Source organism: Streptomyces sp. NPDC043176 (assembly GCF_056436715.1).
The window spans coordinates 1-115,343 of record NZ_JBWKCA010000009.1; the positions used below are offsets into that span (position 1 = coordinate 1).

A 115,343-nucleotide genomic window follows, 5' to 3' on the forward strand; every position below is an offset into this window, starting at 1 on the left:
CTCAAGCCCCGGCCCGGGGAGCACCTGCTCAAACCGATCCGGCAGCTCATCGAGTCGGTCAACGACACCCTCAAGGGCCAGCTCGACCTCGAACGCCACGGAGCCAGGACCCCCGCCGGAGTCCTGGCCCGCGTCGGACAACGCATCCTCGCCCTGACCGCAGTCATCTGGCACAACCGGACCAACGGAACACCGCTGACCAGGTCACTTACCGCCTACGACCACTGACCAACTTCGGACTTACTCGTCTAGTCCCGCCGCATCCTTGCCGCACGCGCGACCGCGACCACGGCCTTCTCGAGGGCGTACTCGGGATCGTCGCCGCCGCCCTTCACGCCGGCGTCGGCCTCGGCGACGGCGCGGAGGGCGAGGGAGACGCCGTCGGGGGTCCAGCCGCGCATCTGCTGGCGGACGCGGTCGATCTTCCAGGGCGGCATGCCCAGCTCGCGGGCGAGGTCGGCGGGGCGGCCGCCGCGGGCCGAGGAGAGCTTGCCGATCGCACGGACGCCCTGGGCGAGCGCGCTGGTGATGAGGACGGGCGCGACGCCGGTGGACAGGGACCAGCGCAGGGCTTCGAGGGCCTCCGCCGCCCGCCCCTCGACGGCGCGGTCGGCGACGTTGAAGGAGGAGGCCTCGGCGCGGCCGGTGTAGTACCGCCCGACGACGGCCTCGTCGATGGTGCCGTCGACGTCGGCGGTCAGCTGCGCGACCGCCGACGCGAGCTCGCGCAGGTCGCTGCCGATGGAGTCGACCAGGGCCTGGCAGGCCTCGGGAGTGGCCGAACGCCCGAGCGCCCGGAACTCCTGCCGCACGAACGTCAGCCGCTCCGCCGGCTTCGTCGTCTTGGGGCAGGCCACCTCCCGCGCACCGGCCTTCCGCGCGGCCTCGAGCAGGGCCTTGCCCTTGACGCCGCCCGCGTGGAGCAGGACGAGGGAGATGTCCTCGACGGGGTCGCCGAGGTAGGCCTTGACGTCCTTGACGGTGTCGGCGGAGAGGTCCTGCGCGTTCCGCACGATCAGCACCTTGCGCTCGGCGAAGAGCGACGGGCTGGTGAGCTCGACGAGCGCACCTGGCTGGAGCTGGTCGGACGTGAGGTCACGGACGTCCGTGTCGGCGTCGACGGCGCGGGCGGCCGCCACCACCTCCTGGACGACACGGTCGAGGAGCAGGTCCTCCTGGCCCACCGCGAGCGTCACGGGGCCGAGGAGGTCGTCGGGGGAAGTCTTTCTGGTGGCCATCGCGATCCAGCATCCCACGGGCCACTGACACCCCGTTCCGGGCGGCACGCGAGAATGGCGGGGTGAGTGGACGACACGTACTCGTACTTCCCGACCGCGACGCCGCAGAGGAGGTCGCCGGGGAGCTTCCCGACCGTTTCGGCGTCGCCGAGGAACCCCAGCTCGTACGGGACTCCCTCGCCGGGGAGGACGACGCCGAGGACGCCCAGTGGCTCGTCGTCGTGGAGGACCCGGACGGCCGGCTCGACCCGTCGGCCCTGGACGCGCTGGCGGCCGAGTACGAGGGCTGGCTCGAAGCCCCGTGACCCCCTGACCCGGTGGGGTCGGCGGTGCCCGCGGCCCCTCCAGCGGACGCGCCCCTGGGCCCGGGAACGCGCCCGGCCCGGTCGCGCGCACCCCTCGGCTCTCCCCCGGGACTCTTCGGCTCCCCCTTGGAACAGCTCAGCCCGGTCCGGCTCTTCCCCGGGACGGGCCGGCTCCCCCTCTGCACTCTTCGGCTCCCCTCGGGGCGGGTCCGGCCCTCCCTCGGGACGGTTCGGCCCTCCCTCGGGACGGTTCAGTTCCTCTTCGGGACGATCTGGATGTCGAGGTCGATGCTGATGCTGGACCCGACGGCCGCGATCCCTCGCGCGAGCAGCGTCTGCCAGGTGAGGGTGAAGTCCTCCCGGTGGAGTTCGGTGCTGGCGCGGCAGGCGCCCCGCGTCTCGCCCTCCAGGCCGTTGCCGAGGCCCAGGTACTGGGTGTCGAGGGTGACCGTGCGGCTCACTCCGTGCAGGGTGAGGGCCCCGGTGACCGCCCACCGGCTGCCGCCCCGGTGCGCGAAGCGCTCGCTGAAGAACTCCAGCGTCGGGTAGGCGCCGACGTCGAGGAAGTCGCCCGACCGCAGGTGGTCGTCACGCATCTGGACCCCGGTGTCGATGGAGGCCGCGTCGATGACGACGTGCATCGCCGAGTTCTCCATGCGGTCGGCGATCCGCACCGCGCCCGCGAAGCCGTTGAACCGGCCGTGGATCCGGGCAAGGCCGATGTGCCGTGCCGTGAAGCCGATCTGCGAGTGCACCGGGTCGATCTCCCAGTCGCCCGGCGCGGGGAGCCGGGGCTGCGGGGCGACCTGGAGCAGGACGTCGCCGAGGCCGGTGTGGCCGCCCTCGGCGACGACGGCGGAGCCGTGGTGCGGCGTGTAGCCCTCGGCGGTGACGGCCAGCCGGTACTCGCCCGCCGGCACGGTCGCCAGCGCCGTGCCGTACGGGTCGGTCTCCCCGGCCAGCACCTTGCGGCCCGCGGTGTCGCTGACGACGAACTCGGCCTGGCGGACGGGCTCGTGCACGGGGTCGAGCACCCGGCAGCTCAGTACCCCCGCCGAGGCGGGGACCGCGATGCCGGCCAGCGGGCCGCCCCTCGCGGCGCCCGCCGCACGCTTCCCGAAGAGACGGTCGAACATCCTTCACGCACCCCCGTGCGACTCGTTCACTGTGCAACGAATTCGCATTCGATCACCGTTGGGGAGTTCGAGGCAAACGAGGCAAGTGTTACCGAGGGTCCGAATTGGGGGTTCCGCTTTCGGGTCCGGTCCCTACCCCGTTCTCGGGCCCGGTGGCCGCCCCGCCCTCGGTTCCGGGTGCCGCCCCGCGTACGACCGGCAGCACGTCGAGCGCGATGCCGAACAGGTCCCGGTACGCCTCCCGCACCTCCGCCTCTCCGTCCAGCTCACGCTCTTCCCGCTCACCGTGGGCGCGAGTGATCAGCTTCCGGCCGCTGAGCGTGATCCGGCCGTCCTCCGTCAGCAGGGAGCAGATGAGGGACCGCGTGAAGTGCGAGTCGGGCGAGGTCTGGTGGTACCAGGACCCCGCCGTGAAATCGGCCGGCTCACGCGGCCGGGGCTCCAGCCGGTACTGCGGCTTGCCGTCCCGCAGGACGTCCAGGTCGCCGTCGGCGGCCGCCGTGATCCGGAAGACTCCGCCCGGATCCTCCTGGTCGGCACGTTCGTCGAAGGCCAGCGGGAAGTGGCTGTGGTCGCCGAACCCCACGTCGGCCAGCCATCGTTCCCCCTCCGCGGTCTCCACCAGCAGCGCCATGTGGTCGTACGGGATGCCCGGCTTCCCCTCCGCCCCGATGACCCGTGCCTGGAGCAGTGCCGTCCGGTATCCGAGGCCCCGGAGCAGGACGGCGAACGCGGTGTTGACCTCGTAGCAGAAGCCGCCCCTCCGGGCACCGACCACCTTGTCGAGCAGCGCCTTCTCGTCCAGGACGATGTCCTCGCCGAGATGGATCGACAGGTTCTCGAAGGGCACGGCCCGCAGGTGCCGCAGGTGCAGCTCGCGCAGCGCGGCGGCGTCCGCCCTCGCCGGCCGCTCCGCACCGATGCGCCGCAGGTAGGCGTCGACGGCGGCCGCCCCCGGCACGAAGGGCTCGGCCGGGGCGACCGGAACGGGCGGGACGGACTCCGCCTCCGACGGCGAGGTCGATGCCACCGCTGACGCCGAGGTCGAGGTCGATGGTGTGGTCGGGGTAGGGGTAGGGGTCGATGGTGTGGTCGAGGTCGAAGTCGGGGTCGGGGTCGACGGTGTGGTCATACCGGCAGTCTGCCGGTCTACGGTCCGCCGCTACCCGGCAACCACCGACTCCGCCTCCCTCTCGGGCAGTTCACGCATGCGCGGCAGCGGTGACGGCAGCAGCCACAGCACGGCGAGCACGGCTCCGGCGGTCGCGATCCAGAGCGTCGGACGCAGCCCGATCGCGGAACCGAGCACGCCGCCGGCGACCGCGCCGAGCGGACGGAAGCCGTGGTTGAGCGTCCGGTACGCGCCCATGACCCGCGCCCGCACGGCGTCGGGTATCAGGGCCATCTGGAGGGATCCCCCGGCGACGTCCGCGATCATCACCCCGATACAGGAGAGGAACTCCGCGGCGAACATGACGGCCACCACCAGCGGAAGCGGTCCTCCGGCCAGCGGTATCAGCAGCAGCGGCAGGGTGAATCCGAGGAAGCCGGCGACGAGCGAGCCTCCGATGCCGATCCGCCGGACGACCGATCCCGCGAACGCCGCACCGAGCAGACCGCCCACCGCCCCGGCGGCGAGGATCAGGCCGAGCAGTCCCGCGCCGATGCCGAGTTCGGCGGTCGCGTAGAGCACGAAGAGGGTGTGGAACATGTAGTTGAAGAACTGGAGGGTGCCGGAGGCGGCGAAGAGCGCGCGCATCGACGGCTCCCGCAGGACCCAGCGCAGCCCCTCCGTGAAGTGCCCCTTGACCACGGGGGCCGGTGGAGGTTCCACGGGCTTGATCCGGGCCAGGTAACCGGCCGAGACCAGGTAGGTGAGCGCGTCCGCGACGAGGGCGAACGGCGCGGTGAGCACCTGCACGAGGATGCCCCCGATCCCGGGCCCGGCGAGCCAGGACATCGAACGGCTGCCGTTGACCAGCGCGTTCGCCTGGACGTACCGCTCGCTGGGGACGAGCGCCACGAGCAGCGTGGCGTTGCAGACCTCGAAGAGCACGGTGAGCGCCCCGATCCCGAAGGCCACCGCGTACAGCTGACCGAGCGTCAACGCGTCCAGCGCGTAGGCCACGGGGAGGGTCAGCACCAGCGCCGCCCGGCCCATGTCGGCCGCGATCATGGCACGTCTGCGTTGCGCCTGGCGGTCGGCCCAGGCGCCGAGCGGCAGGTTGAACAGGAGGGTGGGCAGGAGTTCGGCGGTCTTGAGCCACCCCATCGCGGCGGCGTCGGCACCGAGGATCAGGACGGCGGCCAGGGGGATGGCGATGAGTGAGATCTGGTCTCCGGTGAGGGAGACGGTCTGACCGGTCCAGTAGCGGCGGAAGGCACGCTCGCGCAGCAGTGCCGGTACGCGTTCCACGAGGGCCATCTCGCTCACTCCTCTTCGGTGTCGGGGATGTCCTGGTCCAGGTAGGCGATGCGCAGGATGCTGACCGGCCGGGCGCCTTCGGGCCTGAGGGACGGGTCGGACGCGCGGCCCTCGTAGGGCCGGAGCAGGGCGTCGACGCGCTCTCCGAGGTCGGCCAGCTCCTCGGGGGTGAGGTGGAGCAGGGAGTCGCCGAACTGCTCGGCCTCCCGCCACTCCCTCGGCAGCCGGTGACGGTTCTCCATGGCCCGGGTCACCCGCTCGAAGTAGCTCTCGGCGACCGCGGCGCTCAGCGCGTCGGCGGCCTCCGCGACGCTCGCGTCCTCGCTGTACTCGGGCCACTCCGTGTACCGCGCCGTGGCCCGCCAGGGCTTCTCCCGCCCCCGCCCGCCCGGCGCCTCCTCCACGAGCCCGTACTTGGCGAGTATGCGCAGGTGGTAGGAGCAGCTGGCCACGGATTCGCCGGTCAGCTCGGCGGCCCGGGTGGCGGTGAAGGGTCCGCTGCTGCGCAGCAGCCCCACGAGGGACATCCGCAGGGGATGGGCGTAGGCCCGCAGGGCGCGGGGGTCGGTCAGACGGATACTGCGGGGCTGCTCGCCCTCAGGCCGCGGGTCACTGGTCTCCGGCATGATGAAAAGATATCTTTAGAAAGACTTCTTTACAAGGATCTCTTTACATAGGCTTCCTCGCGAGGCTCACCACCCCTTCGGCACGGCCACGAGGCCCCTCCCCGCCCCCACCACCGCGATCGCCCCGTCCCGGTCCGTCCGGAGCACTCTCGCCCCACCCGCCCGCAGCGCCGCCAGAGTCCGGGGCGAGGGATGCCCGTACGGGTTGTCCCGGCCCGCCGACACCAGCGCGAGCCGCGGCCGTACCGCCCGCATCAGCCCCGGGTCCTGGTGCGCGGACCCGTGGTGCGCGACCTTGAGCACGTCCACCGGCTCCAGACCGGGATGGGCCCGCGACAGCTCCGCCTGCGCCGGTGGCTCCAGGTCCCCGAGCAGCAGCACACTCACCCCGTTCCGCGTACGGACGAGCAGCGTGACGCTGGAGTCGTTCGGCCCACCGGAGCCCACCGGTCCCCCGGCAGCCGCACCGGTGTCCGCCGGCGGCCAGAGCACCCGCCACTCCAGGGCGCCGACCCGGCGCTCCTCCCCCGGGGCCGCCCGGATCACGGGCACCCGCGCGGCCGCCGCCGTCCGCCGCACGAACGCCACCTGGGCCGGCGGCTCTTCGAGCGCCGTGGTCTGGATGGCCCCCACCGACCTCCCCCGCAGCACACCCGCCAGCCCCGCCACGTGGTCCGCGTGGAAGTGGGTGAGCACCAGCAACGGCACCCGTCTCACGCCGAGTTCCCGCAGGCACCGATCCACCGGTACGGGGTCGGGACCGGCGTCCACCACCACGGCGGCGTCCCCGCCCGCCGCGAGCACCGTCGCGTCCCCCTGGCCCACCTGGCACATCGCGAACACCCATCCCGGCGGTGGCCAACCGGTGACCCAGCGGGTCAGCGGCGCCGGTCGCGCCACCACGACCAGAAGCAGCGCCGCAAGAAGCACGGCGACCGGCCCCCGGTGCGGCAGCCTGCGCGCCCCGAGCACGACCAGGGCCGTGAGCAGCGCGAGGCCGAGTCCGCCCCACCAGCCGCCGGACCAGGTCAGTTCCGCACCCGGCAGCGCGGCTCCCGCGCGGGCGACCCAGGCGATCCACCCGGCCGGCCATCCCGCCGCCCAGGCCAGGGCTTCCGCGCCCCCCGCCCACAGCGGCGCGAGGACGAGCGTGGCGAATCCGAGCACCGTCGCGGGCGCGACCGCGAGTTCGGCGAACAGGTTCGCCGGAATCGCGACCAGGCTCAGCCGGGCGGCGAACACCACCACGACGGGAGCGCACACCGCCTGCGCGGCCAGCGCCGCTGCCAGCGCCTCCGCGAGGCGGCCCGGCACCCTCCGCCGCCGCAGCGCCTCGCTCCACCGCGGGGCGACCGTCAGCAGGGACCCGGTGGCCAGGACCGAGAGCAGGAAACCGTAACTCCGCGCGAGCCAGGGGTCGTAGAGCACCAGGACGAGCACGGCGGCGGCCAGCGCGGGAATCAGCGATCGCCGGCGGCCGGTGCCGATCGCGAGCAGCACGACGAATCCGCAGGCCGCAGCGCGCAGCACACTCGGATCGGGCCGGCAGACCACCACGAAGGCCAGGGTCAGCACCCCTCCGGCCACCGCGGTGGCCCGCAACGACATGCCGAGCCGCGGCGCCAGTCCGCCCCGCTCCACCTGGTGCGCCCGCCCGGGACGCCCGACGAGCAGCAGCAGGACGATCGAGAGGTTGCTTCCTGAGACCGCCAGGAGGTGGGTGAGGTCGGCGGTTTCGAAGGCGTCCCGCAGGTCGGGCCCGACGCGGGAGGTGTCCCCGACGACCAGCCCCGGCAGCAGGGCCCGGGCGTCCGGGGCAAGGCCGTCCGTCGCCCTCCGCAGCCCGGCGCGCAGGTCTCCCGCCAGTCGCTGCGGCGCGCTCGGCGGGGCCACGATCCGCGGCGGCCCCGCCCCGTCGGCCTTCAGCACCGCGGCGAACGGCTCCCCGGCGCGCAGCGGTGGCGCGAGCCGCCCGCCGACGCGCAGCCGGGTGGAGGGAAGGAGCCCCAGCCATTCCTCCCGCCCCTCGCCCGGGGGCACGATCACCAGCACCGGCGCGCGGGTCCGGTGGACCGATCCGTCCGACCGCTCGACCCTCGTCACCTCGCCGTCCAGGACGACCGACACCGGAGCCATCGCGTTGCCCCGCACCCGGGGCCGGGTGAGGCGCGGATCGGAGGTCACCGTCACCTCCGTCCACACCCGGGCGTACTCCCCCGCCGCGGCCGGTACGGGCCCGCGCCGCAGATCCGCCGCGTGCAGCCCCGCCGAGGTCGCCCCGGCCGCCGCGCACAACAGCACCCCGGCGCACGCGGTCGCCCACAACCGCCACCCGGGCGAACCCCGGCTCGCACCCGCCCCCCGCACCTCACCCAGCCCCCCGACGGCCCGCCCGACGACTCCCTCCCCGCAGGCGCGTTCCCCGATGGCTCGCTCTCCTACAGCGTCAGCGCCTCCCCCGATGGCTCGCCCCGCCACGGCGCCTCCCCCGGCGCCACGCCCCACAACAGCGCGTCCCTCGACGGCTCGGCCCCCCACGGCGCGTTCCTCGGCAGCCCGCTCCCCGGCAGCCCCCGTACCCCCGGCGCCACGCCCGATCCGCCGGGCCACCGCGGGCACCGACAGAAGCGCGGCACCCAGCAGACAGACCGTGACGCCCGCCACCGTCCACCACCCGGCGATGCCCACGGCACACGCGGCCGCCGCCCAGGTGGCCACCGCGAGCGGAACGAGCCGGAGGTCGATCGGCCCTTCGTCCCACGGCTGCCTGTCACGCCTCCTCATGGCCGCACCAGCGGTTCGAGGTCGGCGAACCGACGCTCGCCGATGCCGTTGACCTCCCGCAGCTCCGTGACCGACCGGAAGCCGCCGTGCTCGACGCGGTGGTCGACGATGTGCTGGGCGAGGACCGGCCCGACGCCGGGGAGCGTGTCGAGCTGCTCCACCGTGGCCGTGCTGAGGCTCAACGGCGCCCCGGGCCCGACACCGCCGCTCGCGCTCCCGCCGGCCGCTCCGACGCCACCGGACGGCATCCCCGGCACACCGACGAGCACCTGCTCGCCGTCGAACAGGACACGGGCCCGGTTGAGCCCGGTCATATCGGCTCCGGGACGCACCCCACCGGCGGCGTGGAGCGCGTCCGCCACCCGCGAACCCGCCGGGAGGGTCAGAACGCCCGGCCTGAGCACCTTCCCCGCCACGTCGACGACCACCTTCGCCCCGGACGGCGCCGCTCCTTCCCTCGGCCGCGACGCCGGCCCCGCCCGCACCCCGGGTACGGCGTCCAGAGCGGGGGCGGAGGCCGGGCGCGCGGCGCGGACGAGCTCGGGAGCGCGCACCGCTTCCGGCCGCCCGGCCCAGAAGTACCCACCCGCGACGCCCGCGGCCACGACGAGGAACACGGTCAGGGCGGCCAGCGTCCTCGGTTCGAGACCGCACCTCGTCCGCGCCCAGACCGGGGTCCGATCGCGGACGGCCGCCGCCAGCCGCGCCCGCGCCCCGGGCGGCGAGCCGCGCTCCTGCGCCGCCGGTTCCTCCCCTGCCTCCAGCGGCTCCCCCGTCTCCGGTCCCCCGCGGGCGGCGGACGGCACCGGCCCCGCGGTCCTCGGGAACATGGCCTCCCCCCGCTGCCGCACGGCGGCGCCGGACACCCCGGCGACCCGCCTCACCCGGGCGCGCCTCCGGGCCCGTCCGGGAGACGTGCCGTGTCCGGCCAGGCGGCTCCGCCCGTCCGAGCCCGGCGGCCGACCGGGCCCGCTCGTGGAAGTACCCGCGGAACCCAGGGTCCCGGGGGCGGTCGATGCGATGCGTGTGCGAAGAGTCATGCTCGTGACCGTAGGAGTCACGGCCCCGCCGTGCGGGGGACGCCTCTGTTCCGTGGACAGGGCGGCCTCTGTGGACAACTCCGTCACTCTTCCGAGGGACGGAGGGCCTCAGCCCACAGGGAGCCCCACCGCTCCGGAGGTCTCAGCGATGCGGAGGGACCCCACGCCCGAGGGCCTCAGCGCGGCGGGGCCGACCGCCCCTCCGGAGGCTCAGCGCGGCGAGACGACCACCGCGAGGAGTCCGGGGCCGGTGTGCGCGCCGATGACCGCACCCACCTCACTGACCTGAAGCTCTTCGACGCCCGGTACGCGCTCCCTGAGCCGGTCGGCGAGGGCGGCGGCGCGCTCGGGGGCGGAGAGGTGGTGCACGGCGATGTCGACGGCGCTGGAGCCGGCGCGCTCGACGGCGATCTCCTCCAGGCGTGCGATGGCCTTCGACGCCGTCCGCACCTTCTCCCGGAGTTCGATGCGTCCGCCGTCGAGTTCGAGGAGCGGCTTGACCGCGAGGGCGGATCCGAGGAGTGCCTGCGCGGTGCCGATGCGCCCGCCCCTGCGCAGGTAGTCCAGGGTGTCGACGTAGAAGTAGGCGGAGGTTCCCGCGGCTCGTTTCTCGGCCGCGGCGACCGCCTCGTCGAGGGAGCCGCCCGACTCGGCGACCCGTGCCGCGGCCAGGGCGCAGAAGCCCAGTGCCATGCCCATCATGCGGGTGTCGACCACGCGCACGGGAACGGGCGCGCCCTTGGCGGCGAGCACGGCGGCGTCGTGGGTTCCGGAGACCTCGGCGGAGAGGTGGAGGGAGACGATGCCCGTCGCCCCGGCCGCGGCCGCCGCGCGGTACGCGGCCGCGAACACCTCGGGGCTCGGGCGCGACGTGGTGACGGGCCGCCTCTTCTGCAGGGCCTCGGCGAGGGCCACGGCCGAGATCTCGGTGCCCTCCTCGAGGGCTCGGTCGCCGATGACGACGGTCAGCGGGACCGTGGTGATCGCGTGCCGCTCCCTCGTCTGGCGTGGCAGATAGGCCGTGGAATCGGTGACGATCGCGACATGCCGGGACATGAGCGGGAGGTTACCCGCCGGGGCCGCCGCACGGCAGCCCGACCCCCCTCGCGCGCGCCCTGCCGTTCAGTCCTGGCTCACGCACCCGGCGCAGCGCCACGATGCGTCCAGGCAGCGCGGGCCGCCGTCGCTCACGACGCCGGCAAAGTGCCGCGCCGCGTCCGGGCACCGCAGACCGTCGTCGCTCACGACGCCCGGCACAGCGCCACGCGCCGCGTCCGGGCACCGCGGACCCTCGTCACTCACCGCGCCCGGCCCGGGGCCCTCCGCGTCCGGGCACGCGGCCGTCGTTCCGTCAGGTGGTGGTCTCCGGCCGGGAGGTCTTCTCCCAGGGGTAGGCGGTCCGACGGGGGTCGGGCGCCGTGATCGCGGACCGCTCTCCGCCGTGGGCCGCGCCGGGGGTCTGCCCGGACGCCGTCCCAGGAGCCCCGTGGGGCGTGGCGCCGGGAGCGGCTTCCGGCGCGGCTTCCGGGCTGGTCCAGTGGCGCAGGGCGCCCGCCTCGACGTCGATCTGGGCGCTGAGCGTCGACAGGTCGTCCTCGGCGAACTTGAGGGCGCGGTCCCGCGCGGCGCGCCGCAGCGCGTCGGCCGAGCCGGTGATCCGCTCGGTGCGCGCGGTGAGTTCGGGGAGCTGCCCGGCGACGTACGCCCGGTCCGGCTCCCGCTCGAGGCGCTTGAGGTCGCCGTCCAGTTCGAGGCCGTGCGCGCTGAGCCGGTGGAAGAGTTCGAGGGACTCCTTCAGCGAGGCGTCCTCGACGGCACCCGTCTGGAGCGCCTCCTGGGTGGCCCTCATCGAGGTGCGCAGCGAGAGCCGCAGCCGGGCCAGCTCGCCCGCGACCCCGCCCTGGCCGAGGCTCTTGGCCCGCAGCGTGGTGTCCTCGACCGTGCGTCGGGCCTGGTCGAGGGTGCGGTCGACGCCGCGCTTGGCGGCCTTCGCGACCTTCACGGTGACGAACACCCCGAGTGCCACGAAGGCGAAGAAGAGCAGCGCCATGATCGTGATAATCGTGGCTTCCATATGTGCCCCTCCGGCATCCGTCGAATCCCCACGGCTGTGGTTCCTCCACCGTAAACGGAAGAGGCAGGCCGCGGGTTCCATCGGAACCCCCAACCTGCCCGTAGGGGAAACCCCTATGTGCCGTCGGCCGGCGACTGCCTCGCCGGCCGACGGCCCTCCACTAGCCGGCGACGATGTTGACCAGCTTCGGCGCGCGCACGATCACCTTGCGGATCTGCGCGCCGCCCAGCGCCCCGACCACGTGCGGGTCGGCCAGCGCCAGCGCCTCCAGCTCCGCGTCCGTGATCGACGGGGAGACCTCCAGGCGGGCCTTGACCTTGCCCTTGATCTGCACGACGCAGGTCACGGTCTCGTCGACGACGTACGCCGGGTCGGCGACCGGGAAGTCCTGGTGGACGACCGAGTCGGCGTGGCCCAGCCGGCGCCACAGCTCCTCGGAGATGTGCGGGGCCAGCGGGGCGACCAGCAGCACCAGCTGCTCGGCGACCGACCGGGAGAGCGCACCGCCGGACTTCGTCAGGTGGTTGTTCAGCTCGGTGATCTTGGCGATGGCGGTGTTGAAGCGCATGGCCGCCATGTCCTGCGAGACGCCGTCGATCGCCTTGTGCAGGGCGCGCAGCGTGTCCTCGTCGGGCGCGGCGTCGACGACGGTGACCTCGCCGGTCGCCTCGTCGACGATGTTGCGCCACAGGCGCTGCAGCAGCCGGTACTGGCCGACGACGGCGCGCGTGTCCCAGGGGCGCGAGACGTCCAGGGGGCCCATCGCCATCTCGTACAGGCGCAGCGTGTCGGCGCCGTACTCGGAGCAGATCTCGTCGGGCGTGACCGCGTTCTTCAGGGACTTGCCCATCTTGCCCAGGACGCGGCTGACCTTCTCGCCCTGGTACCAGAAGCCGCCGTCGCGCTCCTCGACCTCGGCCGCCGGTACGGCGATGCCGCGCGCGTCGCGGTAGACGAAGGCCTGGATCATGCCCTGGTTGTAGAGCTTGTGGAACGGCTCGGCCGAGGAGACGTGGCCCAGGTCGAACAGCACCTTGGACCAGAAGCGCGCGTACAGCAGGTGCAGCACGGCGTGCTCGGCGCCGCCGACGTACAGGTCGACGCCACCGGTCGGCATGCCCTCGCGCGGGCCCATCCAGTACTGCTCGACGGCGGGGTCGACCAGCTTCTCGGAGTTGTGCGGGTCCAGGTAGCGCAGCTCGTACCAGCAGGAGCCGGCCCAGTTGGGCATGGTGTTGGTCTCGCGGCGGTAGCGGCGCGGACCGGTGCCGTCGCCCAGGTCCAGGGTGACGTTGACCCAGTCCTCGTTGCGGGAGAGCGGGGTCTCCGGCCGGGTGTCGGCGTCGTCCGGGTCGAAGGTGCGCGGCGAGTAGTCCTCGACCTCGGGCAGCTCCAGCGGCAGCATCGACTCGGGCAGGGAGTGGGCGACGCCGTCCTCGTCGTAGACGATCGGGAAGGGCTCGCCCCAGTACCGCTGGCGGCTGAACAGCCAGTCGCGCAGGCGGAAGTTGACGGTGCCCTCGCCGATGCCGCGGTCGGCCAGCCAGGCGGTGATCTTCGCCTTGGCGTCGACGACGCCCAGGCCGTCCAGGGAGATGGCGTCGTTGGCGGAGTTGACCAGCTTCGCCTCGTAGGAGGCGAAGGCGTCGTCCCAGGTCGCCGGGTCGGTGCCGCGGCCGTCGCTGGGCTCGACGACGCAGCGCATCGGCAGCTCGAAGGCGCGCGCGAAGGCGAAGTCGCGGGTGTCGTGCGCCGGGACGGCCATGATGGCGCCGGTGCCGTAGCCCATCAGGACGTAGTCGGCGATGAAGACGGGGACCTGCTCGCCGCTGACCGGGTTGGTCGCGTACGCGCCGGTGAAGACGCCGGTCTTGTCCTTGGCCTCGGCCTGGCGCTCGACGTCGGACTTGGAGGCGGCCTGCTTGCGGTAGGCGTCGACGGCCTCGGACGGGGTGGCGTGTCCGCCGGTCCACACGTCGTGGGTGCCCTCGGGCCAGGTCGCCGGGACGATCTTCTCGACCAGGTCGTGCTCGGGTGCCAGGACCATGTAGGTGGCGCCGAACAGGGTGTCCTGGCGGGTGGTGAAGACGGTGATCGCGCCGGTGTCGCCGACCTGGAAGTCGACGCGGGCGCCCTCGGACCGGCCGATCCAGTTCCGCTGCTGCAGCTTGATGGCCTCGGGCCAGTCCAGCCCGTCCAGGTCGTCCAGCAGGCGGTCCGCGTAGGCGGTGATCCGCATGTTCCACTGACGCAGCTTGGACTTGAAGACGGGGAAGTTGCCGCGCTCGGAGCGTCCGTCGGCGGTGACCTCCTCGTTGGCCAGGACCGTGCCCAGGCCGGGACACCAGTTGACGGGGGCCTCGGAGGCGTACGCCAGGCGGTACTCGCCCAGGACGTCGGAGCGCTCGGCGGCGCTCAGCTCGCTCCACGCGCGCGTGGAGCCGGGGACCTCACGGGTGCCGTTCTCGAACTGCTCGATCAGCTCGGCGATCGGACGGGCCTTCTCGGCCTCGTCGTCGTACCAGGAGTTGAAGATCTGCAGGAAGATCCACTGGGTCCACTTGTAGTACTCCGGGTCGATCGTGGCGAACGACCGGCGCTTGTCGTGGCCCAGGCCCAGCCGGCGCAGCTGGACCTTCATGTTCTCCATGTTGGCCTCGGTGGACACACGCGGGTGCGTGCCCGTCTGCACGGCGTACTGCTCGGCCGGCAGGCCGAAGGCGTCGAAGCCCAGGGTGTGCAGGACGTTGTGCCCCGTCATGCGCGCGTGGCGGGCGAAGACGTCGGTGGCGATGTAGCCGAGCGGGTGGCCGACGTGCAGGCCCGCACCCGAGGGGTACGGGAACATGTCCATGATGAACTTCTTGGGCCGGGCGGCGACCGCGGGGTCGCCCGCCAGGTCACCGGTGGGGTTCGGCGCCTCGTAGGTGCCCTCGGCGTCCCAGAAGTCCTGCCAGCGTGCCTCGATGTCGGCGGCCATGGCTGCCGTGTAGCGATGCGGAGCCGCCGTCTCGGCGGCCGTATTGATCTCGGTCATGGTCCTTGAAGCTCCATCGATCGTCTCTGCCCACGGCCACTGACTGCCGAAATGAAAAATCCCCTCGCACAGGAGGGGATGCCGCGCCGACTCCGACGGATTGTCTGTCGTCCGCCGGGACTGGTCAGCGCGGCTCGGTAAGCAGGAGGCGTACGGCACGCATGGCGCCAGGGTACCGCAGGGCCCGGACGGGCCGCACCGGCGTTCCGGGGAGCACGGAGGTGAGGGGGTGACAGGACGGCGAGAGAAAGACGACAGGCAGACGACGAGAAAGCGGGCCACCCTGTCCGGGTGACCCGCTTTCCTTTCTGTGGAGCTAAGGAGAATTGAACTCCTGACCTCCTGCATGCCATGCAGGCGCTCTACCAACTGAGCTATAGCCCCTTGCTGTTTCCCGTCTCCGTTTCGGTTTCCCTCGCGGCGACAGACAGAACATTAACCGGCCCCCGGCCAGATCTCCAAATCGATTCCCCGGGCCCTTCTGACCAGGCGGGTAGGGTCGCCGACTGTGTCCGTCTCCGTGCTCTCGAAAACCCGCGTCCGGCCCTGGCCCCTGGCCACCGCCGCGACGGTCTGCCTGCTCTCGTTCGCGGCCTTCTGGGTGGCGCAACGCCTCGCCCACGTGAACATGCTCGACGTGATGGTCTACCGGGCCGAGGGCGAGACGGTCCGGGCCGGCGGCGATCTCTACGCGATGCGCGCCACCTCGGCGAACCTCGGCATGACCTACCCGCCCTTCGCGGCCCTGCTGTTCGTCCCCCTGACGCTCGTGAGCGTGCCGCTGATGCGGACGCTCAGCACCGCGGGCAACCTGCTCCTGGTCGTCGCCCTGGTGCAGCTCTCGCTCCAGCTGGTCCGCCCGTCGCTGTCCCGTACGGACCTGTGGCGTACGACGCTCTGGGTCGCCGCGGTGGTGGTCTGGTGCGAGCCGGTGTGGACGACGCTGCGGTACGGCCAGATCAACCTGCTGATAGCGGTGGCGGTGCTCTGGGACCTCACGCGCCGCGAGGGCAGCCGCTGGGCCGGGCTGGGCATCGGCCTGGCGACCGCCGTGAAGCTCACACCAGGACTGTTCGTGGTCCTGCTGCTCGCCGCCGGCCTGCTGCTGTGGCGCCGTGACCGGGTCTGGAACCAGTGGCTGCGCACGGCGGTCACGGCGACCGGGGCGTTCCTGGGCACCACGCTCGCCGTGGCGCTGGTGCTGCCGGCGGACTCGAAGCGGTTCTGGACGGAGACGCTGTTCGAGACGGGCCGGGTCGGTTTCGCCGAGGAGACCGGCAACCAGTCCATCCGCGGCGTCCTGGCCCGCCTGATGCACACCGACGACCCCGGCATGTGGTGGGCGGTGGCCGCGGCCCTCCTGGGCGGCGTGGCGATGGTCCTCGCGGTGCGGGCCGCGGTGCGCGGCGACAAGGCCGTCGCCGTGGTGGTCTGCGCGTTCACGGCGCTGATGATCAGCCCGATCTCGTGGTCCCACCACTGGGTCTGGTGCGTGCCGCTGCTCATCCTGCTCGCGGACCGCACCACGCGCGTGTGGCCGGTGACGGGGGCGGTCGCCCTCGTCTTCGCCTCGTTCGCGCTGTGGTGGGTGCCGCACGACCCGGGCCGCCCCGAACTGGACCAGAACGCGGGCCAGATGCTGCTGTCGGCGGTCTACCCGCTGACGACGACGGTGCTCCTCGTGGGGTACGCGCTGACGCTGCGGCGTCAGGCCGTGGCGAAGGAGTAGAACCGCTTGAGGGTGCAGTGCTCGTCCAGGAGCCGACCGTAGATCGGTTCGCCCTCCAGCTCGCGGTACGTCTCGATCGGGTCGCCTTTTATGATCAGCGCTCGCGCGCACTCCTCGCACCAGTACTGGAATCCGGTGTTGACGGGGTCCATGTCGCGCACGATGGGCGTGCCGCTGCCGCACCAGTCGCACTTCCGCCTGTGTGCACCCATCGATCAGCTCCAGCCGTGGCCGCAGGCCGTGCACCCACAGGACGCCCCGCCTTTGTCGCCGAGCACTTGGGTCACCCTCCCGTCCGGAGCCTCGTCCCCCTCCGGCCGTCCGATTCTGCCATGGCCCCGCAAGAGGGTCGGCGTGCTCGGCGCGGGAGCGCCGCCGAGGCGGCGCCCACGACCGAGGCGGCGGCCAGGGCGAGGGCCGTCGCCCACAGCGCGTCGGCGGAATTCTGTGCTCCGGGGCCTGCGAGTCGGCCGAGGAAGAGCGTGCCGAAGGTGGCGATCCCGATGAGCTGGCCGAGTTGTGTGACGGTGGCGAGCAGACCGCTGGCGTCGGCCGCGTCCTCGGCCCGTACGGTGGCCAGCGCGCCGGTCAGGGCCGGGCTGAAGGCCAGCGAGATGCCCGCTCCCAGCGCTCCCAGGGCCGGGTAGAGCCCCCAGCCGCCCGCTGTGCCGTCCCCGAGCAGCCCGCCGATGGCGAGGACGGCTGCGGCCGCGAGCAGGAATCCGCCCGGGACGAGGGCGCGCCGCAGCCGGGCCGGCCAGCGCCGCCAGGTCAGCCCGACGGCGCCGAAGACCACGGCGGCGGGGCCGAACGTGAGTCCGGCGCGCAGCGCGCTGTGGCCGAGACCGCCCTGGAGGTGCAGCGTCAGGGTGAACAGGAAGCCGGCATTGACGCCCATCGCCACGGTGATCCACAGGACGGCCCGCCCCATGCCGGGGACGCGCAGGACCCGCGGGGCGATGAGCGGTGCCCCGCCGCGCCGCGCCAGCGCCGTCTCGTAGGCACCGAAGGCCGCCAGGAGCGCCAGGGAGCCGCCGAGCGAGAGCCAGGACCACAGCGGCCAGTCCTGCTCCTGGCCGAGGACCAGGGGGACGGTCAGCAGGGACACGGCGCCCGCGAGCAGGAGCAGGCCCGGCAGGTCGAGGCCACGCGCCCGCGTGGACCCGGTGTGGCCGTCGCGCGGCAGGAACCGGCTGCCGAGGACGAGCAGGACGAGCCCGATGGGGACGTTGACGAGGAAGACCGGGCGCCAGCCGGTGCCGAAGAGGTCGGCGCTCACCAGGACACCGCCGACGACCTGTCCGGCCGCCGCGCCGGTGGCCAGCACGGCGGAGTAGGCGCTGAGGGCGCGGACCCGCTGCTCGCCGGCGAAGTTGCGCTGGATGAGGCTGAGCACCTGCGGGATCATCAGGGCCGAGCCGGCGCCCTGCACGAGCCGGAAGGCGATCAGCTGGACGGTTCCCGCGGCGAGTCCGCAGGCGAGGGAGGCCGCGGTGAAGAGCGCGAGGCCCACGAGGTACATGCGGCGGTGCCCGAGCAGGTCGCCCAGTCGCGCTCCGGTGATGAGAAACACCGCGTAGGCGATGGTGTATCCGGCGATGACGAGCTGGAGCGCGGCCCCGGACGCCGCGAGTTCGGCACGGATGGTGGGGGCGGCGACGTTGACGATGAAGACGTCGAGGAGCGCCATGAACTGGGCGGCCAGCACCACGCCGAGCAGTACTCCGGGGCGGTTGTCGGTGCCACGGTCTTTACTGAGGGTGGGCCGTGTCGTGGTCGAGGACATGCGACGAGCATGGCGGCGATCCGATACGGGTAACGAGAGCCCGCTGATGCTGGTACCGACAGCACCTGGCAGCGGCGGCACGGGGACTCGACCATGGGGGGCGTGACGATCGTGGCAGCACCGACACAGCGGCGCCGGCGGCCGGAACTGGCCGCGTTCCTGCGCAGCCGCCGGGCCAGGGTGACACCGGAGGACGTCGGCATGCCGCCGGGCCTCCGCCGCCGCACACCGGGGCTGCGCCGGGAGGAGGTCGCCCAGCTCTCCGGGGTCGGCGTGACCTGGTACACCTGGCTGGAACAGGGCCGTCCCATCAACGCCTCGGCGCAGGTGCTCGACGCGGTGGCGCGCACGCTCCGGCTCGACCGGCCCGAGCGCGAGCACCTGTACCACCTCGCCGAGGTGCCGTACGCCCCCGACCGGGCGGCCCCGGACTCGGAGGTGGTCAGCCCGGAGATCCAGGGCATCCTCGACGCCCTGGACCCGCATCCCGCGGTGCTCTACAACGCGCGGTACGACGTGCTCGCGACCAACACCATGTACGAGCGGCTCCTGATGCAGGACCGGCAGGGCATGGACACCGGCCCGTTCGGCATACGCAACGTCCTGTGGGCGCTCTTCAGCGTCCCGGACCCGCGGTGTCCCGTGGTCGACCGGAAGCGGGAGCTGCCGCTGATGGTGGCCCAGCTGCGCGGCGCGTACGGACGCCATGTGGGCGAGCCCGCCTGGGAGGAGTTCGTACGGCGCCTCGCGGAGGCCAGCCCCGAGTTCGCCCGGCTCTGGCGGAGCGGTGACGTGGTCCCGCCGGGGACCCGGGTGAAGACCTTCCGTCACGAGCGGTTGGGCGAGGTCCGGTTGACCTCGGTCTCCCTCTCCGTCAACGGGATGCCGGAGTGCCGGATCGTGGCCTACACGCCGAACGACGAGGAGAGCCGTCACCGGATCGACGCCCTGCACGCGGAGACGTGACGGCGAGGATGCGTCAGGGCGGTGCGCACGCCGGGAAGGTGGGCCCGGCGGGAGACGCGCACGCCGGGAAGGTGGGCCCGGCGGGAGACGCACGCGTGTCGGGAGGGCGGACCCGGCGGGCGGGGTGCACGACCGGCAGCAGACCAGGCGGGAAGGGACGCGCGACGGGAAGGGGGCACAACGACGAATCCCGCCCCCTGGTGGGGACGGGATTCGGTGACTGTGGAGCTAAGGAGAATTGAACTCCTGACCTCCTGCATGCCATGCAGGCGCTCTACCAACTGAGCTATAGCCCCTCGTGTTCTTCCGTTCCTCGCGCTGTGCGCTCCGAACAAGAAGAACTCTAGCCTGTGACCTGCCGGAAAGTGAAATCCGAGTCCGGCAGGCCCGGCCACGGTCTCAGTCGTCGTCGCCGAGGACCGGCTCGGGCAGCGTGCCGGCGTTGTGTTCCGTCAGGCGCCACCCGCGCGCGCCCTCGCCGAGGACCGACCAGCAGCAGTTGGAGAGGCCGCCCAGGCTCTCCCAGTGGCGGGCCTCCAGGCCGAGGAGCCGGCCGATGGTGGTGCGGATCGTGCCACCGTGGCTCACCACGACGAGGGTGCCGTCCTCGGGCAGCTTGTCCGCGTGCCCCAGGACCACCGGGGCGGCCCGGTCGGCCACCTCGGTCTCCAGCTCGCCGCCGCCCCGGCGCACGGGCTCCCCGCGCTTCCAGGCGGCGTACTGCTCGCCGTACCGCGCCACGATCTCGTGGTGCGTCAGCCCCTGCCACTCCCCCGCGTACGTCTCGCGCAGCGCGGAGTCGTGGACGACGGTGTGGCCGGTGAGCCCGGCGAGCTCGGCGGCGGTGGCCGCCGCGCGCTTCAGGTCGGAGGCCACGATGGCGTCCGGCTTCAGCGCGGCGAGCAGGCGGGCGGCTCGGCGCGCCTGGGCGACGCCGGTCTCCGTCAGCTCGATGTCCGTCGAGCCCTGGAAGCGGCGCTCCAGGTTCCAGGAGGTCTGGCCGTGCCGCCAGAGGACGATGCGGCGGCCGCTGCCGCCCTCGGTGGTGCTCAGCTCAGCTCACCGTCCACTTCGTCGGGCAGGCCGGCGGCGTGGTCGGAGAGGTCGACACCGGTCAGGGCGGCGTGCTCGGCGCCCTTGCCCCGGGTCTTCTGCGCGTCCTCGGGCAGCGACAGCTGGGGGCAGTCCTTCCACAGCCGCTCCAGGGCGTAGAAGACTCGCTCCTCGCTGTGCTGGACGTGGACGACGATGTCGACGTAGTCCAGGAGGATCCAGCGCGCGTCGCGGTCGCCCTCACGGCGGACCGGCTTGGCGCCGAGGTCCTTGTTCAGGCGCTCCTCGATCTCGTCGACGATCGACTTGACCTGGCGGTCGTTGGGCGCGGAGGCGAGCAGGAAGGCGTCGGTGATCGACAGCACGTCGCTGACGTCGTACGCGATGATGTCGTGCGCGAGTCGGTCGGCGGCCGCCTGGGCGGCGGCGTTGACGAGCTCGATGGAACGGTCCGTGGCGGTCACAAGCAGGCTTTCGTCGGCGGTCCAGTACCCCTCCAGGGTCTCACGGACCGCCGACGGCCCCGCCAACGATTTCCGGAGCGCCGCTACGAGGCCCCGGGGACCTTGTAGTCCTGGCCGAGGATCACGGTCACCGCGGCGGCTCCCACGGGCTTGCCCCTGGTGACCGAGCCGGCCGGCAGGCCGAGCGTCTTGGCCACCTCGACGGCGGTCGGCTTCTGCGCGTCGTCGCCGTAGACGACCTGCGACTTCTCCTGTGTGTCCCCGGTGCTGCCGCCCACGAAGGCGTAGCCGCCGTTGATCAGGACCACCCTGGCGGCCTCGGTGGCCTTCTTGCCGGATCCGTCCCGCAGCGAGACCCGGGGCACGTCGCCGGCCTCGGGAGCGGTGACCTTTCCGCCGAGGATGTCCTTCACCACACTGTCGCTCGCGCCCTCGGCCAGCGTCCCGTCCTGCCCGACCGGGAGCAGGGCGGTCCTGTAGTCGCCGATCTTGGCGTGTTCGGCGAGCTTGGCGAGGGAGGCGGCGAGGTCCTTCTCCGGGAGGGAGGGGTCGAGGATCTGCTGCAGGGTCTCGACGGTGACCAGGGCGACCTCGGGGTCGGAGGAGATCTTGCGCAGCACCCCGTACATGACCTGACCGAAGCGCTGGAGCTGCTTGGCCTCGGCCTCGCCGGGCGCCCGGTAGGTGGCGTAGGCGACGGCGGCCCGGCCGTTCAGCGTCTGCTTCTCGCCCTTCCTGACGAGCGGCTCGGCGCCCTTCTTCGGGTCGGGCACGTCCGTGTCGGTGTCGGTCTCGATGCTGCTGACGGCCTCGACGAGGTTCTCCAGGAACGGGGTGTCCAGCCGCCAGGTGCCGGTGATCCTCGTCCCGAGGAGGTTGTCGATCGCCTCGCGGGTGCCGCCGGACCCGTCGTCCTCGACCGACTTGCCGAGGGTGGTCGCGGCTCCCTCGTCGTCGGCGACGACGACGGAGTTGGGGAGCAGGATCGTGGTGCCCTGGCGGGTGGTCGTGTTGTCGACCAGGAGGGCGGTGGAGGTGCCGCCGCTCTTGAGGTCGTGGAGGTGGACGACGATCGTGTCGCGCTTCTGCGGACCGGTCGCGGTGCTCCCCTTCTGCTCCGGGGCGGACGTCCCGGGGAGCAGACCGGCGGACCAGAGGTAGCCGACGCCGCCGACGACGGCGAGCGCGAGGACGACGACGAGCGCGATGATCCGGTTGCGGCCGCGGCGCCTGGCCTCCTCTCGCCGCTCCGAGCGGCTCTCGGTGAACTTCAGCCAGTCGATGACGTCTTCGGAGTCCTCGTCGGGCTCCTCGATGAAGGAGAACTGCTCGGTGTGGTACTGCCGGTCGTCGTCGCCCTGCCGTGCCGGCGCGGGGCGCTCGGGGGCGGGCCGCTGCCCGGGGACGCCGGCCGGGGCCGCGACCGGGGCGGTCGGCGGTTCGGGGGCGACGGGGGCGGTCTGCGCCGGGGCGGGCTCGGCCTGGGCGGCCCACTGCTGTCCGGTGTCGTAGGACTGCGGGTAGGCGTAGCCCTGCCCGCCGTACGGGTCGTACTGCGGCTGCTGGGCCTGGGGCTGCGGTGCCTGCGGCTGCTGTTGGGCGTACGGGTCGTAGCCGTAGGCCTGCTGCGGCTGCTGCGGCGCCTGCTGCTGGTGACCGCCGTACGGGTCGTAGTGCTGTGCGGGCTGCTGGTACACCGGCTGCCCGTACTCGTCGTAGCCGATGATCTGCGGCTGCTGCGGATGGTACGGGTCGTACGGATGCTGCTGGTCGTTCACCGGTGCCCCTCCCCGAAGCTCACTTGCCGCGGTACAGCTGGCGCTTGTCGATGTAGCGCACCACGCCGTCCGGAACCAGGTACCAGACCGGATCGCCCTGCGCGACCCTCGCCCGGCAGTCGGTGGAGGAGATGGCGAGCGCGGGGACCTCGACCAGCGAGACCCCGCCCTTGGGCAGTCCGTCGTCGGTGAGGTCGTGGCCCGGTCGGGTGACACCGATGAAGTGGGCGAGCGAGAAGAGCTCCTCGGCGTCGCGCCAGGTGAGGATCTGCGACAGCGCGTCGGCCCCGGTGATGAAGAAGAGGTCCGAGTCGCTGTTGAGAGAACGCAGGTCCCGCAGGGTGTCGATGGTGTACGTCGCGCCGCCGCGGTCGATGTCGATGCGGCTGACCGAGAACTGCGGGTTGGACGCCGTGGCGATGACGGTCATCAGGTACCGGTCCTCGGCCGCCGAGACCGCCTTGTGGCTCTTCTGCCACGGCTCCCCGGTCGGTACGAACACCACCTCGTCCAGGTGGAACAGGGCGGCCACCTCGCTCGCCGCCACCAGGTGTCCGTGGTGGATCGGGTCGAAGGTTCCGCCCATCACGCCGACTCGGCGCTTCCCGCGCCCGCCAGTAGGCACTTCCTGCTCTCCCATGCGTGCAGAGCCTACTGGCACGGCAGCGGACGCCGGATCAGTGGGCGCCGGATCAGCGGTCGCGGTTGAAGCGGGTGGTGATCCACAGCAGCAGGAGCAGGGCACCGAAGGCGCCGAAGCCGGTGAGGTAGGGGCTGAGGCTTTCGTGGTTGCCGCCGTGCTCGGCGCCCTCGGCGAGAGTGACCAGGTTGGCGGCGGTGCTGTGGAGGCTCATCTTCAGCAGACCTATCGATCGGGGATGGGAGCGGAGACTTCGCGCACATCGTATGCGGGCCGTCCCGACGCGCTCACGCCGACTCAGGCCTTGGCGTCGTGGTCCGTGTCGCCGTCCGTACGGCTCGCGGGTCCGCCGGCCGTGTCGGCGGCGTCCGCGTCGTCGCCGCCGTAGCCGCGCAGCAGGAACCAGGCGAGCAGGGCGCCGCCCACGAGGGAGACGAGCAGCACGATCCGGAGTGTGTTCCCCAGACCTGGTGCGGCGGCGTCCGCGAGCAGGGCGGCTGCGACTTCGACGGTGTCCGGCATGTCGGTCGTGCTCCTAGGTCGTCCGTGGTGCCCGAGTTATCCCCAGGCTCCGGCACACCGTAACGCCAGCGCCTAGTCTGGGTTCAGTCAGGGGGACGAGCACCGACTCGTACGAACAGGGGGCATCCATGACCGAGAACGACCAGGGGAACGTGCCGAGCAGGCAGCGGAAGCGGTTCCCGGGCATCTCCTCGCGGGCCTACGAACATCCGGCCGACCGCTCGGCCCTGGTGGCCCTGCGGAAGCTCAGCGGCTTCGACACGGTCTTCAAGGCGCTCAGCGGCCTGTTGCCCGAGCGCAGCCTTCGACTCCTCTTCCTCTCGGACTCCGTCCGGGTGAGCGACGCCCAGTTCAGTCATCTCAACGACATGCTGCGGGACGCCTGTTACATCCTGGACCTGGAGAAGGTCCCGCCGATGTACGTGGCGCAGGACCCGAAGCCCAACGCCATGTGCATCGGCCTGGACGAGCCGATCATCGTGGTCACCACCGGCCTGGTGGAGCTCCTCGACGAGGAGGAGATGCGGGCGGTCGTCGGCCACGAGGTCGGCCACGCGCTCTCCGGCCACTCCGTGTACCGCACGATCCTGCTCTTCCTCACGGGTCTGGCGGTCAAGGTCGCCTGGATCCCGCTGGGGAACGTGGCGATCATGGCCATCGTGACGGCGCTGCGCGAGTGGTTCCGCAAGTCGGAGCTCTCCGCCGACCGGGCCGGCCTGCTGGTCGGGCAGGACGTGCAGGCCTCGATGCGCGGCCTGATGAAGATCGCCGGCGGCAACCACCTGCACGAGATGAACGTGGACGCGTTCCTCGCCCAGGCCGACGAGTACGAGAAGGCCGGGGACCTGCGGGACTCGGTCCTGAAGATCCTCAACGTGCTGCCGCGCACGCACCCGTTCACCACCGTCCGGGCGGCGGAGCTGAAGAAGTGGTCGGAGAGCCGCGACTTCCAGCGGATCATGGACGGGCACTACCCGAAGCGCTCGGAGGACAAGGACACCTCGGTCACGGACTCCTTCCGGGAGTCGGCCGGGCACTACGCCGAGACGGTGCGGACCAGCAAGGATCCGCTGATGAAGCTGGTCGGGGACATAGCCGGTGGCGCCGGTGACCTGGGCGGCCGGCTGCGCAACCGCTTCGGGGCCGGTCAGGGCCCCGGGAAGCCGGACGCCGGGGACCGGGGCACCGGCGGCGCCCCGGACGGTCAGAGCGAGGGCTGAGCGCTCGGCGCGAGGGCTCCGCAGAGCGAGGGCGCGGCGGGCCGGCCCGTGGCATACGGGTCGGTGACCGCCGGGCCACCACCGGTGTCGGGGACCCGCGCCCCGGCCAGGAGCGGCTTCAGCGAGCCGGTGGCGTCGGTTCCGCAGGCCTGCGGTCCGGCCTCGACGGTGCTGGTCAGCAGCTCGGCCCGGTGCAGGCGCAGGTCGTCGCGGTCGAAGCGGAAGTGCACCTGGCGGTGGACGGTGAAGAGGGACGCCGCGGCGACCGGCCCCGCGCCCTGCACGGCCGGGCGGAGCGCGTAGGTGTACGTGTGGTCGGCGGTCACGTCCAGCGTGTCGGGGCCGGTCTCCTCGAAGCGGAGGGTGCCCTGCACGCGGGTGGCGGGGTCGGCGACGACGGCCTGCCGGGGGTCGAAGCGGACGAGCCAGCCGGCGAGGGCGTGGCGGCCGTCGTCGACGGGTGACTCGATGCTCCGGTCGAACTGTTCCAGCTGGTCGGGGTCGAGCAGCAGCCGGACGGGCCGGACGGTCGACCCGGACAGGACGTCGGGCTCCAGGGAGGAGGCCACCAGGTAGTCCTTGGCGATGCCGAGGGCGGTGACGACCTGGCTCTCGGCGAAGTGGGAGGTGCGTCCGGCGACCGGCAGGTTGATGCCGGCGGCGCCGGTGCGGTATTCGGCAGCCGGGCTGCCCGCGAAGAGCCGGGAGGGCTCGCCGCCCGGGACCGGGCCCAGGGGGGCGAGGGGGACCACCGTGGTCCGCAGGGGCTCGGCCCGCTGGTCGACGGGGGGCAGGTAGGGGTTGCGGACGCCGAGGTAGATGGCGGTGCCGAAGGCGAGGAGGATCAGCAGGACCAGCATGGCCGCCTGGCGGGAACTGCTGCGGCCCTCCCAGGCGGAGGGGCGGTTCCGGACGGCCCGGGCGTGCTCGCCCATCCGCTCCTGGGCGGAGAACTCCTGGAGGCGGGCAGCGCGGACGAACGCCTCGTCGAAGACGACGGATCGGTACTCGTCCTCACCGCCGGGGAACCCCTCGGGTGTCCCCTCAGGCGGGTCGCCACGCCCTGCCATACCTTCAGGGTAGGTCCGCGGGGGCTTCGGTAAACGCCCAGGTACACGACAAGTTCGGAAGAATTCCGCCGTCAGGGTGTACCCGGCGTCGGCGGGGCCGGGCGGCGGCGGCTATTCGGGCGCGGCCGACCGGGCCGCGGGCGCGTGGGCCGCGGGCGGGGCGGGGAGCGGCTTCGGCGTGTCGACGCCGGTGGTGGCCGGCGGCGGGACCTGGTCGTCGCGGTTGTTCGCGGCGCCCCGGTAGACGGCGCTGAAGGCGAGGGCGACCATGCCGATCCCCATCACGAGGGCGAGGAGCCAGGCCACCGGGCGGTGCCAGCGGGCGGAGCCGCGGTAGGGGCGCAGGGCGCCGCCGTGGCGCCCGTAGGGGCTGGCGTCGTCGCCGACGTCGTCGGGCTCGTAGGTGAGGCCTACGGGGTCGTGGGCGTCCTCGTAGGGGTCGTCGTCGCCCGCTCCGACACCGGCGCGGGCGCGGGCCGCCTCGGCCTCCGCGCGGGCCTGGGCGGCGGCGAGGAGCCGCTCCACCGCCGTCGGCTCGTGGATGGTGGCGGCCCGTACGAAGTCCTCGTCGAACACCACGTCGGCGTAGACCTCGTCGGCGCCTCCGCGGTCGACACGGTCCTCGGGGTCCCCGCCGTCCTGGAACGGCTGGCCCCCCACGTCGTCCGGCACGGATTCAGAGTAGACCCGCGAGGTGGTTTTGGGCAGGGAGAGTGCGAACCCTCCCCGCCCGTACCGAAAGGTGGTGTTACCGCACGTGACCGTCACCGGTGACGATGTACTTGGTCGACGTCAGCTCGGGAAGACCCATGGGGCCGCGGGCGTGCAGCTTCTGGGTCGAGATGCCGATCTCGGCGCCGAAGCCGAACTGTCCGCCGTCCGTGAACCGGGTGGAGGTGTTCACGGCGACCGTGGTCGAGTCGACCAGCTGGGTGAAACGGCGGGCGGCGGCCTGCGAGGTGGTCACGATCGCCTCGGTGTGACCGGAGGACCACATCCGGATGTGCTCCACGGCCTTGTCGAGGGAGTCGACGACGGCGGCGGCGATGTCGTACGAGAGGTACTCGGTCTCCCAGTCCTCGGCGGTGGCCGGCACGACGGTGGCCTTGGAGCCCTCGGAGAGGGCGAGGACGCGCTCGTCGGCGTGGACGGTGACGCCGGCCTCGGCGAGGGCGGCGAGGGCCTTGGGCAGGAAGGCCTCGGCGACGTCCCGGTGGACGAGGAGGGTCTCGGCGGCGTTGCAGACGCTGACCCGCGAGGCCTTGGAGTTGAGGAGGATGTCGACGGCCATGTCGAGGTCGGTCTGGGCGTCGACGTAGACGTGGCAGTTGCCGGTGCCGGTCTCGATGACCGGCACGGTGGACTCCTCGACGACCGTCCGGATGAGGGAGGCGCCGCCGCGCGGGATGAGGACGTCGACGAGGCCGCGGGCGCGCATCAGCTCGCGGACGGACTCGCGGGACTCGCCGGGGACGAGCTGGATGGCGTCGGCGGGCAGTCCGGCGCCGCCGACGGCGTCGCGCAGGACGGTCACCAGGGCGGTGTTGGAGGCGTAGGCGGAGGAGGAGCCGCGGAGCAGGACGGCGTTGCCGGACTTGAGGCAGAGCGCGGCGGCGTCGACGGTGACGTTGGGGCGGGCCTCGTAGATGATGCCGACGACGCCGAGCGGCACGCGGACCTGGCGCAGGTCGATGCCGTTGGGGAGGGTCGAGCCGCGGACGACCTCGCCGACGGGGTCGGGCAGGGCGGCGACGTCGCGGACGTCGGCGGCGATGGCCCGGACGCGCTCGGGCGTGAGGGTGAGCCGGTCGATGATGGCCTCGCTGGTCCCGGCTTCGCGGGCCTTGGCGATGTCCTCGGCGTTGGCCTCGACGATCTCGGCGGTGCGCACTTCGAGGGCGTCCGCGATCGCCAGCAGGGCGTCGTCCTTGGCCGCGCGCGGGAGTGGCGCGATTTCGGCGGCGGCGCCACGGGCGCGGTACGCGGCCCGGGCGACCGGGGAGAGGTTGTCGAGGGGCGTGAGCGAGGTCATGTCCGCAGGGTACTGGCACCGCTGCGGACATCCCTCACGTATCCCGCACTCCGAGACATGGCCCGCCATGTGGACGCGCCCCGCTTCCGGGCCGGGGCGCCGGTGCTCAGTAGGGGTGGACGCCGACCGGGGCGGCCGGCGGCGGGCCGTAGCCCTCCGCGATCCGCTGGTGGTAGGTCTCGCGGTCGATGACCTCCAGGCCGACGATCTCCCAGGGCGGCAGTTTGGCGGTCTGCCGGTGCTCGCCCCAGAGGCGCAGGGCGACGGCCGCGGCGTCGTGCAGGTCGCGGGCCTCCTCCCAGTAGCGGATCTCGGCGTGGTCGTTGGCGTAGCGGCTGGTCAGCAGGAAGGGGTGGTCGTGGGCGAGCTGCTCGAGCCCGCGGCGGACCTCCTTCAGCGGCGACTCCACGCCCGAGACGCTGAGGGTGATGTGCCAGAGCTTGGACTCGGGCTGCTCCTTGCCGCGTACCTCACGTGTCTCGCGTGACCCTCGCGTCTCGGTCGTGGTCTCGGTCTTCCTGTCCGTCGACCTGTCCCGTACCTCGTCGAAGTCGGCTCCGGCCTCGACACTGGTCAGGGCGCGTTCGGCAGTCCCGCGGGGCGGTGCCCCAGGGCGCGCTCGTCTCACCGGCGGCCTCCTGTGTGATGCGTGTGGTGCTGTACCCCGCCTTGTCTTACCCCCGAGACAAAGTTGACCAGTCCGAGGCGGCAGATGGGGCGGTTTTGGTAAACGTCCCTTCCGGATGGCCGGACTTTCAGCCGTTTCGGCGTGGTCCGTCGACCGGGCGTGGGACGGTCAGCCGATGACGACGAGGTCGTCGCGGTGCACGACCTCGCGTTCGTACTCGGGTCCGAGGTCCCCGGCCAGTTCGCGGGTGGACCGGCCGAGCATCCGGGGGAGTTCCTTGGCGTCGAAGTTGACGAGGCCGCGGGCGACGGCCCGGCCGGCGGTGTCGCGCAGCTCGACCGGGTCACCGGCGACGAAGTCGCCCTCGACGGCGGCGACACCGGCCGCGAGCAGGGACTTCTTGCCCTCGACCACGGCGCGCACGGCCCCGTCGTCGAGGGTCAGGGAGCCCTGCGGGGTGGAGGCGTGGGCGAGCCAGAGGAGCCGGTCGGCGGAGCGGCGGCCGGTGGCGTGGAAGTAGGTGCCGGTGTCGCGGCCGGCGAGGGCGTCGGCGGCACGGCTGGCGGAGGTGAGGACGACGGGGATGCCGGCGGCGGCGGCGATCCGGGCGGCCTCGACCTTGGTGACCATGCCGCCGGTGCCGACGCCGGCCTTGCCCGCCGCGCCGATCTCGACGTGGGCGATCGACTCGGGACCGGTGACCTGCGCGATCCGGGACGTGCCGGGCTTGGCCGGGTCGCCGTCGTACAGCCCGTCGACGTCGGAGAGGAGGACCAGCAGGTCGGCGCGGACGAGGTGGGCGACGAGCGCGGCGAGCCGGTCGTTGTCGCCGAAGCGGATCTCGTCCGTGGCGACGGTGTCGTTCTCGTTGACGACGGGCAGCGCGCCCATCGCCAGGAGCTGGTCGAGCGTCCGGTAGGCGTTGCGGTAGTGCGCGCGGCGGCTGGTGTCGTCGGTGGTGAGGAGGACCTGGCCGACCCGGACGCCGTAGCGGGCGAAGGAGGCGGTGTAGCGGGCGACGAGGAGGCCCTGGCCGACGCTGGCGGCGGCCTGCTGGCGGGCGAGGTCCTTGGGGCGGCGGGTGAGGCCGAGGGGGGCGAGGCCCGCGGCGATGGCGCCGGAGGAGACGAGGACGATCTCCTTCTCGCCGCCGCTGCGGACCTTGGCGAGTACGTCGACGAGGGCGTCGACGCGGTCGGCGTCGAGGCCTCCGGACGCGGTGGTGAGGGAGGAGGAGCCGACCTTGACGACGATCCTGCGGGCCTCCGTCACGTACTGCCTCGTCACGTCCGTCTGTCCCGTCACCTGCGTTGCCACCTGCGTCGTCCTCACTCGGCCTCGCGGCCTCACCCGGCTGTCCACGGCCGCGCGCTCCCCGCCACGGCTGCCAGGCAATCTACGCGAGCCGGGAGCGCCGCCGCTCGTCCGTTTCGCTTCCTGGACCGGACTCGGCGGGGGCCTGCCGGGCGTTCCGGGGCAGCAGGATCCGCTGGGAGACGAGGTAGGTGAAGGGGATGGCGACGACGGCGGCGACGAGCGGCGCGATCCTGTCGTCCATCCCGGCCCAGGTGACGAGGGCGTAGAGACCGACGCTCTGCACCAGGTAGTTGGTGACGTTGGTGAGCGGGAAGAGGGCGAACTTCTTCCAGGTCGGGCGGGTGCGGTAGGTGAAGTAGGTGTTGAGGAAGAAGGAGCCGACCATGCTGAGGAGGAAGGCGAGGGAGTAGGCGGCGAAGTACGGCATCCACGGGTGGAGCAGCAGGTAGCACCCGAAGAACGTGCCGGTGTTGACCCCGCCGACCAGGGCGAACCGGAGTATCTGGGCGAGGCGCGCGCGGCGCGTCGAAGGCGCCGCCGCGTCGCCCTCGACGGGCGGGTCGCCCCCGTCCGCCGCCATCAGCGCTCCCGGTCCGCGGTCACCACGCGGATCCGCTCGGCGGCGGCGCGTTCGGCCGCCGCGCGGCCGAAGGAGCGGTGGGTCTCCTTGACGAGGAAGTGCGGCCGGCGCTTGGTCTCGTAGTAGATGCGGCCGATGTACTCGCCGATCAGTCCCAGCATCACCATCTGCACGCCTCCGAGTCCCACGATGATCGCCACCAGGGTGACGTAACCGGGGGCGGTGACGCCCTGGGTGAGGGCGGCCGCGGTCACCCAGACCGCGTAGAGGACGGCGAGGCCGCTGAGCGTCATCCCGAGCCAGAGGGCGATGCGCAGGGGGCGGTTGTTGAAGGAGATCAGCCCGTCCATGCCGTAGTTGAGCAGGGAGCTGAACTTCCACTTCGTCTCGCCGCCCTCGCGTGCGGCGTTCTGGTAGTCGAACGTGACGGTGTCGAAGCCGATCCAGGAGAAGAGGCCCTTGGAGAAGCGGTTGTACTCGGGCAGCGACAGCAGCGCGTCGACGGCGGGGCGGGAGAGCAGCCGGAAGTCCCCGACGCCGTCGGTGAGTTCGACGTCGACCCAGCGGTTGACCGCCCGGTAGTACACCCGGCTGAGCGCCGAGCGGAGCTTCTTGTCGCCCTCTCGGGTGCGCCGGGCCATGACCTGGTCGTGGCCCTGGTGGTAGAGGTCGAGCATCCGGGCGAGCAGCTCGGGCGGGTGCTGGAGGTCGGCGTCCATGATGACCACGGCGTCGCCGGTGGACTTGCGGAGGCCCGCGAGCATGGCGGCCTCCTTGCCGAAGTTGCGGCTGAAGGAGGCGTACTGGGTGCGGTGCGGGTGCCGGGCGGCGATCTCGCGCAGCTTGCCCAGCGTTCCGTCGGAGCTGCCGTCGTCCACGTAACAGATCTCGTAGCCGACCGGGAGGGTGTCGAGCACCTGTCGCATCCGGGCGTCGAACCGCTCGACGACGTCCTCCTCGTTGTAGCAGGGGACGACGACGGAAAGCCTGGTCATGGAACGGTCACTCCAGAGGGATGGGCGAGAGTACGTCCTGAAGGACCGCCATCGAGCTCGTCTTCGAGCGGCCCGGCCACGGTACGGAGCGGCGGTGACGACCGTGCGTCGCCCGAGTGACCGCCCCCGGTCGGCATGTCGTCCATGCAGCAAAGCATGCGGGGAAGATATTGATATACGTGGCATTTTCACCCATTCGTCACCCATTAGGACGACGTGCCACGGACCGTGGCCGGCTGGAGCGATGACCGTTGGACAGGACGACCGCCTCGGAGCACGGCGACGCACCGGCGCACGACGACGAAGGGGAGGACGACGGCACGCGCGGGGACGGCCTGCGGCGCGCGGCCTCCGGGGTCGCGCTCGTCGTCGCCGCCGCCTCGGCGGCGCTCCTCGCGGTGGGCGCCTTCCTCGGCCTCTACGTGCGCCCCACCTCCGACGACTGGTGCGCCCTCTGGAAGACCCGGGACATGGGCGTCCTGGGCATCACCGCCGACTTCTACAGCACCCAGAACGGACGCGTCACCAACGCCTTCCTGACCGGCCTGATCTACTCCGGCGACATGCGGGGCCCGAAACTGCTGCCCGCCCTGCTCGTGGTCGCGCTCGTCGGCGGCCTCTTCCTCCTCGGCCGCGCGGCCCTGCGCGCCCTGGGCCTCCCCCGGCCGCGCGCCGCGCTGCTCGCGGCCGCGGCACTGCTCGCGGCCCTGCTGTTCTTCGCCGGCACCCGCTCGTACCAGGTGCTGCTCTGGGCGCCGGCGACCGTCTCCCACACCCTGCCGAGCGTGATCGGGCTCTGGGCCGTCCTCGCGGCCGTCGCCGCCGCGCGCGGCGGTCCGCGGTGGGCCCGGAGCGCGGCGGTGGGATCCGCGCTGGTGACGGGGGTGGCGCTCGGCATGCTCAGCGAGCCCTTCACCCTGGTGGCCGGGCTGCTCGCCGCCACCGCCGGCGTCCTCTGTCTGCCGCGGCTCGGCTGGGCCGGGGACCGGTACGTCTCCACCTGGTGCGCGGCCGCCTGCCTCGGGCTCGGCATCGGTCTCACCCTGCTCTTCACCTCGCCTGGCGCCCGCTGGCGGCGCGCCCAGCACCCCCAGGAACCGCTGTCGCTGGCCGGGCTCGGGGACACCTTCCACGACTGGTGGCGCGTCTGGCAGACGATCGGCGGCCAGGGCGCGTACGCCGGTGCCGTCGCCGTCGGCGCCCTCCTCGGCCTGGCACTGGCCGCGGCCCGGCCGCGCACGGACCGGACGGCGCGGACAGGCCGTACCGAGCGCCCGGGCCCCTCACACCGCGCGGGCGGCCGCGACCGTCCCGCCGGTCTCCCCCCGCGCCGGCTCTTCCTCGTCGTGGTGGTCCTGCCGGTCCCGCTGGTCATGCTCGCCGGCCTGGCCGTCGTCCACGGGCTGCGCAGCGGCTACGGGGACACCGGTTGGACCTACGGCCGCACCTGGACGAACTTCCTGTTCCCGCTGCTGCTCGCCCTCTGCGCGTACGGGGCGTGGGGCGGCCACCTGCTGGGCCGGCGCCTCCTGGCACCCGTCCCGCGCCCCGCGGGACGCGCCGCCGCCCTGGTCGCGGCGGGCGCGGTCGCCCTCGGCAGCGCGGCCGCCCTGGTGCAGCCGGTGCACGAGCTGACCACGACCACGGTGGTGCGGAGCGTCGCCTGGGACCGCCAGAACGCCCGCATCCGGAGCGAGGTCGCGGCGGGCGCCCGGAACGTCGCCTACCAGCCGCTCCTCATCGGCGGCCTCAGCGAGCCCCTGTTCGCCTCCTCGTACGAGCGCGACTGGGCGGCGCGGTGCACGGCCACGTACTACCGCGTGGACCGGATCCACCGGCCCCGGGGACAGGACAGGCCCTGAGGCACGCGGAAGCGGGGTGCCCCCGTGGGGACACCCCGCTGTGCCGGTGGGCCGGCCGCGTCAGCCGGCGGCGCGGGCCGCGCGGTTCGCGCCCCAGCCCTCCCAGGCGGAACTGATCATGGAGCGGACGTCGTGCTGCGCCTTCCAGCCGAGCTCCGACTCGATGCGCTCCGCCGAGGCGACCACGCGCGCCGGGTCGCCGGGGCGACGCGGGGTGACCAGGGGCTCGACGCTGTGACCGGTGATCTCGTTGATCAGGTTCACCATCTCGCGCACCGACACGCCCTCGCCGCGCCCGATGTTCAGGGTCAGCGTGGCCGTCTCGCCGGCCTCGCCCGCCGAGACGAGCGCGCGGGCCGCGGCCAGGTGCGCGTCGGCGATGTCGGCGACGTGGATGTAGTCGCGGATGCAGGTGCCGTCCGGCGTCGGGTAGTCGTCGCCGAAGATGCGCGGGGACTCGCCGGCGTCGAGGCGCTCGAAGACCATCGGCACCAGGTTGAAGACACCGGTGTCGGCGAGCTCGGGGGCGGCGGCGCCCGCCACGTTGAAGTACCGCAGGCAGGCGGTGGACAGGCCGTGGGCCTGGCCGACGGCGCGCGCCATCCACTCGCCGACGAGCTTGGTCTCGCCGTACGGGCTGAGGGGCAGGCACTCGGTGTCCTCGGTGACGAGGTCGACGTCGGGCATGCCGTAGACGGAGGCGGACGAGGAGAAGAGGAAGCTCTTCACGCCCGCGGCGACCGCCGCGTCGAGGATGACCTGGAGGCCCGTCACGTTCTCGTGGTAGTAGAACAGCGGCTTCTCGACGGACTCGCCGACCTGCTTCTTGCCGGCCAGGTGGACGATGCCCTTGATCCGGTGCTCGCGCAGCACCCGGTCGAGGAACGCGCGGTCGAGGACCGTGCCCTGCTCCAGGACGATGCCGTCGGGGATGCGCGCGGGGTTGCCGGTGCTGAGGTCGTCGACCACGACGACGTGCTCGCCGCCCTCGGTCATTGCTTTGACGACGTGGGAACCGATGTAACCGGCGCCGCCGGTGATGAGCCAGGTCATTCGGACAGTGTAGCCACAGCCCCCGAACCGCCCGGGGCGCGCGGAAGCCCCGCCCGGCACGGGGCCGGGCGGGGCTTCCGGACGGGCTGCCCGACGGGAGCTAGCGATCGATCTCCTCGAACGCCGCCTCCCACTGGTCCAGGACGTGCGGCAGTGCCAGGTGCGCGACGTGCTCCCGGCCGGCGCTGCCGTAGCGCTGCCGCAGGGCGTCGTCGTCCATGAGCTCGCCGAGCGCGGCGGCGAGGCCCGGCACGTCGGCCGGCGGCACCAGGGTGCCGGTGACACCGTCCGCGACGAGCTCCCGGACGCCGCCGGAGACGTCGAAGCTCACACAGGGCACACCACAGGCGGCGGCCTCGGCCAGCGCCATCGGGCGGCCCTCCCGCTCGCTGCTGATCGCGACGATCGACAGCTCGCGGTAGGCGGCGGCCATGTCCTTGGCCGTACCCCGGAAGACGACCTGGTCGGTGACGCCGAGGTCGGCGGCGGTCATCCGCAGCTCGCTCTCCAGCGGGCCCTCGCCGAAGAGGTGCAGCTCCCAGCCCTCGCGGCCCTGGTGGGCCTGCGCGAAGGCCTCGATCATCCGGTCGTACCGCTTTATCGGGTCGAGACGGCCGACCGCGCCGATCTTCCGGGTGTCGAGCGGGGCCTTCTCGTCCGGGTAGAACGGCAGCGGGTTCGGCATGACCCGCACGTTCGGCACGCGCTGGTTGACGAACTCGACCGCGTCGCCCTCGGAGAGGACCAGGGTCTGCTCCAGTTCCGGGTAGTGACGCCGGATCAGCGACAGGTTGGCGCTGCGCTTGGCCTGCGCGAAGGACTCGTGGTACTGCCCGATGCCCTTCAGGTGCCGCCACTTCAGCGGCATGATCCAGTCCACCGCCCACGGCGAGCCGAAGACGATGTAGCCGTCCTTCACCTCGGCGAGCTTCCGCTCGATGTCCGCGCGCGCGGCGTCCCGCTCGGCACGGGTCCGCCGGGTCTCGGCGCGGCGCGCCAGGCTGAGCCGGTCGCCGACCGTGCGCACGGGCGCCTTGGGCTCGACGGGGGCCGCGTAGAGCGTCGAGTGCCGGTACGAGCGCTCGGCGTTGTACGGGAAGGGCTCGGGGCTCGGACGGATGCCGATCAGCTCCACCCGGTGACCGCGCTCTCCCATGCCCTGGGCCAGGGTGTGCAGCACCCGCTGGGATCCGCCCATCGAGTCGACGTCGATACCGACGAAGAACACGTTCTTACGGGCAGGAGAGGCCTCAGTCATGGGTGCCGCCTTCGAAAAAAGCGTCGACCACCATCTTGCTGGCGTGGCCGGTCTCGTACGAGCAGAACATTTCCTGGAAGCGCGCGTACCGCTGCGCGTGCCGCTCCTGGACGCCGTCCAGGTCCTGCACGGCGGCCGCGAGGTCCTCGGTGGTCGTCAGCATCGGCCCGGGCGCGATCTCCTCGAGGTCGTAGTACGTGCCCCGGTCACCGCCCCGGTAGGCCTCGTAGTCGTCCGTGTAGAGCAGGATCGGACGGCCGGTGTTGGCGTAGTCGAACATCAGCGACGAGTAGTCCGTGAGGACCGCGTCCGACAGCAGCATCAGGTCGTTGATGTCGGCGAACGTCGACCCGTCGCGGAGGAAGTGACCCAGCTCCGGGGCGATCTTGAACCGGTCGTACGGGTGGGTGCGCACGACGACGACCCACTCGTCGGACAGGTACGGGGCCAGCTCCTCGAAGTCCACCCGGACCGACTGGCCCGTGCGGCGGGCCGCGTCGCGGAACGTCGGGGCGTAGAGCAGCACCTTGCGGTCGGCCGGGATGTGCAGCGCCTCACGGGCGGCGGCGACCCTGGCCTGCTGCTCCGGCTCGGCCCAGCGCACCAGCACGTCGTTGCGCGGGTAGCCGGAGCGGATCAGGTCGGCCGAGACCTCGAAGGCCGGCACGAAGGTCCGCTCGAACTCGGCGCTCGGGCAGACCAGCGCGTCCCAGCGGGCCACGCCCGCCCGGAACGCCTCCTGCTCGGCGGCCGGCGCCTGGCGCAGCGACGGCACGTCGAAGCCCATCGCCTTGAACGTCTGCCCGTGCCACGTCTGCAGGTACCGGGTGCCCTTCGGCTTCGGGTACAGGTACGGCAGGTTGTGGGAGTCCACCCAGTAGGTGGCCCGGGCCAGCGCGCGGCCGTACGCGAAGCTGCCGCGCCGGACGACCGGGACGTCCTTCGGGAACGAGGCACGGTTGCCGGAGTACACCCAGACCACGTCGATCGGGAGGTTCCGGCGCTTGAGCTCCTCGTAGATGTACCGCGGGTTGTCCGCGTAGCCGCGGCCCTCCATCGCCTCGAAGACGGCGAGGCTGCGCTTGCGCGGCAGCTTGGAGACGACGTCGTACGCCGTGGCCTTGCCCTCGTTGCCGACGAGGATCTTCTTGACCTTGCCGACCTTGTCCTTCGCCTTGCGGGCGTAGGGGCCGAGCGGTTCCAGCGTCTTGAGGACGCCGGACCGCTGCCAGGTCACCTCGAGCCGTCCGGCGCCCTTCTGCTCCGCCTTGACGCGCAGGTAGTGGATGCCGAACTTGTGGTACGTCACGGTGGCGCGGAAGTCGGGCTGGTCGTGCTCGGCCAGCAGAACGTCCGTGCGGTGGGCGCCGTCGCGCTCCAGGGCGATCACCGGGTGCCGGCGGGTCGCGACGCCGACCTTGCCGACGGGCACCTTGCGCAGGTCGACCTCGGCCTTGGACACGTACTGCCCGTCGCCGTCGGGACGGAGGACCAGCGGCACGGACAGCGGCTTCTTGTGGGCGGCCAGCTTGACCGTGGCCACGGTGCCGTCGGTGATCAGACCGGACGGGTCGTACGTGCGGACCTCCAGGCACAGCACCGGGCCGCGCATCTTCACGGAGGTCAGCTCGTGGCGGAGGCGTCCGCTGGCGAGGACCTGGCGGCGCATGTGCCACTCGCTGATGTCCAGCTCGCGGCGGCTCGCGTCGTCCGCGGGGGTCTCGGCGCCCCAGTAGGTGGCCTCGCCCTCCTCGGTGATGAAGCGGGGGGCGAGCTGCGGGCGGCCCAGCTGGCGGGCGGCGACCTGGAGCTCCGCCAGGCGGCCGGTGCGCAGCAGGTGGATGCAGACGCGCTCCTCGCGGGAGAGCCGGGCGTAGGTCTCGTCGGAGATCTCGTCCAGGTACGGGTTCACCACGTCGGCGAACTCGGCGATCCACTCCAGGTCGCGGAACGGCAGGTCGCCCAGGTACAGGCGGAAGTCGTGGCGGAGGAACTTGTAGTCCTTCTCCGCCCGCAGCGCGCCGCGGCCGTTCTCCTCGAACCAGGTGTCGATGAGCCGGGCCACGCCGATGCGGTCCGCGACGTTCTGGATCTTGTGCCGGCTGGAGGAGATGGAGACGCTCTCCGGCGCGAGGCGCCAGGTGTACACCGGCCACGGGACGACGGCGAAGGACTCCGCGAGCGAGAAGGCCTGCGCGGAGAACAGCTGGTCCTCGTAGTGGATGCCCTCGGGGAAGGTGAGGGCGTTGTCCCGGATGAAGGAGGTCCGGTAGAGCTTGTTCGTCGACAGGTGGTCGAAGAAGTACTCGGGGCGCTCGGCGATGCCGTTGACGACCCGGCGCTCGGTGAAGAGGTGCGGGTACCAGAGGCCCGTGGTGTTCGTCTCCTCGAAGAGACGGGTCACCTCGCCGGTGACGAAGTCGACACCGGTCTCCTCGGCGACGAGCAGCAGGCTCTTGCAGGCGTGACGCGGCAGCTCGTCGTCGCTGTCCAGGAACATGATGTGCGGGGCCCGCGCGACCTCGACACCACGGTTGCGGGGTGCGCTGCAGCCGCCGCTGTTCTGCTCCAGCCGCACGTAGCGCACGCGCGGGTCGGAGGCCTCCAGAGAACGCGCGACGCGCTCGGTGCCATCGGTCGAACAGTCGTCGGCGATGATCACTTCGAGGTTGTTCAGGGTCTGGTCGAGCACCGACCGGACCGCTCGCGGGAGCCGTTCCTCATCGTTGTAGACGATGATGACGACGCTCACATCAGGGACGTCGCTAGTCGGCATCCAAGTCCTCTCACAAGTGCGTGCGGCGAATCCGGCGCCTTACCGACCCGCCACGGCGCTGCCCGCGCCCTGGGTCACGGCGCGTCGCGGCTTCAGTGGTGTCGGGTGCCGCCACAGCGAGTCCGGTCGGCGCCACCCAGCGACCGGCAAGACTACCGGCGGGATGAATTGTTCCATAATTGCTCCGCCGCACCTTCGGTGATGTTCACCGCATCGCGAGGAGCCTCCTGAATCGCCCCGACAGCACCTGGCGGGCGCCCACGGCACCTCCCGCGAGGCGGAGGACCAGCCCGCGCCGTGCCGAGGCCACCACCTGGACGAGCAGGGGCCGGCCCAGCCGGCCGACGACGACGCCCCGCCGCCCGGCGAACCCCTGCGGCGCCCTCACCTCGGCCCTTCCGGTCGAACCGTCCGCGTAGCGCAGTTCGGCGTGCAGCGACCAGGCGGCGAGCCGGCCGGGGCGGAGCAGCTTCGCGGTCGGCACCCGCACGGTGGCGGTCCAGCCCTCACCGGCGGGCTCCAGCGGCGCCTCGACCGGCAGTTCCGCGGCGGACACCCGTTCGGTGAACTCCACCCTTACGGCGGTGGGGCGCAGCGCGCCGACCCGGCCGTACAGGTCGTGCACCGTCAGGGTCAGCCGGGTCGTCCCGCCGACGGAGACGACGCCGTCCACGGCGACCGGCAGGTCGGCGGGCGTCAGCTCCGCCAGACCCTCCAGCGGTACGTCGGCGGGGGCGGCGGCCAGCACCGGGGTGCCGTCCTCGGCGCGCGGGTACGGGGGGACGAGCCGGGGGCTCGGGGCGGCCAGCTCGACGAACCGGCTCAGCTCGCGGCCCTCGGGCGCGGCGGCCAGGGCCGTGAGCGCACCGTGCAGCCAGCGGGACGGCGCCTGTGCCCCGGCGACGGCGGCGGCGTCGAATCCGGCCAGGTGGGCGCGGGTGGCAGTCCACCAGTCGGCGCGGTAGGCGGCGGTCCGCTGCGGCAGCTCGCGCAGGTACATGGGGAGGTCGTAGTCGAGGAACTTCGTCTGCGCGGCGAGCGCGAGCGCGGGGCGGTCCGCGGCGCGGAACACGTCGACGACGGCGGCGTGCGCGGCGATCCGGTGCTCCCAGTTGGCCAGGGACGCGCGGCGCAGCGAGATCGAGAGGGTCGCGGCCTGACGCCGCACGTGCCACACGTACACCGGCACGTCGGTCACGGCCAGGCGCGGGGCGGCGGCCTGGACACGGGCGCTGAAGACGAAGTCCTCGTAGTGGAAGGCGCCGTCGGGGAAGCGGATCGCGTGCGCGTCGAGGAAGTCGCGGCGGTACAGCTTGTTGACGGAGAGGGTGTCGAGGACGAACTCGGGGTGTTTCTCGATGCCTTCGAGGACGGTGCCCGGGAGCGTCGCGCCCTGGGAGACGTCGTACAGCGAGGGCGCCCACACCGTCTCGCGGCCCTCGGGCAGCTCGCGCCGCACGCAGACGCCGGCGACGACGTCCGCGCGCTGCTCCGCGGCGACGGCGAGCAGCCCGTCGACGGCGCCGGGCATCAGGAGGTCGTCGCTGTCGAGGAACAGGACGTAGGGGTGGACCGCGGCGGCGATGCCGTCGTTGCGGGGCGTGCCGCAGCCGCCGCTGTTCTCCTCGCGGATCAGCGGCCGCACCCGCGGTTCGTCCCCGAATCCGGCGAGCACGCCGGGCGTGTCGTCCCCGGAGGCGTCGTCGACGACGACGACCTCACCGACCGCGTCGCCCTGCGCCAGGGCGGATCGGATCGCGTCGCCGACGCGCGCCGCGTCGTTGTAGGCGATCACGACGACACTGACACGGTCCTGGACCCGCGGGGCGACACTCTCGTTCACCCGAGAATCGTACGGGAGCCCCTTCCCCGGCCGGCCCGCCCCCGAACCACCGGGGACGGGTGCGGGACGACCCGGGCCCCAGCCGCGCCGGGTGGCCGCGCCGGACGCCGTCCGGGCGACCGGCGCACCCCACCCGACCTGCTAGAACGGGTCGAACTCGTCGTACTCGCGCTGGACGTCGTCGCGTGCGGCGTCGCGGTCGCGACGGCGCTGGGCGGCGGGCCGGGGGGCTTCGAGGCGGTGGTCCTCGCCACGGCGGCCGAGCATCTCGGCGCCGGCCATCATCGAGGGCTCCCAGTCGAAGACGACCGCGTTGTCGTCGGCACCGATGGCGACGCCGTCGCCGGCGCGGGCGCCGGCCTTGAGCAGCCGGTCCTCGACGCCGAGGCGGTTGAGGCGGTCGGCGAGGTAGCCGACGGCCTCGTCGTTGTTGAAGTCGGTCTGGCGGACCCAGCGCTCGGGCTTCTCGCCGCGCACCCGGTACACGTCCTCGGCCTCGTCGTAGGTGACGGTGAAGCCCGCGTCGTCGACGGCCTTCGGGCGGATGACGATACGGGTCGCCTCCTCCACGGGCTTGGCCGCGCGCGCCTCGCCGACGATGCCGGCGAGGGCGAAGGAGAGCTCCTTCAGGCCGGTGCGGGCCACGGCGGAGACCTCGAACACCTGGTAGCCGCGCTCTTCGAGCTCCGGGCGGATCATGTCCGCGAGGTCCTGGCCGTCCGGGATGTCGATCTTGTTGAGGACGACGATCCGGGGCCGGTCCTCCAGGCCGCCGTACTGCTTCAGCTCCTCCTCGATGATGTCGAGGTCGGAGACCGGGTCGCGGTCGGACTCCAGCGTCGCCGTGTCGAGGACGTGGACGAGCACCGAGCAGCGCTCGACGTGGCGGAGGAACTCGAGGCCCAGGCCGCGGCCCTGGCTCGCGCCGGGGATCAGGCCGGGGACGTCGGCGATCGTGTAGACGGTCGAGCCGGCGGTGACCACGCCCAGGTTCGGGACGAGCGTCGTGAAGGGGTAGTCGGCGATCTTCGGCTTGGCGGCCGAGAGCACGGAGATGAGCGAGGACTTGCCCGCGCTCGGGTAGCCGACGAGCGCCACGTCGGCGACCGTCTTGAGCTCCAGGACGACGTCGCCCGCCTCGCCGGGCTCGCCGAGGAGCGCGAAGCCGGGGGCCTTGCGGCGGGCGGACGCGAGCGCCGCGTTGCCGAGACCGCCGCGGCCGCCCTGGCCCGCGATGAAGGTGGTGCCCTGGCCGACCAGGTCGGCGAGCACGTTGCCCTGCTTGTCGAGGACGACGGTGCCGTCGGGCACGGGCAGGACCAGGTCCTGGCCGTCCTTGCCGGAGCGGTTGTCGCCGGCGCCGGGCTGGCCGTTGGTGGCCTTGCGGTGCGGAGAGTGGTGGTACTCGAGCAGCGTGGTGACCGCCTGGTCGACGACCAGGATCACGTCACCGCCGCGGCCGCCGTTGCCGCCGTCGGGGCCGCCGAGCGGCTTGAACTTCTCCCGGTGAACGGAGGCGCAGCCGTGGCCTCCGTTACCCGCGGCGACGTGCAACTCGACGCGGTCCACGAAGGTGGTCATGGGTGTGCCTCCAGAGAAATTACGTGCGGAATGTCTATCTAGTAACACGCGAAAGGCGGACCCGCTTCCCGTACGGGAAGTGAGGTCCGCCTCCGCAAAGAGTTCCGATCAGGCGACCGGAACGATGTTCACGACCTTGCGGCCACGGTGGGTGCCGAACTGCACCGCACCGGCCTGCAGGGCGAACAGCGTGTCGTCGCCGCCACGGCCGACGCCCGCGCCCGGGTGGAAGTGGGTGCCACGCTGGCGGACCAGGATCTCACCAGCGTTGACGGCCTGACCGCCGAAGCGCTTCACGCCGAGCCGCTGGGCATTGGAGTCGCGCCCGTTCCGGGTGGACGATGCGCCCTTCTTGTGTGCCATGTCTCAGTCCCTCTTACTTCGCAGCCGCGGGGATACCGGTGACCTTGATCGCCGTGTACTGCTGGCGGTGACCCTGGCGACGGCGGTAGCCGGTCTTGTTCTTGTAGCGCAGGATGTCGATCTTGGCGCCCTTGTGGTGGTCCACGACCTCGGCCGTGACCTTGATACCGGCCAGGACCCACGGGTCGCTGGTCACGGCGTCGCCGTCGACAACGAGCAGGGTCGAGAGCTCGACCGTGTCGCCAACCTTGGCAGTGGAAATCTTGTCAACCTCAACGATGTCGCCGACAGCAACCTTGTGCTGGCGACCACCGCTGCGCACGATGGCGTACACGCGGATCTCTCTCTCACTCGGGATGGAACCTCTGAAGCCAGCCGCTCACACGGGCCCGGGGGCCCGCGGCGTTCCGGAATCGGACGAGCGGCCTCTCCCGACGAGCGGGAGGGATGTGCTCAGAGGCGCGGCGTGCCGATCAGACACGCCGACGGTCTAGGTTACGGGCGGCTGCCACAAGGGGTCAAATTCGCCCGAGCGGGTGGGGGCCGCCCCGTGGAGGGACGGCCCGCACCCGGTGGAGTCAGTCCTGGGCCGGAGCCGTGGTCTTCTCCGCCGCCTTCTTGGCCGGGGCCTTCTTGGCGGTCGTCTTCTTCGCCGCGGTCTTCTTGGTCGCCGCCGTCTTCTTGGTGGCGGCCTTCTTGGCCGTGGCCTTCTTGGCGGCGGTCTTGCGGGCCGCCGTCTTCTTGGCCGGGGCGGCCTCGGTGTCGGCGTCGGCCGGTGCCTCGGCGGCCTCGGCCGGAGCCGAGGTCACCACGACGACGGCTGCCTCCTCGGCGCCCGCGGGCGATCCGGCGGGAGCGGTGGCCTTGCGGACCACCCGGCGACGGGCACGCGGCGCGGCGGCCGCGGGGGCCTCCTCGACGACGGGCTCGGCCACCGGCTCCACGACGGGCTCCGGCTCCGGGGCGGTCTCGGCGACCGGCGCCGGCTCGGCGACGACCTCGGCGACCGGCTCCGCGGTGGAGACGACCGGGGAGGTCGCACGGCGGGTCGCACGCCGGCGGCCGCGCGGGGCCGGGGCGGCGGTCTCCTCGGCCATCGGCTCGGCCGGCGTCTCGGCGACGGGCGCGGGCTCCACGACGGGGGCGGGCTCCACGACCGGCGCCGGGGCGGCGACGGGCTCCGGCTCGTACACGACGTCCTCGGTCTCCACGACCGGCGCCGGGGCGACCGGCGCGGACACCCGGCGGGTGGCGCGGCGACGGCCGCGACCGCGCGTGGCGGCGGCCTCGGCCTCGGCGGCGGAGCCGTACAGCTCCTCGTCCGCGGCGATCGGCTCCGGCAGGGCGACCGGGGCGGCGAGCTCCGCCGCGACCTCGGCCTCGGTCTCGACCTGGGTGTCGGCCTCCGCGGCCTCGACCTGCTCGTGCTCGTGCTCGTGCTCGTGGACGTGCTCGGCACCCCCGCGGCCGCGCTTCTTCGAGCGCTTGCCGCCGCCTCCGCCACCGGCGGTGGCCGGCTGCTCCATGTGCACGATGACGCCGCGGCCGTTGCAGTGGACGCAGGTCTCGGAGAAGGACTCCAGGAGGCCCTGGCCGACCCGCTTGCGGGTCATCTGGACCAGGCCGAGCGAGGTGACCTCGGCCACCTGGTGCTTGGTCCGGTCCCGGCCCAGGCACTCCAGGAGGCGGCGCAGCACCAGGTCGCGGTTGGACTCCAGGACCATGTCGATGAAGTCGATGACGACGATGCCGCCGAGGTCGCGCAGCCGCAGCTGGCGCACGATCTCCTCGGCCGCTTCGAGGTTGTTCCTCGTCACGGTCTCTTCGAGGTTGCCGCCCTGGCCGGTGAACTTGCCGGTGTTGACGTCGACGACGATCATCGCCTCGGTCTTGTCGATCACCAGCGAGCCGCCGGACGGCAGCCAGACCTTGCGGTCCAGCGCCTTCATGAGCTGCTCGTCGATCCGGTAGGTCGCGAAGACGTCGACCTCGCTCGTCCACTTGGACAGGCGGTCGGCCAGGTCGGGAGCGACGTGCGAGACGTACCCGTGGATGGTCTCCCACGCGTCGTCGCCGCTGACGATGACCTTGGAGAAGTCCTCGTTGAAGATGTCGCGGACGACCCGGACGGTCATGTCCGGCTCGCCGTAGAGCAGGCTCGGCGCGGACGTCGAGATCTGGGCGGCCTTCTTCTGGATGTCGGTCCACTGCGCCTGCAGTCGCTCGACGTCACGGCGCAGCTCGTCCTCGCTCGCGCCCTCGGCGGCGGTGCGCACGATGACGCCCGCGTCCTCGGGGACGATCTTCTTGAGGATGGTCTTCAGACGCGCGCGCTCGGTGTCCGGGAGCTTGCGGCTGATGCCGGTCATCGAGCCCTCGGGCACGTACACGAGGTAGCGGCCGGGGAGGGAGACCTGGCTGGTCAGACGGGCGCCCTTGTGGCCGATCGGGTCCTTCGTGACCTGGACGAGGACGGGCTGGCCGGACTTGAGGGCGGTCTCGATGCGGCGCGGACCGTGACCCATGCCGAGCGCCTCGAAGTTGACCTCGCCGGCGTAGAGGACGGCGTTGCGGCCCTTGCCGATGTCGACGAAGGCGGCCTCCATCGACGGCAGGACGTTCTGGACCTTGCCCAGGTAGACGTTGCCGACGTACGAGGTGGCCTGCTCCTTGTTGACGTAGTGCTCGACGAGCACGTTGTCTTCCAGGACGCCGATCTGGGTGCGCTCGCCGTTCTGGCGGACGACCATGACGCGCTCGACGGCCTCGCGGCGGGCGAGGAACTCGGCCTCGGTGATGATCGGGACGCGGCGGCGGCCCTGCTCACGGCCCTCGCGGCGGCGCTGCTTCTTGGCCTCCAGACGGGTCGAGCCCTTGATGGACTGGACCTCGTCCGCGCCGGTGCCGGGCTCGGCCTTCTCGCGGGCCGGGCGGGGCTCGCGGACCTTGACGACCGTACGGACGCCTTCCTCGTCGGCGCCCTCGGCGTCGGCGGCGGCGTCCCCGCTGCGACGGCGGCGACGGCGACGGCGACGGGAGCTGCTGGAGCCACCGGCGAAGCCGTCGGCCTCCTCGGCGTCCTCCTCGCCGTCCTCGATCTCCTCGGCCTCGTCCTCGGCGTGCGGCTCCTCGCCCTCCTCGGCCTCCTCGACCTCGGTGAGCTCACCGCGACGGCGGCGACGGCCACCCCGGCGGCGGCGGCGGGACGGACGGTCGCCGTACTCGTCGGCGTCCTCGGCCTCGTCGGCCTCCTCGACCTCGTCCGCGACGGCCTCGACCTCGGGCTCGTCGGCGACGGTGGCCGGGACGGGCTCGACGGCGACGGGCTCGCCACGGCGGCGGCGACGGCGGCGGGAGCCGCCCTCGGCACGCTCGGCGGGCTCGGGCGCCTCGGCGACCTCGGCCTCGGCCTCGACGACCTCGATCTCCTCGAGCGTCTCGTCCTCCTCCGGCTCCACCGCACCGGCGGCGGCGGCCGCGGCGGCGGTCTCCGGGGTCTGGAACATCGGCTCGGTGAAGACCGGGGCCTGGAAGACGGCGACGGAGGGGCGCGCGGCACGGCGCGGCTCACGGGCCGGTGCCGGCTCGGAGGTGAACTGCGGGGAGGCCGCGCGGCGGCGGCCGCGGCCACGGGTGGCGGCGGTCTCGGCGGCGGCGACCTCGGCCTCGTCGGCGGCGATCTGCGCGACGGCGGACGACGGCAGCGACTCGCCGGCGGCGGTCTCGGTGGCGGTGACCTCGGCGGCGGCCTCGGTGGTCACCTCGGGCGAGGTGGCCTTGCGGGTGGCACGGCGGCGGGTGCGGGCCGGCGGGGCGGCCTCCTCCGCGGGCTCCACGACCGGCTCGGCGGACGGGGCGGCCACGGTCTCCGCGGCCTCTTCGGCGACGGCCGGCGCGCCGGCCGGGGCGGTGGCCTTGCGGGTGGCACGGCGGCGGGTACGGGCCGGCGGGGCGGCCTCCTCCGCGGGCTCCTCGGCGGCGACCGGCGCGGTCTCCGCGGGCTCCTCGGCGGCGGCCGTGGAGGTCACGGGCGAGGTGGCCTTGCGGGTGGCACGGCGACGCGCGGGGCGCGCCGGGGCGGCCTCCTCGGCGACCGGCGCCGCGGTCTCGGCGACGGGGGCGGCGGTCTCGGCCGCGGGGGTCTCCGTGACGGCGGTCTCGGCGACCGCGGTCTCGGCGGCCGGGGCGGTGGCCTTGCGGGTGGCACGGCGGCGGGTACGGGCCGGCGGGGCGGCCTCGGCCTCGGCCGGGGCGGCCTCCACGGCGGGGGCCTCGGTGGCCTCCGGGGTGGTCTCGGCGGTCGCGCCCGTCACCGGCGGACCGGCGGGGCGGGAAGCGGCGCGGCGCCTGCGGCGCGGCGGCAGCTTGTCACCGGGGGCATTGGTGTCTTCGTTGGACTCGAGCATGCGGGCGGTTCTCCCGTCACGCTCCCGGGCGCCGCGCCTTGTTCCGGTCCGGCGGCACGGTCGCGCCTGAGGCGCGGTGCCGCCGTCCGGGGCGCGGGCGCCGCACGGGAGCTGATGTCTGGCTCGCCGGTTCCGTACGCCCTGTGCGGACGGCCTGGCGAAAGTCTCCTGGTCAGTGCGCCGCCCGACCCAGGTGGCTCCCGAGTACCAGGGCTGCGCTACAACGACCGCTCCCTACGCGGTACCCGCACCCGGCGCCGTCGCAGAGGCGGTCGCGGTGGCCGTGGTTGATGCGGCCGTGACTGCCTCGCGGTCGGGCGCGAGCGGGTCGGTCACCGTGCCGGACTCCTCGTCGAAGAGCCCCTGCGCCAGCCTGGTCACCGCTGCGGGGACCGGCGGCGCCAGGTCGGCCACGGCTCGGAGACCGGACAGGACGTCGTCGGGTCGCACGGCAGGTGTCACGTGCCGAACAACCAGCCGCAGTATCGCACAGGCGCTGTCCAGCGGCCTATCACCCTGGGGATCGCCCTGGGGAGCGGCTGCCGTCAGCTCGGTGACCGCGGAGCGGGCGTCGAAGGTGCGGACGCCGTTCTTGGTCTTGCGCTGTACTTCCACCGTCTCGGCCGCGAGAAACGCCTCGACGGCCTTCGACGCGTCGTCGACCGTGACGCCCTCGAGCCGCAGCTCCCACACGGAGGCGGTGAGCCGGTCGGCGAGCCCGGACGTCCGGGCCTCGACGGCGTCGGTGATGTCGAGGCCGGTCGGCAGCGACTCGTCGAGCAGGGCCCGCAGCATCTCGGGGTCGCGCGACTCGGTCAGCGCGATCTCCAGGTACTCGGCCTCGGAGCCCGTACCGGTCGGGGCGGCGTTGGCGTACGACACCTTGGGGTGCGGGGTGAAACCCGCCGAGTACGCCATGGGCACCTCTGCACGGCGCAGCGCACGCTCGAAAGCGCGCTGGAAGTCACGGTGGCTGGTGAACCGGAGGCGGCCGCGCTTGGTGTAGCGCAGTCGGATGCGCTGCACCGCCGGTGCGGGCGGCGGGCCTTCGGGCTGTCGCTTGCCCAGTGGTTCTTCTCCTCGGTGCGGGGCGACGCGGGTGGCGCCGTCCACGAGATGTACGGGTCGCCCTGGGGGTCCCGCCCGGTTCACCCCCGCTTTCGCAGGGAGACCTCGGGGCCGGGCGCCGCGCCGGGCACGTTCGTTGTACTACCCAGAGTACGCGCACGGGCCACCTCCGGTTCCCCGGGCTCGGTCATTCGTGCTCCGCCGACCAGGGCGCGCCAGGCGTCCCGGCGTGCCTCGCGGACGGTGGCGCGGGCCGAGGCGAGCGCGTCCCGCACGGTGACGCGGGTGGACGCCAGCGCCTCCCGCACCGAGGCGCGGGCCGCGGCCAGCGCCTCCCGCACCGCCCGCCCGGTCGCGGCGGCGATCCCGCGCGCCGGGGCCCACACGTTGTCCCGCACCCACCGCCCCGCGGGCCTGGCGACACGCGTCCAGGCCCAGGCGAGGGGCCGTCCGAGCAGGTTCCACGCGACCCACTTGAGCGCCCGCCCGACCGCCCGCGACACGAACCCGGCGACCCTCCAGCACATCCCCAGCGCGTCCCGCGTCTCCCGGCCGACGGGCACGAGGACCCGCGTCCAGAGCCATACGGCGGGGGCGACGATCCCGTACCGGACCATCGGTACGGCCACGTACCGCCAGAGCCCCGTCCACGGCCACACGAAGAGGGCCTTCCCCAGCCACACCGCGGTCACCGCCAGGCCGTGACCGACGCGCGGGAGGAACCACGCGAGGCCCCGTCCGACCTGCCGGAACGACCAGCCGATCCCCCGGCCCAGCGGGCTCAGCACGTACCGGTCGAGCCAGACGGCGGGCACGGCCACGCCGTACCGGAACAGCGGGACGAGGAGGTACCGGAACAGCGCCGCGAGGGGGACGAGCAGCAGCTTCTCCAACAGGAACAGCAGCGCGGCGCCGAGCCGGGTGAGGACCTCCCGGTACAGCCAGGCCGCGGGCAGCGCGATCCCGTACCGGCAGACGGGCACGACCACGTACCGCCACAGCGCCACCCACGGCCACACGAACACGGCCCTGCCCAGCCAGAGCCCGGCCGCGGACAGCCCCCGCCACAGCCACCCGGCCCCGACGCCGATCCCCCGCCCCAGAGCGGCGAGCCCGCGGCCCACCCGGACGAAGAACCACGCCAGGCCGTGCCCGATCCCCGTGAACACCCACGCGAGACCACGGCCCACCCCCGTGAACACCCACGCCAGGCCGCGCCCCGCCGGTGCCAGGGCCCGTCGGTACAGCCATCGGGCGGGCAGTGTCAGCGTGTGGCGGAGGAGCCAGGCCAGGCCGCGGCCCGTCGGGCGCAGGAGTGCGCGGTCGAGGAGGCGGGCGAAGGCGCTGAGGGCGTCCCAGGCCATGCGGACGGGGAGGACGATCACCAGGACGACGATCCGGACGGGGATGCGGATCAGCGCCGGCGGCGGCGACGGGTGCTCCATGCTCATGCCGGAAAGGACGCGACGGCCCGGCGGAGGGTTTCCCCTCGCGCCGGGCCGTCGCCGGAGCGTTACCCGATCGGCCTACTTCACGACCGTCAGCGGCAGCAGCTTCTTGCCGGTGGGGCCGATCTGGATGTGGGTGTCCATCTGCGGGCAGACGCCGCAGTCGAAGCACGGGGTCCAGCGGCAGTCCTCGACCTCGGTCTCGTCGAGCGAGTCCTGCCAGTCCTCCCAGAGCCAGTCCTTGTCGAGACCGGAGTCCAGGTGGTCCCAGGGCAGGACCTCTTCGTAGGTGCGCTCGCGGGTCGTGTACCAGGCGACGTCGACGCCGAAGCCGGGCAGCGTCTTCTCGGCGCAGGACATCCAGCGGTCGTACGAGAAGTGCTCGCGCCAGCCGTCGAAGCGGCCGCCGTCCTCGTAGACCGCGCGGATCACGGCGCCGATGCGGCGGTCGCCGCGCGAGAGGAGGCCCTCGACGATGCCGGGCTTGCCGTCGTGGTAGCGGAAGCCGATGGAGCGGCCGTACTTCTTGTCGCCGCGGATCTTGTCGCGGAGCTTCCGCAGGCGCTCGTCGGTCTCCTCGGCGGAGAGCTGCGGGGCCCACTGGAAGGGGGTGTGCGGCTTGGGGACGAAGCCGCCGATGGAGACGGTGCAGCGGATGTCGTTCTGGCCGGAGACCTTGCGGCCCTCGGCGATCACGTTCATCGCCATGTCGGCGATCTGGAGGACGTCCTCGTCGGTCTCCGTCGGCAGGCCGCACATGAAGTACAGCTTCACCTGGCGCCAGCCGTTGCCGTACGCGGTGGAGACGGTCCGGATCAGGTCCTCCTCCGAGACCATCTTGTTGATGACCTTGCGCATGCGCTCGGAGCCGCCCTCGGGCGCGAAGGTGAGGCCGGAGCGGCGGCCGTTCCTGGTCAGCTCGTTCGCGAGGTCGACGTTGAAGGCGTCCACCCGGGTCGAGGGCAGGGAGAGGCCGACCTTGTCGTCCGTGTAGCGGTCGGCCAGGCCCTTGGCGATCTCACCGATCTCGGTGTGGTCGGCGGAGGAGAGCGAGAGGAGGCCGACCTCCTCGAAGCCCGTCGCCTTGAGGCCCTTCTCGACCATCTCGCCGATGCCGGTGATGCTTCGCTCCCGCACGGGGCGCGTGATCATGCCGGCCTGGCAGAAGCGGCAGCCGCGGGTGCAGCCGCGGAAGATCTCGACGGACATGCGCTCGTGGACGGTCTCCGCGAGCGGCACGAGGGGCTGCTTCGGGTACGGCCACTCGTCGAGGTCCATGACGGTGTGCTTGGAGACGCGCCACGGCACGCCGGACCTGTTCGGCACGACACGGCCGATGCGGCCGTCCGGCAGGTACTCGACGTCGTAGAAGCCCGGGACGTAGACCGAGCCCGTCTTCGCGAGGCGGAAGAGGACCTCCTCGCGCCCGCCCGGCCGGCCCTCCGCCTTCCACGCGCGGATGATCTCGGTCATGTCGAGGACGGCCTGCTCGCCGTCGCCGATGATCGCGGCGTCGATGAAGTCCGCGATCGGCTCGGGGTTGAAGGCGGCGTGGCCGCCGGCGAGCACGATCGGGTGGTCGACGGTCCGGTCCTTCGCCTCCAGCGGGATGCCGGCCAGGTCGAGGGCGGTGAGCATGTTCGTGTAGCCGAGCTCGGTGGAGAAGCTGAGGCCGAACACGTCGAAGGCGCTCACCGGGCGGTGCGAGTCGACCGTGAACTGCGGTACGCCGTGCTCCCGCATCAGCTCTTCGAGGTCCGGCCACACGCTGTACGTGCGCTCGGCCAGGACGCCCTCGCGCTCGTTCAGCACCTCGTAGAGGATCATGACGCCCTGGTTGGGCAGACCGACCTCGTACGCGTCCGGGTACATCAGCGCCCAGCGGACGTCGGCGGACTCCCAGGGCTTGACCGTGGAGTTCAGCTCTCCACCGACGTACTGAATCGGCTTCTGCACGTGCGGGAGCAGAGCTTCGAGCTGCGGGAAGACAGACTCGGCAGCAGACATCTCGAACCTTCGTGAGCTGGCAGGGGGGCGACTCTCAAGCGTACCCCGGTGCTCAGCGGGTCAGCGCCGACCGGAGTCCCGGGGACGAGGCCCGCGCCCAGACCGCCGGCAGCTCGTGTTCGATCGCCGTGGCCGTGGCCTCCTCGTGGCCGTGGAGGAGTCCCCAGGTGAAGGCGGACTCGCCGACGCCGTGGGCCTGGATCCCGAGCTCGCGCAGGACCGTCCGGGCGACGACGGTGTCGTGGTGCTCGCCGAGCAGCGACTGGAGGGCCTTGACACGCTTGCCGAGCCGTCTGGCGGGCTTGCCGAGGGCGGGGCGGGCCGCGTCGGCGGCGTAGCGGGCGCGCTTGGCGGCCTTGCGGGCCTCGTGGAGGGCGAGGTCGCGCTCGTGGCCGGGGTCGAGGGAGAGGGCGTGCTCGACGCGGCGGGCGAGGCGGCGGTGGTCCTTGCGGACGGCGCGGGCGAGGACCTTCCGGGCGTCGCGGTCGGCGGCCTCGCGCAGCGGCGGGGCGGCGAGGAGCGCGTCGAGGGTGTCGAGGAGGGCGAGGTGGCGGGCGGAGTCGAGGGCGGCGAGTACCTGGTGCCGGGCGCTCTTGGTGCGGGCGGCGTCCCGGCGGCGCAGCCGGGCCCGGACCGGACCGAGGACGAGGGCGGGCGGCAGGTCCGCGACGCCGGCGCGCAGGCGGCCGTCGAGTACCTCCTGGTCGCGGGCGACGCCGAGCTCTCCGGCGAGCCACTTCAGTTCGTCGCCGACGGGGTCGGTGACGTCCCGGTCCAGGACCCGGCGGTACGTCTTGAAGGCGCTGCGCAGCCGGCGGCAGGCGACCCGCATCTGGTGGACGGCGTCGGGCAGGTCCCGCCGTACGGCCGGGTCGAGGGCGACGATCGCGTCGACCTGTTCCCGCAGGTAGGCGAGGACGACGGCTGCGGCGCTGCCGGGCCGGCCGGGGACGGCGGGCGGGCGGGGCGGCGCGCCCGTCTCGGTGAGGGCCCTGGCGAGTTTGGACGCGGACCGGGAGGGGTGGATGCCGGCCTTCCCGAGGCGTTTCCCGATGGCGTCGAGGACGGCGGGGTCGGGGCCGTCGGAGCCGTCCGGGCCGTCGGCGAGTTCCACCTCGATCTCGGTCCAGGTGGCCTCGGGGCCGGCGGGCAGCCGTTCGGCGTGGACGGTGTCGACGGAGAGTTCGGCGAGGAGGGTGCCGTCGGCGGCGAGGAGGTGGCGGACGTCGCGGGCGGAGCGGAGGCGTACGACCGGGACGACCGTGCCGGTCCGGACCCGGGAGCGCAGGAGTTCGGCCAGTTCGTCCGGCAGGGTGTCGCTCAGCGGGGCCCTGATCTCGTCGCGGACGCCGGCGGCGACGGGGAACTTGACGTGCCAGCCGGCGTCGCTGCCGCCGGTGCGGCGGCGCAGGGTGACGGAGTCGGCGGCGAGGCGCAGGTCGGGCGTGTCGTAGTAGACGGCGTCCAGTTCCATGACGCCCCGGTCCGCGACCTCGGAGACCCCGCCGGCCTCGGTGAGGTCCGGGAGCGGGGTCTCCCCGGTGGCTTCGTACTTCCGCTCGATCTCGCGCTTCGTCTCGGCCATACGTCGAATCTAGTCGTGTCAGGCCGTCATCGGGCGCTGTACGCGGATCGACTGGAGGAGGCCGATCGCCACCCATACGGCGAACATGGACGAGCCGCCGTAGGAGACGAACGGCAGGGGGAGGCCGGCGACCGGCATGATGCCGAGCGTCATGCCGATGTTCTCGAAGGACTGGAAGGCGAACCAGGCGATGATCCCGGCCGCGACGATCGTGCCGTAGAGCTCGGTGGTCTCGCGGGCGATGCGGCAGGAGCGCCAGAGGATGACGCCGAGGAGTACCAGGATCAGTCCGGCGCCGACGAAGCCGAGCTCCTCCCCCGCGACCGTGAAGACGAAGTCGGTCTGCTGTTCGGGGACGAACTGGCCGGTGGTCTGGGAGCCCTTGAAGAGGCCGGCGCCGAGGAGGCCGCCGGAGCCGATGGCGATCCGGGCCTGGTTGGTGTTGTAGCCGACGCCGGCGGGGTCGAGGTCGGGGTTGGCGAAGGCGGCGAAGCGGTTGATCTGGTACTCGTCGAGCATGCCGAGCGTGGTGACGAGGACGGCGCCGAGGACGCCCGCGCCGATGAGGCCGAGGACCCACCGGTTGGAGGCGCCGGAGGCGAGGAGCACGCCGAGCACGATGACGGCCATGACCATGACCGAGCCGAGGTCGGGCATCAGCATGACGATGCCCATGGGGAGGGCCGCCAGGGTGAGGGCCTTGGCGACCGTGCGGTGGTCGGGATGGAGCTGGTCGCCCGCGTCGACCTTGGCGGCGAGCAGCATCGCCATGACCAGGATGATCGTGATCTTCACGAACTCGCTGGGCTGGAGGGAGAAGCCGCCGCCGACGACGATCCACGCGTGGGCGCCGTTGATGGTGGCGCCGAGCGGGGTGAGGACGGCGAGGATCAGCACGATCGAGACGGTGTAGAGGATCGGCACCGCGCCGCGCAGGGTGCGGTGGCCGAGCCAGATCGTGCCGACCATCAGGGCGAGGCCGATTCCGGTGTTGAGCAGGTGCCGGAAGAGGAAGTAGTACGGGTCGCCGTTGTTGAGCTCGGTGCGGCCGCGGGTGGCGGACCAGACGAGCAGCGACCCGACGCCCGAGAGGGCGAGCGCCGAGAGCAGTATCGGCCAGTCGAGCCGGCGGACCACCGAGTCGCGGGCCGTCAGTTTGGCGAGGGTGCCGCGCTCGGGGGCGTACCGGGAGACGGAGAAGCCGTGGGGTGCGGTCATGGTCCTCAGTCCCTCCAGTTGGCGGGCGGTCCCGCGAGGGCCGGGTCGTCGTCCGGCTTCTTCGTGCCGTCCGGTGCCTTCGGGGGCGCGTTCGGGTCGATCTTCTGGGCCTCGGGGTCGTACGGCTTGATCTTCGGGGCGTCGATGGAGCCGTCGGCCTCGATCCTCGGCAGCGTCTTCTGCGGCTGCGGCAGCAGGGCGCGCTTGAGGTCCTGGTTGCCGGCGTCGTCGAGTCCGTAGAGCGCGTCGTAGATGTTGCGCACGGCGGGGCCCGAGGCGCCGGAGCCGGTACCACCCTGGGAGATCGTCATGACGATCGCGTAGTCCTTGGTGTACGTGGCGAACCAGGAGGTCGTCTGCTTGCCGTAGACCTCCGCGGTGCCCGTCTTGGCGTGCATCGGGATCTTGTCCTGCGGCCAGCCGCCGAACCGCCAGGCGGCGGTGCCGCGGGTGGCGACTCCCGCGAGCGCTTCCTCTATCAACGCCTGGGTCTTGGTGTCCATGGGGAGCTTGCCGTGGGACTTGGGCTTGATCTCGTTGACCTTCTTGCCGTCGGGGCTGACGATCGCCTTGCCGACGGTGGGGTTCCAGAGGGTGCCGCCGTTGGCGATGGCGGCGTAGATGGTGGCCATCTGGATGGGGGTGACGAGGGTGTCGCCCTGGCCGATGGAGTAGTTGACGGAGTCACCGGCGCGCATGAGGTTGCCTTCGAGGCAGTTCTCGTACGAGAGCTGCTGCACGTAGGTGCCGCCGCGCTTGCCGATCTTGCACCAGTAGTCCTTGTTGGCCGCCCAGAAGTCCTGCTTCCACTTCCGGTCGGGGACGCGGCCGGTGACCTCGTTGGGGAGGTCGATGCCGGTCTCGGCGCCGAGGCCGAACTGATGGGCCGTCTTGTAGAACCAGTCCTTGGCGTCCTTCTTCGGCTTCATGCCGCCGTCGTTCAGCCACTGCTGGTGGGAGAGGGCGTAGTAGACGGTGTCGCAGGAGACCTCGAGGGCCTGGCCGAGGGTGATGGAGCCGTGGCCCTGGGACTCGAAGTTCTTGAAGACCTGGCCGCCGATGGAGTACGAGGAGGGGCAGGGGTAGCGCCCGTTGAACTCGTATCCGGCGTTGACGGCGGCGGCCGTCGGGATGACCTTGAAGATGGAGCCGGGGGCGGCCTGTCCCTGGATGGCCCGGTTGAGGAGCGGGAAGTTGGAGTCCTTGCCGGTGAGGGCCGCGTAGTCCTTGGCGGAGATGCCGCCGACCCAGGCGTTGGGGTCGTAGTCGGGCTGCGAGGCCATGGCGACGATCCGCCCGGTCTTCGTCTCCATGACGACGACGGCGCCGGCGTCGGCCTTGTAGTTCTCGTTGGTGTTCCGGTCGTGGACCTTGCGGGCCTCGACCATCGCGTTGTGCAGCTCCCACTCGGCGACCGCCTGCACGCGGGCGTCGATGGAGGTGACGACGTTGGAGCCGGGGACGGCGGGGTCGCTCTTGGCCTGGCCGATGACGCGGCCGAGGTTGTCGACCTCGTAGCGGGTGACGCCTGCCTTGCCGCGCAGTTCCTTGTCGTACGTGCGCTCCAGGCCGGAGCGGCCGACCTGGTCGGAGCGGAGGAACGGCGAGTCGGTGTCCTTGGCCTTCTCGATCTCGGTGTCGGTGACGGGCGAGAGGTAGCCGAGGACCTGGGAGGTGCGGGCCTTGCCGGGGGCCGGGTAGCGGCGTACGGCGGTGGGTTCGGCGGTGATGCCGGGGAAGTCCTCGGCGCGCTCCCGGATCTGGAGGGCCTGCTGGGTGGTGGCCTCGTCGGTGACCGGGATCGGCTGGTAGGGGGATCCGTTCCAGCAGGGCTTGGGGGTCTCGGAGTCGCAGAGCCGGATCTTGTTGATGACGTCGTCGGGCTTCATGTCGAGGACGTCGGCGAGCCGGGTCAGGACGGCCTTGCCCCGGTCCTTCATCTTCATCAGCTCGGTGCGGGACGCGGAGACCACGAGCCGGGTCTCGTTGTCGGCGAGCGGGACGCCGCGGGCGTCGAGGAGCGAGCCGCGGACGGCGGGCTGGACGACCTGCTGGACGTGGTTGTTCTTCGCCTCGTCCGTGTACTCCTTGCCGTTGCGGATCTGGAGGTACCAGAGGCGGCCCCCCAGGGTGAGCAGCAGCGAGAAGACCAGGATCTGGATGACGACGAGCCGGATCTGGACCCGCGGGGTCCGCCCGGTCTCGGGGATGTTGCTCATACTGCGGGTGCCCCCTCGGTCACAGTCGCTTGACTCCCTTGATGCGTCCGGCCCGTGAGGCGCGGCTCCGGGCGGCCTTCACGCGCAGGCCGCCGCGCTGGGTGCCGATCCGCAGGCCGGTGCCGGAGGAGAGCCAGCCGGACGCGACGTCGGCGCCGTTGCCGCCGCCGGCGTCGGCGAGCGGGTCGTTCTCGGCCCGGCGGGCCAGGGCCATGATGAGCGGCACGGTGAACGGCGCGAGGAGCAGGTCGTACACGGCCGCGGTGAACAGCAGGGACCCGAGGCCGACATGGCGGGCCGCGGTGTCGCCGACGAGGGCGCCGACGCCCGCGTAGAGCAGGGTGGAGCCGACGGCCGCGGCGACGACGACGGCCATGGGGCCGGTCGCGGAGGTCAGCCGGCCGTTGTCGGGGCGGGCGAGGCCGACGAGGTAGCCGATGACGCAGAGCACGAGGGCGTAGCGGCCGGCGGCGTGGTCGGCGGGCGGGGCCAGGTCGGCGAGCAGTCCGGCGGTGAAGCCGATGAGGGAGCCGCTGACCGGGCCGTGGACGAGGGCGAGGCCGACGACGGTGAGGAGCACCAGGTCGGGGACGGCGCCGGGGAGTTGGAGGCGGGCGAGGACGGAGACCTGGACGACCAGGGCGACCACGATCAGGGTGGCGGAGAGGAGGATGCGGTTGAACTTCACGGTGTCGCGTCCCCCTGGTCCTGCGGTGCCTGTTGGTTCTGGTCCGGCTTCCGGCCCTGTGGTGTTCCGTCGGCGGCCTGCTGTCCGTCCGGTGGCGGCGGCGTGACCGTGACGGTGACGGTCGGCGCGGGCTTCGGCTTCTGCGGCAGGACCGCGTCGCGGGGGTCGGAGCGGGGGGCCTGGACGACGACGCCGACGATGTCGAGCTTGGTGAAGCCGACGTACGGGCGGACGTAGATGTTGCGGGTCAGGCCGCCGCCCGCGGGGTCGACGCGGACGACCTCGCCGACCGGCACGCCGGGCACGAAGGGCTTGTCGGCGCGCGAGCCGAAGGTGACGAGCCGGTCGCCGGGCTTCACCTTGGCCTTGCCGTTGAGGAGCTGGACGAGGAGGGGGCTGTCGCCCTGGCCGGTGGCGAAGCCGAGTTCGTCGGACTTCTCCATGCGGGTGCCGACGGTGAAGTCGGGGTCGTTGGCGAGGAGCACCGTGGAGGTGGAGGGGCCGACGGTGGTGACGCGGCCGACGAGCCCCGAGCCGTTGAGCACGGTCATGTCCCGCTGGATGCCGTCGCGGGCGCCGACGTCGATGGTGACGGTCCAGGAGAAGCCCTGGGCCGCTCCTATGGCGATGACCTGCGCGCCCTTGATGCCGTACTGCCCCGCGCCCGCCGTCTTGAGCATGCTGTCGAGCTCGCGCAGCCGGTTGCGGTTGCGGTCGTCGCTGCCGAGTTCGGCCTTGAGCTCGGCGTTCTCCTTCTCCAGGGCGGCGATCCGGGTGTGCCGCTCCCCGGAGTCCCGGACCGCGCCTATGGCGTTGCCGATGGGGTCGACGGCCGCCGCCACGCCGTTCTCGACGGGCCCGAAGACCGCGGCCGCGGCCTGCCGGGCACCGTCGACGGGTGACTCCTGACCGCCGCGGATGTCCACCGTGATCAGTGCGAACGCGATGGCGATCAGCAGCACCAGGAGCAGCCGGCTCTCTCGTGTGTCCCTCACGTGCGGCGGCCGTGCCTTTCCTCGTGGTTCGGTTGTTCGGCTGTACGGGTGTTCTCTTGTGGGTGGTACGGGCGGTACGGGTGGTGCCTAGCGGCGGGGCTGGGCGTCCAGGACCTGCTGGAGGGCCTCGAACTCCTCCACGCACTTGCCGGCACCGAGCGCCACCGAGTCCAGCGGGTCCTCGGCGATGTGGATCGGCATGCCGGTCTCGCGGCGGAGCCGTTCGTCGAGGCCGCGCAGCAGGGCGCCGCCACCCGTGAGAACGATGCCGCGGTCCATGACGTCACCGGAGAGCTCCGGCGGGCACTTGTCGAGCGTGGTCTTCACCGCGTCGACGATGGCGTTGACCGGCTCCTCGATGGCCTTGCGGACCTCGGCGGCGGAGATGACCACGGTCTTGGGCAGGCCGGAGACGAGGTCGCGGCCGCGGATCTCGGTGTGCTCGTCCTTGTCGAGGTCGTACGCCGAACCGATGGTGATCTTGATCTGCTCGGCGGTCCGCTCACCGAGGAGGAGCGAGTACTCCTTCTTGATGTGCTGGATGATCGCGTTGTCGAGCTCGTCGCCGGCGACCCGGATCGACTGTGCCGTGACGATTCCGCCGAGGGAGATGACGGCGACCTCGGTGGTGCCGCCGCCGATGTCGACGACCATGTTGCCGGTGGCCTCGTGGACGGGGAGGCCCGAGCCGATGGCCGCCGCCATGGGCTCCTCGATGATGTGCACCTGGCGGGCGCCGGCCTGGGTCGACGCCTCGATGACGGCGCGGCGCTCCACTCCGGTGATGCCGGAGGGCACGCAGACGACGACGCGGGGGCGGGCCAGGTAGCGGCGCTTGTGGATCTTGAGGATGAAGTAGCGGAGCATCCGCTCGGTGATCTCGAAGTCGGCGATGACGCCGTCCTTGAGCGGGCGGACGGCGACGATGTTGCCGGGCGTCCGGCCGATCATCTTCTTCGCCTCGGCGCCGACCGCCAGGATGCCGCCGGTGTTGGTGTTGATCGCGACGACGGACGGCTCGTTCAGGACGATGCCTCGACCCCTGACGTACACCAGCGTGTTGGCGGTCCCGAGGTCGACAGCCATGTCACGGCCGATGAACGACATTGAGTTCCCCTTGATTTCCCATGGCTGAGAGTGGTGCGGCGATGGAGTTTTCCATCGTAGTGCCGCCCGCGCGGATGCCGCGCGTTGGTCCACCCCTGTAGCTGGTGACGGCAGGACGCGGCGATCCGTTCCCGGGATTGGCGTTCATATGCCTGGAGGCGACCGAAATTCCTTCGGTCGCCCCACAGGGTGCTTCGTTTGGCTGACTGGCAATCAGATCAGACGAGGCCCGGGAAGAAGATCTTCAGCTCACGGAGCGCCGACTCCTCGGAGTCCGAGGCGTGGATCAGGTTCTCACGGACGATGGTGCCGAAGTCACCGCGGATGGAACCGGGCGCGGCGGCGATCGGGTCGGTCGGGCCGGCGAGCTGCCGGACGCCCTCGATGACCCGCTCGCCCTCGACGACGAGCGCGACGACCGGGCCGGAGGACATGAAGCCCATCAGCGGCTCGTAGAACGGCTTGCCCTTGTGCTCGCCGTAGTGCTGCTCGAGGGTGTCCTGATCCAGCTCGCGCAGCTCCAGGGCCGCCAGGGTCCAGCCGGCCTTGCGCTCGATACGGCCGATGATCTCGCCGATCAGACCACGGCGGACGGCGTCGGGCTTGAGCAGGACGAGCGTGCGCTGGCTCACGGGGTGACTCCTTCGGAAAAGCGGTGTGCGGGACCTCCGAGGCTACAGGTCCCGCACGTGCCTCGATTACGCAGCGTCAGGCCCTGCCGAGGCCCCCGCGGCCTGTGCCTCGGCCCACCGCGCCTTGATGTCGTCGATCCGTCGCCCGTAGTGAACGGAGGCCCACCACAGACCGGCGAAGACCGCGCCGAGGAAGAACATGGTCGGCACGACGAAGCCGCTGAGGACCAGACCGATCTGCAGGGCCCAGCCGAGCTGGACTCCGCCGGGACGGGTGACCATCCCGCACAGCAGCACCGAGAAGACCATCGCGATCCCGCAGACCCACCAGACGGTGGACATCGCGAGGCCGTCGTCCTTCATGGCGACGAGCCCGGCGAAGCCGATGACGAAGAACTCGCCGATGAGCGTCGAGGAACAGAGCGTACGCATGGGATTCAGCCCCTCCGCAGCAGCAGCCGGGCGTCGCCGACCGTGAAGATCGAACCGGTGACGAGGACGCCCGCGCCACCGAACTCGGCCTCTTCCTCCGCAAGGGTGATGGCGGTCTCGATGGCGTCGTCGAGCCGGGGCTCGACGACGACCCGGTCCTCGCCGAAGACCTCGACGGCGGTCGCGGCGAGCGCGTCCACGTCGGTGGCCCGCGGAGTGGAGTTCGCCGTGATGACGACCTCCGCGAAGATCGGCTCGAAGGCCTCCAGGAGACCCCTGGCGTCCTTGTCGCCGCTCGTGGAGACCACGCCGATGAGCCGCGAGAAGCCGAAGGCCTCGCTGATGCCCTCCGCCGTGGCCCGCGCGCCGTGGGGGTTGTGCGCGGCGTCCAGGATCACCGTCGGCGAGGAGCGGACGATCTCGAGGCGGCCCGGCGAGGCCACCTGGGCGAAGGCCCGGCGGACCGTGTCCACGTCCAGGGTCCTGGCGTGCTCGGCGCCGATCCCGAAGAAGGCCTCGACGGCCGCGAGCGCCACCGCCGCGTTGTGCGCCTGGTAGGCGCCGTGCAGCGGAAGGAAGACGTTGTCGTACTCGCCGCCCAGGCCGCGCAGGGTGAGGAGCTGGCCGCCCACCGCGACCTCGCGGGAGACGATGCCGAACTCCATGCCCTCGCGGGCGACCGTGGCGTCCGCCTCGACGGCCTTCTTCAGCAGGACCTGTGCCGCGTCCACCGGCTGCTGGGCCAGGATCACGGTCGCGCCCTGCTTGATGATCCCGGACTTCTCGCCGGCGATCTCGCCGGTCGTCCCGCCGAGCCGGTCGGTGTGGTCCAGGTCGATGGGGGTGACGACGGCCACGGAGCCGTCGATCACGTTCGTCGCGTCCCAGGTGCCGCCCATGCCGACCTCGACGACGGCCACGTCGACCGGGGCGTCCGCGAAGGCGGCGTACGCCATTGCGGTGAGGACCTCGAAGAAGGAGAGGCGGTACTCCTCGCGGGCGTCGACCAGCTCCACGTACGGCTTGACGTCCTGGTACGTCTCGATGAACCGCTCGGCGGAGATCGGGGCGCCGTCCAGGCTGATCCGCTCGGTGATGGTCTGCACGTGCGGCGAGGTGTACCGCCCGGTGCGCAGCTCGAAGGCGCCGAGCAGGGCCTCGATCATGCGGGCCGTCGACGTCTTGCCGTTGGTGCCGGTGATGTGGATCGAGGGGTACGCGCGCTGCGGCTCGCCGAGGACGTCCATCAGGGCCGCGATCCGCTTGACCGAGGGCTCCAGCTTGGTCTCGCCCCATCGGGTCGACAGCTCGGTCTCGACCTCGCGGAGTGCCTTGTCGAGCTCCGGGTCCTGGGGGCGGCCGGGCACGGGGTCGCCCTGGGGCGGCCCGCCCTGCGTGCGCAGGGTACGGCTGCCGGCCTCGATCACCGCGAGGTCGGGGTCTCTGTCTGTCTCGGTGTCGACGATGTCGTCGAACTGGTCATTCGGGTCGCTCGGCTCGCTCACGGGGCCCAGTCTACGGAGCGGTACCGACAGGACCGCGGACCCACCCCTTTCGGGACTTTCGGTCCGCCGCCCGCCGGAGCGTGCGTGCCCGGCCGCCACGGGCCGGGCGGGGCCTTCCGGACGCCTCCTAGCGGGTGAGGCCGGTCGGGAGCAGGGCGGTCACCAGGTAGGCGTCGCGCTCCCGGCGGGCCGTGAGGGTGCCGCCCATGCTGGTGACGCGCTCCTCCATGGAGAGGAGGCCGGTGCCGGTGGAGACGGGGGACGGGTCCGGCGGGGTGGCGGGCAGCGGGTTGCGGACCTCGATCCGCAGGTCGGGTCCGTCGACGGTGATCGTGACCGTCACGGGCAGGCCGGGCGCGTGCTTGGCGGCGTTCGTCAGGCACTCCCGGACGACCCGGTGGACGGCCGCCTGCCGGAGCGGGGACAGGGCCTTGGCCTCCTCGGCGACCGTCAGCTCGACGGCGCCGCCCATCCGTTCGCTCTCCGCCGCGAGCGCGGCGAGCCCTTCGAGGCCGGGGGTGGCGGCGTCCCGGTCGGCGCGCCGCACGATCGTCTCGTTGAGCATGAGGTGGGCGCGCCGGGCGGTGTCGGCGAGCTCCTCGAAGTCCTTCTGGTGGCTCTCGCCCCTGGCCCGTACGGCGAGCACCTCGGCCCGCACCGCGAGGACCGTGAGCTCGCGGCCGACGAGGTCGTGGACGTCGCGGCCGACGGAGATCCGCTCCTCCTGGACGGCCTGCCGGGCGACGGCCTCGCGGCGCTGGACCTCCAGGGCGCGGACGAGGTCCTGCCGGTAGGCGGCGATGCCGACGCCCGAGGCGAGGACGCCGATGGGGACGACCAGGCTGAGGAAGTCGCTGAGGGTGTCGCCGTGCGGGGCCGGCCAGCCGGGCGTGAGGAAGAGGCCGTAGGCCACGCCGACGTAGAGCAGGGTCGCGGCGATCGCGGCGCGGCGTCCCCGGAACCGGCCGATCGAGTACAGCGCGAACTGGATCATGGTGAGCTCGTGCAGCCAGCCCATCAGGCCGAGCGCCACGACGTACGGCGCCCACGGCAGCCGCCGCCTCAGTACCAGCGTGGCCGCGCCGGCCGCGAGGACCAGGGTCGCGGTGACCCCGGTGAGGGAGTTGTCGGCGCGGGCGAGACCCGGCACGTCCAGGACCATCAGGCCGAAGGCGCTGAGCGCGGTGACGACGTCGAGGGCGCGGGGCGAGACCGCCCACCGGTCCACGCAACGGCGCAGCGCGGGGACGGCGGGGAGGCGGGGCATGTCCTCCATCATCCCGGGTCCTTCGTCCCGGCGCCGTGGACCCGAAGTCCCGTCTGATGTGACATCGGGCACTTCATCCGATTTGACAGGGTATCAGGGGTGCGGGAAGGGCCCGGAACCGATGACCGGTTCCGGGCCCTTCGCGTCGTACGGATCAGGCCTGCGGCAGGTTCGCCAGCTGGGTCCCGATGCGGGCGATGTCCTCGTCCGCCTTGGCGAGACGGCCCTTGATCTTGTCCACGACGTTGTCGGGGGCCTTGGCCAGGAAGGCCTCGTTCCCGAGCTTGGCCTCGGCCTGGGCCTTCTCCTTCTCCGCGGCCGCGAGGTCCTTGGCGAGGCGCTTGCGCTCGGCGGCGACGTCGATCGTGCCCGACAGGTCGAGCGCGACCGTGGCGCCCGCGATCGGCAGGGAGGCGGTGGCGGAGAAGTCCTCGCCCTCCGGCTGGAGCCGCAGCAGCTGCCGGATGGCCGCCTCGTGCGCGGCGAGGGCGGTGTCGCCGAGCTCCAGACGGGCCGGGACCTTCTGGCCCGGCTGGAGGCCCTGGTCGGCGCGGAAGCGACGGACCTCGGTGACGACCTGCTGGAGGTTCTCGATCTCCGCCTCGGCGGCCTGGTCCCGGAAGCCCGAGTCCTTCGGCCACTCGGCGATGACGAGGGACTCGCCCCCGGTCAGCGTGGTCCACAGGGTCTCGGTGACGAACGGGACGATCGGGTGCAGCAGCCGCAGCATGACGTCCAGGACCTCGCCGAGGACCCGGCCGGAGACCTTGGCCTGCTCCCCGCCCGCGAAGAACGTCGTCTTCGACAGCTCGACGTACCAGTCGAAGACCTCGTCCCACGCGAAGTGGTAGAGCGCGTCGCTGAGCTTCGCGAACTGGTAGTCCTCGTAGTACGCGTCGACCTGGGCCACCGTCGCGTTGAGACGGGACAGGATCCAGCGGTCGGTGGCGGACAGCTGCTCGACCGGGGGCAGTTCGCCCTCGACGGTCGCGCCGTTCATGAGCGCGAAGCGGGTGGCGTTCCAGATCTTGTTGGCGAAGTTGCGGGACGCCTTGACCCAGTCCTCGCCGATCGGGACGTCGACGCCCGGGTTGGCGCCGTTGGCCAGGGTGAAGCGGACGGCGTCGGAGCCGTACTCGTCCATCCAGTCCAGCGGGTTGACCACGTTGCCGAAGGACTTCGACATCTTCTTGCCGTTCTGGTCACGGACCATGCCGTGCAGGGCGATGGTGTGGAACGGCGGGGTGCCGTCCATCGCGTACAGACCGAACATCATCATCCGGGCGACCCAGAAGAAGAGGATGTCGTAGCCGGTGACCAGGACGGAGTTCGGGTAGAACTTCGCCAGGCTCTCCGTCCGCTCGGGCCAGCCGAGCGTGGAGAACGGCCAGAGGCCGGAGGAAAACCAGGTGTCCAGGACGTCCGTGTCCTGGTGCCAGCCCTCGCCCGCCGGCGGCTGCTCGTCCGGTCCGACGCAGACGACCTCGCCGTTCGGGCCGTACCAGACCGGGATGCGGTGGCCCCACCACAGCTGGCGCGAGATGCACCAGTCGTGCAGGTTGTCGACCCAGTCGAAGTACCGCTTCTCCATCTCCTGCGGGTGGATCTTGACCTTGCCGTCGCGGACCGCGTCACCGGCGGCCTGGGCGAGCGGGCCGACCTTGACCCACCACTGCATCGACAGGCGCGGCTCGATGGTGGTCTTGCAGCGCGAGCAGTGGCCGACGGAGTGGACGTACGGACGCTTCTCGGCGACGATCCGGCCCTCGGCGCGCAGCGCGGCGACGATGGCGGAACGCGCCTCCAGGCGGTCCAGGCCCTGGAAGGGGCCGTGGACGGTGATGACCGCGCGCTCGTCCATGACGGCGAGGTTCGGCAGGTTGTGGCGCTGGCCGATCTCGAAGTCGTTCGGGTCGTGCGCCGGGGTCACCTTGACGGCGCCGGTGCCGAACTCGGGGTCGACGTGGGTGTCGGCGACGACCGGGATCGAGCGGTCGGTCAGCGGCAGCTTGATCTGCTTGCCGACCAGGTGCTTGTACCGCTCGTCGTCGGGGTGGACGGCGACGGCCGTGTCACCGAGCATCGTCTCGGCGCGGGTGGTGGCGACGACCAGCGAGTCGTCCCCCTCGCCGTAGCGGATGGAGACGAGCTCGCCCTCGTCGTCCTGGTACTCGACCTCGATGTCGGAGATGGCCGTCAGACAGCGCGGGCACCAGTTGATGATGCGCTCGGCGCGGTAGATCAGCTCGTCGTCGTACAGCTTCTTGAAGATGGTCTGGACGGCCTGGGACAGGCCCTCGTCCATGGTGAAGCGCTCGCGGGACCAGGCGACGCCGTCACCCAGACGCTTCATCTGGCCCGAGATCTGGCCGCCGGACTCGGCCTTCCACTGCCAGACGCGCTCGACGAACGCCTCACGGCCCAGGTCGTGGCGGGACTTGCCCTCCTTGGCGAGCTCGCGCTCGACGACGTTCTGGGTGGCGATGCCGGCGTGGTCCATGCCCGGCTGCCACAGCGTCTCGAAGCCCTGCATGCGCTTGCGGCGGGTGAGGGCGTCGATCAGCGTGTGCTCGAAGGCGTGGCCCAGGTGGAGCGAACCGGTGACGTTCGGCGGCGGGATGACGATCGTGTACGGCGGCTTCTCGCTCTTGGCGTCCGCCTCGAAGTACCCGCGCTCCACCCAGCGCTCGTACAGCGGCCCCTCTACCTCGGCCGGCGCGTACTGGGTCGGCAGTTCGGTGGTGGGCGCTGTCTGCTGCTGAGTGTTCTCGGTCACGGGGCCAGTTTAGGGGTGTCCCGGCCTTGTCCTGAAACGCTTTGGTTCGGTAACGGTGTGGCCCCCGCCGCACTTCCGGGCCAAGGGTTCCGCCAGGATGTTCGGTAGGCATAAACATCCTGTGAGGGGAACCTGTCGATGAGCTACAACCAGCCGGGCCCGTACGGCGGCCAGCCGCCCCAGCAGCCCGGGCCCTACGGCGGCCAGCCGGGCCCCTACGGCCAGCAGCCGCAGCAGCCCGGCCCGTACGGCCAGCCGCAGGCTCCCCAGCCCGGTTACGGATACCCCCAGCAGGCCCCGCAGGGCGTGCCGCCGCAGCAGCCGTACGGCTACCCGCAGCAGCCCCAGCAGCCCGGCCCGTACGGCCAGCAGCCGCAGTACGGCGCCCCCCAGGGCCCCGGCGGCTACGTGCCGCACCCGCCGGCCCCCAAGAAGTCCAAGGCCGGCTGGATCATCGGCGCGGTCGCGGTCGTGACGGCGATCGGCGTGGGCGCGTACTTCCTGCTGGGCGGCGGCGGTTCGTCGGTCGCGGACGACGGCCCCCACAAGCTGATCACGCCGGAGACGGTCCTCGGGGAGTACAAGAAGACCCCCTCCAAGGGAGGTTCCTCCGACAAGGACTCCCTGAAGGAGGCCGAGAAGAACGGCGTCAAGAACGCCAAGGAGGTCGACGCCTCCTGGGACGTGAAGGACCCGTCCAACCCGCTCGGCGGCAAGATGGTCTCCCTCAACGGCCTCTACGGCGAGATCGAGGACCCCGAGAAGGTCGTCGACTCCATCTTCACCTACACCAAGGCCGAGGCGGAGAAGGACAAGAGCGACAAGGACGCGCCCGAGCTGGTCGGCAGCCCGCAGGCGTACGAGCCCGCCGAGCTCGACGGCGCGGTGCTCAAGTGCCAGCAGCTCAAGACGAAGGCGGACCCCTCCGCCAGCATCCCCGCGATGACGATGACGATGTGCGTGTGGGCCGACCACAGCACGGTCGGCATGGTCGTCCCGCTCGACATGGCCTCCATGCTCACGGGCAAGGGCGGCTCCGCCGAGGACGCCGCCGCCACCACCGCCAAGCTCCGCAAGGAAGTCCGCGTCAAGCTCTGATCCGCTGACCGGAAACGAGTGAGGGGGTCCCGCCCGAAGGCGGGACCCCCTCACTCGTTTCGCTCTGCGTCAGGCCGACTTCTCGTGCCTGCCGTCGTTCTTCACGATCCGCGGGACCAGCGTCGGGTTGACGTTGTCGCGGACGACGTCGGCCGTGATGACGACCCGGGCCACGTCCTTGCGGGACGGGACCTCGTACATCACCGACTGGAGGACCTCCTCCATGATGGCGCGCAGGCCGCGCGCGCCGGTGCCGCGGAGGATCGCCTGGTCGGCGATGGCCTCCAGGGCGGGGCGGTCGAAGTCCAGCTCCACGCCGTCGAGTTCGAAGAGGCGCTGGTACTGCTTGACCAGCGCGTTGCGCGGCTCGACGAGGATCTGGAGGAGCGCCTCGCGGTCCAGGTTGTGGACCGAGGTGAGGACGGGGAGGCGGCCGATGAACTCCGGGATCATCCCGAACTTCACCAGGTCCTCCGGCATGACCTCCTGGAACTGGTCGCTCGCCTCGATCTCGCGCTTGGAGCGGATGGTCGCCCCGAAGCCGATGCCCTTGGCGCCCGCCCGCGACTCGATGATCTTCTCCAGGCCGGCGAAGGCGCCGCCCACGATGAAGAGCACGTTCGTCGTGTCGATCTGGATGAACTCCTGGTGCGGGTGCTTCCGGCCGCCCTGCGGCGGTACGGAGGCGGTGGTGCCCTCCAGGATCTTCAGCAGGGCCTGCTGCACGCCCTCGCCGGAGACGTCACGCGTGATCGACGGGTTTTCGCTCTTACGGGCGACCTTGTCGATCTCGTCGATGTAGATGATCCCGGTCTCGGCCTTCTTGACGTCGTAGTCCGCGGCCTGGATCAGCTTGAGCAGGATGTTCTCGACGTCCTCGCCGACATAGCCGGCCTCCGTCAGCGCCGTCGCGTCGGCGATGGCGAACGGGACGTTGAGCATGCGGGCCAGGGTCTGCGCCAGCAGCGTCTTCCCGGAGCCCGTGGGGCCGAGCAGCAGAATGTTGGACTTGGCCAGTTCGATGGCGTCGTCCCGGCCCTGCGCGCCGCCGTTCTCGCCGGCCTGGACGCGCTTGTAGTGGTTGTACACCGCGACCGAGAGGGCCTTCTTCGCGGGCTCCTGCCCGACGACGTACCCCTCGAGGAACTCGTAGATCTCGCGGGGCTTGGGAAGTTCCTCCCAGCGCACCTCGCTCGTCTCCGCGAGTTCTTCCTCGATGATCTCGTTGCAGAGGTCGATGCACTCGTCGCAGATGTACACACCGGGTCCCGCGATGAGCTTCTTCACCTGCTTCTGGCTCTTTCCGCAGAACGAGCACTTGAGCAGGTCGCCGCCATCACCGATGCGTGCCACGAGGTGCTTCCCCTTCGCCTGGGAGCGCCTGGTTCAGCGACTCCTGGTGCCTCATATTCGACGGTACCTTGCCGGGCCCCTCGTTCGGGCCCCCCTTGGCACGGTTCACATGGTCGGGATTCGGCCACACGGGCCGTGCCAGGGGAAGGTCGGGCGTCAGTGTGCCGCGGCGGCCGTGCTCTTACGGGTCGAGACGATCTGGTCGACCAGGCCGTACGCCAGGGCGTCCTCGGCGGTCAGGATCTTGTCGCGCTCGATGTCGTCGCGGATCTTCTCGATCGGCGTCGAGGAGTGCTTGGCCAGCATCTCCTCCAGCTGGCTGCGCATGCGCAGGATCTCGTTGGCCGCGATCTCCAGGTCGGAGAGCTGCTCACGGCCGGTGCCGCCGGAGGGCTGGTGGATCAGCACCCGGGCGTTCGGCAGGGCCATCCGCTTGCCGGGGGTGCCGGCGGCCAGCAGCACGGCCGCGGCGGAGGCCGCCTGGCCCATGCAGACCGTCTGGATGTCCGGCTTCACGAACTGCATCGTGTCGTAGATCGCCGTCAGCGCGGTGAAGGAGCCACCGGGGCTGTTGATGTAGATCGAGATGTCGCGGTCCGGGTCCATCGACTCCAGGCACAGCAGCTGCGCCATGACGTCGTTGGCCGAGGCGTCGTCGATCTGCACGCCGAGGAAGATCACACGCTCCTCGAAGAGCTTCGCGTACGGGTCGTACTCGCGGATGCCCTGCGAGGTGCGCTCGACGAAGCGGGGCACGACGTAGCGGTTGTCCATCGGCGTGCCCGTGTAGAGGCCGCTCGCGGAGAGGTTGTTAAGCATCGGGGTGTTCACCGTCCTGGTGGCGTTCGGCGGGGGGAGGGGGGCTCTTCGGCGGCTGCCGGCGCTCAGGCGCCCGTGCCGCCGCCGCCCGGAACACCCGCGGCGTGCGTGATGATGTCGTCGATGAGGCCGTAGTCCTTGGCCTCCTGCGCGGTGAACCAGCGGTCGCGGTCACCGTCGCGGATGATCGCCTCGACGGTCTGGCCGGAGTGCTGCGCGGTGATCTCGGCCATGCGCTTCTTCGTGCGAAGGAGGTACTCGGCCTGGATCTTGATGTCGGAGGCCGTGCCGCCGATGCCGGCGGAGCCCTGGTGCATCAGGATGTCGGTGTTCGGCAGCGCGAAGCGCTTGCCGGGGGCGCCGGCGGTGAGCAGGAACTGGCCCATGGAGGCCGCCATGCCCATACCGATGGTGACGACGTCGTTCGGGATGAACTGCATGGTGTCGTAGACGGCCATGCCGGCCGTCACGGAGCCACCGGGGCTGTTGATGTACAGGAAGATGTCCTTCTCCGGCTCGGCGGCCAGGAGGAGCATCTGGGCGGTGATCTTGTTGGCGATCTCGTCGTCGACCTGCTGGCCGAGGAAGATGATGCGCTCGCCGAGGAGCCGGTTGTAGACATGGTCGCCGAGGCCGCCACCGATGGACGGCTCACCCGCGGCGTAAGGCTTCAGATTCGTCACGTATCCACCTGCTCGTCTCCGACGGCCCAGGCCGTCTCAGCGTCTCGTTCAGAGGGCACTGCCCTCGTATTCATGGACCCTAACGCGCAGGTAGGACAACACCATCCCGCTTCCCGAACTGTTCGCTGGGAGCGCAAGGTAGTTGGGGGCGTGCAAGGGGGTCCTGGTACGTCCACGGGCCCGGACGCACTGCTGTGCGTACGGGCCCGTGGACGGGGTTCCGCGCCGGGGCGCGGAGCCGCTTACTTGTCCTCGGAGACCTCGGCCTCGCCGGTGACGGCCTCGACGGCCTCGGCGGCGGTCTCGACCTCGTCCTCGTCGTCGGCGAGGTCGACGACCTCACCGTTGGTGTCGACGACCTTGGCGGCCTCGACGACGACCGCGAGGGCCTTGCCGCGGGCGACCTCGCCGACGAGCATCGGCACCTGGCCGCCCTGGGCCACGGCCTGGGCGAACTGGTCGGGGCTCATGCCGGAGGAGGCGGCACGGCGGAACAGGTGCTCGGTGAGCTCCTCGCGGGAGACGTCGAGCTTCTCCTTGTTGACGAGCTCATCGAGGATGAACTGCGTCTTGATGCCCTTCTCGGCCTGCTCCTTGGTCTCGGCCAGGAACTCTTCCTCGGTCTTGCCCTGGATCTCCAGGTACTTCGCGAGGTCGAGGCCCATCTGGCCGAGCTGGTGGTGCTCCAGGTTGTGCTTGCGGGTGTTGATCTCGTCCTCGAGAAGCTTCTCGGGCATCGGGACCTCGACCAGCTTGAGGAGCTCGTCGAGGACGCGCTCCTGGGCCTGGGTGGCCTGGTCGAACTGCTTCATGTTCTCGAGGCGCTTGCGGCTGTCGGCCTTGAGCTCGTCGAGGGTGTCGAACTCCGACGCCATCTGCGCGAACTCGTCGTCGAGCTCGGGGAGCTCACGGGCGGCGACGGTGGTGACCTTGACGGTGACCTCCGCGTCCTTGCCCTCGGCGGAGCCGCCCTTCAGCTGCGAGGTGAAGGTGGCCTCGCCACCGGCCTCCAGGCCCTTGACGGCCTCGTCGATGCCGTCGAGCAGCTCGCCGGAGCCGATGGTGTACGACACGTCGCTGGCGACACCGTCGGGCAGGACCTCGCCGTCGACCTTGGCCTCGAGGTCGATGGTGACGACGTCGCCGTCCTGGGCGGCGCGCTCGACGGGGGAGGTCGAGGCGAAGCGCTCGCGGAGCTGCTCCACGGACTTCTCGACGTCCTCGTCGGTGACCTCGACCGCGTCGACGGTGACCTCGATGCCGGAGTAGTCCGGGATCTCGATCGTCGGGCGGATGTCGACCTCGGCGGTGAAGGCCAGCAGCTCGCCGTCCTTCAGCTCGGTGATGTCGACCTCGGGCTGACCCAGCGGGTTGACCTCGGCCTCGTTGACGGCCTCGGTGTAGAACTTCGGGAGCGCGTCGTTGACGGCCTCCTCCAGCACGGCGCCGCGGCCGAACCGCTGGTCGATCACGCGAGCCGGGATCTTGCCCTTGCGGAAGCCCTTGACCGTGACCTGCTGGTTGATCTTCTTGTACGCCGCGTCGAGGCTGTCCTTGAGCTCCTCGAAGGGCACCTCGACAGTGAGCCGAACCCGGGTCGGGTTCAGGGTCTCCACGGCGCTCTTCACGGTTCGGTCTCCTTGTGGCTGATTCCTGGATTCCACCGATACCGCGTGTGGCGGCTCCGGCGGCTCGGCCCGGTCAGAAAGACACACGGGCACGCAGCTTGCATAGTAACCGCAAGCGGTATGACGCCCACAACGTGATCAAGAACGTGCGAGGTGGGCGCGTGATCGTCATGGTCGGGGTGGCGGGATTTGAACCCACGGCCTTCCGCTCCCAAAGCGGACGCGCTACCAAGCTGCGCCACACCCCGTCGGTGCGACACGTAGGGTACATGGACGGGGACTGTGCGGCGCCCCCCGTTTTCGGAGTGTGCGAAGAACGCCGTCGACCGGCTACCATGCTCCTCGTGCCGCGGTCCTCGTGACCTGCGGCGCGACGCTGTGCGGGTGTAGCTCAATGGTAGAGCACTAGTCTTCCAAACTAGCTACGCGGGTTCGATTCCCGTCACCCGCTCTGAACCGAGAAAACCCCAGGTCACCCTGGGGTTTTCTGCGTTCCGGACCGATCCGGCCCGGTCCGTGCGCGCGACGGGCCCCCGCCGGTCCCGGCGGGGGCCCGTCGTCGCCGCTTCCGGTGGCGCCGGAACGCGGTGTCGTCGTCGGAACGCGAGGGCGTCGTCAGAACTTGATGGAGGCGACCGTCTGCGTTATCGAGTCCAGGAAGCGCTGGATGTCGTCGGCCATGCCGGTGGAGGCGAGGAAGAAGCCGAAGAGGACGGCGACGACGGCCGGACCGCCCTTGAGGTTCCCCCCGCGGATCAGCACCACCAGGATGATTGCCAAGAGCAACACCACAGACAGTGAAATGGCCACAACTGATCACACCCTCGGTCGGTCTCACGTTGCCCACCAGGGAGCCCGTGTCCCGGAACACCCCCCGCTGCCTCCATCGTGCCACCAACCCCCTTGCCCTCGCTGCCGGGTGACGAATCGTCGTGCGGAAGATCACTTCGCCCGGGGAGGGCGGCGGGTCAGACCGGGCGGGAGATGAGGAGGAGGGCGCGGTCGTCGTTGACGTCCTTGGCGACGGCCTCGATGAGGTGCCAGGCGACGCCCTCGAAGCCCTCGACGACGCAGCGGTCGGCCTCGCCGGTGAGGCGGTCGATGCCCTCGGCGATGTCCCGGTCGGCGGCCTCGACGAGGCCGTCGGTGAAGAGCATGAGGACGTCGCCGGGGCGCAGCGAGCCCTTGACCGGGTGGAACTCGGCGCCGTCGTAGACGCCGAGGAGCGGGCCGTCGGCGGCCTTCTCCTCCCAGCGGCCGTTGCCCGCGTGGAGCTGGAGGGCGGGCAGGTGGCCGGCGGAGTAGAGCTCGTAGTCGCCGGACTCCAGGTCGAGGACGAGGTGGATCGAGGTGGCGAAGCCCTCGTCCCAGTTCTGGCGGAGCAGATAGCCGTTGGCCGCGGGGAGGAAGCCGTGCGGCGGCAGCGAGCCGAGGAGGCCGCCGAAGGCACCGGAGAGCAGCAGGGAGCGGGAGGCCGCGTCCATGCCCTTGCCGGAGACGTCGGTGAGCACGACCTCCAGGGTCCGGCCGCCGTGGGTGCGGGCGGCGACGACGAAGTCGCCGGAGAAGGACTGGCCGCCGGCCGGGCGGAGCGCCATCTCGCGGTGCCAGCCCTGCGGGAGGCGCGGCAGGGCGCTCTGCACCCGGATGCGTTCGCGCAGGTCGAAGAGCATGGTGCCGCCGCGCCGCCAGGGCACGCCGACCCGGGCCCGGAACTGGGCGATGAGCAGTCCGAAGAGGCCGCACGCGGCGACGACGAGGACGGTGCCGGGGGTGACCCGGGCGGGGCCCTGGGTGTAGGGGCCGAGGACGACGGACTCGACGATCAGGGCGCCGGCCGCGGTGGCGTACAGCCCCAGCAGGCTGGCGGGGCGCAGCAGCAGTCCGCCGGCCACGATCGGCAGGGCGAGCGCGGTGGGCGCGCACCAGATCGGGTTGAGGATCGTTCCCCAGGCGATGGCCGGGATCAGCAGCATGAGTCCGGCGAAGGCGAGCCAGTCGGCGCCGTCGCCGCGGAAGTAGTCGACGGCGGACTTGCGCAGGGCGACGCGGGCCCGGCGGGCGCGCCTGCGCAGCCGGGCCGCGTACGCGTTCACTCCGGCGCGGTGTCCCATTGGCCTGGACCCTATCCACACGTCCTGTCATCGCGCAGGGGTACCCCGGTGACAATGTGCGTGAAATCGGGTCGCCCCGGGCGTGCGCCGCTGATATCGATGGCATATGACGACTGAACTCCGGGTGCTTGACCCGAACGAGTGGGATCGCTGGTTCGCTGTGCTGGACCTCGCGTTCGGGGGCATTCACGAGCCGCCGGACGCGCGCGCCCTGTGGCGGGACCTGACGGAGTTCGAGCGGTCGCTCGGGGTCTGGGACGGGGACCTGTGCGTGGGGACGGCGGGCGCGTTCTCGTTCCGGCTCACGGTGCCGGGCGGGGCGCTCGTACCGGCGGCGGGCGTGACGATGGTGAGCGTGGCGGGCACGCACCGGCGGCGCGGGATCCTGACCTCGATGATGCGGCGGCAGCTCGACGACGTGCGGGCGGCGGGTGAGCCGCTGGCCGTGCTGACGGCCTCCGAGCCGGCGATCTACGGGCGGTTCGGCTACGGCGCCGCGACGTGGACCGAGCGCGCGGCGGTCGACACGAACCGGGTGCGGCTCTCGCTGCCGGACGGCGTGAACGGGGTGACGCTGCGGCAGGCGGGCCTGACGGAGTCCTCGGCGGTCTGCGAGGAGGTGTACGCCCGGCTGGTGCCGTCGCGGCCCGGGATGCTGGCCCGCCGGCCCGGCTGGGAGCGGCTGCCGCTGCTCGACCCCGAGTCGGAGCGCGAGGGCGCCTCGCCGCGGCTGTGCGTGCTGGCGGAGCGGGACGGGGAGGTCGTGGGCTTCACGCACTACGCGATCAGGCCGAACTGGTCGTTCGCGGGGGCGGACGGCTCCGTGGTGGTGGAGCAGGTGCTGGCGCTCGACCCGGCCGCGGAGGCGGCGCTGTGGCGGTTCCTGTGCTCGGTGGACCTGACGTCGACGGTGCGGATCCAAAGCGGTCCGGTGGACGGCGCGTGGCGGCACCTGGTGTCGGACGTGCGGCGGTGCGAACCGAAGGCGCGGGAGGCGCTGTTCCTGCGGCTCGTGGACGTGGGCGCGGCGCTGGAGGCGCGGACCTACCAGGCGCCGGTGGACGTGGTGTTCGAGGTCGAGGACGCGTTCTGCCCGTGGAACGAGGGGCGTTGGCGGCTGACGGGCGACGCGAAGGGGGCGACCTGCGTGCGGACCGGGGACGCGGCGGAGCTGGCGCTGTCGGTACGGGAGTTGGGGGCGGCGTATCTGGGTGGGACGTCGCTGGTGTCGCTGGCCGCGGCCGGGCGGGTGCGGGAGCTTCGGGAGGGGGCGCTGGTGGAGGCCTCGGTGGCGTTCGGGCACCCTGTCGCGCCCTGGCTGCCGCACGGGTTCTAGGAGTGTCCGGAAAGCGACCCCGCGAGCCCGGCCTGATCCGGCGCGAAGGGCCGGACGGGCCCTAGCGGACCTGGCAGGTGGGGCACCAGAAGAGGTTGCGGGCGGCGAGGTCGGCGGTGCGGATCGCGTCCCGGCAGATGTGGCACGGCTGGTGGGCCCGGCGGTAGACGTAGACCTCGCCGCCGTGGTCGTCGACGCGGGGCGGGCGGCCCATGGCCTCGGGGGTGTGCTCGGGGCGGACGGTGTCGATGCGGTTGAGGCGGACGCCTTCGCGCATGAGCGCGGCGAGGTCGGTCCAGATCGCGTCCCACTCCCCCGGCGTGAGGTCCTTGCCGGCGCGGTAGGGGTCGATGCCGTGCCGGAAGAGGACTTCGGCGCGGTAGACGTTGCCGACGCCGGCGATGACCTTCTGGTCCATGAGGAGGGCGGCGACGGTGGTGCGGGACCTGGCGACGCGGCGCCATGCCCGGCCGGGGTCGTCGCCGGCGCGGAGCGGGTCGGGGCCGAGGCGGTCGTGTATCGCCTGCTTCTCGGCGTCCGTGATGTACGCGCAGGTGGTGGGGCCGCGCAGGTCGACGTAGGCGTCGGGGACGGCGAGCCGCAGCCGGACGGTGTCGGTGGGCGGCGGGGCGGGGGCGTCGCCGAAGTCCACCTTGCCGAAGAGGCCGAGGTGGATGTGGATCCAGCCCATGCCCTCGAAGCCGAGGAAGAGGTGCTTGCCGTGGGCCTCCGCGGTCTCCAGGACGGCGCCGTCGAGCAGGGCCGCCGAGTCGGCGAACCTGCCCTGCGGGCTGGAGACGCGCACGGGCCGGCCGCCGAACCGCTCGCGGTGGTCGGCGGCCAGCCGGTGGATGGTGTGCCCCTCGGGCATCAGGCGGTCGGCTCCTGCGGGTGGTGCGCCGGGATCGGGGGGAGCTCGCCGGTGGTCTCGTACGCGGTGAGCATGTCGATGCGGCGGGTGTGACGCTCGTCACCGGAGTACGGGGTGTTGAGGAAGATCTCGACGAACTTGGTCGCCTCTTCCCGGGTGTGCATCCGGCCGCCGACGGAGATCACGTTGGCGTTGTTGTGCTCGCGGCCGAGGGCGGCGGTCTGCTCGCTCCAGGCGAGGGCGGCGCGGACCCCCTTCACCTTGTTCGCGGCGATCTGCTCGCCGTTGCCGGAGCCGCCGATGACGATGCCCAGGCTGTCCGGGTCCGCGGCCGTCTTCTCGGCGGCACGCAGGCAGAACGGCGGATAGTCGTCGAGGGCGTCGTAGATGTGGGGACCGCAGTCGACGGGCTCGTGGCCGTGGGCCTTGAGCCACTCGACGAGGTGGTTCTTGAGTTCGAAACCGGCGTGGTCGGAACCGATGTAGACGCGCATGATGCCGAGTGTGGCACGCCAGGGCCCGGGTAGCAGGCAGCGGGGTCGGGACCTTCACCCGCCCTGGTACGGACCTTCGACTCTCGCGAGGTCGCCCGCACCACAATCCGGAATGAGGTCTTCCGATCACCCCCGTTCACAGGGTTGAATGCTCGGGCTCGCGACCCGAGCGCCCCCCACACACGAGGAAGCGTCGATGAACACGCAACCGACCCTGCCGAAGGACGGCCAGGAGACCGGCACCACCGGGACCGCGCCCTCCTCCGACGGCCTCAAGGCCGGACTCAAGAACCGCCACCTGTCGATGATCGCCATCGGCGGCGTGATCGGCGCCGGCCTCTTCGTCGGCTCCGGCTCCGGCATCGCCGCGGCCGGCCCCGCGATCCTGCTCTCCTACGCACTCGTCGGCGCCATGGTCGTCTTCGTGATGCGGATGCTCGGCGAGATGGCCGCCGCCCGGCCGTCCTCCGGCTCCTTCTCCGCCTACGCGGACCGGGCCCTCGGCCGCTGGGCCGGCTTCAGCATCGGCTGGCTGTACTGGTTCTTCTGGGTCGTCGTCCTCGCCGTCGAGGCCACCGCCGGCGCCAAGATCCTGGAGAGCTGGGTCCCCGCGGTGCCGCAGTGGGGCTGGGCGCTCATCGTGATGGTGGTGCTGACCGCCACCAACCTCGGCTCGGTCGCCTCCTACGGCGAGTTCGAGTTCTGGTTCGCCGGGATCAAGGTCGTCGCCATCGGCGCCTTCGTCGTCATCGGCATGCTGGCCGTCTTCGGGGTGCTCCCCGGCTCGGACAACCCGGGCGCGGGCTTCGCGCACCTCACCGACAGCGGGGGCTTCTTCCCGATGGGTGCCGGGGCGATCCTCACCGGTGTGCTGATGGTCGTCTTCTCCTTCATGGGCAGCGAGATCGTCACCCTGGCCGCCGGCGAGTCGGAGGACCCGCAGAAGGCCGTCACCAAGGCCACCAACAGCGTCATCTGGCGGATCGGCGTCTTCTACCTGGGCTCGATCTTCATCGTCCTGACCCTGCTGCCGTGGAACGACAAGTCGATCGTCGAGAAGGGCTCGTACGTCGCCGCCCTCGACTCCATCGGCATCGCGAACGCCGGCCAGATCATGAACGTGATCGTCCTCACGGCCGTCCTGTCCTGCTTGAACTCGGGCCTCTACACGGCCTCGCGCATGGCCTTCTCGCTCGGGCAGCGCGGTGACGCGCCCAAGGCCTTCGCCAAGGTCAACAAGCGGGGCGTCCCGACGGCGGCGATCCTCGGCTCGGTCGTCTTCGGCTTCGTCGCGGTCTTCTTCAACTACAAGTGGCCGGACACCGTCTTCGCCTTCCTGCTGAACTCCTCCGGCGCGGTCGCGCTCTTCGTCTGGCTGGTCATCTGCGTGACCCAGCTGCGGATGCGCGGCATCATCCTGCGGGAGTCGCCGGAGAAGCTCGTGGTGCGGATGTGGCTCTTCCCGTACCTGACCTGGGCCACGATCGGCATGATCGTCTTCGTCCTCGGCTACATGCTGTACGACGGCGGCAGCGCCCGCGAGCAGGTCGTCCTCTCGCTCCTGGTGGCCGCCCTGGTGATCGCCGTCGCGCTGGTCCGGCAGAAGTTCGGGAAGCTCTCCGCCGCGCCGGAGACCGAGCTCGAGCGCCTGTGACGCGCTAGCAGCACGCATACGAGGAGGGCCCGTCGTTCCCCGGGGAACGACGGGCCCTCCTCGTGTGTCCGGCGGGGCTCAGCCCTTGCGGCCGACGAGCTTCCAGGCGGCCGGCAGGGCGCCCATGGCGAGGGCGGCCTTGAGGGCGTCGCCGATGAGGAAGGGCGTGAGGCCGGCGGCGACGGCCTGGCCGAGGGTCATGCCGGTGGCGAGGGCCAGGTAGGGGACGCCGACGGCGTAGATGATCGCGGAGCCGAGGGCCATGGCGCCGGCGGTGCGGAGCACCGAGCGGTCGGCGCCGCGGCGGGCGAGGGCGCCGACCACGGTCGAGGCGAGGAGCATGCCGAGGATGTAGCCGAAGGAGGGCATGCCGTAGCCGGAGGTGGCCTGCGCGAACCACGGCACGCCCGCCATGCCGGCCACCGCGTACAGCGCGAGGGCGAGGAAGCCGCGGCGGGCGCCGAGCGCGGTGCCGACGAGCAGGGCGGCGAAGGTCTGGCCGGAGACCGGGACCGGGGAGCCGGGGACCGGGACGGAGATCTGCGCGGCGAGACCGGTCAGGGCGGCGCCGCCGACGACCAGGGCGATGTCGCGGGCACGGCTCGCCGGGATCAGGTCGGCGAGGACGGTGCCCGCCCGGAGGGTACGGGCGGGGGCGGCGGCGGTGCTCATCGGTACTCCGCGAGGGTGAGGGTGGGAGGGACAGGTCGACCGTATGCCAGGGGTGAACGACCGATCACCGTCAGCCGCCCACAAAGGGGCGGTCGCGCACTTCGTGGAGATCGAACAAACCCCGCCGATCATGCGTCGCGCCACGTGACGCTTGTCACTGGGAACTCGTGCGAGGAGGTCCCTTTTGCGCCCAGGGGCGTCCACTGGAGAGACTGTGGAGTCCCCATAAACCGTCAGAGAACACGAGCCCCCGCATGCACGACTCCCTCGCTCCCGAACCGGAGCCCCTCTCCCACGGTCTGAAGCAGCGTCACCTGACGATGCTGGGGCTCGGCGGGGTGATCGGCGCGGGGCTCTTCGTCGGCTCGGGAGCGGGCATCGCCGTCGCCGGACCCGGCATCGTGGTCTCGTACCTGATCGCCGGCGCGCTGGCGATGCTGGTCATGCGGATGCTGGGCGAGATGTCGGCGGCGATGCCCGCGTCGGGGGCCTTCTCGGTCCACGCGGAGCGGGCGCTGGGCCGGTGGGCCGGCTTCTCGGTGGGCTGGCTGTACTGGTTCCTGCTCGTGGTGGTCCTCGCCGTGGAGGCGACGGGCGCGGCGCGGATCGCGAACGGCTGGGCGCCGGGGGTTCCGCAGTGGGCCTGGGTGCTGGTCTTCATGGTCGTGTTCACCGTCGCCAACCTGGCGGCGGTGAGGAACTTCGGCGAGTTCGAGTTCTGGTTCGCGGCGCTCAAGGTCGGCGCGATCGTCCTCTTCCTGGCGCTCGGGGTCCTCGCGATCGTCGGCCTGCTGCCTGATACCGACCCGGTCGGCCTCGCCAACCTGACCGGGCAGGGCGGGTTCCTGCCGAACGGCTGGGCCGGGGTGGTCTCCGGCGTCCTCGCGGTCGTCTTCGCCTTCGGCGGCCTGGAGGTCGTCACGATCGCGGCGGCCGAGTCGGACGACCCGGCGCGCAACGTGGCGCGGGCGGTGCGCAGCGCCGTGTGGCGGATCCTCCTCTTCTACGTCGGCTCGATGCTGGTGATCGTGACCCTGCTGCCGTGGACGTCGATGAAGCCCGGCGAGTCGCCGTACGTGGCGGTCCTGGACGCGATCGGGGTGCCGGGGGCGGGCCAGATCATGAACGTGGTGGTGTTCGTGGCCCTGCTCTCGGCGCTCAACGCGAACCTGTACGGGTCGTCCCGGATGGTGTTCTCGCTCGCGGAGCGCGGGGAGGCGCCGAGGGGGCTGCTCAAGGTGTCGGGCGACGGGTCGGCGGGCGGCGGGGTGCCGCGCCGGGCGGTGCTCGCCTCGGTGGCCTTCGGCTTCGTCTCGGTGCTGCTCAATCTGAAGTGGCCGGATTCCGTCTTCCTCTACATGCTCAACGCGGTGGGCGCGGTGCTGCTCTTCGTCTGGGCGCTGATCGCGGTCTCGCAGCTGCGGCTCCGGCGCCGGATCGAGCGGGAGGCGCCGGAGACGCTGACGCTGCGGATGTGGGGCTTCCCCTGGCTGACGTGGGTGGCGCTGGCCGCGATGGCGGCGGTGCTCGTCCTGATGCTGTGCGACGAGGGGGCGCGGCCGCAGGTGCTGTGGTCGGCGGCGGCGACGGCCGTGGTGCTGGGGGTGGCGTGGGTGCGGGAGCTGCGTACGAAGCGGCCATGATCCTTCACTTTGTGTGAGGATCGTGACCGTATAGCGGACGCGTGTTCCCTCTGAGCGGTGCGCCCGCCCAGACTGTGGACTCCTCCCCGTCTCAGCTAGTGAACAGGGTTCGCCCATGTCTCGGACCACCGCGCCCGCGCCGGCCGACCGCAAGGACGGCGCGACCGCACCCGCCGAGGGCCTCTCGCACGGCCTCAAGCAGCGCCATCTCTCGATGATCGCCCTCGGCGGCGTCATCGGCGCCGGCCTCTTCGTCGGCTCCGGCGCCGGCATCGCCGCCGCCGGTCCTTCGATCGTGATCGCCTACGCCGTCTCCGGTGTCCTCGTGATGCTCGTGATGCGGATGCTCGGCGAGATGTCGGCGGCGAACCCGGCCTCCGGCTCCTTCTCCGTCCACGCCGAGCGGGCCTTCGGATCCTGGGCGGGCTTCACCTCGGGCTGGGCCTTCTGGTTCCTGCTCTGCGTCGCCGTCGGCCTGGAGGGCATCGGCGCGGCGAAGATCATGACGGGCTGGTTCCCGGGCAGTCCCGAGTGGGCCTGGGTGGCGCTGTTCATGCTGGTGTTCACCGTCACCAACCTGGCGGCGGTGAAGAACTTCGGCGAGTTCGAGTTCTGGTTCGCCGCGCTGAAGGTCGGTGCGATCGTCCTCTTCCTCGGCATCGGCGTCCTCGCGATCGTCGGCGTCCTGCCGGGCACGGAGGCTCCGGGGACCGCGAACCTCACCGGGGACGGCGGCTTCTTCCCGCACGGCTCCGAGGGCCTGATCGTGGGTCTGCTGGCATCGGTCTTCGCGTACGGCGGCCTGGAGACGGTCACCATCGCGGCCGCCGAGTCCGAGCACCCGGTGCAGGGCGTCGCCAAGGCCGTCCGTACGGCGATGTGGCGGATCGCGCTCTTCTACATCGGCTCGATGGCGGTCATCGTGACCCTCGTCCCGTGGGACGACAAGGCGGTCGTGGAGAAGGGCCCGTACGTCGCCGCCCTCGACCACCTGGACATCCCGGCGGCCGGCGAGATCATGAACGTCGTGGTGCTGGTCGCCCTGCTGTCGGCGATGAACGCCAACATCTACGGCGCCTCCCGCATGGCGGGCTCGCTCGTGGCGCGCGGCCAGGGCCCGAAGGCGCTCGGCCGCCTCTTCGGCGGCGTCCCCCGCCCGGCCGTGCTGGTCTCCTCGGTCTTCGGCTTCGGCTGCGTGCTGCTGAGCTACTGGCGGCCGGACGACATCTTCGTCTGGCTGCTCAACACGATCGGCGCGATCATCCTGGTCGTCTGGTTCTTCATCGCCGCCTCGCAGCTGGTGCTGCGCCGCCGCACCGAGCGCGAGGCGCCGGAGAAGCTGGTCGTGCGCATGTGGGCGTTCCCCGTCCTGACCTGGGTGGCGCTGGCCGGCATGGCGGCGATCTTCGTCCTGATGGCCCGTGAGGAGGGCACCCGCGTGCAGCTGTACTGGACGGGCGGGCTGACCCTGCTACTGGCCGTCGTCGGCTTCGTGCGACAGAAGGCGGCGGCCGGCCGCTCCGTCTGAGCCCGCCACCGGATCCGCCGCAGGCCCCTGAACCCCCGCGGGTTCAGGGGTTTCGCCATGTCCGGGACACGGGACCCAGGACGAAGGAATGATCAACACCGAGCACACTTGCTGTTAGCCTGCACCTGCACATGGGTTGCAATAAGCTGGAGCAGGCGAAGGGGCCGGGCACATGGCGATCTACACACTTCCGGAGCTGCCGTACGACTACGCGGCGCTGGAGCCGGTGATCAATCCGCAGATCATCGAGCTGCACCACGACAAGCACCACGCCGCCTACGTCAAGGGCGCGAACGACACCCTGGAGCAGCTGGAGGAGGCCCGCGACAAGGACCAGTGGGGCGCGATCAACGGCCTGGAGAAGAACCTCGCGTTCCACCTCTCCGGCCACATCCTCCACTCCATCTACTGGAACAACATGAACAGCCCGAAGGACGGGGGCGGCGGCGAGCCGCTGGCCGCCGACGGCGTCGGCGACCTCGCGGACGCCCTCACCGAGTCCTTCGGCTCCTTCGCCAAGTTCAAGGCCCAGCTGACCAAGGCCTCCGCGACCACCCAGGGCTCCGGCTGGGGCGTCCTCGCGTACGAGCCGATCAGCGGCCGGCTCATCGTCGAGCAGGTCTACGACCACCAGGGCAACGTCGGTCAGGGCTCGGTCCCGATCCTCGTCTTCGACGCCTGGGAGCACGCCTTCTACCTGCAGTACAAGAACCAGAAGGTCGACTTCATCGAGGCCATGTGGCAGGTCGTCGACTGGCAGGACGTGAGCAGGCGCTACCACGCCGCCAAAGCCTCCGTACCGCTGATCTCCTTCTGAGCCCGAGCCCGGAAGGGCTCCCCCGTCGTCCTGCTCGTGATCGTCTTCTCAACCTTCACCGGGCAGGCGGATGAAGGAAGAACCCCCGCGATGACAGGAATCGCGGGGGTTCTTCCGTACCCGGGGTGCGGACCGGTGACTACTCGAAGCTGGGCGCCGCCGTGCGGGTGCGCTTGATCTCGTAGAAGCCCGGCGTCGACGCCACGAGCAGGGTGCCGTCCCAGAGCCGGGCCGCCGCGTCGCCGCGCGGGGTCGGGGTGACGACCGGGCCGAAGAAGGCGACCTCGTCGCCCGTCGGACCCGGCACGGCGATGACGGGGGTGCCGACGTCCTGGCCGACCTTGTCGATGCCCTCCTGGTGGGAGGCGCGCAGCTCGGTGTCGTACGTGTCCTTGTCGGCGTACTCCACCAGGTCCTCGGGCAGGCCCACGTCGGACAGGGCGGCGGCGATCGCCTCGCGGGTCGGGCCCTCGCCGTTGTTGTGGAAGCGGGTGCCGAGCGCCGTGTAGAGCTTGCCGACGACCTCGTCGCCGTGCAGCTGCTGCGCCGCTATGACGACCCGGACCGGGCCCCACGCCTTGGTCTGCAGCATCTCCCGGTACTCCTCCGGGAGCTCGTCGATGCGGTTCTCGTTGAGGACCGCCAGGCTCATGACCTTCCAGCGCACGTCGACGGGGCGGACCCGCTCGACCTCCAGCATCCAGCGGGACGTCATCCAGGCCCACGGGCACAGCGGGTCGAAGTAGAAGTCGGCGGTGGTCCTGCTCTCGGACATGTCACTCCTCGGTACGGCCGTGGGAAGTAGGCGGTGCGCCGAAAGGAGGCAACGCCGGGGACGCGCGACGGCATTCCCGGGCGCCGGGATTCCCGTGTCCTGGCGGACGGCCGCACATGGGAGGATTGCGGCTGTTTCGAACGCGCCACGAAGGAGTGACCGTGCCCGGTGAGAATCTGTCCCGCGACGAGGCCCAGGAGCGGGCCGAGCTGCTGTCCGTCGACGGGTACGAGGTCGTCCTCGACCTCCGCTCGGCCGTCGGCGACTCCGCCGAGGCGGTCCGCACCTTCCGTTCGGAGACGACGATCCGTTTCCGCCGCACCGGCACGAGCGACTCGACCTTCGTCGACCTGATCGCGCCCTCCGTGAACGCGGTCACCCTCAACGGCCGCCCGCTCGACCCGGCGGTCGTCTTCGACGGCTCGCGGATCGCGATCGACGGCCTCGCCGACGAGAACGTCCTCGTCGTCGACGCGCAGTGCGCCTACAGCCGCACCGGCGAGGGCATGCACCGCTTCGTCGACCCGGAGGACGGCGAGGTCTACCTCTACACGCAGTACGAGCCGTCCGACGCCCGCCGGGTGTACGCGAACTTCGAGCAGCCCGACCTCAAGGCGCCGTACCGCTTCGCGGTGACCGCCCCCGAGGGCTGGACGGTCTGGTCGAACGGCGCCGGGGAGCAGGACGCCGACGGCGTGTGGCGGTTCGCCGAGACGGCGCCCATCTCGACGTACATCACCTGTGTCGTGGCCGGCCCGTACCACTACGTGACCGACAGCTACACGCGCGGCGACCTGGAGATCCCGCTCGGCGCGATGTGCCGCAAGTCGCTGGCGAAGCACTTCGACGCGGACGACGTCTTCCTCGTCACCAAGCAGGGCTTCGACTTCTTCCACGACAACTTCGACTTCCCGTACCCCTTCGGGAAGTACGACCAGGCCTTCGTCCCCGAGTACAACCTCGGCGCGATGGAGAACCCGGGCATGGTGACCTTCCGCGAGGAGTACATCTACCGGGGCAAGGTCACCCAGGCCCAGTACGAGAGCCGGGCCAACGTCATCCTGCACGAGATGGCGCACATGTGGTTCGGCGACCTGGTCACCATGGTGTGGTGGGACGACCTGTGGCTGAAGGAGTCGTTCGCCGACTTCATGGGCTCCTTCGTGAACGCCGAGGCCACCCGCTTCACCAACAGCTGGGTGACCTTCGCCAACAACCGCAAGGCCTGGGCGTACCGCGCCGACCAGCTGCCGTCCACGCACCCGATCACGGCCGACATCCGTGACCTGGAGGACGCCAAGCTCAACTTCGACGGCATCACCTACGCCAAGGGCGCGTCGGTCCTCAAGCAGCTCGTCGCGTACGCCGGCCGGGAGGCGTTCCTGGAGGGCGCGCGCCGCTACTTCAAGCGCCACGCCTACGGGAACACGCGGCTCGCCGACCTCCTCGCGATCCTGGAGGAGACCTCCGGCCGCGACATGAGGGCCTGGGCGAAGTCCTGGCTCCAGACCTCCGGCGTGAACACCCTGACGCCGGCCGTCACCTGCGACGCGGAGGGCCGGATCACCGAGCTCGCCGTCGTCCAGGAGGGCGGCGAGCCGCGTCCGCACCGGGCGGCGGTCGGCCTCTACCGGCTGTCCGACGGGGTGCTCGCCCGGTACGCCCGGGCCGAGGTCGACATCACCGGGGCGCGGACCGTCGTCTCCGAGCTCGCCGGCCAGGGGAAGCCCGACCTGGTGCTCGTCAACGACGACGATCTGACGTACTGCAAGATCCGCTTCGACGAGGCCTCGCTCGCCACCGTGCGCGCGCACCTCGGCTCCGTGGCCGACCCGCTGGCCCGTGCCCTGTGCTGGTCCGCGCTGTGGAACCTGACCCGTGACGGGCTGATGCCCGCCCGGGACTTCGTCGCCGTCGCGCTCGCCTTCGCGGGCAGCGAGACCGACATCGGCGTCCTCCAGATGGTGCACGCCTGGACGCGGTCTGCGGTCACCCACTACGCGGCGCCCGCGTGGCGCGAGGAGGGCGGGCGGCTGCTCGCCGACGGCGGGCTGCGGGAGCTGCGGCTGGCCCGGCCGGGCAGCGAACACCAGTTGACCTGGGCGCGGTTCTTCGCGGCGACGGCCTCGTCCGAGGCCGACTTCCAGCTCCTGGCGGGGCTGCTCGACGGCACCGCGAAGATCGACGGCCTCGACGTCGACCAGGAGCTGCGCTGGGCGCTGCTCACCCCGCTCGTCGTGCACGGCCTCGCGGGCGAGGAGCGGATCGACGGGGAACTCGCCCGCGACGACACGGCGACGGGCAAGCGCCACCAGGTCCGCCTCCTCGCCTCGCGGCCCTCGGCGGCGGTCAAGGCGCAGGCCTGGGCGCGGGTCGTCGAGTCGGACACCCTGTCGAACGCGCTGGTCGAGGCGACCATCACGGGCTTCGTCCAGGCCTCGCAGCGCGAGCTGATCGCCCCGTACGGCGAGAAGTACTTCGCCGCGATCGAGCAGCTGTGGGCCGACCGGTCGATCCAGATCGGCATGGACGTCGTCCGTGGCCTGTTCCCGGGTCTCCAGGACGACGGGACGACGCTGGCCGCCGCGGACGGCTGGCTCTCCGCCCACGAGTCGGCCGCGCCGGCCCTGCGCCGCCTCGTCCTCGAGGGGCGCGACGACCTGGCGCGTGCGCTGCGCGCGCAGGAGTGCGACGGGCGCGCGGCGGAGTAGTCGACAGGGGGGTGTCCCGTCGGTCCGCCCGGCGGGACACCCCCTGTGTCCTGGTGGGCGGCGCTCCCTGCGGGCGCCCCTCATCGGCAGTCGAACGCGCGTACTTTAGGGCGGTCTTGTCCCTGAATGTCGACGGGTGTGTAACAGGGGTTAGGGGAGCCTTCGGGAGCGGAAGACCCCCGACATGAACCACAACACCCCCATCACCCCCCTCCCCCTCCCCCTCTCCCCCCGCACCGGGCGGGCCCGACGCCTGGCGTCGGCCGACCAGTTGAGGGCGCAGGGGATGCCCGCCGCCGAAGTGGCCGCGCACTGCCGGCCGGGCGGCTGGCAGCAGCTGCTGCCCGGCGTGTTCCTGCTCCAGCCGGGGCCGCCCACCAGCGAGGACCGCCTGAAGGCCGCTCTCCTCTACGCCCGCAGGACCGGCGCCGTGCCCACCCAGGGACCCGACCCCATGATCACCGGGCTCGCCGCCCTGGCCCTGCACCGCTTCACGTCCGCTCCCCCGCTCACCGCCCTGGATCGGATCGACGTGCTGGTGCCGCGCACCCGGCGGCTGCGGTCGACCGGCTGGGTGCGGGTGGTGCGCGCGCCCGAGGCCCCGGAACCGGTCGAGCTCACGGGCGTTCCCGTCGCGCCGGTCGCCCGCGCCGTCGCCGACGCGGTGTCGGGCCTCTCGGATCCGGAGACGGTACGCCGGCTGCTCACCGAGGCGGTGCGCGGCGGGCACTGCGAACCGGGCTCCGTGGTACGGGAGTTGAACCGGGCCCGGCTGCTGACGCGGCCGCACGTGGTGGACGCGGTGGACACGCTGCTGGCCGAGGGGCGCTCGCTCTCCGAGCAGCGGCTGTACGAGATGGTGCGGGAGTTCGGCCTGCCGGACCCGCTGTGGAACGTGGACCTGCGGCTGCCGGGCGGCCCCCACCTGGGCGGCGTGGACGCCTACTGGCCGGACCAGGCGGTCGCCGTGGAGCTGGACACCCGGGCGCCGCGGCAGGACGACGACGCGCTCCGGTCGGAGTACACGCGCAAGCGCGAGCACCTGGAGCGGCTCGGGATCACGGTCGTCCACCTCACCCCGCGCAAGCTGCGCGAGGCGATGGACCAGCAGGCCGCCGTGGTCCGTACGGCCCTGATGGCCGCGCCGGACCGGCAGCCCTCCGCGTACGTCGTCGTCCTGCCGCGCTGAGCGGCTACCCCTGCGGCGCGGTGCCGCAGAACTCGGCCTCCACGACCGCCTGGGTGTCGCCCGTCCAGTCGGCGTTGAAGTTGCCGGCGAGGGAGTGCTCGCCGTCACGGGTCGCCTGGGCCAGGGAGTTGGAGCCGTGGATGCCGCCGTCGTGGCCCCAGACCTCCGTGCCGCAGCTGAGCTTCTGCTTCATGAGCCCCAGGCCGTAGCCCACGTTCGGGTACTCGGGGGAGACCGCCACGGTGGTGGTCATCTCCTTGAGGCCGTCCTTCGTGAGGAGCCGGCCCTTGAGGAGGGCGCGGTAGAAGGTCTGCAGGTCCTGCGAGTCGGAGATGATCTCGCCGGCCGCGCCCGCGATGCTCGGGTTGAGGTCGGAGACCTCGTGGACCGGGGCGTCGGCGTCCCGGGAGAGCTTGGAGTACGCCGGGCTGCTGGGCTCCGGCATGGCCGTGCGGGTCCCGGGGACGGTGGTGGCGCGGAGCTTGAGCGGCTTGATGATGCGGTTCTCGACGGCCTTGCCGTAGGGGCGGCCGGTGACCTTCTCGATCACCATGCCGGCGAGGACGAAGTTGGTGTTGGAGTAGCTCCAGTCGGTGCCGGGCTCGAACTGCGGCCCGTGGGTCATGGCGACGGAGACCAGCTGCCGCGGAGTCCAGGTGTCGTAGCGGTGCTCCAGGAAGCCGGGGCCGAAGACCCGCTCCTGGAAGGCGGGGTCCTCGGTGTAGCCGTAGATGCCGCTGGTGTGGTTGAGCAACTGGCGCACGGTGATCTTCCGTCCGTCGTGGCCGTTGCCCCGGACGACTCCGGGCAGCCACTTCTCCACCGTGTCGTCCAGGTCGATGCGGCCCTCGGCCTGGAGCTGGAGGAGGACGGTGGCGGTGAAGGTCTTGGTGATGGAGCCGACCCGGTAGCGGTCGTTGCCCTTCCGCTCGCCGGCGGTTCCGGTCCACCGGTCGCGCCCGTCACGGGCCTGGGCGACGGCGCCGGGCACGCCGTCGGCGACGGCCGCCCGGAGCGCCCGCTGGGTGGCCGTGTGGTCCTGACGGTGCGCGGGCGTGGCGAGGGCGGGCGTGGCGAGGGCGGTGGCGGCGAGGCCGGCCACGAGGGTGGCGGCGACGACGGTGCGTCCGGCTGACATGCGGTGCTCCCCTGATCGTGTACTGCGTGGTGCTGCGGTCGGGGAAGGGGACCGCGGGTGGGGGCGGGAGGTTGATCCCGCTCCTGACGGTTGAGCCGTTTTCAGCCGTGTGGGGGAGGGGCCCGCGTTCCGCCGGAGGGGTCAGCCGTTCGCCGGGTCGGTGAGGGGCGAGCGGCCCAGGGGCGGCCGGTCGCGCCAGAGCTGGAGACCGATGTCGACGAGTTCGACGCGGTCCAGGGAGGGCACGGAGTCCAGCGGGTGCCAGGCGGCCAGGTCGGTGGAGCCGCCCTGCTCGTTCCGCAGGGCGCCGCCGGTGATCCGTGCCTCGTAGACGATCCGCAGGCCCTGGAAGTCCCCGGGGCCGCCGAGGCGGCGGAGCCAGGACCGCCGGATGGAGTCGATGCCGAGGAGAGCGGTGGGCTCGGCCAGGTAGCCGGTCTCCTCCTCGACCTCGCGGACGACGGTGTGGACGGGGTCCTCCCCGTGGTCCATGCCGCCGCCCGGCAGGGTCCACCGTCTGCCGCCGTCCTTCGCGACCCAGCGGGCGAGGAGGATCTCGTCGCCCCGGACGCACACGGCGTAGGCCGCCACCCGCAAGTCCTGCTGCATGGAACGAGGTTAGAACCAGTACACGGGATACGCCCGCCCCGTGGTGCGGCCCGCCACGAGGCCGACGGCAACCAAAAGGAGGGAGGCGAGCGCGAGAAGGCCGAGAAACGACCAGAAGGACGGGGCCTGGAGGGCCACGATGACGGCCGTGGCCGCCGCGGGCGAGTGCGGGGTCCTGGCCGCCGTCATCACGCCGAGGGCCAGGCCGCCCGCGACGGCGGCGCCCCACAGGCCGGGGCCGGCCACGGCGAGCACCGCGAACCCGGTGAGGGCCGAGAGGAGTTGGCCGCCGACCACCGAGCGCGGCTGGGACAGCGGAAGGGCGGGCGCGCCCGCCACCAGGGCCATGCTCGCCGCCAACGGCGGGATCAGCAGCGGCTGGTGCAGGAGGGTGCCCACGGCGACCAGGAGGAGGAGGGCGGTGACACTGGCGGCGGTCGCGGCGAGGAGGACGGTGGGGCGGGGCCTGGGCGGGGCGGTGGCGCGGGGCGGGGCGGTGGGTGTGGTCGCGGGGGCGGGAGCGGTCGTGGCCACGGGGTCTCCAGGAGTCTCGGGTGTGCCGGGGTGTCAGGGGACGGCCGGGTTGGCCGGGGAGTATTCGGGGGCGGACCAGCGGAGGGGGCTGGCGGACGGGGTGTCGACCGCGCGGTCGACGCGGAAGCGGGTGACGCGGCCCTCGGGGCCGTACTCGGTGTGCGCCAGGCCGGTGAGCTGGAGGGTGGTCCCGGTCTCCCAGTCGAGGAAGAGGAGGCCGGCGCGGCCGTCCGACTCCAGGTTGCCCAGGGTCAGGAACATCGCGTTGCCCGGGTAGTCGCGCCAGCTGAGCTCCCGGGGGGCGTCGACCCGGACGAAGCCGGGCATGCCGCCGCGGTGGCTGGTGTCGACGCCGTCGGGTGCGCTGGTGGCGACGAAGAAGGTGTCGGCGGTACGGACGCGGCGCACCTGGTCGGGGGTGAGCGCGTCGCCGTGGCGCACGGCGCCCCCGTCCGGGCGGCGGGCGGGATCGGAACCGTACAGGTCGCGCTTCTGGAGGTACTTCGGGCAGTTGGAGAAGACCTGCTGGGCCTCGATCGTGAAGCCGCGCGCGCTGGGCCGCGCGATGCCGTTGAGGCGCATGCGGCGGCGGGTGCGGGGGTCGAGGGCGATCGTCCCGACGGGGGTGCCGTCGGCGGTGACCGCGCCCGCCAGCGGGTCGTGGACGGGGATGCCGCCGGCCACGGAGACGGTGTGCGGGCCGGTGGCGCGGGCGAAGCCGGGGTCGCCGGTGAGGAGGCTCGACCAGACGCGGCCGTCGGCGTCGGCGGCGCCGACGGCGAGCATGGGCTGGGCTTCCAGGAAGGCGGCGGCGACGGGACGGATGCCGGGGGTGATGGAGCGGCCTACGTGGTCGGCGAGCTGCCGGACGCCTTCGCGCGCCTGCACGGCGAGGGAGCCGGGGTGGTACGCGGTGGTCACGGGGGGCCTCCTGGGGTGCGGGGTCTCGGGGTGCGGGTGCGGGCCCGGGCGCGGGGGGCGCGTTCCGGTCGCGCCCACCCGTTCCGCCCTGCGGGACGATTGCCCACGACCGGGGCGCGGCTAGAAGAAGCCGCAGGTCGGGGCCGTTGCCGAGGGGGCCTTGGCGTCTTCGAGGCCCTTCGGGACGGAGATCTCGAGGCGGGTGCCGTCGGGGTCGTGGAAGAAGATGCCGCCGGAGGAGGCGCCTTCGCGGTGGGCGACGAGGCCGTCGTGGGCGAAGGTGGCGCCGCGGGCGGTGAGGGCTGCCTCGGCGGCGCGGACGTGGTCGGGGGACTCCGCCTCGAAGGCCAGGTGGTGGAGGCCGGCGCGGCCGGGGGCGTAGGCGCCGTCGGCCTGCTGCCAGAGCGTGAGGACGAGGCTGCCGCCCTGGCCGAGGAAGGCGAAGCGGCTGCCGCCCTCCTCGCCCTCGCCGAGGACGTCGAAGCCGAGGACGTCGCCGTAGAAGGAGAGCGAGCGGTCGAGGTCGGTGACGCTGAGGCCGACGTGGTGGGTGGCGAGTCTGCCGATCGCGGACATGACGGTTCCCTCTCTGCTGCGGCCGCCCCCTTGGGGCTAACCTCTTACTTCGACTTTAGGGGTTAGCTGCGAGAAACGTCAACCGTTCACGTACTCTTGAGGGGTTAGCTCACCGAGGAGGGTGTCCGCCATGACCGTCGTCGACCCGCGGCCGCTCGTCGGCGAACCGCTCTCCCTCGACCTGCTCAACACCCGCTGGAACGAGGAAGGGGTCCGGCAGGACCTGCTCGGCGGGGTCGAGGGGTTCGCGGTCTGGCTCGCCGCCAACCGCCTGGAGCGACGGTTCGCGGCGGACGCCACGACGCTGCGCCACACCCTCGCCGCCCGGGACGCGCTCGCCGGGCTCGTCGACCGCCCCGGCGACCCCGCCGCCACCGCGCGGGTCGACGCGGTCCTCGGCCACGGCCGCATCAGGGCCACGCTCACCACCGCGGGTCCCGGCGAGGAGGCCGAGTTCACGGACCCGTCCTGGGGGCCCGGCTGGACCGCCGCCCGCGACTACCTCGACCTGCTGCGCACGGCCCCCGACCGGATCCGCGCCTGCGCGCACGAGGCGTGCATCCTGCACTTCTTCGACACCTCGCGGAACGGCACCCGCCGCTGGTGCTCGATGGCGGTCTGCGGCAACCGGGCCAAGGCCTCCCGCCACTACGCCCGCACGAAGGAGAACTGACCGCGCGGGCGGTGGACTCGCCCCGCTTGGAACGGTTTCGTCCGCTGTGGCGGATCCCGGGCACTGGCGGGTTTGTGCCGTGACGGCATCACGATCCCTGGCAACTCTCTACAAACCCCGGTCACTTACGAAAGGCTGAGCGGTCATCCGGCACCGAATTCCGGACCCTCTCCTTTCACCAACAGGGATGTAGATGACCACCCCCGAAACTCGGAGCTCCATACCCGGACGCTCGACGACCGGGCACAGGCGCGCGGCACGCATCGCCGCAGCCGCCGGGCTCGTCGCCGCGCTCGTCGCGACCGGCGCCGCGCCCGTGCTCGCCGCCGACGCCCCGGACGCCACTCCCCCGGTCAAGGCCTCGAACCCCGCCGACAAGCTCGGCGCGATCGACGCCCAGCGCCTCACCGAGGCCGAGGTCAGCGGCGAGAAGAACGTCACCGTCCTCGTCGCCACCGCCCCCGGTGCCACCGAGCAGGTCTCCGGCCAGCTCGACGCCGTCCCCGGCGCCTCCGTCGGCAAGCAGCAGGACGCGCTCGGCTACGTCCGCGCCACCCTGCCGACCGCCAAGGCCGCCGCCGCGATCAAGGCCGCCACGGAGCTCTCCTCCGTGCAGTCGATCGACCTCCAGGCCGAGATCCCGCTGGACGACCCGACCCCGGACGCGGGCGCCGCGACCGGTGCCGTCGCCGGCACCACGGTCGCCTCGACCTACCCGGCCCCGGGCCCGAACACCCCGGCGCGGAACCCGTACAACCCGTCCCACGAGACGGGTGCGGTCGACTTCGTCAAGGAGCACCCGAAGGCCGACGGCCGCGGCGTGACCATCGGCATCCTGGACTCCGGCGTGGACCTCGGCCACCCGGCCCTCCAGAAGACCACCACCGGCGAGCGCAAGATCGTCGACTGGGTCACCGCCACCGACCCGCTGACCGAGGGCGACGCCACCTGGCGCGCCCAGATCACCCCGGTCGCCGGCCCCGTCTTCACCGCCGCCACCCAGAGCTGGACGGCCCCGGCGGGCTCGTACCAGTTCAGCCGCTTCTCCGAGACGGCCACCACGGGCGGCGACCCGAAGGGCGACATCAACCGGGACGGCGACACCACCGACGTCTTCGGCATGCTGTACGACCCGGCCGCCGGAACCGTCCGCGTGGACACCGACCAGAACAACGACTTCACGGACAACGCGCCGATGAAGCCGTACAAGGACGGCTACCAGATCGGCTACTTCGGTACCGACAACCCGGCCACCGAGGTCGCCGAGCGCACCCCGTTCGTCGTGGAGATCCGCAAGGACGTCCCGATGGACCCGGCCGGCGGCACCTGGGTCGGCAAGAAGGCCGACTTCGTCAACATCGGTCTCGTCGAGTCCTCGCACGGCACCCACGTCGCCGGCATCACCGCCGCCCACGGCCTCTTCGGCGGCAGGATGAACGGCGCCGCCCCCGGCGCGAAGATCGTCTCCTCGCGCGCGTGCACCTGGTCCGGCGGCTGCACCAACACCGCCCTCACCGAGGGCATGACCGACCTCGTCGTCAACCGCGGCGTCGACATCGTCAACATGTCGATCGGCGGCCTGCCGCAGCAGAACGACGGCGACAACGTCCGCTCGCGCCTCTACACCCGCCTGATCGACCAGTACGGCGTCCAGCTGGTCATCTCGGCCGGCAACGAGGGCCCCGGCATCAACACGATCGGCGACCCCGGCCTGGCCGACAAGGTCATCTCGGTCGGCGCGGCCGTCTCCCAGGCGACCTGGGCCGCCAACTACGGCTCGGCGGTCGAGAAGAAGTACGCCATGTTCCCCTTCTCCTCGCGCGGTCCGCGTGAGGACGGCGGCTTCACCCCGACCATCACCGCCCCCGGCTCGGCCGTGAACACCATCCCGACCTGGCTGCCGGGCGCCGGCGTCGCCGAGTCGGGCTACCAGCTGCCCGCCGGCTACGGCATGCTCAACGGCACCTCGATGTCCTCGCCGCAGGCGGCGGGCGCGAGCGCGCTGCTGATCTCGGCCGCCAAGCAGAAGGGCATCGCGCTCTCCCCGCTCACCCTGCGGACCGCGCTGACCTCGACCGCCAAGCGCATCCCGGGTGTCGCGGCGCACGAGCAGGGCTCGGGCCTCATGGACATCGAGGAGGCCTGGGAGTCGATCAAGGACGGCGCGACCGCGCACGACTACAAGGTCGAGGCCCCGGTCGACACCGTGATCTTCCCGGCCCCGCACACCGGAACCGGCGTGTACGACCGCGAGGGCGGCCTCAAGGTCGGCCAGAAGAAGGTCTACGACGTCACCATCACGCGCACGAGCGGTCCGAACCGGCCGATCGAGCACGAGCTCGACCTCAAGTACAACGACGGCACCTTCCGCATCCTCGGCGACGACGAGATCGACCTGCCGCTGAACAAGCCGGTCACCGTCAAGCTCCAGGCCCGCGCCGCCACCGCCGGTGCGCACAGCGTCATCCTGGAGGCCGACGACGAGCGCACCGAGGGCGTCGACAAGCAGATCCTCGCCACCTCGATCGTCGCGAACGACCTGGTCGCCCCCGGCTACGGCTTCTCCGCCACCGGCTCGGTGCAGCGCAACAGCAGCAAGTCCTACTTCGTCACCGTGCCGCAGGGCGCCAAGACGCTGGAGGTCTCCCTCGCCGGTCTGAAGGAGAAGAGCCAGACCCGCTTCATCTCGATCCACCCCTACGGCGTGGCCATCGAGGACAGCGCCACCACCCAGTGCTACCCGCACTACAACCCGGCCAACACGTGCCGTCCGGACCTGCGGTCCTACCCGAACCCGACCCCGGGCGTCTGGGAGATCGAGGTCGAGTCCCGCCGCACGTCGCCGGACCTGGACAACCCGTACACCCTGGGCGTCTCCGTCCTCGGCGCCGACTTCGACCCGGCCGTGCAGACGGTCCCGGAGGCGAAGATCGGCACCCCGGCCGCGGTCCGGTGGACGGTCACGAACCGCTTCGCGGGCATCACGGGCACGCTCAAGGGCGGCCCGCTCGGCTCGCAGAAGAGCGAGACGCCGACCATCCAGCACCACGAGAAGCACACCAGGACCGTCACCATCGGTGAGGGCGTGGAGCGTCTCGACATCGCCATCGGCAACACGTCCGACAAGGCCGCCGACCTCGACCTGACGGTCACGCTGAACGGCAAGACCGTGGGCCAGTCGGCGGACGGCGACTCCGAGGAGGCCGTCTCCCTGGTGAAGCCGGCCCCGGGCACGTACACCGTCGTGATCGACGGCTACTCGGTCCAGGCCGCGGGCGGCACCACGTACGACTACAAGGACGTGTACTACTCGTCCGCGCTCGGCACCGTGAAGGTCGACGAGTCGAAGCAGGTCGCCCTGGCCAACGGCGCCTCGGCGCCGGTCGCGGCCGAGGTCCTGGTCGCCGGCGCGGCCCCCGAGGGACGTCAGTTCTTCGGCGAGGTCCAGCTGCTCAACGCCCGCGGCACCGTCGCCGGCACCGGCAGCGTCGTGATCGGCACCGTCACCCCGTAGCACCGTACGGGTGAGGGGGCGGGCGCCGGAACCGGCGCCCGCCCCTTTCGCGTCCCGACCCCCGTGCGTGATGCGTCCACGACTCGTCCCGACCCTTGGACAATGGATTGGACAAGGCGGGCGGGGACGAACGCATCATGGACCGGCAGCACCCTGCACACACGTACGGAGGAGTCCCCGTGAAGGTCGGAATCGTCGGAGCCACCGGTCAGGTCGGCACAGTCATGCGGAAGATCCTGGCCGAGCGAAACTTCCCGGTCGACGAGCTGCGGCTCTTCGCGTCCGCCCGTTCCGCCGGCACCGTCGTCGACGGCGTCACGGTCGAGGACGCCTCCACCGCCGACTACACCGGCCTGGACATCGTGCTCTTCTCCGCCGGCGGCGCCACCTCCAAGGCCCTCGCCGAGAAGGTCGCCTCGCAGGGCGCCGTCGTGATCGACAACTCCTCCGCCTGGCGCCGCGACCCCGAGGTCCCGCTGGTGGTCTCCGAGGTCAACCCGCACGCGATCAAGGACCGCCCCAAGGGCATCATCGCCAACCCGAACTGCACCACGATGGCCGCCATGCCGGTCCTCAAGCCGCTCCACCAGGAGGCCGGCCTGACCGCGCTGATCGCCACCACCTACCAGGCCGTGTCCGGCTCGGGCGTGGCCGGTGTCGCCGAGCTGCGCACCCAGGCGTGTGCCGTGGCCGAGAACGCCGACCAGCTGGCGTTCGACGGCGAGGCCGTCGAGTTCCCCGAGCCCGCCGTCTACAAGCGTCCGATCGCCTTCAACGTGGTCCCGCTGGCCGGCTCGATCGTCGAGGACGGCTCCTTCGAGACCGACGAGGAGCAGAAGCTCCGCAACGAGTCCCGCAAGATCCTGGAGATCCCCGAGCTCAAGGTCTCCGGCACCTGCGTGCGCGTCCCGGTCTTCTCCGGCCACTCCCTCCAGGTCAACGTCCGCTTCGAGCGCCCGATCAGCGTCGAGCGCGCCTACGAGCTGCTCAAGGACGCCGAGGGCGTCGTGCTCTCCGAGATCCCGACCCCCCTCCAGGCGGCCGGCAAGGACGCCTCGTACGTCGGGCGCATCCGTGTGGACGAGACCGTCGACAACGGCCTGGCGCTGTTCCTCTCCAACGACAACCTGCGCAAGGGCGCGGCGCTGAACGCCGTGCAGATCGCGGAGCTCGTCGCGGCCGAGCTCAAGGGCTGACCAGGAGCACCCGCTCCCGCCGGAGGGGCGGCTTCCCGTTGCGGGGAGCCGCCCCTCCGGCGTGCCCGGGCGTGCCAGAGTGCCTCCATGACCCAGATACCCAGGGGTGCGAACGTCCCGGTGCCCGCGCAGGCCCTCCATGTCGCGGTCAGCTGGCGGACCGGGTACGAGGTGCCCGACGTGGACGTGTCGGCGCTGCTGCTCGGGGCCGGGGAGCGGGTGCGGGGCGACGCCGACCTGGTCTTCTACAACCACGCCGACCATCCGTCGGGGGCGGTGCGGCACCTGGGGAAGTCGGCGCCCGGCGTGCCCGGCAGCCCGGCCGCGGACTGGCTGTGGCTCGACCTCGCGCGCGTGGAGCCGGACGTGGGGCGCCTGGTGATCGCCGCCTCCGCCGACGGGGGCTCGTTCGGGCAGGTGCCGGCGCTCGACGTGCGGGTCACGGACGCGGCGGGGAGCCCGGTGGCGTACTGCGCGATCGGGGACGCGACGACGGAGACGGCCTTCGTCTTCGGGGAGTTCTACCGACGGGACGGCGGCTGGCGCTTCCGGGCGGTCGGCCAGGGCTACGCCTCGGGACTGGCCGGGCTCGCGACGGACTTCGGCATCGTGGTGGAGTCACCGCCGCCGCCGATCCCGGGTCCCGGCTACGTCCCGCCGCCCGCGCCGCCGGCGCCCGCGGCCCCGCCCGTACCGGTGGCCGACCCGTACGGCGGGGAGTTCCGGCCCGCCGTGTACCAGGGGCGCGGCAAGGAGACCGTGCACTGCGACCCGGCGCTGCCGGCGGGGCACTGGGTGCTCCTGGAGATCGAGTCGTTCCACTCGCTGTCCACCACGATCGAGGCCTGCGACGCGTACGGGCGGGCCGAGGACTTCCTGCTCATGGCGTACGAGGACGACGTCCGCGCCCGGACGGTCGCCCTGGTGCCGCGGGCCCGCCCGCTGACGCTGCGGGTGGAGGCCGACGCGCCCTGGACGCTGCGGGTGCTGCCGCTGTCCCACGCCCGGCGTTTCGACAGCCACGTCGAGGGCGTCGCACACGATCTGGTGATCTACGACGGGCCGCCCGGGGTGCTCGACTTCCTGCACTACGGCGAGTCGAACTTCACGGTCCACCAGCACACCCCGCCGCAGGACCCGCTCTACGACGACGAGGAGCAGGACCTGCTGGTCAACGAAATCGGCGAGGTCCGGGTGAGCGCCCCCGTGCCGGGTCCCGGACTGCTGCGGATCAGCGGCGACGGGCCGTGGAAATGCGCGGTGCGCCGCTGAGGCACCCCGTGGAAGGATGGGCCAAACGTCACGAAACCTAGGAGTTGACCGGGTGCCTGGCACAAACCTGACCCGTGAAGAGGCTCAGCAGCGGGCAGCACTGCTGACCGTGGACGCGTACGAGGTCGAACTCGACCTCTCCGGTGCGCAGGAGGGCGGCACCTACCGGTCCGTCACCACCGTCCGCTTCGATTCCGCCGAGGCCGGTGCCTCGACCTTCATCGACCTCGTCGCGCCCGCCGTGCACGAGGCCGTGCTGAACGGCCACTCGCTCGACGTCGCCGCCGTCTTCCGCGACTCCCGGATCGCGCTCGACCACCTGGTCGCGGGACGCAACGAGCTGAAGGTCGTCGCCGACTGCGCGTACACCAACACCGGTGAGGGTCTGCACCGCTTCGTCGACCCGGTCGACGACCAGGCCTACCTGTACACCCAGTTCGAGGTGCCGGACGCGCGGCGGGTCTTCGCCTCGTTCGAGCAGCCCGACCTGAAGGCGACCTTCCAGTTCACCGTGAAGGCCCCGGCGGGCTGGAAGGTCATCTCGAACTCGCCGACGCCGGAGACGCCGAAGGGCCCCGACTCGAACGTATGGCACTTCGAGCCGACCCCGCGCATCTCGTCGTACATCACGGCGCTGATCGTCGGCCCGTACCACTCGGTGCACTCGTCGTACGAGAAGGACGGCCAGACCGTCCCGCTGGGCATCTACTGCCGTCCGTCGCTGGCCGAGTTCCTGGACGCGGAGCACATCTTCGACGTCACGCGGCAGGGCTTCGACTGGTTCCAGGAGAAGTTCGCGTACGACTACCCGTTCGCCAAGTACGACCAGCTCTTCGTGCCGGAGTTCAACGCGGGCGCGATGGAGAACGCGGGCGCGGTCACCATCCGCGACCAGTACGTCTTCCGCTCGAAGGTGACGGACGCGGCGTACGAGCGGCGCGCCGAGACGATCCTGCACGAGCTCGCCCACATGTGGTTCGGCGACCTCGTGACCATGGAGTGGTGGAACGACCTGTGGCTGAACGAGTCGTTCGCCACCTTCACCTCGGTCGCCTGCCAGGCCTCGGTGCCGGGCACCCGCTGGCCCAACGCCTGGACGACCTTCGCCAACGCGGAGAAGACCTGGGCCTACCGCCAGGACCAGCTGCCGTCGACGCACCCGATCATGGCCGAGATCAACGACCTGGAGGACGTGCTCGTCAACTTCGACGGGATCACGTACGCCAAGGGCGCCTCGGTCCTGAAGCAGCTGGTGGCGTACGTCGGCGAGGACGAGTTCTTCAAGGGCGTCCAGGCGTACTTCCAGGCGCACGCCTTCGGCAACACCCGTCTGTCCGACCTGCTCGGCGCGCTGGAGGAGACCTCCGGCCGTGACCTGAAGACCTGGTCGAAGGCGTGGCTGGAGACGGCCGGCATCAACATCCTCCGCCCGGAGATCGAGACCGACGAGAACGGTTCCATCACCGCGTTCGCCGTCCGCCAGGAGGCCCCCGCGCTGCCCGCCGGCGCCAAGGGCGAGGCCGTCCTGCGGCCGCACCGCATCGCGATCGGCTTCTACGACCTCGACGCGTCCGGCCGGCTCGTCCGCACCGACCGCCTGGAGCTGGACATCGAGGCGGCCGGCCTGACCCCCGTGCCGCAGCTGGTGGGCAAGGCCCGCCCGGCGGTCGTCCTGCTCAATGACGACGACCTGTCGTACGCGAAGGTCCGCCTCGACGAGGTGTCCCTCACCAACGTCACCGCGCACCTCGGCGACTTCGCCGAGTCCCTGCCGCGCGCCCTGTGCTGGGCGTCGGCCTGGGACATGACCCGCGACGGCGAGCTGGCCACCCGCGACTACCTGGGCCTGGTGCTCTCGGGCATCGCCAAGGAGTCCGACATCGGCGTGGTCCAGTCGCTGCAGGGCCAGGTCAAGGCGGCCCTCGACCTGTACGCGGCGCCGGAGTCGCGCGAGGAGCTGCTCGGCACGTGGTCGGAGGCGGCCCGTGAGCACCTGCTCGCGGCGGCGCCCGGCAGCGACCACCAGCTCGCGTGGGCGCGCGCGTTCGCGGCGGCCGCCCGGACCGACGCGCAGGTCGACCTGCTGGCCGCGCTCCTCGACGGCACCGAGACCGTCGAGGGCCTCGCCGTCGACACCGAGCTGCGCTGGGCGTTCGTGCAGCGGCTCGCGGCCGCCGGCCGCTTCGACGAGGCGGAGATCGCCGCCGAGCTGGAGCGCGACCGGACCGCGGCCGGCGAGCGCCACGCGGCGACCGCGCGGGCGGCCCGCCCCACGGAGGCCGCGAAGGCCGAGGCCTGGGCCTCGGTCGTCGAGGACGACAAGCTGGCGAACGCCGTCCAGGAGGCCGTCATCGGCGGCTTCGTCCAGTCCGACCAGCGCGAGCTGCTCGCCCCCTACACGGCGAAGTACTTCGCGTCGATCAAGCGCGTCTCGGAGACCCGCAGCCACGAGATGATCCAGCAGATCGTGGTCGGTCTCTACCCGACCCTCCAGGTCTCCCAGGAGACCCTGGACGCGACGGACGCCTGGATCGCCGAGCACAACCCGGTCCCGGCCCTCCGCCGCATGGTGACCGAGTGCCGCGCCGGTGTCGAGCGTGCCCTGAAGGCGCAGGCGGTGGACGCGGCCGCCGCGAAGTAGCGCCGCGGTGAGCTGAGTACGCGAGAAGGGGCGCCCTCCCCCGTGGAGGGCGCCCCTTCCTCGTACCCGCCGCCGCGCCCTTCCGGGCCACTCGGGTCGGGGCGGCCTCGCCGTGGACACGGAGGCGGGCGGTCCCGCCGTCGGGACGCGGCAGCCCCGGACGGGGGTCCGCCGCATGCTCTCGACGAGGCCGTTCAGCCCTGCTGAACGGTCTCGCGGGCGGCAGCCGCCTGCCGGAACGCGGCGAGGACCCGCGCCACCGCCGGCCCTTCCTCCGCTCCGCGCCGTACGGCCGCGACGACGTGGCGGCGCGGCTGGTCGGCGGAGAGGACGCGCATGACGACTCCGGCGCCGCCCCGGCGCTCGGCCGAGGCCATCCGGGGGACGAGGGCGATGCCCATCCCGGCCTCGACCATGGCGAGGATCGCGGTCCAGCCGGAGGCGCTGTGGGCCTGCTCGGGCACGAAGCCGGCGGCCTCGCAGGCGGCGGTGGTGATCTCGGACCAGGGGCCGGAGCCGCCGAAGATCCAGGGTTCGGCGGCGAGGTCGGCGAGCCGCAGTCCGGGGGCGTCGGCGAGCGGATGGCCGGCCGGCAGGGCGACGTCGAGCGGGTCGGCGAGCAGCGGCACCCTGCTGAACTTGGGGTCGCGGACGGAGGGGGCGTGGGCGGCGAGCGAGAGCGCCAGGTCGACCTGGTCGGCCGCGAGCAGTCCGTACGCCTCCGCCGCCTCGGCCTCCCGGACGCGGACGTCGAGTCCGGGGTGCGCGGGGCGCAGCTGCCGTACGGCGGGGACGACGAGCGCGGGCACGGACGTCGAGAACGCCGCCACCCGCACCTGCCCCGCCTCGCCGCGCAGGTATCCGTCGAGTTCGGCGTCGGCGCGCTCCAGCTGCGCGAACACGGCCTCCGCGTGCCGCAGCACCAGATGGGCGGCGTCGGTGAGCCGGACGCGGCGGCCGTGGGCCTCGAGGAGCCGCACGCCGAGCTGCTTGGAGAGGTTGGTGAGTTGCTGCGACACGGCCGAGGGGGTCATGAGCAGGGCCTCCGCGGTCGCGGTGACGGTGCCGCGGTCGCGGAGGGTGCGGAGGATCCGGAGCTTCTTGATGTCCCACTCGGTCATGGGGCGCAACCTACCGGGCGGAGCTCAGCGCCACCCCGCCCAGGATGAGCGCCATGCACGCGACGCCGAGGGCGCCGAGCCGTTCGCCGAGGAGCGCGTACGACAGGAGGGCGACGCAGACGGGCTGGAGGTAGTAGACGACGCCGGCGCGCGCGGCGCCGATGAGGGCGACGGCCCTGTTCCAGGCGAAGAACGCGACGGCGGAGGAGAGGACCCCGACGTACAGCAGGGGGCCGACGGTCGGGGCGCCGACGGTGAACCCGCCCTGGACCACGAGGGACACGGCGTACGCGGGGGCGAGCATCAGGGCGCCGAGCAGGAAGGTGGTGAAGAGGAAGGCGAGTCCGTCGATCCCCGCGGGCCTGCGCTTGAGGAGGGCGCTGTACGAGGCGAAGGACAGGGCCGCGGCGAACATCCACAGGTCGCCGGCGGCGAGGTCGACGGCGAGCGAGCCCCTGCCGACGAGCAGGACCACGCCGAGGGCGGCGACCAGCATCCCGAGGACGCGCCGGGCGCCGAGGCGTTCGCCGCCGATCCGGGCGTAGACCGCCATGAGCACCGGGGAGGCGGCCATGATCATGCCCATGTTGGAGGCGGAGGTGGTCAGTCCGGCCTGGTGGACCAGCGTGTTGTAGAGGGTGACGCCGAACAGCGAGGCGAGGGCGACGAAGCCGAGGTGCCGGCGGACGGTCCGCCACTGCCGCAGGAACGGGCGGACGGCGAAGGGCGCGACGGCGACCAGGGCGATGATCCAGCGCCAGAAGACGGCCTGGACGGGGGGCACCGTGTCCGCCATGTCCCGGGTGGCGACGAAGCTGCCGGACCAGACGACGGTGGCGAGCAGGGCGAGGAGCACGCCGAGGCCGGCGCCCCGCGCGAGCTTCCTCGCGGGCGCCGGCCTCTCGGTGGCGGTAGTGCCGGTGGTGCCGGTGGTGCCGGGGGTGGTGGTGGCGGGTGTCGGGGTGGTCGGGTGGCGGGCGGTGGTCGGCTTCATGCCGGCTACCGTCGCACCGCCACACCCTCCAGGTCCATCGAAACTTCCTGAGCATTCTTTTCAGTCGAGCTGAACGATGTGACCTGCGGGGCCTTCGGCGCGCGGGGGGTCAGCTGGCCGGCCAGGGTGGCGCCGAAGGCGATCACCATGCCGGCGACCTGCACCGGGCCGAGGGCCTGTCCGAGCGCCGCCCAGCCGATGATCGCCGCGGTGATCGGGGAGAGCGGGCCGAGGAGGGTGGCCGAGGAGGCGCTCAGCCGCTCGATGCCGCGGAACCAGAGGAAGTACGAGATCGCGGTGTTGCCGAAGGCGAGGTAGGCGTAGCCGGCCAGGTGGGTGCCGGTCAGGGCCGGCGGGGCGCCCTCGACCAGGAAGGCGATGGGCAGGATGACCAGGCCGCCGGCGGTGAGCTGCCAGCCGGTGAGCGCGAGGGCGCCGACGCCCTCGGGGCGGCCCCAGCGCTTGGTGAGGACGACGCCGGCGGACATGGAGAGGGCCGAGAGGAGTCCGGCGACCACGCCGAGCGCGTCGAGCGCGGCCCCCGCCTTGAGGACCACCAGGCTGACGCCGAAGGCGGCGGTGATGGCGGTGATCAGGGACTTCGCGGTGGGCTTGTCGCCCAGGAAGAGGGCTGCGAGGCCGACGACGAGGAGCGGGCCGACCGATCCGACGACGGCGGCGACGCCGCCGGGGAGCCGGTACGCGGCGAGGAAGAGGAGCGGGAAGAAGGCACCGATGTTCAGGGCTCCGAGGACCGCCGCCTTCCCCCACCAGGCGCCCTTCGGGAGCTTGCGGGTGAGGGCGAGCAGGAGGAGGCCGGCGGGCAGGGCGCGCATCAGGCCGGTGAAGAGCGGCCGGTCGGGCGGCAGGAACTCCGTGGTGACGTAGTACGTGGAGCCCCAGGAGATCGGGGCGAGGGCGGTGAGCGCGACGACTGCTGCCTTGCGGGACATGACGGTTCCCCCCTGCTGTGGAGTCCTGCGGCGACGCCGGACTGGCTTGGTGGTAATTAACTTACCACTAAGCTACTTACTCGCAAGTGGCTTACTTGCCATCGACTCACGAGGGGGAGGACACTGGGCGCCATGGACACGAACGCCCCCGCCCACGACGCCGTCGACGCCATCACCGACCAGTGGGCGGCCGTCCGCCCCGACCTGGAGACCGCGCCGATGGCGGTCTTCGGCCGGATCTACCGGCTGGCCAACGCCATGCGCGGCCGGGTGGACAAGGCGTACTCGCCCTACGGCATGGCGCTCGGGGAGTTCGACGTGCTCGCCACGCTGCGCAGGTCGGGAGAGCCGTACACGCTCTCGCCGCGCGAACTGACCGCCACGCTGATGATCACGACCGGCGGGATGACGGGCCGTCTGGACAAGCTGGAGAAGGCCGGGCTGCTCACCCGCAGCCCCGACCCGAACGACCGGCGCGGGCTTCGGGTCACCCTCAGCGAGCGCGGCCGGGAACTGGTGGACCAGGCCGTCGCGGCCGGCCTCGCGGAGCAGCGGGCCGCCCTGCGGTCCGCGCTCACCCGGGAGGAGGCGGACCAGCTGGCCGGCCTCCTGCGCAAGCTGCTCGCCACGACCGCCTGAAAAGGGCCTCGACGCATGCGAGGGCGCCGCACGGCATCTCGTACCGTGCGGCGCCCTCGGCGGAGACCGATGAGGCCGTCAGGCCTTCTTGGACTTGTCGAGCACCATCACCAGACCGATGATGACCAGGAACAGCACCAGCGGTGCGGCCACGTAGAGGCCGAGCGTCTCGGCGACACTCAGCTTGGGGGCCGGGTCGTCACCGTCGTCGCGGGTGAGCGCGAGCGCGGGGGACGACATGAGCAGCATCATCAGCGTCGTACCGGCCGCGACGGAGCCGGCGCGCAGAGCGTTCTTCTTGTCCACGGTGCAAACGTAGCGAACACCTAAACGGACCGCGCGCCCGGGGGTGCCGTACGGGCGCTCCCCCACCCGCCGGCCGTGTCGTCGGCCACCGTACGGGTGCGCAGCTCCCGCAGCAGGGCGTGCGCCCGGGGCGAGGCGGCGAACTGCTCCAGGGTGAGCGGCTGGCCGTCCGGGCCGGCGAGCGGCAGCCGCCAGTTGGGGTACTCGTCCCAGGTGCCCGGCAGGTTCTGCGGTCTGCGGTCCCCCACGGCGTCCGGCAGCCACACCCCCACCATCCGGGCCGGGGTGGCGAACAGGAACCGGTGCACGGCCCGGACGGCGGCCTCCTCGTCCCCCCGACCCTCCGGGAGCAGCCCGAGCCGCTGGAACAGGCCGAGCCACTCGGCGGTCTCGGCCGCGTCCGCCGCCCGGTCGCGCTCCGGGTCCCCGTCGACCAGGCCGAGGCGGTGGCGCAGGGCGACGTGGTCGCCGGAGAGCCGGGCGGCGGTGGAGGGCAGGTCGTGGGTGGTGGCCGTGGCGACGCAGTCGCGGCGCCACCGCTCCGGGGGCAGCGGGCGGCCGGTGCCCGCCCAGTCCCGCTCGAACCAGAGCACGGAGGTGCCGAACACCCCGCGCCGGGCCAGTTCCTCCCGTACCCCCGGCTCGACCGTGCCGAGGTCCTCGCCGATGACGAGGGCGCCGGCGCGGTGCGCCTCCAGGACGAGGACGGCGAGCATCGCGTCGGCGTCGTAGCGGACGTAGGTCCCCTCGGTGGGCTCGTGGCCCTCGGGCACCCACCAGAGCCGGAAGAGGCCCATGACGTGGTCGATGCGCAGCGCGCCCGCGTGGCGCAGGAGTTCGCGCAGGAGGCCCCGGTAGGGGGCGTAGCCCGCGGCGGCCAGGGCGTCGGGCCGCCAGGGCGGCAGGCCCCAGTCCTGGCCGCGGGCGTTGAAGGCGTCCGGCGGGGCGCCGACCGACATGCCGGTGGCGAAGGCGTCCTGCTGGGCCCAGGCGTCCGAGCCCTCCGGGTGGACGCCGACGGCCAGGTCGTGGACGAGCCCGATCGCCATCCCGGCCTCGCGGGCGGTCGCGGCGGCGTCGGCCAGCTGCCGGTCCGTCAGCCAGGCGAGCCGGCAGTGGAAGTCGACCCGGGCGGCGAGCTCCGGGTCGGCGCGCACGGCGGACTCCGCGGTGCGCGGTCCGCGCAGCTCCTCGGGCCAGTCGCGCCAGTGGTGGCCGTGCCGCTCGGCCAGGGCCTGGTAGGTGGCGTGGTCCTCCAGGGGGCGGCCGCGGTCGGCGAGGAAGTCGTGGAAGTCGGCGCGCCGGCCCGGCCCGAGTTCCACGCTGCCGACCACGAGCTCCAGGGCCCGCCGCTTGACCTCCCACACCGCGTCGCGGTCGATCAGGGCGCCCTTGCCGAGGACCCGTTCGCGCAGCTCGGCGGCGTCGGCGAGGATCCGGTCGAGTTCCTCGCGGCGCTCGGGGCCCACCAGGGCGTATTCGGGGATCTCCTCGATCCGCAGATGGACGGGGTCCGGGAAGCGGCGGGAGGAGGGGCGGTACGGGGAGGGGTCGGTGGGCGCCCCGGGCACGCCCGCGTGGAGCGGGTTGACCTGGATGAAGCCCGCGCCGTGCGTGCGGCCCGCCCAGCCGGCGAGTTCGCGCAGGTCCCCGAGGTCGCCCATGCCCCAGGAGCGACTGGAGAGCAGCGAGTACAGCTGGACGAGCAGTCCGTACGCGCGCCGCTCGGGCGCGGGCACGCGCGCGGGGCTGACGATCAGGGTGCCGGTGGCGGCGCGTCCGTCGGGTGCCTGCGCGGCGACGGTGTGGACGCCGAGGGGAAGCCGCTCCCAGTCCCGGCCGGTGACGACGGCTCCCTCCTCGGTGGTGACCCGCAGGCGGGTGCCGGGCGGCAGGTCCTCCGGGGGGCGCAGGGGTTCACCGCCGCGCCGGTGGACGAGGGTGGGCGGCAACAGGCGCTCCCGGTCGGCCCGTTCCGCCGCGCCGAGGGCGGCGGCGACCGCCTCCGGTGTGGTCGCGTCGATGCCCAGGGCGCCGAGGACGGCGACCACGGTGGCGTCGGACACGGGCACGGTGACGCCTTCGGACGGGCTGTACGCGGTGGCGACGCCGTGACGGGCGGCGAGACGGGCCAGGGTCACTTCACACTCCGGGGGACTCCGTGCCACCCGCGCTGCCGGGGGCGGTGGGTTCGCTGGTGAGGGGGGCCGCCTCGGTCAGGGGCGGTTCGCTCGTGAGGGGCGCCGCGTCGGGCAGCGGCGGTTCGCTGGTCAGCGGCGCGGCGGTGGGCGCCGCCTGCTGGGGAACGCGTATCCGTCCGAGGTGGCGGGCGGTGGTGGTCACGGGGGTCTCCCGGTTTCGTCTCGACAGGTGGGACCAAGGGGTGCGACTGAGCCCTACCCACCGCACCTCGTTTTACCGGCGGAAAGTGACGAAGTGACGTCACCTCGCCGACGGATCGCCGGGCAAAGGCGACACATCGCCCTCGCGCATTGACACTTCCGTGCGACGGGTGGTGGGCTCGTGACCCACTCGTGACCAAACCGGCGGAGCGGCCGGGCCTGTCCGAAGGGAGAACCCGTGCAGCTCGGGCGCAGGAAGCGGACCGCGACGGCCGTCGCGGCCGCCGTCATCGGCGGCCTCCTGGGCGGCGCCGCGCCGGGGCCGGTGCACGCGGCCCCGGCGGTGCCGGCCGCCCCGGCGACTCCCGCGGGGCCCGCGGCACCGGCCCGGCTCCGGGCCCCGGCGCCTCCCGTGGGCCCGGCGGTTCCGGCCGCCACGCGCGCGGGTGCCGTGGCCGCGGCGGCCCTGCCCGCCGTCTGGCCCCGCCCCCAGTCGCTGACCGGCGGCGGGCCGTCCGTACGCCTCGGGGACGAGGTGACGCTCGTCGCGGACGCCGACGCCGATCCCTACGCCGTCGCCGCCCTGCGCGAGCTGCTGCGGGGCGCCGGAGTGCGGACCGTCCACGCCGGGCTTCCCGGCCGCGGCCCGGTGCTGCGGCTCGCGGGCTCCTCCGGCGAGGCGGCGGAGGCGGCGCTGACGGCCCTGCGCGTGCCCGAGCGGCTGGACCTCCCGCGCGGCGGCTACCGGCTCGCGACCGGCCGCTACGAGGGGCGGGAGACGGTCGTCCTGGACGGGGTCGGCGAGGACGGCCTGTTCCACGCCGTCCAGACGCTGCGGCAGCTCGTCGGCGCCGGCCGGGAGGTGCCCGGCGTCGTCGTCCGCGACTGGCCGGGCACGGCGGAGCGCGGCATCACCGAGGGCTTCTACGGCAGCCCCTGGACCCTCGAACAGCGGCTCGCCCAGCTCGACTTCCTCGGCCGCACCAAGCAGAACCGCTATCTGTACGCGCCCGGTGACGACCCGTACCGCCGGGCGCAGTGGCGCGAGCCCTACCCGGAGGAGCAGCGGCGGGAGTTCCTCGCGCTCGCGGAACGGGCCCGCGCCAACCGGGTGACGCTCGGCTGGGCCGTGGCGCCCGCCCAGTCCATGTGCCTGGCGTCGGCCGGCGACGTGACGGCGCTGACGCGGAAGCTCGACGCCATGTGGGAGCTCGGCGTGCGGGTCTTCCAGCTCCAGTTCCAGGACGCCTCGTACGACGAGTGGCACTGCGACAAGGACGCCGACACCTTCGGGCGGGGCCCCGCGGCCGCGGCCGCCGCACACGCGCGCGTGGCGAACACCGTCGCCCGGCACCTGGCCGGGCGGTACCCGGACGCCGAGCCGCTGACGGTGCTGCCGACGGAGTACTACCAGGACGGCGCGACGGAGTACCGCACGCAGCTCGCCGGGGCGCTCGACGCGGAGGTGCGGGTGGCGTGGACGGGCGTCGGTGTCGTCCCGCGCACGATCACCGGCGGCGAACTGGCCGGGGCGCGGGCGGCCCTGGGCAGCCATCCGCTGGTCACGATGGACAACTACCCGGTCAACGACTACGCGCAGGACCGGCTGTTCCTCGGCCCCGCCACCGGCCGGGACCCGGCCGTGGCCGCCGGTTCCGCCGCCTTCCTGGCCCACGCCATGGAGCAGTCCACGGCCTCCCGGATCCCGCTCTTCACCGCCGCCGACTACGCCTGGAACCCGCGGGGCTACCGGCCCCAGGAGTCCTGGCGGGCCGCCGTCGACGACCTCGCGGGCCCTGATCCGGCGGCCCGTGAGGCGCTGCGGGCGCTGGCCGGGAACGGCGCCTCCTCGATCCTCGACCCCAAGGGCGAATCGGCCTATCTGAAGCCGCTGCTCGCCGCGTTCTGGGCCTCGCGCTCCGCCCCGGACACGCCGGCGGGCACGGCCGCGCGGGAGCGGGCGGCGCGCGGGCTGCGGGCCGCGTTCACCGTGATGCGCCGGGCCCCGGAGCGACTCGCGGCCCTCGGTGGGCCGGGCGGCGCGGGCGAGCCCGGCGGCTCCGCGCTCGGCGACGAGGTGGGCCCGTGGCTCGATCAGCTCGCGCGGTACGGCGAGGCCGGCGAGACGGCGGTCGACATGCTGCTCGCCCAGGCGCACGGCGACGGCGCGGCGGCGTGGCGGGCGCAGCTGGCCCTCGAACCGCTGCGGGAGGCGCTGGGGTCGAGCCGGGTGACGGTCGGCGCGGGGGTGCTCGACCCGTTCCTCGCGCGCGTGGTGGCGGAGTCGGCGGCCTGGACCGGCGCCGACCGGCCCGCCGCGGCGCGGGCCGAGCGCGCTCCCGGCTCGTACACCGTGCGGCTCGACCGGGCGCGGCCCGTCGCCGCCCTGACGGTGATGGCCCGGCCGGGCCGATCGGGAACGGACCCGGGCGCGGGGACGGCGACGGACACGGACGCGCGCGTGGAGGCGTACGTCCCCGGGGAGGGCTGGCGGCCGCTCGGCCCGCTCTCGGCGTCCGGCTGGACCCAGACCGATCTCAAGGGCCTGCGGGCCGAGGCGCTGCGCGTGCGGTGGAGCGGGGGCGGCCGGGACCCCGGCGTGCGCTCGCTGGTGCCGTGGTTCGCGGACGGGCCGCGGGCCGGGCTCGAACTGGCCCGTACGGAGACGGACGCCGAGATCGGCGGCCCGGCGCGGCGGGTGGACGTGGAGTTGTCGGGCCTGCGCGCGGACGAGGTGCGCGGGGCGCTGACGGCGAAGGCCCCGAAGGGCATCGCCGTCCGGCTCCCCAAGGAGGCCGTGGTGGAGCGCGGGGCGCGGACGAGCGTGCCGCTGGAGGTGTCGGTGGGCGCGGACGTGCCGGCCGGCTCGTACCGCGTGCCGGTCTCCTTCGCGGGCGAGGAGCGGGTGCTGACCGTGCGGGCCTTCCCGCGCACGGCCGGTCCCGACCTGGCGCGGACGGCGACGGCGACCTCGTCGGGCGACGAGACCCCGGACTTCCCGGCCGCCTCCGCGGTGGACGGCGATCCGGCGACCCGCTGGTCCTCGCCGGCCGAGGACGGCGCCTGGATGCAGTTGGAGCTGGCCGAGCCGGCGCGGATAGGGCAGGTGGTCCTGCACTGGCAGGACGCGTACGCCTCCCGCTACCGGATCCAGGTGTCGGCCGACGGGCGCGTGTGGCGCACGGCGGCGACCGTCGCGGACGGCGGGGGCGGCCGCGAGTCGGTCCGGATGGACGCGGCGGACACGCGTTTCCTGCGGGTGCAGGGGGAGACGCGGGCGACCCGGTTCGGCTACTCCCTCTGGTCGGTGGAGACCTACGCGGTGGCCCCGCAGAAGCAGGCGGAGCGGCCGCAGAAGGAGGCGGAGCGGCCGGAGGCCGCCGCGGGCGCGACGGAGGAGCGGCCCGCCCCGTGAGGGGAGCGCCGCTCCTGTGCCGCACCCGGCCCCCGGCGCGTACGGGGAAGGTCCCCGCGTACGCGAAAGGCCCGGCTCAACCCGTCGTCAGCGCCCTCACGGGGGCGTCGGCGACGGAGTCGATCCGGGCCATCACGTCCTCTGCGCCGTACGGCTGGAGGTACGGCAGCCAGCGGGGGTCCCGGTGTCCGGTCCCGATGATCCGCCAGGCCAGGCCGGACGGCGGGGCCGGTTGGTGGCGCAGGCGCCAGCCGATCTCGCGCAGGTGCCGGTCGGCCTTGACGTGGTTGCAGCGGCGGCACGCCGCCACGACGTTGTCCCAGGCGTGGGTGCCCCCGCGGCTGCGCGGGATGACGTGGTCGACGCTGGTGGCGACGCCCCCGCAGTACACGCAGCGCCCGCCGTCGCGGGCGAACAGGGCCCTGCGGGTCAAGGGAACGGGCCCCCGGTAGGGGACCCGCACGAAGCGCTTCAGTCGCACCACGCTGGGCGCGGGGAGGACTTGGGTCTCGCTGTGCAGGAAGGCGCCGGACTCCTCGAGGCAGAGAGCCTTGTTCTCCAGTACGAGGACGAGTGCGCGGCGGAGCGGTACGACGCCCAGTGGCTCGTACGACGCGTTGAGGACCAGGACATGCGGCACGGATGCCTCCTATGGCGCCGGCGGCGCGTGGCTCGCGCCGGGACGAACTGCTCTCAGTCTCTCCTCAGGCCTGGTCGGAGCGCCACCACGTTCCGGGATCGGGGTGACGCGCCCGGAGTGTTCTCGACCACATCGGCGACTCCTCCTCTTACCTGTCTCTTACTTGCCCAGGTGAGGTCCGTCTCTCCCTCGAACACGGCAACGGGACCACGTCCGACGCCCCGTTAGTGTGGATGCCCTGCGTACGCGATGCCCTGGAGGTTGCCCCGTGTCCTGGTCCGTCCTAGCGGCTGCCACCGAACCCGAACCCATTCCGGTGACCCTGGACGAGGCCGCGGAGAAGGCGACGAACGCGGCGAGCTGGGTGGAGGAGAACTGGTCCACCTGGCTGAACACCAGCCTGCGCATCCTGCTGATCCTGGTCGTCGCGCTGCTGCTCCGGATGGCCGTCCGCCGCGCCCTGACGAAGCTGATCGAGCGGATGAACCGCTCGGCGCAGGCGGTGGAGGGGACGGCGCTCGGCGGTCTCCTCGTCAACACCGAGCGGCGCCGGCAGCGCTCGGAGGCGATCGGGTCGGTCCTCCGGTCGGTCGCGTCGTTCCTCATCCTGGGCACGGCCGGCCTGATGGTGCTCGGCGCCTTCAAGATCGATCTGGCGCCGCTGCTCGCCTCGGCCGGTGTGGCCGGTGTGGCGATCGGTTTCGGCGCGCGGAACCTGGTGACGGACTTCCTCTCGGGCGTCTTCATGATCCTGGAGGACCAGTACGGCGTCGGCGACTCGGTGGACGCGGGCGTGGCCTCGGGCGAGGTCGTCGAGGTGGGTCTGCGGGTGACCAAGCTGCGCGGGGTGGACGGCGAGATCTGGTACGTGCGCAACGGCGAGATCAAGCGGATAGGGAATCTCAGCCAGGGCTGGGCGACGGCGGGCGTGGACGTGACCGTGCGGCCGACGGAGGACCTGGAGCGGGTGCGGTCGGTGATCACCGAGGCGGCGGAGTCCATGGCGAAGGAGGAGCCGTGGAACGAGCGCCTGTGGGGGCCGGTCGAGGTGCTGGGTCTGAGTGAGGTGCTGCTCGACTCGATGACCGTGCGGGTCTCGGCGAAGACGATGCCGGGGAAGGCGCTGGGCGTGGAGCGCGAGCTGCGCTGGCGCATCAAGCGGGGCCTGGACGAGGCCGGCATCCGGATCGTCGGCGGGGTTCCCGCGCAGGCCGAGGAGATCGTGGGCGACCCGACGGCGGGCATGGCGGCGCCGTCGGCGTTCGCCTCGACGACCTCGCCGCAGTCGGCGGCGGCGACCCCGCTGCCGAAGTCGGACCTCACGAAGTAGCGGCGCGGTATCCCCGCACGCCCCCGCAGGTAACGCTTCGGTTGCCTTCGGGGGCGTCTCGCGTTCCCGGGTATTGACGCCTCCGCGGCGGCCGCCTTACCGTCCTTCCACCAAATAGGAAACTTTCCTAACAGAGCAAGTGGGAGAGCGGGCCGGCCGCCAGGCAGAATGGCCCGACCATCGTGGAAGGGCAGGTGCGGACTCATGGCCGGTACGACCCCGGGAACCCCCGGAACGCCGCGCGTCCTGCGGGCTATGAACGACCGCGCCGCCCTGGACCTGCTCCTCGAACACGGCACGCTCTCGCGGACCCGGATCGGCAAGCTCACCGGCCTGTCCAAGCCGACCGCCTCCCAGCTGCTCGCCCGCCTCGAAGCCGCCGGGCTCGTCGTCGCCACCGGCACCACCGAGGGCCGCCCCGGACCGAACGCCCAGCTCTACGCGGTGAACCCGCGCGCCGCGTACGCCGCCGGACTCGACGTCGACCAGCACCGCGTCCACGCCGCCGTCGCCGACGTCACCGGCGAGATCGTCGGCGAGTACGAGCTCCGCACCCCGGGGCGCTCCAACTCCGGCGTCGTCCGCCAGGTCACCGACGCCCTCGACGGCGCGGTCCGGGCCGCCGGACTCGTCCGCGAGGACGTGCGACGGCTGGTCATCGGCACCCCCGGCGCCTTCGACCCGGCCACCGGACGCCTGCGGTACGCCTCCCACCTGCCCGGCTGGCACTCCCCCACCCTCCTGGAGGAACTGGCCGCCGTCCTGCCCATGCCGTTCGAGTACGAGAACGACGTCAACCTCGTCGCCGTGGCCGAGCAGCGCGTCGGCGCCGCCCGCGGCCACGACGACTTCGTCCTGCTGTGGAACGAGGGGGGCCTCGGCGCCGCCCTCGTCCTCGGCGGCCGGCTGCACCGCGGCTTCACCGGCGGCGCCGGCGAACTCGGCTTCCTCCCCGTGCCCGGCACCCCCCTCGTCCGCCAGGTCACCAAGGCCAACTCGGGTGGCTTCCAGGAACTCGCGGGCATCCAGTCCGTGCCCCGGCTCGCCCGCGCCGCCGGGATCGCGACCCCCGACCACCCCTTCGTACCGGTGGTGGCCGGGCTGCTGTCCCGGGCCGCCGAGACCCACGAGGACGACCCCCGGTCCGCGGAGCTCCTCGACCGCTACGCCGAGCGCCTCGCCACCGGTCTCGCCGCCCTCGTGGCCGTGCTCGACCCCGAACTGATCGTGCTGTCCGGTGACGCCCTCGTCCCCGGCGGCGAACCCCTGCGCGCCCGCGTCCAGTCCGAACTCGCGGACCTCGCCCCCTCCCGGCCGCGACTCGTGCTCTCCGCCGTGCGCCGGAGCCCCGTGCTGCGCGGCGCCCTCGAAAGCGCCCTCGCCACCACACGCGACGAGGTCTTCGACACCTCGCGCTGACCGTCCCCGCCCTCTCCGACACCCCGACCCGCCCCAGGGAGACACCGTCATGCCCGCACGCCCGCGCAGAGCCGCAGCCGCGCTCGCCGCCACCGCCTCGATCGCCCTCTTCGCCTCCGCCTGTACGGGCTCCGCGAACGACGGGGCCTCCGACGACCCCAAGGCCGAGACCACCATCACCTTCTGGCACGGCTGGTCGGCCCCCTCCGAGGTCAAGGCCATCGAGGACAGCGTCGCCCGGTTCGAGAAGAGCCACCCGAACATCAAGGTGAAGCTCGTCGGCGACATCAACGACGAGAAGCTCGGCCAGGCGCTGCGCGCCGGCGGTTCGAACGGGCCGGACGTCGTCGCCTCGTTCACGACCTCCAACGTCGGCAAGTTCTGCGCCTCGGGCGCGCTCGCGGACCTCAAGCCGTTCATCGAGAAGTCGAAGCTGGACCTCGACAAGACCTTCCCGAAGGTCCTCCAGGACTACACCCAGTTCGAGGGCAGGCGCTGCTCGCTGCCGCTGCTCTCCGACGCGTACGGGCTCTACTACAACAAGGACGCGTTCAAGGCGGCCGGCCTCGACCCCGAGGCCCCGCCGAAGACCTGGTCCCAGTTCGCCGAGGTCGCCAAGAAGCTCACCAAGCCCAAGGGCGACTCGTACGAACAGCTCGGCTTCATGCCCAACTACCTGGGCTACGAGACCGTCGTCGAGCACTACATGTCGCAGTGGGACCACGACTACTTCGACGACAAGGGCAAGTCGAACGTCGCCAAGGACCCGGCGTTCGCCGAGATGATGACGTACCAGAAGTCGCTGGTGGACTCCCTCGGCGGGTTCAAGAAGCTCGACACGTACCGCACCACCTTCGGTGACGAGTGGGGCGCCAAGCACCCCTTCCACACCGGCCAGGTCGCCATGCAGCTGGACGGCGAGTGGCGGCTGAACTTCATCAAGGACGCCAAGGTCGGCTTCGAGGTGGGCGTCGCGCCGCTGCCGGTCGCCGACGACGAGGTGGCCGAGTACGGCAAGGGCTACCTCTCCGGCACGATCATGGGCATCGCGCCGCAGAGCAAGAAGCAGAACGCGGCCTGGGAGCTGGTCAAGTACATGACCACGGACACCGACGCCGTGGTGGAGTTCGCCAACGCCATCGGCAACGTGCCCTCCACCCTCGACGCGCTGAAGTCCCCGAACCTGAAGTTCGACGACCGCTTCAAGACCTTCCTGGACATCGCCCGGCACCCGGAGTCCACCACCATGGACGGCGCCGTGAACGGGCCCACCTACCAGGAGACCCTCTCCGCCCTCGCCCACAAGTACGAGAACGGCAAGGTCACGGACCTCAAGAAGGGCCTCGCGGACGCCGCGGCCCAGATCGACCGCGACATCGCCGCGGCGAAGTGACGGCCGGTCCCCCCTCATGAGCACGGACACCCTGCCCGCCAAGGAGGCGGCGGCCCCGGCCCTCTCCTCCCCCGAGGCGCGGAACACCCTGCGGTCGAAGCGCCGGCGGAACACGCTGCGCACCCTGGCGTTCATGTCGCCCTGGCTGATCGGCTTCGGCTTCTTCTTCGCCTATCCGCTGATCTCCACGCTGTACTTCTCGTTCATGCGCTACGACGGTCTCAACGCGCCGACGTGGCGGGGCCTGGAGAACTGGACGTACGTCTTCTCCGACATGCCGAAGTTCTGGCCGGCGATGCAGAACACCCTCTGGCTGGCCGTCGTGATGGTGACCTGCCGGGTCGCCTTCGGCCTCGGCATCGGCATGCTGATCACCAAGATCAAGACGGGGGCCGGCGTCTTCCGCACCCTCTTCTACCTGCCGTACCTGGCCCCGCCGGTGGCCGCCACGCTCGCCTTCGTCTTCCTGCTCAACCCCGGCACCGGCCCGGTCAACTCGTTCCTGGAGGCGGTCGGCATCCCCGCCCCCTCCTGGTTCAACGACGCGGCCTGGGCCAAGCCGGCCCTGACGGTCCTGGCCGTGTGGGGCGTCGGCGACCTCATGGTCATCTTCATGGCCGCCCTGCTCGACGTGCCGAAGGAGCAGTACGAGGCCGCCGAGCTGGACGGCGCGTCCCCCTGGCAGCGGTTCCGGTTCATCACACTGCCGAACATCTCGCCCATCGTGCTCTTCGCGGTCGTCACCGGGATCATCGGCGCGATGCAGTACTACACCCAGCCGATCGTGGCCGCCAAAGT

The 115,343-nt window shown here is 72.2% G+C and carries 93 protein-coding genes, 4 tRNA genes and 1 pseudogene (1 of these 98 running past the window's edge); 26 read left to right on the top strand and 72 right to left on the bottom strand.

The genetic code is table 11. The annotated features are described in order from the left end of the window. Positions 1–228, top strand: a pseudogene (locus tag AC067A_RS16675) (IS982 family transposase); the annotation flags it as partial. Between the two features lie 20 nt (positions 229–248). Here the strand turns inward: AC067A_RS16675 and holA are convergent. Further along, the gene (holA, locus tag AC067A_RS16680) at positions 249–1,238 is read right to left on the bottom strand and encodes a DNA polymerase III subunit delta (protein WP_478620449.1); all 990 of its coding nucleotides are present in this window, start codon (positions 1,236–1,238) and stop codon (positions 249–251) included. 62 nt (positions 1,239–1,300) lie between these two features. Between holA and AC067A_RS16685 the strand changes: the two genes are divergently transcribed. After that, on the top strand, positions 1,301–1,543 hold the full coding sequence (locus AC067A_RS16685) for a hypothetical protein (protein WP_478620452.1): 243 nt from the start codon (positions 1,301–1,303) through the stop codon (positions 1,541–1,543). Positions 1,544–1,794: 251 nt separating this feature from the next. Here the strand turns inward: AC067A_RS16685 and AC067A_RS16690 are convergent, their stop codons facing one another. From AC067A_RS16690 to AC067A_RS16735, 10 genes are all read right to left on the bottom strand, one after another. Next, positions 1,795–2,679, bottom strand: coding sequence for a YceI family protein (locus tag AC067A_RS16690; protein WP_478620455.1), 885 nt, complete (start codon positions 2,677–2,679; stop codon positions 1,795–1,797). A gap of 88 nt (positions 2,680–2,767) precedes the next feature. Beyond that, a complete protein-coding gene (locus AC067A_RS16695; RefSeq protein ID WP_478620458.1) occupies positions 2,768–3,709 on the bottom strand; it encodes an arylamine N-acetyltransferase family protein in 942 nt (313 codons plus the stop codon). Positions 3,710–3,841: 132 nt separating this feature from the next. Continuing rightward, complete coding sequence (locus tag AC067A_RS16700) at positions 3,842–5,113, bottom strand: MFS transporter (protein WP_478620461.1); 1,272 nt, start codon at positions 5,111–5,113, stop codon at positions 3,842–3,844. After that, positions 5,110–5,730, bottom strand: coding sequence for a winged helix-turn-helix domain-containing protein (locus AC067A_RS16705; protein WP_478620464.1), 621 nt, complete (start codon positions 5,728–5,730; stop codon positions 5,110–5,112). The genes AC067A_RS16700 and AC067A_RS16705 overlap by 4 nt, the downstream gene beginning before the upstream one ends. A 66-nt stretch (positions 5,731–5,796) precedes the next feature. Further along, complete coding sequence (locus AC067A_RS16710; RefSeq protein ID WP_478620466.1) at positions 5,797–8,514, bottom strand: ComEC/Rec2 family competence protein; 2,718 nt, start codon at positions 8,512–8,514, stop codon at positions 5,797–5,799. Next, complete coding sequence (locus AC067A_RS16715; RefSeq protein ID WP_478620469.1) at positions 8,511–9,344, bottom strand: ComEA family DNA-binding protein; 834 nt, start codon at positions 9,342–9,344, stop codon at positions 8,511–8,513. The genes AC067A_RS16710 and AC067A_RS16715 overlap by 4 nt, the downstream gene beginning before the upstream one ends. A 420-nt stretch (positions 9,345–9,764) precedes the next feature. After that, positions 9,765–10,610, bottom strand: a complete 846-nt coding sequence (locus AC067A_RS16720; protein ID WP_478620472.1) for a DegV family protein — start codon at positions 10,608–10,610, stop codon at positions 9,765–9,767. A gap of 295 nt (positions 10,611–10,905) precedes the next feature. Continuing rightward, positions 10,906–11,628, bottom strand: coding sequence for a hypothetical protein (locus AC067A_RS16725; RefSeq protein ID WP_478620475.1), 723 nt, complete (start codon positions 11,626–11,628; stop codon positions 10,906–10,908). Between the two features lie 160 nt (positions 11,629–11,788). Then, positions 11,789–14,665 (bottom strand): leucine--tRNA ligase, encoded by a 2,877-nt coding sequence (gene leuS, locus AC067A_RS16730; RefSeq protein ID WP_478620478.1) that lies wholly within the window; start codon positions 14,663–14,665, stop codon positions 11,789–11,791. A 311-nt stretch (positions 14,666–14,976) separates the two neighbouring features. Next, positions 14,977–15,049: transfer RNA gene (locus tag AC067A_RS16735), tRNA-Ala, on the bottom strand. A 124-nt stretch (positions 15,050–15,173) separates the two neighbouring features. On the opposite strand from AC067A_RS16735, the gene AC067A_RS16740 reads away from it, so the two are divergent. Further along, positions 15,174–16,394, top strand: a complete 1,221-nt coding sequence (locus AC067A_RS16740; RefSeq protein ID WP_478620480.1) for a glycosyltransferase 87 family protein — start codon at positions 15,174–15,176, stop codon at positions 16,392–16,394. Here AC067A_RS16740 and AC067A_RS16745 read toward each other — a convergent pair. Then, positions 16,373–16,606 carry a hypothetical protein gene (locus AC067A_RS16745; RefSeq protein WP_017239283.1) on the bottom strand — a complete coding sequence of 78 codons (234 nt, stop codon included), beginning with the start codon at positions 16,604–16,606 and terminating at the stop codon, positions 16,373–16,375. The two genes, AC067A_RS16740 and AC067A_RS16745, sit on opposite strands and share 22 nt — an antisense overlap. A 71-nt stretch (positions 16,607–16,677) precedes the next feature. Then, positions 16,678–18,180, bottom strand: coding sequence for an MFS transporter (locus AC067A_RS16750; protein ID WP_478620484.1), 1,503 nt, complete (start codon positions 18,178–18,180; stop codon positions 16,678–16,680). A gap of 93 nt (positions 18,181–18,273) precedes the next feature. Between AC067A_RS16750 and AC067A_RS16755 the strand changes: the two genes are divergently transcribed. After that, complete coding sequence (locus tag AC067A_RS16755) at positions 18,274–19,146, top strand: helix-turn-helix transcriptional regulator (protein ID WP_478620486.1); 873 nt, start codon at positions 18,274–18,276, stop codon at positions 19,144–19,146. 223 nt (positions 19,147–19,369) lie between these two features. Here AC067A_RS16755 and AC067A_RS16760 read toward each other — a convergent pair. The 7 genes from AC067A_RS16760 to AC067A_RS16790 form a co-directional block, all read right to left on the bottom strand. Continuing rightward, positions 19,370–19,442: transfer RNA gene (locus tag AC067A_RS16760), tRNA-Ala, on the bottom strand. 103 nt (positions 19,443–19,545) lie between these two features. Continuing rightward, the gene (locus tag AC067A_RS16765; RefSeq protein WP_479243431.1) at positions 19,546–20,199 is read right to left on the bottom strand and encodes a histidine phosphatase family protein; all 654 of its coding nucleotides are present in this window, start codon (positions 20,197–20,199) and stop codon (positions 19,546–19,548) included. Continuing rightward, the gene (gene rsfS / locus AC067A_RS16770; protein ID WP_478620487.1) at positions 20,196–20,663 is read right to left on the bottom strand and encodes a ribosome silencing factor; all 468 of its coding nucleotides are present in this window, start codon (positions 20,661–20,663) and stop codon (positions 20,196–20,198) included. The genes AC067A_RS16765 and rsfS overlap by 4 nt, the downstream gene beginning before the upstream one ends. An 83-nt stretch (positions 20,664–20,746) precedes the next feature. Next, positions 20,747–22,441: an LCP family protein gene (locus AC067A_RS16775; protein ID WP_478620489.1), complete on the bottom strand. Its 1,695-nt coding sequence runs from the start codon at positions 22,439–22,441 to the stop codon at positions 20,747–20,749. A 19-nt stretch (positions 22,442–22,460) separates the two neighbouring features. Beyond that, positions 22,461–23,081: a nicotinate-nucleotide adenylyltransferase gene (gene nadD, locus AC067A_RS16780; RefSeq protein WP_478620492.1), complete on the bottom strand. Its 621-nt coding sequence runs from the start codon at positions 23,079–23,081 to the stop codon at positions 22,461–22,463. A 52-nt stretch (positions 23,082–23,133) separates the two neighbouring features. Further along, positions 23,134–23,295 carry a hypothetical protein gene (locus AC067A_RS16785; RefSeq protein ID WP_187282665.1) on the bottom strand — a complete coding sequence of 54 codons (162 nt, stop codon included), beginning with the start codon at positions 23,293–23,295 and terminating at the stop codon, positions 23,134–23,136. An 83-nt stretch (positions 23,296–23,378) separates the two neighbouring features. After that, positions 23,379–23,603 carry a hypothetical protein gene (locus AC067A_RS16790; RefSeq protein ID WP_479243438.1) on the bottom strand — a complete coding sequence of 75 codons (225 nt, stop codon included), beginning with the start codon at positions 23,601–23,603 and terminating at the stop codon, positions 23,379–23,381. A 128-nt stretch (positions 23,604–23,731) separates the two neighbouring features. Between AC067A_RS16790 and AC067A_RS16795 the strand changes: the two genes are divergently transcribed. Beyond that, entirely contained in the window at positions 23,732–24,823 is a 1,092-nt protein-coding gene (locus tag AC067A_RS16795; RefSeq protein ID WP_478620496.1) for a M48 family metallopeptidase, read from the top strand. On the opposite strand, the gene AC067A_RS16800 is transcribed toward AC067A_RS16795, so the two are convergent. The 7 genes from AC067A_RS16800 to AC067A_RS16830 form a co-directional block, all read right to left on the bottom strand. Continuing rightward, positions 24,808–25,893, bottom strand: coding sequence for an SCO2583 family membrane protein (locus AC067A_RS16800; protein WP_478620498.1), 1,086 nt, complete (start codon positions 25,891–25,893; stop codon positions 24,808–24,810). The genes AC067A_RS16795 and AC067A_RS16800 overlap by 16 nt on opposite strands. Before the next feature lie 111 nt (positions 25,894–26,004). Further along, on the bottom strand, positions 26,005–26,565 hold the full coding sequence (locus tag AC067A_RS16805; protein WP_478620501.1) for an SCO2584 family spore wall biosynthesis protein: 561 nt from the start codon (positions 26,563–26,565) through the stop codon (positions 26,005–26,007). Positions 26,566–26,641: 76 nt separating this feature from the next. Continuing rightward, positions 26,642–27,925 carry a glutamate-5-semialdehyde dehydrogenase gene (locus AC067A_RS16810; protein ID WP_478620503.1) on the bottom strand — a complete coding sequence of 428 codons (1,284 nt, stop codon included), beginning with the start codon at positions 27,923–27,925 and terminating at the stop codon, positions 26,642–26,644. A 106-nt stretch (positions 27,926–28,031) separates the two neighbouring features. Beyond that, positions 28,032–28,553, bottom strand: a complete 522-nt coding sequence (locus AC067A_RS16815; protein WP_478620506.1) for a hypothetical protein — start codon at positions 28,551–28,553, stop codon at positions 28,032–28,034. A gap of 168 nt (positions 28,554–28,721) precedes the next feature. Next, the gene (gene proB, locus AC067A_RS16820; protein ID WP_479243432.1) at positions 28,722–29,825 is read right to left on the bottom strand and encodes a glutamate 5-kinase; all 1,104 of its coding nucleotides are present in this window, start codon (positions 29,823–29,825) and stop codon (positions 28,722–28,724) included. 124 nt (positions 29,826–29,949) lie between these two features. Next, positions 29,950–30,450, bottom strand: coding sequence for a GtrA family protein (locus tag AC067A_RS16825; protein ID WP_478620508.1), 501 nt, complete (start codon positions 30,448–30,450; stop codon positions 29,950–29,952). After that, positions 30,450–31,445, bottom strand: coding sequence for a glycosyltransferase family 2 protein (locus tag AC067A_RS16830; RefSeq protein ID WP_017239297.1), 996 nt, complete (start codon positions 31,443–31,445; stop codon positions 30,450–30,452). Before AC067A_RS16830 ends, AC067A_RS16825 begins: the two co-directional genes overlap by 1 nt. Before the next feature lie 251 nt (positions 31,446–31,696). On the opposite strand from AC067A_RS16830, the gene AC067A_RS16835 reads away from it, so the two are divergent. Further along, complete coding sequence (locus AC067A_RS16835) at positions 31,697–33,307, top strand: hypothetical protein (RefSeq protein WP_478620511.1); 1,611 nt, start codon at positions 31,697–31,699, stop codon at positions 33,305–33,307. A gap of 60 nt (positions 33,308–33,367) precedes the next feature. On the opposite strand, the gene galE is transcribed toward AC067A_RS16835, so the two are convergent. The 22 genes from galE to AC067A_RS16945 all read right to left on the bottom strand — a co-directional run bounded on the left by galE (position 33,368) and on the right by AC067A_RS16945 (position 65,534). Then, entirely contained in the window at positions 33,368–34,360 is a 993-nt protein-coding gene (gene galE / locus AC067A_RS16840) for a UDP-glucose 4-epimerase GalE (protein ID WP_478620513.1), read from the bottom strand. A 100-nt stretch (positions 34,361–34,460) separates the two neighbouring features. After that, positions 34,461–35,618, bottom strand: coding sequence for a glycosyltransferase (locus AC067A_RS16845; RefSeq protein ID WP_478620515.1), 1,158 nt, complete (start codon positions 35,616–35,618; stop codon positions 34,461–34,463). Next, the gene (locus tag AC067A_RS16850; protein ID WP_478620518.1) at positions 35,611–38,394 is read right to left on the bottom strand and encodes a bifunctional glycosyltransferase/CDP-glycerol:glycerophosphate glycerophosphotransferase; all 2,784 of its coding nucleotides are present in this window, start codon (positions 38,392–38,394) and stop codon (positions 35,611–35,613) included. Before AC067A_RS16850 ends, AC067A_RS16845 begins: the two co-directional genes overlap by 8 nt. Positions 38,395–38,599: 205 nt before the next feature. Then, entirely contained in the window at positions 38,600–40,237 is a 1,638-nt protein-coding gene (locus AC067A_RS16855; protein ID WP_478620521.1) for a glycosyltransferase family 2 protein, read from the bottom strand. 141 nt (positions 40,238–40,378) lie between these two features. Beyond that, a complete protein-coding gene (gene obgE / locus AC067A_RS16860; protein ID WP_478620524.1) occupies positions 40,379–41,818 on the bottom strand; it encodes a GTPase ObgE in 1,440 nt (479 codons plus the stop codon). Between the two features lie 108 nt (positions 41,819–41,926). Beyond that, positions 41,927–42,181: a 50S ribosomal protein L27 gene (gene rpmA / locus AC067A_RS16865; RefSeq protein WP_003976205.1), complete on the bottom strand. Its 255-nt coding sequence runs from the start codon at positions 42,179–42,181 to the stop codon at positions 41,927–41,929. A 13-nt stretch (positions 42,182–42,194) separates the two neighbouring features. Continuing rightward, complete coding sequence (gene rplU, locus AC067A_RS16870) at positions 42,195–42,515, bottom strand: 50S ribosomal protein L21 (protein ID WP_015033583.1); 321 nt, start codon at positions 42,513–42,515, stop codon at positions 42,195–42,197. 244 nt (positions 42,516–42,759) lie between these two features. Beyond that, positions 42,760–46,587 carry an Rne/Rng family ribonuclease gene (locus AC067A_RS16875; RefSeq protein WP_478620528.1) on the bottom strand — a complete coding sequence of 1,276 codons (3,828 nt, stop codon included), beginning with the start codon at positions 46,585–46,587 and terminating at the stop codon, positions 42,760–42,762. Between the two features lie 234 nt (positions 46,588–46,821). Then, positions 46,822–47,613 carry a TIGR03936 family radical SAM-associated protein gene (locus AC067A_RS16880; RefSeq protein WP_478620531.1) on the bottom strand — a complete coding sequence of 264 codons (792 nt, stop codon included), beginning with the start codon at positions 47,611–47,613 and terminating at the stop codon, positions 46,822–46,824. Positions 47,614–47,735: 122 nt separating this feature from the next. After that, positions 47,736–49,106 (bottom strand): hypothetical protein, encoded by a 1,371-nt coding sequence (locus AC067A_RS16885; RefSeq protein ID WP_478620534.1) that lies wholly within the window; start codon positions 49,104–49,106, stop codon positions 47,736–47,738. A 75-nt stretch (positions 49,107–49,181) separates the two neighbouring features. After that, on the bottom strand, positions 49,182–51,110 hold the full coding sequence (locus tag AC067A_RS16890) for a TIGR03960 family B12-binding radical SAM protein (RefSeq protein ID WP_478620537.1): 1,929 nt from the start codon (positions 51,108–51,110) through the stop codon (positions 49,182–49,184). Positions 51,111–51,162: 52 nt separating this feature from the next. After that, positions 51,163–52,695 (bottom strand): CYTH and CHAD domain-containing protein, encoded by a 1,533-nt coding sequence (locus tag AC067A_RS16895; RefSeq protein ID WP_478620540.1) that lies wholly within the window; start codon positions 52,693–52,695, stop codon positions 51,163–51,165. An 18-nt stretch (positions 52,696–52,713) separates the two neighbouring features. Next, positions 52,714–53,913, bottom strand: coding sequence for a rod shape-determining protein RodA (gene rodA / locus AC067A_RS16900; protein ID WP_478620543.1), 1,200 nt, complete (start codon positions 53,911–53,913; stop codon positions 52,714–52,716). A 5-nt stretch (positions 53,914–53,918) separates the two neighbouring features. Further along, on the bottom strand, positions 53,919–56,132 hold the full coding sequence (gene mrdA, locus AC067A_RS16905; RefSeq protein WP_478620545.1) for a penicillin-binding protein 2: 2,214 nt from the start codon (positions 56,130–56,132) through the stop codon (positions 53,919–53,921). A 19-nt stretch (positions 56,133–56,151) separates the two neighbouring features. Further along, complete coding sequence (mreD, locus tag AC067A_RS16910) at positions 56,152–56,820, bottom strand: rod shape-determining protein MreD (RefSeq protein WP_478620548.1); 669 nt, start codon at positions 56,818–56,820, stop codon at positions 56,152–56,154. Beyond that, positions 56,817–57,815, bottom strand: coding sequence for a rod shape-determining protein MreC (gene mreC, locus AC067A_RS16915; RefSeq protein ID WP_478620550.1), 999 nt, complete (start codon positions 57,813–57,815; stop codon positions 56,817–56,819). Before mreC ends, mreD begins: the two co-directional genes overlap by 4 nt. An 87-nt stretch (positions 57,816–57,902) precedes the next feature. After that, on the bottom strand, positions 57,903–58,922 hold the full coding sequence (locus AC067A_RS16920; protein WP_125753625.1) for a rod shape-determining protein: 1,020 nt from the start codon (positions 58,920–58,922) through the stop codon (positions 57,903–57,905). A 218-nt stretch (positions 58,923–59,140) separates the two neighbouring features. Further along, positions 59,141–59,554 (bottom strand): nucleoside-diphosphate kinase, encoded by a 414-nt coding sequence (ndk, locus tag AC067A_RS16925; protein ID WP_141301954.1) that lies wholly within the window; start codon positions 59,552–59,554, stop codon positions 59,141–59,143. 66 nt (positions 59,555–59,620) lie between these two features. After that, complete coding sequence (locus AC067A_RS16930) at positions 59,621–59,986, bottom strand: DUF4233 domain-containing protein (RefSeq protein WP_478620552.1); 366 nt, start codon at positions 59,984–59,986, stop codon at positions 59,621–59,623. A gap of 5 nt (positions 59,987–59,991) precedes the next feature. Continuing rightward, on the bottom strand, positions 59,992–61,491 hold the full coding sequence (gene folC / locus AC067A_RS16935) for a bifunctional tetrahydrofolate synthase/dihydrofolate synthase (RefSeq protein ID WP_478620555.1): 1,500 nt from the start codon (positions 61,489–61,491) through the stop codon (positions 59,992–59,994). A 127-nt stretch (positions 61,492–61,618) separates the two neighbouring features. Further along, a complete protein-coding gene (locus tag AC067A_RS16940; RefSeq protein WP_478620557.1) occupies positions 61,619–62,758 on the bottom strand; it encodes a sensor histidine kinase in 1,140 nt (379 codons plus the stop codon). A 154-nt stretch (positions 62,759–62,912) separates the two neighbouring features. Next, on the bottom strand, positions 62,913–65,534 hold the full coding sequence (locus tag AC067A_RS16945; RefSeq protein WP_478620560.1) for a valine--tRNA ligase: 2,622 nt from the start codon (positions 65,532–65,534) through the stop codon (positions 62,913–62,915). Between the two features lie 138 nt (positions 65,535–65,672). Between AC067A_RS16945 and AC067A_RS16950 the strand changes: the two genes are divergently transcribed. After that, positions 65,673–66,632, top strand: a complete 960-nt coding sequence (locus AC067A_RS16950) for a hypothetical protein (protein ID WP_478620563.1) — start codon at positions 65,673–65,675, stop codon at positions 66,630–66,632. Between the two features lie 69 nt (positions 66,633–66,701). On the opposite strand, the gene clpX is transcribed toward AC067A_RS16950, so the two are convergent. From clpX to AC067A_RS16975, 5 genes are all read right to left on the bottom strand, one after another. Further along, on the bottom strand, positions 66,702–67,985 hold the full coding sequence (gene clpX / locus AC067A_RS16955; RefSeq protein ID WP_030210686.1) for an ATP-dependent Clp protease ATP-binding subunit ClpX: 1,284 nt from the start codon (positions 67,983–67,985) through the stop codon (positions 66,702–66,704). A 156-nt stretch (positions 67,986–68,141) separates the two neighbouring features. After that, positions 68,142–68,804 carry an ATP-dependent Clp protease proteolytic subunit gene (locus AC067A_RS16960; protein WP_478620567.1) on the bottom strand — a complete coding sequence of 221 codons (663 nt, stop codon included), beginning with the start codon at positions 68,802–68,804 and terminating at the stop codon, positions 68,142–68,144. 65 nt (positions 68,805–68,869) lie between these two features. Beyond that, positions 68,870–69,487, bottom strand: coding sequence for an ATP-dependent Clp protease proteolytic subunit (locus tag AC067A_RS16965; protein WP_478620570.1), 618 nt, complete (start codon positions 69,485–69,487; stop codon positions 68,870–68,872). A 242-nt stretch (positions 69,488–69,729) separates the two neighbouring features. Beyond that, positions 69,730–71,115: a trigger factor gene (gene tig / locus AC067A_RS16970; RefSeq protein ID WP_478620573.1), complete on the bottom strand. Its 1,386-nt coding sequence runs from the start codon at positions 71,113–71,115 to the stop codon at positions 69,730–69,732. A gap of 171 nt (positions 71,116–71,286) precedes the next feature. Beyond that, positions 71,287–71,363, bottom strand: a tRNA-Pro gene (locus AC067A_RS16975). 132 nt (positions 71,364–71,495) lie between these two features. Between AC067A_RS16975 and AC067A_RS16980 the strand changes: the two genes are divergently transcribed. Continuing rightward, positions 71,496–71,566: transfer RNA gene (locus AC067A_RS16980), tRNA-Gly, on the top strand. A gap of 164 nt (positions 71,567–71,730) precedes the next feature. Here the strand turns inward: AC067A_RS16980 and AC067A_RS16985 are convergent. After that, positions 71,731–71,925 carry a hypothetical protein gene (locus AC067A_RS16985; protein WP_015033610.1) on the bottom strand — a complete coding sequence of 65 codons (195 nt, stop codon included), beginning with the start codon at positions 71,923–71,925 and terminating at the stop codon, positions 71,731–71,733. Positions 71,926–72,083: 158 nt separating this feature from the next. Continuing rightward, positions 72,084–73,229, bottom strand: a complete 1,146-nt coding sequence (locus AC067A_RS16990; RefSeq protein ID WP_478620575.1) for a PP2C family protein-serine/threonine phosphatase — start codon at positions 73,227–73,229, stop codon at positions 72,084–72,086. A 106-nt stretch (positions 73,230–73,335) separates the two neighbouring features. On the opposite strand from AC067A_RS16990, the gene AC067A_RS16995 reads away from it, so the two are divergent. Then, positions 73,336–74,565 (top strand): GNAT family N-acetyltransferase, encoded by a 1,230-nt coding sequence (locus AC067A_RS16995; RefSeq protein WP_478620578.1) that lies wholly within the window; start codon positions 73,336–73,338, stop codon positions 74,563–74,565. Positions 74,566–74,626: 61 nt separating this feature from the next. On the opposite strand, the gene AC067A_RS17000 is transcribed toward AC067A_RS16995, so the two are convergent. Beyond that, positions 74,627–75,436: an Fpg/Nei family DNA glycosylase gene (locus AC067A_RS17000; protein WP_478620580.1), complete on the bottom strand. Its 810-nt coding sequence runs from the start codon at positions 75,434–75,436 to the stop codon at positions 74,627–74,629. Beyond that, positions 75,436–75,930 carry a ribose-5-phosphate isomerase gene (locus AC067A_RS17005; protein ID WP_376594045.1) on the bottom strand — a complete coding sequence of 165 codons (495 nt, stop codon included), beginning with the start codon at positions 75,928–75,930 and terminating at the stop codon, positions 75,436–75,438. Before AC067A_RS17005 ends, AC067A_RS17000 begins: the two co-directional genes overlap by 1 nt. Before the next feature lie 196 nt (positions 75,931–76,126). Here AC067A_RS17005 and AC067A_RS17010 point away from each other — a divergent pair, with 196 nt between their 5' ends. Beyond that, positions 76,127–77,584: an amino acid permease gene (locus AC067A_RS17010; protein ID WP_478620584.1), complete on the top strand. Its 1,458-nt coding sequence runs from the start codon at positions 76,127–76,129 to the stop codon at positions 77,582–77,584. Between the two features lie 78 nt (positions 77,585–77,662). Here AC067A_RS17010 and AC067A_RS17015 read toward each other — a convergent pair whose 3' ends face one another. Further along, positions 77,663–78,256: a biotin transporter BioY gene (locus AC067A_RS17015; protein WP_478620587.1), complete on the bottom strand. Its 594-nt coding sequence runs from the start codon at positions 78,254–78,256 to the stop codon at positions 77,663–77,665. A 254-nt stretch (positions 78,257–78,510) separates the two neighbouring features. Between AC067A_RS17015 and AC067A_RS17020 the strand changes: the two genes are divergently transcribed. From AC067A_RS17020 to AC067A_RS17030, 3 genes are all read left to right on the top strand, one after another. Continuing rightward, entirely contained in the window at positions 78,511–79,899 is a 1,389-nt protein-coding gene (locus AC067A_RS17020; RefSeq protein ID WP_478620590.1) for an amino acid permease, read from the top strand. Between the two features lie 115 nt (positions 79,900–80,014). Next, entirely contained in the window at positions 80,015–81,427 is a 1,413-nt protein-coding gene (locus tag AC067A_RS17025) for an amino acid permease (RefSeq protein ID WP_478620593.1), read from the top strand. Between the two features lie 172 nt (positions 81,428–81,599). After that, positions 81,600–82,244, top strand: a complete 645-nt coding sequence (locus tag AC067A_RS17030) for a superoxide dismutase (RefSeq protein ID WP_478620596.1) — start codon at positions 81,600–81,602, stop codon at positions 82,242–82,244. A gap of 139 nt (positions 82,245–82,383) precedes the next feature. Here the strand turns inward: AC067A_RS17030 and AC067A_RS17035 are convergent, their stop codons facing one another. Next, the gene (locus AC067A_RS17035) at positions 82,384–83,019 is read right to left on the bottom strand and encodes a mycothiol-dependent nitroreductase Rv2466c family protein (RefSeq protein WP_478620599.1); all 636 of its coding nucleotides are present in this window, start codon (positions 83,017–83,019) and stop codon (positions 82,384–82,386) included. A 161-nt stretch (positions 83,020–83,180) separates the two neighbouring features. On the opposite strand from AC067A_RS17035, the gene pepN (AC067A_RS17040) reads away from it, so the two are divergent. After that, a complete protein-coding gene (gene pepN, locus AC067A_RS17040; RefSeq protein ID WP_478620601.1) occupies positions 83,181–85,730 on the top strand; it encodes an aminopeptidase N in 2,550 nt (849 codons plus the stop codon). 184 nt (positions 85,731–85,914) lie between these two features. Then, entirely contained in the window at positions 85,915–86,919 is a 1,005-nt protein-coding gene (locus tag AC067A_RS17045) for a hypothetical protein (RefSeq protein WP_478620604.1), read from the top strand. A 4-nt stretch (positions 86,920–86,923) separates the two neighbouring features. Here the strand turns inward: AC067A_RS17045 and AC067A_RS17050 are convergent, their stop codons facing one another. The 5 genes from AC067A_RS17050 to AC067A_RS17070 all read right to left on the bottom strand — a co-directional run bounded on the left by AC067A_RS17050 (position 86,924) and on the right by AC067A_RS17070 (position 90,697). Next, positions 86,924–88,057, bottom strand: a complete 1,134-nt coding sequence (locus AC067A_RS17050; protein ID WP_478620607.1) for a serine hydrolase domain-containing protein — start codon at positions 88,055–88,057, stop codon at positions 86,924–86,926. Positions 88,058–88,198: 141 nt separating this feature from the next. Further along, entirely contained in the window at positions 88,199–88,666 is a 468-nt protein-coding gene (locus AC067A_RS17055) for an NUDIX hydrolase (protein ID WP_478620610.1), read from the bottom strand. Positions 88,667–88,675: 9 nt separating this feature from the next. Further along, positions 88,676–89,200 carry an HPP family protein gene (locus tag AC067A_RS17060; RefSeq protein ID WP_478620613.1) on the bottom strand — a complete coding sequence of 175 codons (525 nt, stop codon included), beginning with the start codon at positions 89,198–89,200 and terminating at the stop codon, positions 88,676–88,678. A gap of 33 nt (positions 89,201–89,233) precedes the next feature. Further along, complete coding sequence (locus AC067A_RS17065) at positions 89,234–90,121, bottom strand: pyridoxamine 5'-phosphate oxidase family protein (RefSeq protein ID WP_478620616.1); 888 nt, start codon at positions 90,119–90,121, stop codon at positions 89,234–89,236. A 120-nt stretch (positions 90,122–90,241) separates the two neighbouring features. Further along, complete coding sequence (locus AC067A_RS17070; RefSeq protein WP_478620618.1) at positions 90,242–90,697, bottom strand: VOC family protein; 456 nt, start codon at positions 90,695–90,697, stop codon at positions 90,242–90,244. Positions 90,698–90,827: 130 nt separating this feature from the next. Here AC067A_RS17070 and AC067A_RS17075 point away from each other — a divergent pair, with 130 nt between their 5' ends. From AC067A_RS17075 to pepN (AC067A_RS17095), 5 genes are all read left to right on the top strand, one after another. Beyond that, the gene (locus AC067A_RS17075; protein WP_478620621.1) at positions 90,828–91,370 is read left to right on the top strand and encodes a CGNR zinc finger domain-containing protein; all 543 of its coding nucleotides are present in this window, start codon (positions 90,828–90,830) and stop codon (positions 91,368–91,370) included. Between the two features lie 193 nt (positions 91,371–91,563). After that, complete coding sequence (locus tag AC067A_RS17080; protein WP_478620624.1) at positions 91,564–94,884, top strand: S8 family serine peptidase; 3,321 nt, start codon at positions 91,564–91,566, stop codon at positions 94,882–94,884. A 179-nt stretch (positions 94,885–95,063) separates the two neighbouring features. Further along, positions 95,064–96,080: an aspartate-semialdehyde dehydrogenase gene (locus tag AC067A_RS17085; RefSeq protein ID WP_478620627.1), complete on the top strand. Its 1,017-nt coding sequence runs from the start codon at positions 95,064–95,066 to the stop codon at positions 96,078–96,080. A gap of 87 nt (positions 96,081–96,167) precedes the next feature. Then, complete coding sequence (locus tag AC067A_RS17090) at positions 96,168–97,352, top strand: TerD family protein (protein WP_478620629.1); 1,185 nt, start codon at positions 96,168–96,170, stop codon at positions 97,350–97,352. 52 nt (positions 97,353–97,404) lie between these two features. After that, positions 97,405–99,993, top strand: coding sequence for an aminopeptidase N (pepN, locus tag AC067A_RS17095; RefSeq protein ID WP_478620632.1), 2,589 nt, complete (start codon positions 97,405–97,407; stop codon positions 99,991–99,993). A gap of 194 nt (positions 99,994–100,187) precedes the next feature. Here the strand turns inward: pepN (AC067A_RS17095) and AC067A_RS17100 are convergent, their stop codons facing one another. From AC067A_RS17100 to AC067A_RS17110, 3 genes are read right to left on the bottom strand one after another with little or no spacing between them, the layout of a single operon-like run. Continuing rightward, positions 100,188–101,114 (bottom strand): LysR family transcriptional regulator, encoded by a 927-nt coding sequence (locus tag AC067A_RS17100; RefSeq protein WP_478620634.1) that lies wholly within the window; start codon positions 101,112–101,114, stop codon positions 100,188–100,190. A 10-nt stretch (positions 101,115–101,124) separates the two neighbouring features. Beyond that, complete coding sequence (locus AC067A_RS17105) at positions 101,125–102,108, bottom strand: DMT family transporter (protein WP_478620636.1); 984 nt, start codon at positions 102,106–102,108, stop codon at positions 101,125–101,127. Between the two features lie 5 nt (positions 102,109–102,113). Beyond that, the gene (locus AC067A_RS17110; RefSeq protein ID WP_478620638.1) at positions 102,114–103,061 is read right to left on the bottom strand and encodes an EamA family transporter; all 948 of its coding nucleotides are present in this window, start codon (positions 103,059–103,061) and stop codon (positions 102,114–102,116) included. Between the two features lie 132 nt (positions 103,062–103,193). On the opposite strand from AC067A_RS17110, the gene AC067A_RS17115 reads away from it, so the two are divergent. Then, a complete protein-coding gene (locus AC067A_RS17115; protein ID WP_478620641.1) occupies positions 103,194–103,700 on the top strand; it encodes a MarR family winged helix-turn-helix transcriptional regulator in 507 nt (168 codons plus the stop codon). Positions 103,701–103,778: 78 nt separating this feature from the next. Here AC067A_RS17115 and AC067A_RS17120 read toward each other — a convergent pair whose 3' ends face one another. Genes AC067A_RS17120 through AC067A_RS17130 form a run of 3 tightly spaced genes read right to left on the bottom strand, consistent with a single transcriptional unit; the run spans position 103,779 to position 106,349 of the window. Then, a complete protein-coding gene (locus AC067A_RS17120; RefSeq protein WP_033201062.1) occupies positions 103,779–104,006 on the bottom strand; it encodes a hypothetical protein in 228 nt (75 codons plus the stop codon). Between the two features lie 20 nt (positions 104,007–104,026). Beyond that, the gene (gene malQ, locus AC067A_RS17125) at positions 104,027–106,147 is read right to left on the bottom strand and encodes a 4-alpha-glucanotransferase (protein ID WP_478620644.1); all 2,121 of its coding nucleotides are present in this window, start codon (positions 106,145–106,147) and stop codon (positions 104,027–104,029) included. 1 nt (position 106,148) lies between these two features. Then, entirely contained in the window at positions 106,149–106,349 is a 201-nt protein-coding gene (locus AC067A_RS17130) for a hypothetical protein (protein WP_478620645.1), read from the bottom strand. Between the two features lie 237 nt (positions 106,350–106,586). On the opposite strand from AC067A_RS17130, the gene AC067A_RS17135 reads away from it, so the two are divergent. Continuing rightward, the gene (locus AC067A_RS17135; RefSeq protein ID WP_478620648.1) at positions 106,587–109,763 is read left to right on the top strand and encodes a beta-N-acetylglucosaminidase domain-containing protein; all 3,177 of its coding nucleotides are present in this window, start codon (positions 106,587–106,589) and stop codon (positions 109,761–109,763) included. A 76-nt stretch (positions 109,764–109,839) separates the two neighbouring features. Here the strand turns inward: AC067A_RS17135 and AC067A_RS17140 are convergent, their stop codons facing one another. Continuing rightward, positions 109,840–110,403: an HNH endonuclease gene (locus AC067A_RS17140; protein ID WP_366305888.1), complete on the bottom strand. Its 564-nt coding sequence runs from the start codon at positions 110,401–110,403 to the stop codon at positions 109,840–109,842. 268 nt (positions 110,404–110,671) lie between these two features. On the opposite strand from AC067A_RS17140, the gene AC067A_RS17145 reads away from it, so the two are divergent. The 4 genes from AC067A_RS17145 to AC067A_RS17160 form a co-directional block, all read left to right on the top strand. After that, positions 110,672–111,733 (top strand): mechanosensitive ion channel family protein, encoded by a 1,062-nt coding sequence (locus tag AC067A_RS17145; protein WP_478620651.1) that lies wholly within the window; start codon positions 110,672–110,674, stop codon positions 111,731–111,733. Between the two features lie 204 nt (positions 111,734–111,937). Continuing rightward, entirely contained in the window at positions 111,938–113,152 is a 1,215-nt protein-coding gene (locus AC067A_RS17150) for an ROK family transcriptional regulator (protein ID WP_478620654.1), read from the top strand. 49 nt (positions 113,153–113,201) lie between these two features. Next, positions 113,202–114,545, top strand: coding sequence for an ABC transporter substrate-binding protein (locus AC067A_RS17155; protein WP_478620656.1), 1,344 nt, complete (start codon positions 113,202–113,204; stop codon positions 114,543–114,545). Positions 114,546–114,561: 16 nt separating this feature from the next. Next, positions 114,562–115,343, top strand: partial view of a carbohydrate ABC transporter permease gene (locus tag AC067A_RS17160; RefSeq protein ID WP_478620659.1) — the 5' portion only. 217 nt of this gene lie beyond the right edge of the window; 782 of the gene's 999 nt are visible here — the first part of the coding sequence; the start codon lies at positions 114,562–114,564; the stop codon falls past the right edge of the window.

What these genes read in the sequence shown, in the direction of transcription:
- holA (WP_478620449.1), bottom strand. Translation starts at nt 1,238, where the DNA reads ATGGCCACCAGAAAGACTTCCCCCGACGACCTCCTCGGCCCCGTGACG.
- AC067A_RS16690 (WP_478620455.1), bottom strand. Translation starts at nt 2,679, where the DNA reads ATGTTCGACCGTCTCTTCGGGAAGCGTGCGGCGGGCGCCGCGAGGGGC.
- AC067A_RS16705 (WP_478620464.1), bottom strand. Translation starts at nt 5,730, where the DNA reads ATGCCGGAGACCAGTGACCCGCGGCCTGAGGGCGAGCAGCCCCGCAGT.
- AC067A_RS16710 (WP_478620466.1), bottom strand. Translation starts at nt 8,514, where the DNA reads ATGAGGAGGCGTGACAGGCAGCCGTGGGACGAAGGGCCGATCGACCTC.
- AC067A_RS16715 (WP_478620469.1), bottom strand. Translation starts at nt 9,344, where the DNA reads ATGTTCCCGAGGACCGCGGGGCCGGTGCCGTCCGCCGCCCGCGGGGGA.
- AC067A_RS16720 (WP_478620472.1), bottom strand. Translation starts at nt 10,610, where the DNA reads ATGTCCCGGCATGTCGCGATCGTCACCGATTCCACGGCCTATCTGCCA.
- AC067A_RS16725 (WP_478620475.1), bottom strand. Translation starts at nt 11,628, where the DNA reads ATGGAAGCCACGATTATCACGATCATGGCGCTGCTCTTCTTCGCCTTC.
- leuS (WP_478620478.1), bottom strand. Translation starts at nt 14,665, where the DNA reads ATGACCGAGATCAATACGGCCGCCGAGACGGCGGCTCCGCATCGCTAC.
- AC067A_RS16745 (WP_017239283.1), bottom strand. Translation starts at nt 16,606, where the DNA reads ATGGGTGCACACAGGCGGAAGTGCGACTGGTGCGGCAGCGGCACGCCC.
- AC067A_RS16750 (WP_478620484.1), bottom strand. Translation starts at nt 18,180, where the DNA reads ATGTCCTCGACCACGACACGGCCCACCCTCAGTAAAGACCGTGGCACC.
- AC067A_RS16755 (WP_478620486.1), top strand. Translation starts at nt 18,274, where the DNA reads ATGGGGGGCGTGACGATCGTGGCAGCACCGACACAGCGGCGCCGGCGG.
- nadD (WP_478620492.1), bottom strand. Translation starts at nt 23,081, where the DNA reads ATGGGAGAGCAGGAAGTGCCTACTGGCGGGCGCGGGAAGCGCCGAGTC.
- AC067A_RS16785 (WP_187282665.1), bottom strand. Translation starts at nt 23,295, where the DNA reads ATGAGCCTCCACAGCACCGCCGCCAACCTGGTCACTCTCGCCGAGGGC.
- AC067A_RS16790 (WP_479243438.1), bottom strand. Translation starts at nt 23,603, where the DNA reads ATGCCGGACACCGTCGAAGTCGCAGCCGCCCTGCTCGCGGACGCCGCC.
- AC067A_RS16795 (WP_478620496.1), top strand. Translation starts at nt 23,732, where the DNA reads ATGACCGAGAACGACCAGGGGAACGTGCCGAGCAGGCAGCGGAAGCGG.
- AC067A_RS16800 (WP_478620498.1), bottom strand. Translation starts at nt 25,893, where the DNA reads ATGGCAGGGCGTGGCGACCCGCCTGAGGGGACACCCGAGGGGTTCCCC.
- AC067A_RS16810 (WP_478620503.1), bottom strand. Translation starts at nt 27,925, where the DNA reads ATGACCTCGCTCACGCCCCTCGACAACCTCTCCCCGGTCGCCCGGGCC.
- AC067A_RS16825 (WP_478620508.1), bottom strand. Translation starts at nt 30,450, where the DNA reads ATGGCGGCGGACGGGGGCGACCCGCCCGTCGAGGGCGACGCGGCGGCG.
- AC067A_RS16830 (WP_017239297.1), bottom strand. Translation starts at nt 31,445, where the DNA reads ATGACCAGGCTTTCCGTCGTCGTCCCCTGCTACAACGAGGAGGACGTC.
- galE (WP_478620513.1), bottom strand. Translation starts at nt 34,360, where the DNA reads ATGACCTGGCTCATCACCGGCGGCGCCGGTTACATCGGTTCCCACGTC.
- AC067A_RS16845 (WP_478620515.1), bottom strand. Translation starts at nt 35,618, where the DNA reads ATGACTGAGGCCTCTCCTGCCCGTAAGAACGTGTTCTTCGTCGGTATC.
- AC067A_RS16850 (WP_478620518.1), bottom strand. Translation starts at nt 38,394, where the DNA reads ATGCCGACTAGCGACGTCCCTGATGTGAGCGTCGTCATCATCGTCTAC.
- obgE (WP_478620524.1), bottom strand. Translation starts at nt 41,818, where the DNA reads ATGACCACCTTCGTGGACCGCGTCGAGTTGCACGTCGCCGCGGGTAAC.
- rpmA (WP_003976205.1), bottom strand. Translation starts at nt 42,181, where the DNA reads ATGGCACACAAGAAGGGCGCATCGTCCACCCGGAACGGGCGCGACTCC.
- AC067A_RS16875 (WP_478620528.1), bottom strand. Translation starts at nt 46,587, where the DNA reads ATGCTCGAGTCCAACGAAGACACCAATGCCCCCGGTGACAAGCTGCCG.
- AC067A_RS16885 (WP_478620534.1), bottom strand. Translation starts at nt 49,106, where the DNA reads ATGAGCATGGAGCACCCGTCGCCGCCGCCGGCGCTGATCCGCATCCCC.
- AC067A_RS16890 (WP_478620537.1), bottom strand. Translation starts at nt 51,110, where the DNA reads ATGTCTGCTGCCGAGTCTGTCTTCCCGCAGCTCGAAGCTCTGCTCCCG.
- AC067A_RS16895 (WP_478620540.1), bottom strand. Translation starts at nt 52,695, where the DNA reads ATGGCCGAGACGAAGCGCGAGATCGAGCGGAAGTACGAAGCCACCGGG.
- rodA (WP_478620543.1), bottom strand. Translation starts at nt 53,913, where the DNA reads ATGACCGCACCCCACGGCTTCTCCGTCTCCCGGTACGCCCCCGAGCGC.
- mrdA (WP_478620545.1), bottom strand. Translation starts at nt 56,132, where the DNA reads ATGAGCAACATCCCCGAGACCGGGCGGACCCCGCGGGTCCAGATCCGG.
- AC067A_RS16920 (WP_125753625.1), bottom strand. Translation starts at nt 58,922, where the DNA reads ATGTCGTTCATCGGCCGTGACATGGCTGTCGACCTCGGGACCGCCAAC.
- AC067A_RS16930 (WP_478620552.1), bottom strand. Translation starts at nt 59,986, where the DNA reads ATGCGTACGCTCTGTTCCTCGACGCTCATCGGCGAGTTCTTCGTCATC.
- AC067A_RS16940 (WP_478620557.1), bottom strand. Translation starts at nt 62,758, where the DNA reads ATGCCCCGCCTCCCCGCCGTCCCCGCGCTGCGCCGTTGCGTGGACCGG.
- AC067A_RS16950 (WP_478620563.1), top strand. Translation starts at nt 65,673, where the DNA reads ATGAGCTACAACCAGCCGGGCCCGTACGGCGGCCAGCCGCCCCAGCAG.
- AC067A_RS16960 (WP_478620567.1), bottom strand. Translation starts at nt 68,804, where the DNA reads ATGCTTAACAACCTCTCCGCGAGCGGCCTCTACACGGGCACGCCGATG.
- AC067A_RS16990 (WP_478620575.1), bottom strand. Translation starts at nt 73,229, where the DNA reads ATGGGACACCGCGCCGGAGTGAACGCGTACGCGGCCCGGCTGCGCAGG.
- AC067A_RS16995 (WP_478620578.1), top strand. Translation starts at nt 73,336, where the DNA reads ATGACGACTGAACTCCGGGTGCTTGACCCGAACGAGTGGGATCGCTGG.
- AC067A_RS17000 (WP_478620580.1), bottom strand. Translation starts at nt 75,436, where the DNA reads ATGCCCGAGGGGCACACCATCCACCGGCTGGCCGCCGACCACCGCGAG.
- AC067A_RS17005 (WP_376594045.1), bottom strand. Translation starts at nt 75,930, where the DNA reads ATGCGCGTCTACATCGGTTCCGACCACGCCGGTTTCGAACTCAAGAAC.
- AC067A_RS17010 (WP_478620584.1), top strand. Translation starts at nt 76,127, where the DNA reads ATGAACACGCAACCGACCCTGCCGAAGGACGGCCAGGAGACCGGCACC.
- AC067A_RS17015 (WP_478620587.1), bottom strand. Translation starts at nt 78,256, where the DNA reads ATGAGCACCGCCGCCGCCCCCGCCCGTACCCTCCGGGCGGGCACCGTC.
- AC067A_RS17020 (WP_478620590.1), top strand. Translation starts at nt 78,511, where the DNA reads ATGCACGACTCCCTCGCTCCCGAACCGGAGCCCCTCTCCCACGGTCTG.
- AC067A_RS17025 (WP_478620593.1), top strand. Translation starts at nt 80,015, where the DNA reads ATGTCTCGGACCACCGCGCCCGCGCCGGCCGACCGCAAGGACGGCGCG.
- AC067A_RS17030 (WP_478620596.1), top strand. Translation starts at nt 81,600, where the DNA reads ATGGCGATCTACACACTTCCGGAGCTGCCGTACGACTACGCGGCGCTG.
- AC067A_RS17035 (WP_478620599.1), bottom strand. Translation starts at nt 83,019, where the DNA reads ATGTCCGAGAGCAGGACCACCGCCGACTTCTACTTCGACCCGCTGTGC.
- AC067A_RS17045 (WP_478620604.1), top strand. Translation starts at nt 85,915, where the DNA reads ATGAACCACAACACCCCCATCACCCCCCTCCCCCTCCCCCTCTCCCCC.
- AC067A_RS17050 (WP_478620607.1), bottom strand. Translation starts at nt 88,057, where the DNA reads ATGTCAGCCGGACGCACCGTCGTCGCCGCCACCCTCGTGGCCGGCCTC.
- AC067A_RS17055 (WP_478620610.1), bottom strand. Translation starts at nt 88,666, where the DNA reads ATGCAGCAGGACTTGCGGGTGGCGGCCTACGCCGTGTGCGTCCGGGGC.
- AC067A_RS17070 (WP_478620618.1), bottom strand. Translation starts at nt 90,697, where the DNA reads ATGTCCGCGATCGGCAGACTCGCCACCCACCACGTCGGCCTCAGCGTC.
- AC067A_RS17075 (WP_478620621.1), top strand. Translation starts at nt 90,828, where the DNA reads ATGACCGTCGTCGACCCGCGGCCGCTCGTCGGCGAACCGCTCTCCCTC.
- AC067A_RS17080 (WP_478620624.1), top strand. Translation starts at nt 91,564, where the DNA reads ATGACCACCCCCGAAACTCGGAGCTCCATACCCGGACGCTCGACGACC.
- AC067A_RS17090 (WP_478620629.1), top strand. Translation starts at nt 96,168, where the DNA reads ATGACCCAGATACCCAGGGGTGCGAACGTCCCGGTGCCCGCGCAGGCC.
- AC067A_RS17100 (WP_478620634.1), bottom strand. Translation starts at nt 101,114, where the DNA reads ATGACCGAGTGGGACATCAAGAAGCTCCGGATCCTCCGCACCCTCCGC.
- AC067A_RS17105 (WP_478620636.1), bottom strand. Translation starts at nt 102,108, where the DNA reads ATGAAGCCGACCACCGCCCGCCACCCGACCACCCCGACACCCGCCACC.
- AC067A_RS17110 (WP_478620638.1), bottom strand. Translation starts at nt 103,061, where the DNA reads ATGTCCCGCAAGGCAGCAGTCGTCGCGCTCACCGCCCTCGCCCCGATC.
- AC067A_RS17115 (WP_478620641.1), top strand. Translation starts at nt 103,194, where the DNA reads ATGGACACGAACGCCCCCGCCCACGACGCCGTCGACGCCATCACCGAC.
- AC067A_RS17150 (WP_478620654.1), top strand. Translation starts at nt 111,938, where the DNA reads ATGGCCGGTACGACCCCGGGAACCCCCGGAACGCCGCGCGTCCTGCGG.
- AC067A_RS17155 (WP_478620656.1), top strand. Translation starts at nt 113,202, where the DNA reads ATGCCCGCACGCCCGCGCAGAGCCGCAGCCGCGCTCGCCGCCACCGCC.